Origin of the sequence: Mycolicibacterium pyrenivorans (assembly GCF_025821625.1) — a bacterium.
GTDB classification, from domain to species: Bacteria; Actinomycetota; Actinomycetes; order Mycobacteriales; family Mycobacteriaceae; genus Mycobacterium; species Mycobacterium pyrenivorans.
This window is the reverse complement of record NZ_JACKSH010000237.1, coordinates 1-115343: the sequence shown is the minus strand read 5'-3', so window position 1 is coordinate 115343 and position 115343 is coordinate 1. Positions and strand designations below refer to the sequence as shown.

The 115343-nt window shown below is 68.7% G+C and carries 105 protein-coding genes and 1 pseudogene (1 of these 106 running past the window's edge); 39 read left to right on the top strand and 67 right to left on the bottom strand.

Annotation, left to right across the window (positions count from 1 at the left end; all coding sequences use genetic code 11):
- The 4 genes in view from mbtD to H7I57_RS25915 are tightly spaced (each overlapping or abutting the next) and all read right to left on the bottom strand, a layout consistent with a single transcriptional unit that may run on beyond the window.
- Positions 1-1099, bottom strand: partial view of a mycobactin polyketide synthase MbtD gene (gene mbtD / locus H7I57_RS25930; RefSeq protein ID WP_264027069.1) — the 5' end (the start) only. Its footprint begins 1883 nt before the window's first position; only the first 1099 of its 2982 coding nucleotides appear in the window; it begins with the start codon at positions 1097-1099; its stop codon lies off the left edge, out of view.
- Entirely contained in the window at positions 1099-2409 is a 1311-nt protein-coding gene (locus H7I57_RS25925) for a beta-ketoacyl [acyl carrier protein] synthase domain-containing protein (protein WP_372510414.1), read from the bottom strand. The genes mbtD and H7I57_RS25925 overlap by 1 nt, the downstream gene beginning before the upstream one ends.
- Positions 2406-3176, bottom strand: coding sequence for a thioesterase II family protein (locus tag H7I57_RS25920; RefSeq protein ID WP_264027068.1), 771 nt, complete (start codon positions 3174-3176; stop codon positions 2406-2408). Before H7I57_RS25920 ends, H7I57_RS25925 begins: the two co-directional genes overlap by 4 nt.
- A complete protein-coding gene (locus H7I57_RS25915) occupies positions 3173-6661 on the bottom strand; it encodes a non-ribosomal peptide synthetase (RefSeq protein WP_264027067.1) in 3489 nt (1162 codons plus the stop codon). Before H7I57_RS25915 ends, H7I57_RS25920 begins: the two co-directional genes overlap by 4 nt.
- A gap of 111 nt (positions 6662-6772) precedes the next feature.
- On the opposite strand from H7I57_RS25915, the gene H7I57_RS25910 reads away from it, so the two are divergent.
- The gene (locus H7I57_RS25910) at positions 6773-8461 is read left to right on the top strand and encodes a (2,3-dihydroxybenzoyl)adenylate synthase (protein ID WP_264027066.1); all 1689 of its coding nucleotides are present in this window, start codon (positions 6773-6775) and stop codon (positions 8459-8461) included.
- A 37-nt stretch (positions 8462-8498) separates the two neighbouring features.
- Here H7I57_RS25910 and H7I57_RS25905 read toward each other — a convergent pair whose 3' ends face one another.
- Positions 8499-9023 carry a DinB family protein gene (locus H7I57_RS25905; RefSeq protein WP_264027065.1) on the bottom strand — a complete coding sequence of 175 codons (525 nt, stop codon included), beginning with the start codon at positions 9021-9023 and terminating at the stop codon, positions 8499-8501.
- A gap of 147 nt (positions 9024-9170) precedes the next feature.
- Here H7I57_RS25905 and H7I57_RS25900 point away from each other — a divergent pair, with 147 nt between their 5' ends.
- On the top strand, positions 9171-9803 hold the full coding sequence (locus H7I57_RS25900; protein WP_264027064.1) for a hypothetical protein: 633 nt from the start codon (positions 9171-9173) through the stop codon (positions 9801-9803).
- A gap of 15 nt (positions 9804-9818) precedes the next feature.
- Here the strand turns inward: H7I57_RS25900 and H7I57_RS25895 are convergent, their stop codons facing one another.
- Together H7I57_RS25895 and H7I57_RS25890 are read right to left on the bottom strand one after the other, a co-directional pair.
- Complete coding sequence (locus H7I57_RS25895) at positions 9819-14954, bottom strand: type I polyketide synthase (RefSeq protein ID WP_264027178.1); 5136 nt, start codon at positions 14952-14954, stop codon at positions 9819-9821.
- Positions 14955-15101: 147 nt separating this feature from the next.
- Positions 15102-15479 carry a nuclear transport factor 2 family protein gene (locus H7I57_RS25890; protein WP_264027062.1) on the bottom strand — a complete coding sequence of 126 codons (378 nt, stop codon included), beginning with the start codon at positions 15477-15479 and terminating at the stop codon, positions 15102-15104.
- Positions 15480-15522: 43 nt separating this feature from the next.
- On the opposite strand from H7I57_RS25890, the gene H7I57_RS25885 reads away from it, so the two are divergent.
- The gene (locus tag H7I57_RS25885; RefSeq protein ID WP_264027058.1) at positions 15523-16383 is read left to right on the top strand and encodes an LLM class F420-dependent oxidoreductase; all 861 of its coding nucleotides are present in this window, start codon (positions 15523-15525) and stop codon (positions 16381-16383) included.
- Between the two features lie 6 nt (positions 16384-16389).
- On the opposite strand, the gene hemW is transcribed toward H7I57_RS25885, so the two are convergent.
- Positions 16390-17562, bottom strand: coding sequence for a radical SAM family heme chaperone HemW (gene hemW, locus H7I57_RS25880; RefSeq protein ID WP_264027057.1), 1173 nt, complete (start codon positions 17560-17562; stop codon positions 16390-16392).
- A gap of 92 nt (positions 17563-17654) precedes the next feature.
- On the opposite strand from hemW, the gene H7I57_RS33875 reads away from it, so the two are divergent.
- The 9 genes from H7I57_RS33875 to H7I57_RS25840 all read left to right on the top strand — a co-directional run bounded on the left by H7I57_RS33875 (position 17655) and on the right by H7I57_RS25840 (position 25146).
- Positions 17655-17750 (top strand): Ms4527A family Cys-rich leader peptide, encoded by a 96-nt coding sequence (locus H7I57_RS33875; RefSeq protein ID WP_372510411.1) that lies wholly within the window; start codon positions 17655-17657, stop codon positions 17748-17750.
- 122 nt (positions 17751-17872) lie between these two features.
- On the top strand, positions 17873-19579 hold the full coding sequence (locus H7I57_RS25875) for a nitrite/sulfite reductase (protein ID WP_264027055.1): 1707 nt from the start codon (positions 17873-17875) through the stop codon (positions 19577-19579).
- Positions 19580-19637: 58 nt separating this feature from the next.
- Positions 19638-20366, top strand: a complete 729-nt coding sequence (locus H7I57_RS25870) for a phosphoadenylyl-sulfate reductase (protein WP_264027053.1) — start codon at positions 19638-19640, stop codon at positions 20364-20366.
- Positions 20363-21070, top strand: a complete 708-nt coding sequence (locus H7I57_RS25865) for a sirohydrochlorin chelatase (protein WP_264027051.1) — start codon at positions 20363-20365, stop codon at positions 21068-21070. Before H7I57_RS25870 ends, H7I57_RS25865 begins: the two co-directional genes overlap by 4 nt.
- Positions 21071-21164: 94 nt before the next feature.
- Positions 21165-22541, top strand: a complete 1377-nt coding sequence (locus tag H7I57_RS25860) for a hemolysin family protein (protein WP_264027050.1) — start codon at positions 21165-21167, stop codon at positions 22539-22541.
- Entirely contained in the window at positions 22534-23532 is a 999-nt protein-coding gene (locus H7I57_RS25855; RefSeq protein WP_264027049.1) for a hemolysin family protein, read from the top strand. The genes H7I57_RS25860 and H7I57_RS25855 overlap by 8 nt, the downstream gene beginning before the upstream one ends.
- A gap of 432 nt (positions 23533-23964) precedes the next feature.
- A complete protein-coding gene (locus H7I57_RS25850) occupies positions 23965-24099 on the top strand; it encodes a hypothetical protein (protein ID WP_264027048.1) in 135 nt (44 codons plus the stop codon).
- A complete protein-coding gene (locus H7I57_RS25845) occupies positions 24089-24679 on the top strand; it encodes a DUF6529 family protein (protein WP_264027047.1) in 591 nt (196 codons plus the stop codon). Before H7I57_RS25850 ends, H7I57_RS25845 begins: the two co-directional genes overlap by 11 nt.
- Before the next feature lie 38 nt (positions 24680-24717).
- Entirely contained in the window at positions 24718-25146 is a 429-nt protein-coding gene (locus H7I57_RS25840) for a Rieske (2Fe-2S) protein (protein WP_264027045.1), read from the top strand.
- A 67-nt stretch (positions 25147-25213) separates the two neighbouring features.
- Here the strand turns inward: H7I57_RS25840 and H7I57_RS25835 are convergent, their stop codons facing one another.
- Together H7I57_RS25835 and H7I57_RS25830 are read right to left on the bottom strand one after the other, a co-directional pair.
- Positions 25214-26239: a sulfate ABC transporter substrate-binding protein gene (locus H7I57_RS25835; RefSeq protein WP_264027043.1), complete on the bottom strand. Its 1026-nt coding sequence runs from the start codon at positions 26237-26239 to the stop codon at positions 25214-25216.
- Between the two features lie 325 nt (positions 26240-26564).
- Positions 26565-26783 (bottom strand): hypothetical protein, encoded by a 219-nt coding sequence (locus H7I57_RS25830; protein ID WP_264027042.1) that lies wholly within the window; start codon positions 26781-26783, stop codon positions 26565-26567.
- 85 nt (positions 26784-26868) lie between these two features.
- Between H7I57_RS25830 and H7I57_RS25825 the strand changes: the two genes are divergently transcribed.
- Positions 26869-28872: a glycoside hydrolase family 15 protein gene (locus H7I57_RS25825; protein WP_264027040.1), complete on the top strand. Its 2004-nt coding sequence runs from the start codon at positions 26869-26871 to the stop codon at positions 28870-28872.
- Positions 28873-28889: 17 nt separating this feature from the next.
- On the opposite strand, the gene H7I57_RS25820 is transcribed toward H7I57_RS25825, so the two are convergent.
- The 3 genes from H7I57_RS25820 to lepA form a co-directional block, all read right to left on the bottom strand.
- A complete protein-coding gene (locus H7I57_RS25820; protein WP_264027039.1) occupies positions 28890-29600 on the bottom strand; it encodes a sensor domain-containing protein in 711 nt (236 codons plus the stop codon).
- A 39-nt stretch (positions 29601-29639) separates the two neighbouring features.
- Positions 29640-30383 (bottom strand): sensor domain-containing protein, encoded by a 744-nt coding sequence (locus H7I57_RS25815; RefSeq protein WP_264027037.1) that lies wholly within the window; start codon positions 30381-30383, stop codon positions 29640-29642.
- A 90-nt stretch (positions 30384-30473) separates the two neighbouring features.
- A complete protein-coding gene (lepA, locus tag H7I57_RS25810) occupies positions 30474-32420 on the bottom strand; it encodes a translation elongation factor 4 (protein ID WP_372510409.1) in 1947 nt (648 codons plus the stop codon).
- Positions 32421-32455: 35 nt separating this feature from the next.
- Between lepA and H7I57_RS25805 the strand changes: the two genes are divergently transcribed.
- Complete coding sequence (locus H7I57_RS25805; protein WP_264027035.1) at positions 32456-33058, top strand: type II toxin-antitoxin system PemK/MazF family toxin; 603 nt, start codon at positions 32456-32458, stop codon at positions 33056-33058.
- A gap of 4 nt (positions 33059-33062) precedes the next feature.
- Here the strand turns inward: H7I57_RS25805 and H7I57_RS25800 are convergent, their stop codons facing one another.
- The 10 genes from H7I57_RS25800 to H7I57_RS25755 are packed head-to-tail and all read right to left on the bottom strand — an operon-like array spanning position 33063 to position 42142.
- A complete protein-coding gene (locus H7I57_RS25800; RefSeq protein WP_264027175.1) occupies positions 33063-34457 on the bottom strand; it encodes an NADH-quinone oxidoreductase subunit N in 1395 nt (464 codons plus the stop codon).
- Positions 34458-34479: 22 nt separating this feature from the next.
- On the bottom strand, positions 34480-35970 hold the full coding sequence (locus tag H7I57_RS25795) for a complex I subunit 4 family protein (protein WP_264027034.1): 1491 nt from the start codon (positions 35968-35970) through the stop codon (positions 34480-34482).
- 7 nt (positions 35971-35977) lie between these two features.
- Positions 35978-37846 (bottom strand): proton-conducting transporter transmembrane domain-containing protein, encoded by a 1869-nt coding sequence (locus H7I57_RS25790; RefSeq protein WP_264027032.1) that lies wholly within the window; start codon positions 37844-37846, stop codon positions 35978-35980.
- 4 nt (positions 37847-37850) lie between these two features.
- Positions 37851-38153, bottom strand: a complete 303-nt coding sequence (locus H7I57_RS25785; RefSeq protein WP_264027031.1) for an NADH-quinone oxidoreductase subunit NuoK — start codon at positions 38151-38153, stop codon at positions 37851-37853.
- Complete coding sequence (locus H7I57_RS25780) at positions 38150-38713, bottom strand: NADH-quinone oxidoreductase subunit J family protein (protein ID WP_264027030.1); 564 nt, start codon at positions 38711-38713, stop codon at positions 38150-38152. The genes H7I57_RS25785 and H7I57_RS25780 overlap by 4 nt, the downstream gene beginning before the upstream one ends.
- A gap of 4 nt (positions 38714-38717) precedes the next feature.
- Positions 38718-39617 (bottom strand): complex I subunit 1 family protein, encoded by a 900-nt coding sequence (locus H7I57_RS25775; protein ID WP_264027029.1) that lies wholly within the window; start codon positions 39615-39617, stop codon positions 38718-38720.
- Positions 39614-40708 (bottom strand): hypothetical protein, encoded by a 1095-nt coding sequence (locus H7I57_RS25770; RefSeq protein ID WP_264027028.1) that lies wholly within the window; start codon positions 40706-40708, stop codon positions 39614-39616. The genes H7I57_RS25775 and H7I57_RS25770 overlap by 4 nt, the downstream gene beginning before the upstream one ends.
- Entirely contained in the window at positions 40699-41043 is a 345-nt protein-coding gene (locus tag H7I57_RS25765) for an NADH-quinone oxidoreductase subunit A (protein ID WP_264027027.1), read from the bottom strand. Before H7I57_RS25765 ends, H7I57_RS25770 begins: the two co-directional genes overlap by 10 nt.
- Positions 41044-41099: 56 nt before the next feature.
- Positions 41100-41711: a GNAT family N-acetyltransferase gene (locus H7I57_RS25760; protein ID WP_264027026.1), complete on the bottom strand. Its 612-nt coding sequence runs from the start codon at positions 41709-41711 to the stop codon at positions 41100-41102.
- A gap of 2 nt (positions 41712-41713) precedes the next feature.
- On the bottom strand, positions 41714-42142 hold the full coding sequence (locus tag H7I57_RS25755) for a CBS domain-containing protein (protein ID WP_264027025.1): 429 nt from the start codon (positions 42140-42142) through the stop codon (positions 41714-41716).
- Between the two features lie 112 nt (positions 42143-42254).
- On the opposite strand from H7I57_RS25755, the gene H7I57_RS25750 reads away from it, so the two are divergent.
- Positions 42255-43115, top strand: coding sequence for a ribonuclease Z (locus H7I57_RS25750; RefSeq protein ID WP_264027024.1), 861 nt, complete (start codon positions 42255-42257; stop codon positions 43113-43115).
- On the opposite strand, the gene H7I57_RS25745 is transcribed toward H7I57_RS25750, so the two are convergent.
- The 3 genes from H7I57_RS25745 to H7I57_RS25735 all read right to left on the bottom strand — a co-directional run bounded on the left by H7I57_RS25745 (position 43099) and on the right by H7I57_RS25735 (position 46631).
- Positions 43099-43938, bottom strand: coding sequence for a transglutaminase family protein (locus H7I57_RS25745; protein WP_264027023.1), 840 nt, complete (start codon positions 43936-43938; stop codon positions 43099-43101). The genes H7I57_RS25750 and H7I57_RS25745 overlap by 17 nt on opposite strands.
- A gap of 66 nt (positions 43939-44004) precedes the next feature.
- Positions 44005-44982, bottom strand: a complete 978-nt coding sequence (locus tag H7I57_RS25740; RefSeq protein WP_264027022.1) for an alpha-E domain-containing protein — start codon at positions 44980-44982, stop codon at positions 44005-44007.
- 14 nt (positions 44983-44996) lie between these two features.
- The gene (locus H7I57_RS25735) at positions 44997-46631 is read right to left on the bottom strand and encodes a circularly permuted type 2 ATP-grasp protein (RefSeq protein ID WP_264027021.1); all 1635 of its coding nucleotides are present in this window, start codon (positions 46629-46631) and stop codon (positions 44997-44999) included.
- A 239-nt stretch (positions 46632-46870) separates the two neighbouring features.
- Between H7I57_RS25735 and rpsT the strand changes: the two genes are divergently transcribed.
- Entirely contained in the window at positions 46871-47131 is a 261-nt protein-coding gene (gene rpsT, locus H7I57_RS25730) for a 30S ribosomal protein S20 (protein WP_264027020.1), read from the top strand.
- Positions 47132-47249: 118 nt separating this feature from the next.
- On the opposite strand, the gene holA is transcribed toward rpsT, so the two are convergent.
- From holA to H7I57_RS25715, 3 genes are read right to left on the bottom strand one after another with little or no spacing between them, the layout of a single operon-like run.
- Positions 47250-48212, bottom strand: coding sequence for a DNA polymerase III subunit delta (gene holA / locus H7I57_RS25725; protein ID WP_308204403.1), 963 nt, complete (start codon positions 48210-48212; stop codon positions 47250-47252).
- Positions 48172-49731, bottom strand: a complete 1560-nt coding sequence (locus H7I57_RS25720) for a ComEC/Rec2 family competence protein (protein ID WP_264027018.1) — start codon at positions 49729-49731, stop codon at positions 48172-48174. The genes holA and H7I57_RS25720 overlap by 41 nt, the downstream gene beginning before the upstream one ends.
- Positions 49728-50543, bottom strand: a complete 816-nt coding sequence (locus H7I57_RS25715) for a ComEA family DNA-binding protein (protein WP_264027016.1) — start codon at positions 50541-50543, stop codon at positions 49728-49730. The genes H7I57_RS25720 and H7I57_RS25715 overlap by 4 nt, the downstream gene beginning before the upstream one ends.
- Before the next feature lie 112 nt (positions 50544-50655).
- Between H7I57_RS25715 and H7I57_RS25710 the strand changes: the two genes are divergently transcribed.
- The 3 genes from H7I57_RS25710 to H7I57_RS25700 are packed head-to-tail and all read left to right on the top strand — an operon-like array spanning position 50656 to position 53488.
- Positions 50656-51324 carry a hypothetical protein gene (locus H7I57_RS25710; RefSeq protein ID WP_264027170.1) on the top strand — a complete coding sequence of 223 codons (669 nt, stop codon included), beginning with the start codon at positions 50656-50658 and terminating at the stop codon, positions 51322-51324.
- A complete protein-coding gene (locus H7I57_RS25705; RefSeq protein WP_264027014.1) occupies positions 51324-52469 on the top strand; it encodes an acyl-CoA dehydrogenase family protein in 1146 nt (381 codons plus the stop codon). The genes H7I57_RS25710 and H7I57_RS25705 overlap by 1 nt, the downstream gene beginning before the upstream one ends.
- A gap of 32 nt (positions 52470-52501) precedes the next feature.
- Positions 52502-53488 carry an acyl-CoA dehydrogenase family protein gene (locus H7I57_RS25700; RefSeq protein WP_264027169.1) on the top strand — a complete coding sequence of 329 codons (987 nt, stop codon included), beginning with the start codon at positions 52502-52504 and terminating at the stop codon, positions 53486-53488.
- A 1-nt stretch (position 53489) separates the two neighbouring features.
- Here the strand turns inward: H7I57_RS25700 and H7I57_RS25695 are convergent, their stop codons facing one another.
- A complete protein-coding gene (locus H7I57_RS25695; RefSeq protein WP_264027013.1) occupies positions 53490-54296 on the bottom strand; it encodes an SDR family NAD(P)-dependent oxidoreductase in 807 nt (268 codons plus the stop codon).
- Positions 54297-54355: 59 nt separating this feature from the next.
- Between H7I57_RS25695 and H7I57_RS25690 the strand changes: the two genes are divergently transcribed.
- On the top strand, positions 54356-55414 hold the full coding sequence (locus H7I57_RS25690; RefSeq protein ID WP_264027012.1) for an NAD(P)H-dependent amine dehydrogenase family protein: 1059 nt from the start codon (positions 54356-54358) through the stop codon (positions 55412-55414).
- A 2-nt stretch (positions 55415-55416) separates the two neighbouring features.
- On the opposite strand, the gene H7I57_RS25685 is transcribed toward H7I57_RS25690, so the two are convergent.
- The 9 genes from H7I57_RS25685 to H7I57_RS25645 form a co-directional block, all read right to left on the bottom strand.
- The gene (locus H7I57_RS25685; RefSeq protein WP_264027011.1) at positions 55417-56256 is read right to left on the bottom strand and encodes a DegV family protein; all 840 of its coding nucleotides are present in this window, start codon (positions 56254-56256) and stop codon (positions 55417-55419) included.
- Between the two features lie 7 nt (positions 56257-56263).
- Entirely contained in the window at positions 56264-57046 is a 783-nt protein-coding gene (octT, locus tag H7I57_RS25680) for a diglucosylglycerate octanoyltransferase (protein WP_264027009.1), read from the bottom strand.
- Entirely contained in the window at positions 57036-57713 is a 678-nt protein-coding gene (gene gpgP, locus H7I57_RS25675; protein WP_264027008.1) for a glucosyl-3-phosphoglycerate phosphatase, read from the bottom strand. Before gpgP ends, octT begins: the two co-directional genes overlap by 11 nt.
- The gene (rsfS, locus tag H7I57_RS25670; protein ID WP_264027167.1) at positions 57710-58117 is read right to left on the bottom strand and encodes a ribosome silencing factor; all 408 of its coding nucleotides are present in this window, start codon (positions 58115-58117) and stop codon (positions 57710-57712) included. Before rsfS ends, gpgP begins: the two co-directional genes overlap by 4 nt.
- Positions 58114-58755 carry a nicotinate-nucleotide adenylyltransferase gene (gene nadD, locus H7I57_RS25665; RefSeq protein ID WP_264027006.1) on the bottom strand — a complete coding sequence of 214 codons (642 nt, stop codon included), beginning with the start codon at positions 58753-58755 and terminating at the stop codon, positions 58114-58116. The genes rsfS and nadD overlap by 4 nt, the downstream gene beginning before the upstream one ends.
- Positions 58756-58819: 64 nt before the next feature.
- A complete protein-coding gene (locus tag H7I57_RS25660; RefSeq protein WP_264027005.1) occupies positions 58820-59548 on the bottom strand; it encodes a GntR family transcriptional regulator in 729 nt (242 codons plus the stop codon).
- Between the two features lie 69 nt (positions 59549-59617).
- Positions 59618-61063 (bottom strand): vWA domain-containing protein, encoded by a 1446-nt coding sequence (locus H7I57_RS25655; protein WP_264027003.1) that lies wholly within the window; start codon positions 61061-61063, stop codon positions 59618-59620.
- Positions 61063-61947 (bottom strand): AAA family ATPase, encoded by an 885-nt coding sequence (locus H7I57_RS25650; RefSeq protein ID WP_264027002.1) that lies wholly within the window; start codon positions 61945-61947, stop codon positions 61063-61065. Before H7I57_RS25650 ends, H7I57_RS25655 begins: the two co-directional genes overlap by 1 nt.
- A 13-nt stretch (positions 61948-61960) precedes the next feature.
- A complete protein-coding gene (locus H7I57_RS25645; RefSeq protein ID WP_264027001.1) occupies positions 61961-63229 on the bottom strand; it encodes a glutamate-5-semialdehyde dehydrogenase in 1269 nt (422 codons plus the stop codon).
- 55 nt (positions 63230-63284) lie between these two features.
- On the opposite strand from H7I57_RS25645, the gene H7I57_RS25640 reads away from it, so the two are divergent.
- From H7I57_RS25640 to H7I57_RS25630, 3 genes and pseudogenes are all read left to right on the top strand, one after another.
- Complete coding sequence (locus H7I57_RS25640) at positions 63285-64199, top strand: ribokinase (protein ID WP_264027000.1); 915 nt, start codon at positions 63285-63287, stop codon at positions 64197-64199.
- A complete protein-coding gene (locus tag H7I57_RS25635) occupies positions 64168-64983 on the top strand; it encodes an enoyl-CoA hydratase/isomerase family protein (protein ID WP_264026999.1) in 816 nt (271 codons plus the stop codon). The genes H7I57_RS25640 and H7I57_RS25635 overlap by 32 nt, the downstream gene beginning before the upstream one ends.
- A gap of 54 nt (positions 64984-65037) precedes the next feature.
- A pseudogene (locus H7I57_RS25630) lies at positions 65038-65160 on the top strand (transcriptional regulator); the annotation flags it as partial.
- A gap of 126 nt (positions 65161-65286) precedes the next feature.
- Here H7I57_RS25630 and H7I57_RS25625 read toward each other — a convergent pair.
- A complete protein-coding gene (locus H7I57_RS25625) occupies positions 65287-67329 on the bottom strand; it encodes an NAD(+) synthase (protein WP_264026998.1) in 2043 nt (680 codons plus the stop codon).
- 143 nt (positions 67330-67472) lie between these two features.
- Between H7I57_RS25625 and H7I57_RS25620 the strand changes: the two genes are divergently transcribed.
- Positions 67473-68018, top strand: coding sequence for an Hsp20/alpha crystallin family protein (locus tag H7I57_RS25620; RefSeq protein WP_264026997.1), 546 nt, complete (start codon positions 67473-67475; stop codon positions 68016-68018).
- A gap of 18 nt (positions 68019-68036) precedes the next feature.
- Positions 68037-68930, top strand: a complete 894-nt coding sequence (locus tag H7I57_RS25615) for an SIR2 family NAD-dependent protein deacylase (RefSeq protein ID WP_264026996.1) — start codon at positions 68037-68039, stop codon at positions 68928-68930.
- On the opposite strand, the gene proB is transcribed toward H7I57_RS25615, so the two are convergent.
- The 12 genes from proB to H7I57_RS25555 form a co-directional block, all read right to left on the bottom strand.
- Positions 68874-69986 (bottom strand): glutamate 5-kinase, encoded by a 1113-nt coding sequence (proB, locus tag H7I57_RS25610; protein ID WP_264026995.1) that lies wholly within the window; start codon positions 69984-69986, stop codon positions 68874-68876. The two genes, H7I57_RS25615 and proB, sit on opposite strands and share 57 nt — an antisense overlap.
- Positions 69987-70011: 25 nt before the next feature.
- Complete coding sequence (gene obgE / locus H7I57_RS25605) at positions 70012-71460, bottom strand: GTPase ObgE (RefSeq protein ID WP_264026993.1); 1449 nt, start codon at positions 71458-71460, stop codon at positions 70012-70014.
- Positions 71461-71551: 91 nt separating this feature from the next.
- Positions 71552-71818 (bottom strand): 50S ribosomal protein L27, encoded by a 267-nt coding sequence (rpmA, locus tag H7I57_RS25600; protein ID WP_264026991.1) that lies wholly within the window; start codon positions 71816-71818, stop codon positions 71552-71554.
- Between the two features lie 16 nt (positions 71819-71834).
- Positions 71835-72158, bottom strand: a complete 324-nt coding sequence (gene rplU, locus H7I57_RS25595; protein ID WP_264026989.1) for a 50S ribosomal protein L21 — start codon at positions 72156-72158, stop codon at positions 71835-71837.
- Between the two features lie 170 nt (positions 72159-72328).
- A complete protein-coding gene (gene rne / locus H7I57_RS25590; RefSeq protein ID WP_372510403.1) occupies positions 72329-75286 on the bottom strand; it encodes a ribonuclease E in 2958 nt (985 codons plus the stop codon).
- A gap of 311 nt (positions 75287-75597) precedes the next feature.
- Positions 75598-76008: a nucleoside-diphosphate kinase gene (ndk, locus tag H7I57_RS25585; protein ID WP_264026988.1), complete on the bottom strand. Its 411-nt coding sequence runs from the start codon at positions 76006-76008 to the stop codon at positions 75598-75600.
- Between the two features lie 104 nt (positions 76009-76112).
- Entirely contained in the window at positions 76113-76532 is a 420-nt protein-coding gene (locus tag H7I57_RS25580) for a DUF4233 domain-containing protein (RefSeq protein WP_264026987.1), read from the bottom strand.
- Positions 76529-77959 (bottom strand): bifunctional tetrahydrofolate synthase/dihydrofolate synthase, encoded by a 1431-nt coding sequence (gene folC / locus H7I57_RS25575; protein ID WP_275081713.1) that lies wholly within the window; start codon positions 77957-77959, stop codon positions 76529-76531. Before folC ends, H7I57_RS25580 begins: the two co-directional genes overlap by 4 nt.
- The gene (locus tag H7I57_RS25570; protein WP_264026984.1) at positions 77959-80676 is read right to left on the bottom strand and encodes a valine--tRNA ligase; all 2718 of its coding nucleotides are present in this window, start codon (positions 80674-80676) and stop codon (positions 77959-77961) included. The genes folC and H7I57_RS25570 overlap by 1 nt, the downstream gene beginning before the upstream one ends.
- A 54-nt stretch (positions 80677-80730) precedes the next feature.
- A complete protein-coding gene (locus H7I57_RS25565) occupies positions 80731-81327 on the bottom strand; it encodes a DUF937 domain-containing protein (RefSeq protein WP_264027164.1) in 597 nt (198 codons plus the stop codon).
- Positions 81328-81427: 100 nt separating this feature from the next.
- Positions 81428-82696, bottom strand: coding sequence for a saccharopine dehydrogenase family protein (locus tag H7I57_RS25560; RefSeq protein WP_264026983.1), 1269 nt, complete (start codon positions 82694-82696; stop codon positions 81428-81430).
- Between the two features lie 11 nt (positions 82697-82707).
- The gene (locus H7I57_RS25555; RefSeq protein WP_264026982.1) at positions 82708-84792 is read right to left on the bottom strand and encodes a S9 family peptidase; all 2085 of its coding nucleotides are present in this window, start codon (positions 84790-84792) and stop codon (positions 82708-82710) included.
- Positions 84793-84980: 188 nt separating this feature from the next.
- Here H7I57_RS25555 and H7I57_RS25550 point away from each other — a divergent pair, with 188 nt between their 5' ends.
- Positions 84981-86312, top strand: coding sequence for an ammonium transporter (locus H7I57_RS25550; protein WP_264026981.1), 1332 nt, complete (start codon positions 84981-84983; stop codon positions 86310-86312).
- On the top strand, positions 86313-86531 hold the full coding sequence (locus H7I57_RS25545; RefSeq protein ID WP_264026980.1) for a hypothetical protein: 219 nt from the start codon (positions 86313-86315) through the stop codon (positions 86529-86531). It begins immediately after the preceding gene.
- Positions 86532-86599: 68 nt separating this feature from the next.
- On the opposite strand, the gene H7I57_RS25540 is transcribed toward H7I57_RS25545, so the two are convergent.
- From H7I57_RS25540 to H7I57_RS25530, 3 genes are read right to left on the bottom strand one after another with little or no spacing between them, the layout of a single operon-like run.
- Complete coding sequence (locus tag H7I57_RS25540; protein ID WP_264027163.1) at positions 86600-87577, bottom strand: heme-dependent oxidative N-demethylase family protein; 978 nt, start codon at positions 87575-87577, stop codon at positions 86600-86602.
- 40 nt (positions 87578-87617) lie between these two features.
- Positions 87618-88574, bottom strand: coding sequence for a PDR/VanB family oxidoreductase (locus tag H7I57_RS25535; RefSeq protein WP_264026978.1), 957 nt, complete (start codon positions 88572-88574; stop codon positions 87618-87620).
- Positions 88571-89116 (bottom strand): dimethylamine monooxygenase subunit DmmA family protein, encoded by a 546-nt coding sequence (locus H7I57_RS25530; RefSeq protein ID WP_264026976.1) that lies wholly within the window; start codon positions 89114-89116, stop codon positions 88571-88573. The genes H7I57_RS25535 and H7I57_RS25530 overlap by 4 nt, the downstream gene beginning before the upstream one ends.
- Positions 89117-89267: 151 nt before the next feature.
- Here H7I57_RS25530 and H7I57_RS25525 point away from each other — a divergent pair, with 151 nt between their 5' ends.
- Positions 89268-90434 (top strand): FAD-dependent oxidoreductase, encoded by a 1167-nt coding sequence (locus H7I57_RS25525; RefSeq protein ID WP_264026974.1) that lies wholly within the window; start codon positions 89268-89270, stop codon positions 90432-90434.
- Positions 90435-90447: 13 nt separating this feature from the next.
- On the opposite strand, the gene H7I57_RS25520 is transcribed toward H7I57_RS25525, so the two are convergent.
- The 7 genes from H7I57_RS25520 to H7I57_RS25490 all read right to left on the bottom strand — a co-directional run bounded on the left by H7I57_RS25520 (position 90448) and on the right by H7I57_RS25490 (position 98523).
- Entirely contained in the window at positions 90448-90948 is a 501-nt protein-coding gene (locus H7I57_RS25520; protein ID WP_275081701.1) for a transglycosylase family protein, read from the bottom strand.
- A 228-nt stretch (positions 90949-91176) separates the two neighbouring features.
- Entirely contained in the window at positions 91177-91500 is a 324-nt protein-coding gene (locus H7I57_RS25515; RefSeq protein ID WP_275081700.1) for a transglycosylase family protein, read from the bottom strand.
- Positions 91501-92505: 1005 nt separating this feature from the next.
- Entirely contained in the window at positions 92506-93108 is a 603-nt protein-coding gene (gene mobA, locus H7I57_RS25510) for a molybdenum cofactor guanylyltransferase (protein WP_264026973.1), read from the bottom strand.
- 34 nt (positions 93109-93142) lie between these two features.
- Positions 93143-94258 (bottom strand): 2-oxoacid:ferredoxin oxidoreductase subunit beta, encoded by a 1116-nt coding sequence (locus H7I57_RS25505; RefSeq protein ID WP_264026971.1) that lies wholly within the window; start codon positions 94256-94258, stop codon positions 93143-93145.
- Positions 94255-96243 carry a 2-oxoacid:acceptor oxidoreductase subunit alpha gene (locus H7I57_RS25500; protein ID WP_372510400.1) on the bottom strand — a complete coding sequence of 663 codons (1989 nt, stop codon included), beginning with the start codon at positions 96241-96243 and terminating at the stop codon, positions 94255-94257. Before H7I57_RS25500 ends, H7I57_RS25505 begins: the two co-directional genes overlap by 4 nt.
- Positions 96244-96561: 318 nt before the next feature.
- Positions 96562-97431: a PfkB family carbohydrate kinase gene (locus H7I57_RS25495; RefSeq protein ID WP_372510399.1), complete on the bottom strand. Its 870-nt coding sequence runs from the start codon at positions 97429-97431 to the stop codon at positions 96562-96564.
- Positions 97432-97518: 87 nt separating this feature from the next.
- Complete coding sequence (locus H7I57_RS25490) at positions 97519-98523, bottom strand: LacI family DNA-binding transcriptional regulator (RefSeq protein WP_264026969.1); 1005 nt, start codon at positions 98521-98523, stop codon at positions 97519-97521.
- A gap of 92 nt (positions 98524-98615) precedes the next feature.
- On the opposite strand from H7I57_RS25490, the gene H7I57_RS25485 reads away from it, so the two are divergent.
- Genes H7I57_RS25485 through H7I57_RS25470 form a run of 4 tightly spaced genes read left to right on the top strand, consistent with a single transcriptional unit; the run spans position 98616 to position 102674 of the window.
- Positions 98616-99800 (top strand): phytanoyl-CoA dioxygenase family protein, encoded by a 1185-nt coding sequence (locus tag H7I57_RS25485; RefSeq protein WP_264026968.1) that lies wholly within the window; start codon positions 98616-98618, stop codon positions 99798-99800.
- On the top strand, positions 99797-100825 hold the full coding sequence (locus H7I57_RS25480; RefSeq protein ID WP_264026967.1) for a Gfo/Idh/MocA family protein: 1029 nt from the start codon (positions 99797-99799) through the stop codon (positions 100823-100825). Before H7I57_RS25485 ends, H7I57_RS25480 begins: the two co-directional genes overlap by 4 nt.
- Positions 100822-101706, top strand: a complete 885-nt coding sequence (locus H7I57_RS25475) for a sugar phosphate isomerase/epimerase family protein (RefSeq protein ID WP_264026965.1) — start codon at positions 100822-100824, stop codon at positions 101704-101706. Before H7I57_RS25480 ends, H7I57_RS25475 begins: the two co-directional genes overlap by 4 nt.
- Positions 101703-102674 (top strand): Gfo/Idh/MocA family protein, encoded by a 972-nt coding sequence (locus tag H7I57_RS25470; protein WP_264026961.1) that lies wholly within the window; start codon positions 101703-101705, stop codon positions 102672-102674. Before H7I57_RS25475 ends, H7I57_RS25470 begins: the two co-directional genes overlap by 4 nt.
- Before the next feature lies 1 nt (position 102675).
- Here the strand turns inward: H7I57_RS25470 and H7I57_RS25465 are convergent, their stop codons facing one another.
- The 4 genes from H7I57_RS25465 to H7I57_RS25450 all read right to left on the bottom strand — a co-directional run bounded on the left by H7I57_RS25465 (position 102676) and on the right by H7I57_RS25450 (position 105846).
- On the bottom strand, positions 102676-102825 hold the full coding sequence (locus H7I57_RS25465; RefSeq protein ID WP_264026959.1) for a hypothetical protein: 150 nt from the start codon (positions 102823-102825) through the stop codon (positions 102676-102678).
- A 115-nt stretch (positions 102826-102940) separates the two neighbouring features.
- Complete coding sequence (locus tag H7I57_RS25460) at positions 102941-103765, bottom strand: ATP-binding cassette domain-containing protein (RefSeq protein ID WP_264026958.1); 825 nt, start codon at positions 103763-103765, stop codon at positions 102941-102943.
- Between the two features lie 4 nt (positions 103766-103769).
- A complete protein-coding gene (locus H7I57_RS25455; protein ID WP_264026957.1) occupies positions 103770-104828 on the bottom strand; it encodes an ABC transporter permease in 1059 nt (352 codons plus the stop codon).
- Between the two features lie 31 nt (positions 104829-104859).
- Positions 104860-105846, bottom strand: a complete 987-nt coding sequence (locus tag H7I57_RS25450; protein WP_264026956.1) for a substrate-binding domain-containing protein — start codon at positions 105844-105846, stop codon at positions 104860-104862.
- Between the two features lie 315 nt (positions 105847-106161).
- Here H7I57_RS25450 and H7I57_RS25445 point away from each other — a divergent pair, with 315 nt between their 5' ends.
- Positions 106162-106938: a TIM barrel protein gene (locus H7I57_RS25445; RefSeq protein ID WP_264026955.1), complete on the top strand. Its 777-nt coding sequence runs from the start codon at positions 106162-106164 to the stop codon at positions 106936-106938.
- Between the two features lie 78 nt (positions 106939-107016).
- Here the strand turns inward: H7I57_RS25445 and H7I57_RS25440 are convergent, their stop codons facing one another.
- Positions 107017-107748 (bottom strand): GntR family transcriptional regulator, encoded by a 732-nt coding sequence (locus tag H7I57_RS25440; RefSeq protein ID WP_264026954.1) that lies wholly within the window; start codon positions 107746-107748, stop codon positions 107017-107019.
- A 154-nt stretch (positions 107749-107902) separates the two neighbouring features.
- Between H7I57_RS25440 and iolC the strand changes: the two genes are divergently transcribed.
- The 6 genes from iolC to H7I57_RS25410 are packed head-to-tail and all read left to right on the top strand — an operon-like array spanning position 107903 to position 115276.
- On the top strand, positions 107903-108871 hold the full coding sequence (gene iolC, locus H7I57_RS25435) for a 5-dehydro-2-deoxygluconokinase (protein ID WP_264026952.1): 969 nt from the start codon (positions 107903-107905) through the stop codon (positions 108869-108871).
- A complete protein-coding gene (locus H7I57_RS25430; RefSeq protein ID WP_264026949.1) occupies positions 108864-109748 on the top strand; it encodes a Cgl0159 family (beta/alpha)8-fold protein in 885 nt (294 codons plus the stop codon). Before iolC ends, H7I57_RS25430 begins: the two co-directional genes overlap by 8 nt.
- On the top strand, positions 109745-110638 hold the full coding sequence (iolB, locus tag H7I57_RS25425) for a 5-deoxy-glucuronate isomerase (protein ID WP_264026947.1): 894 nt from the start codon (positions 109745-109747) through the stop codon (positions 110636-110638). Before H7I57_RS25430 ends, iolB begins: the two co-directional genes overlap by 4 nt.
- Positions 110639-110649: 11 nt before the next feature.
- Positions 110650-112599, top strand: a complete 1950-nt coding sequence (gene iolD, locus H7I57_RS25420) for a 3D-(3,5/4)-trihydroxycyclohexane-1,2-dione acylhydrolase (decyclizing) (protein WP_264026945.1) — start codon at positions 110650-110652, stop codon at positions 112597-112599.
- A 5-nt stretch (positions 112600-112604) separates the two neighbouring features.
- Positions 112605-113621, top strand: coding sequence for a Gfo/Idh/MocA family protein (locus H7I57_RS25415; RefSeq protein WP_264026943.1), 1017 nt, complete (start codon positions 112605-112607; stop codon positions 113619-113621).
- A gap of 26 nt (positions 113622-113647) precedes the next feature.
- Complete coding sequence (locus H7I57_RS25410) at positions 113648-115276, top strand: CoA-acylating methylmalonate-semialdehyde dehydrogenase (RefSeq protein WP_264026941.1); 1629 nt, start codon at positions 113648-113650, stop codon at positions 115274-115276.
- Positions 115277-115343: the final 67 nt, after the last annotated feature.

The window sequence follows — 115343 nt, the reverse complement described above, 5'->3', positions numbered from 1 at the left end:
GCGCCGACATCTCGAGGAACACCTCTGCGCCGCAGGCGATCGCGGTCTGTGCGGCCCGGTCGAAGCGGATCGTGTTGCGCAGGTTGGCATACCAGTAGGGCCCGAACTCGGTGCCCGCGGCGACGACGGCACCGGTCGCCGATCCGATGAACTGCACCGCGGAGTCCGCGAACACCGATGTCGGCAGCCGCCGCAGCAGCTCTTCGCGCCGGGGTTCCATCGCGGTGGTGTGGGCCGGGAAGCTCATCGCGAGTTCCCTGGCGAAGGCGCCGTGGCCGGTGGCGGCCGCGGCGATGCGGGAGACGGCGTCGCGCTCCCCCGCCACGGCGACCGATTCCGCGGCGTTGACCGCCGACAGCTCCAGCCATCCCGGGGTCGCGGCGATCAGTTCGGCAGCCCTCGTGGGGTCGACGCCGAGAACCGCCACGCCGTTTCTGCCGGGGATGCTCTCGATCGCGTGTGCTCGCGCGGCGAGCACGGCGACGGCGTCGCGCAGTGTGATGGTCTCGGCCACGTAGGCGGCGGCGATTTCGCCGAGGCTGTGGCCGACGGTCAGGTCGGGGACGATGCCGCACGACCGCCACACCGACGTCAGCGCGACCGCGTGGACGAACTGTGCGCCCTGAAGTTCGCTCTGCGACACCACATCGGGGGCCGATTCGCCGGTCAGGAACGGTAGTGGCGACGGCAACCCGGCCGCCAGGAAGGCGGCGTCGAGCCGGTCGGCCTCGGCACGGTAGCCGGGCAGCTGCCGGTAGGCCTCGGCACCCATCCCCGGCCACTGACTGCCCTGACCGGGGAACACGAACGCGATGCGGGTGCCGGCCCGTCGCGAGGAGCGTTCGACGAGCGGGTGCTCCAGGCCCTGCGCGACGGCGCCGAGGGCTGCGGCGAGTTCGTCGCGGTCGGCGGCCCGGATGACGACGCGATGGCGCCGCACCCGCCGGGTTGCGGCCAGGTGCGCCGCCACCCGTGCGACAGCGCATCCGGTGCGGTCGAGGTAGTCGCGGATCGCGGTCGCGTCGGTGGCGAGCAGCTCCTCGCCGTGAGCGCTCAGCAGGACTGCGACCCGGCCGTCGGGCAGCAGGCTGGAAGACATCAGGCCGCCCTGCCTTCCCGGTCACGCTCGGGCACGGCGACGACGACGTGGGTGTTGGTGCCGCTCATGCCGAACGCCGATACCGCGCCGAGCCGCTCACCATTGGCCGCCGGCCACGGCGTCAGCTTCTCCGCGAGCCGCAGACCCTGTACTTCCCAGTCGATTTCGCGACTGCGGTCATCGACGTGCAGGGTCGCGGGCACGGCGGCGTGCTCGGCGGCCAGCAGCACCTTGGCCAGCCCGAGCGCACCCGCGGCGGCCTGCGTATGCCCGACGTTCGACTTGACCGACCCCAGCAGCGGCCCCCGCCCTGGTGTGCCTGCCCCGTAGGTGGCGGCCAACGAGTTCAGTTCGACGCGGTCGCCGACGTGGGTGCCGGTGCCGTGACCCTCCACCATGCCCACCTCGTCGACGGCGACACCCGCCGCGGCCAGCGCCCGACGGAACAGTCGGACCTGCGCCTCCGGACTGGGAGCCGTCAGCCCGACCGATCTGCCGTCCTGATTGACGCAGCTGGCCCTGACCTCGCCGAGGATCGGGCGACGGTCCCGCAGCGCCGCCGACTTGCGCTGCAGGACGAACATCGCGGCCCCTTCGGCCCACACCGTCCCGCTCGCGTGGGCGCTGTAGGGACGGCAGTGACCGTCGTCGGACAGCGCGTGCTGCTTGGAGAACTCCACGAAGTAGCCGGGCGAGCCCATCACGCAGACCCCGCCTGCCAGCGCCAGGTCGCAGTCGCCGGACCTGAGCGCCTGCACTGCGACGTGAAACGCGGACAGCGCCGAGGAGCAGGAGGTGTCCACGGTCATCGCCGGACCCGCCAGCCCCAGCGTGTAGGCGATGCGCCCGGAGATGACACCGAGCGACGTTCCCGTGATCAGATGCCCGCTGTGGTGCGAGAAGTCGGCCATCGCCGGTCCGTAGCGCATGTCGGAGGCGCCGACGTAGCAGCCGACGTCGTGGCCGGCAAGATCGTCGGGGTTGATGGCGGCATCCTCCAGCGCACGCCACGCGACCCGTAGCGCGACCCGCTGCTGGGGATCCATGGCGACGGCCTCGCGCCGGGAGATCGCGAAGAACTCGGCGTCGAACGTGCCTGCGCCGGTGAGGAATCCACCGAGGTCGTGGATGCGTTTGAAGCCGTCGCGCCGGGAGCCGTCGAGCAGGTCGCGCACCGGCCACCCCCGGTCGGCGGGGAAGGGCGTCAGCGCTTCACGCTGCTCGGCGAGCAGGGTCCAGTAGTCGTCGGCGTTGTCGACACCTCCTGGCGCCTCGAGCGCCATCCCGACGATCACAACCGCGTCGGTCATGTGCAGCTCACCAGCTCGGCGACCTCGTCGAGATGGTCGTCGACGTAGAAGTGACCGCCGTCGAAGAGCGTGAAGGTGAACGCCGCATCGGTGTGGGACTCCCACTGGCGCAGCAGGTCCAGCTCGACGCGATGGTCGTCACGACCCCCGACGGTGTGGATGTCGGCGCCGATCCGGACGGTGCGGTCACAGGAGTAGCGGTTGAAGGCCCGGTAGTCGGCGCGGACCGCGGGAAGGAGCAGTTCGAGGAAGTCCTCGTCGTCGAGCAGGCTGGCGTCGGTGCCACCGAGTTCGACGATGTCGGCCAGAATTTCGCGGTCCGTGGTGGGCACCGGGCGGGAGCCGGCGACGGTGCAGGGCGCCTGGCTCGCCGACGCCCACAGCTCCCGGACGGTGATGCCGTGATGCTCGGCCAACCGGGTGAACTCGAACCCCACGAGCGCACCCATGCAATGCCCGAACAGGCGCAGCGGACCCAGCCGGGCCCAGTCCGCGGCGCCGAGGATCTCGGCCGCCAGGCCGGCGACGGTTTCGGCTGCCGGGTCGGCCAGTCGTTCACCGCGCTGCGGGTACTGCACGATGTAGGTGTCGACGCCGCGGGCCGCCAGCGCCAGGGCGAAGCCGCGGTAGGCCGCGGCGGCGCCGCCGGCGTGGGGGAACACGATTGTCGCCGCATGCTCGCCCACGCCATCCCGGACGGTTCCCTGTTCACCGGGAAACCGCTTGATCCACGGCTTGAGATCGAGCTGGCTTTGTTCGCCGATCATCGAGCAGGTGCCGCGCTGGTCTCGAGAGCCGATACGACGTCGGCGCTGTCCATCTCGGCGACTTCCAGGTACAGCTCGGCCACCTCGGCCAGCCGGTTCCCGTCGGGTTCGTCTGCGGTGAGGCGGGCCGCCAGAGCCGCGACGGTGCGGGTGGCGAAGATGTCGGCGACCATCGCCGTCGGTGTGTCCAGCCAGGTCCGGATCCTGGCCACCACCTGGGTGGCCAGCACCGAATCCCCGCCGATGGCGAAGAAGTCGTCGTCGGCTCCCACGGGCGGTTGTGAATCGGTGCGGCCGAGGACCTCGCCGATGATCCCGGCCAGCGCGGACTCCAACGGGCCGGCCGGGGCCCGGTAGCCGACGCCGGCGGGTGCGTCGGCGGCTTCGAGCAGGCGGGTGGCCGCGGCCCGGTCGATCTTGCCGCCGACCGTGTACGGAATGTGTTCCACGGCGGTGATGATCTGCGGAATCAGTTGTGGTGCAACCAGGTCGGCCATCGCGGTCGCGATGTCGCGGACGTCGATCCCCGGGGGGCCCGCCTCGCCTGACACCAGCGCTGCGAGCACGTCGCGGCCACCGTCGGTGGGGATCACGGCCGCGACGGCCCCGTCGAGGCCGGGAACCCGGCGCAGCGCCGCCTCGACGTCCCCGAGTTCGACCCGGTAGCCACTCACCTTGATCCGGTGATCGGCGCGACCCACGAACTCGATGACACCGTCGGGCAGGTAGCGAACCAGATCGCCGGTGCGGTACCAGGACCTGCCCTCGTACTCGACGAAACGCTCAGCGGTCAGATCCGGGCGGGCGCAGTAGCCGCGTGCGATGCCGCGCCCGCCGACCCACAGTTCGCCGGGCACCCAGTCGGGACAGTCGCGGCCGTCGGCGCCGACCACCCGGCACACGTTGTTCGGCAGCGGCACTCCCAGCGGCACCGACGTCCAGTGCGCCGGTATCTCCTCGACCTCGCAGATCGTGTTGTGCGTGGCGGTCTCGGTGGCGCCCCCGAGGCCGGCGAACCGCACGTGGGGCGCCCGCTTGCGCAGCGCCCGAACCATGTCCGGCCGTACCCAGTCGCCGCCGGTGGGCACCACGCGCACGGACGACAGATCGCCGTCGACCTCGAGCAGCATCTCCAGCCATCCCGGCATGAAGTGCAGCACCGTCACGCGGTGACGCTCGATCAGCCGCGCCCACGTGTCCGGGTCGCGGCGGTGTTCCTCGTCGACGACGACGATCGCCCCCCCGGCACGCAGCATCGCGAACACGTCGAGCACCGACAGGTCGCATTCCAGCGTCGACAACGCCAGGCACCGGTCCTCGGGACCGATGTCGAAGTGCGCGTTGATGAACTCGACGGTGTTCATGGCCGACGCGTGCGGCATCTCCACACCCTTGGGCTCACCCGTGGATCCGGACGTGAACAGGATGTAGCCGAGTTCGGCGGGATCGACGGCAACGGGCGTGAACCCGGTCTCCCGGCTGCCCACCCGAATGGCCTCCCGGACGGTCAGCCCGACCCGCCCCGCGATGGGCTCGTCACCGCAGGCCAGCACCATCCGGACGGTCCCGCTCGTCAGCATGCGGGCCGCCCGCTCGGCGGGATGGTCGACCCCGACGGGCGCATACACCGCGCCCGCGGCACTGATCGCCAGAAGCGCGATGATCTGCTCGAAGTTTTTGGGCCCCATCACCGCAACGGTGTCGCCACGCCGGACACCGGCCACGGCCAGCCCCGCCGCGACCGCCAGCACCTGCTCGCGGAGTTCGCCGTAGGTCAGCTCACCGTCGCTGCTGAACACCGCGGGGGCGTCGGGGTGCTCCTCGGCGTAGCGGAAGAAGCCGTCGTGCAGCACGGCGCCGCTCGGCGGGGCCGTACGCGAGTTGACGGCGGTGCGGACGGCTTGCTGTTCCGCCGTGACTGCCGGGAGATCGGCCGCATCCCAGGCAGTTTCGTCATTGGCCAGGCGCTCGAGCTCGGCGAGGTGGTAGGCGAACATCGCGTCGGCGACACCCGGCCGGAACGCATCCTCGCGAACGTCCCAGTTGATCATCAGCCCCTCGGCGATCGGAGTGGCCTGGGCGTCGAGCAGCACCTGGGGCCCCTGCGAGATGGTCCACACCGGCCTGCCGAACTGCTCGGTCACCTCGCCGGAGAACAGGTCGCCGAGGCCGAGGGCGCTGGTGAACACGAACGGCGCAAGCGTCGGGGTGCCGTGATGCCTGGTCAGGTCGCGCAGCACCGACAGTCCTGAGTAGCTGGAATGCCGGGCCGTTTCGTGCAGCGTCTCCTGCGCGGCGCGCGCACGCTTGAGCGGCGTGTCGGCCGTCGTCAGGTCGAGGTCGAGCATCAGCGATGACGTGAAATCGCCGACCAGCCTGTCGACGTCGGGATGGAACTGCTCGCGACCGAACATGGGCAGGTTCAGCAGGAACCTGCGGCTCGTCGACCACCGCGCCAACGTTCCGGCGTAGGAGGCCGCGACCGCCATGGCGGGGGTGATGCCGCGCCGGTGCGCCGCGGCGAACAGCGCGTCACGGGTCTGGACGTCGAAGACGTGCCAGCGCCGCGTGCCGCGTCGGGGGTCGGCCTGCTCGGAGCGTGGAACCAGTGGCAGCGCAGGGCCTTCCGGCAACTGCGGGATGCGCTCGGCCCACCATAGACGGTCCTCGTCGGATTCCCGCACCGCGGCCGTCAACGCGGTGCGGTATTGGCGGTACGAGTAGGCCAGGGCCGGGAGGTCGCCGCCGCGGTAGAACACGGCGAGGTCGGACATGAAGTTGCGGTAACTCACGGCATCGGCGGCCTGCATGTCCAGATCGACGTGCAGGCGGGTGCGACCGTCCGGCAGCAGCGACAGAGAGAGCTCCAGCACCTCGCCGTCCATCAGCTGGTGTGACTTGGCGTCGCGGATCTCTTCGAGCCGCTGTTCGGCCGCGGCCACCTCGAGGTCACGCAGATCGTGGACCTTGACCGGCAGCCCGCGATCGCCGATGCGCTGGGTGCCGTCGTGCAGGATGTCCACGCGCAGCATCGGATGCCGGGCCGCGAGCTTGGCGGCCGCATCGCGCAAGCGCTCGGGATCCACGGCATCGCCGTCGAATTCGACGTAGAGGTGGGCGGCGACGCCACCGAGTTGCTGATCGTCGTTGCGCCCCACCCACAGCGCGTGCTGGATCGGCGCGAGCGGGAACGGCTCGTCGTCATCGGTCGGGTCGGCCGTCTCCGGCTGGCGCTCGGCCGTTGGCGCCGCGGTATGCCCGGCAAGGAGGTCCGACCACGCCCGCACGGTGGGGTTGGCGGCAAGGGCGGCGAATCCCACGTCGATGCCCTGCCTGCGCCAGCGTCCCGACAGCGACATCATCCGGATGGAATCCAGACCCGAGGCGATCAGGTCGGCCTCGAGATCGAGCTCATCCGGGCGGACTCCGAGAAGTTCGGCCACCTCATCGCGGACAGACTCCGACCTCGCAGCTGTTACACCCACCAAGCCTCCTCGACCGCCCTCGGGAATTAAGCGCAGGCTGCCCTAACTTCGTGGAGGCTACCCTATATTTGGCCTACCGAAAACTCCTACCCAGAGCGGCGATTCTGACTGATGAGCACCGGATACTTACCTGATCAGGGCGATCACCCACGCCTTCAACCGGACGACACCGACCTGGCGGTCGGGTTCGTGCCTTTTCCGGCGGAGCGTGCCGACGAATACCGCCGGGCCGGTTACTGGACGGGCCGTCCCCTCGATTCCATCCTCACCGAGGCGGCGGCCGCCTGGCCGCAGCGGACGGCCATCGTCGACCCCGCGCACACCTATTCCTTCGCCGCGCTCGATGCGCTGGCCGACCGGGTCGGCGCGGCGCTGGCCCACCTCGGGATCGCCCAGGGCGACCGGGTGCTGTTGCAGCTGCCGAACTCGTGCCAGTTCGCCGTCGCACTGTTCGGGCTGCTGCGGGCCGGAGCCGTCCCGGTGATGTGCCTGCCCGGGCACCGGACCGCCGAACTCGGTCACTTCGCCGAGGTCAGCGGGGCGGTCGCACTGATCATCGCCGACAAGGCCGGCGGGTTCGACTACCGCGACATGGCCGCCCAGTTGAGCGCCGAGCACCCGGCACTGCGCCACGTGATCGTCGACGGGGAAAGCGGCCCCTTCATCCCGTGGTCGACACTGCTCGAGTTCGACGGCCCCCCGGTACGACGACGACGGCCCGTCGATCCGAACCTCCCCGCGCTGCTGCTGGTGTCCGGTGGCACCACCGGGTTGCCGAAGCTCATCGCCCGTACCCACGACGACTACGTCTACAACGCGCATGCCTGCGCGCAGGCCTGCCAGATGACCGGGGACGACGTTTATCTGGTGGCGCTGCCCGCGGGGCACAACTTCCCGCTGGCGTGCCCGGGTCTGCTCGGCTCGATGACCGTCGGGGCGCCGACCGTGTTCACCGCCGACCCCAGCCCCGAATCGGCGTTCGCGTTGATCGATCACCACCGGATCACCGTCACCGGCCTGGTCAACGCTCTGGCGAAGCTGTGGGCTCAGGCCTGCGACTGGGAGCCGGTGCTGCCGACGTCCCTGCGGTTCGTTCAGGTCGGGGGATCCCGGATGAGCCCCGAAGACGCCCGCTTCATCCTGGACAAACTGACCCCGGGCATGTCGCAGATCTTCGGCATGGCCGAGGGGATGCTGAACTTCACCCGTCCCGGTGATCCGGTCGACGTGCTGGTGCACACCCAGGGCCGACCGATGTCGGCGCACGACGAGATGCGCGTGGTCGACGAGAAGGGCGACGACGTGCCACCTGGCGAAGAGGGCGAACTCCTGGTGCGCGGCCCCTACACGCTCAACGGCTACTACCGGGCCGACGACGCCAACGCGCGTGCCTTCTCGCCCGACGGCTTCTATCGCACCGGTGACCGGGTGCGGATCTTCACCGACGGCCCGAGGGCCGGCTACGTCGAGGTTGTCGGCCGGATAAAGGATGTCATCCACCGCGGGGGCGAGACGGTGTCCGCGACGGACCTCGAAGACCACCTCCACACCCACCCCGCGATCCACGCGGCCGCCGCGGTGGCTTTGCCCGACGCGTATCTTGGTGAAAAAATCTGCGCTGCAGTGGTTTTCCGCGGGAGGCCGATCACGCTCGCCGAGCTGAATGCGTTCTTGGACGAGCGCGGCGCGTCAGCTCACGCGAGGCCGGACGTGCTCGCGCCGATGCCGTCGCTGCCGACCACCGCCGTCGGGAAGGTCGACAAGAAACAGGTCGTGGAAAGGCTGGTCGCCGCACGCTGAACCGTCATGGCCGCGTTGGCGAATCCTGACGCGCGCTTCACCCGAGGTTGTCCGCCGAGATCTGCCGCTCGTGGAAATCGAAGTGCCTGCCGGGGTATCGATAGACATCCTCCAGCGTCATGTAGTCCTGGAAAAACGGATCCCAACGAGTCGGATAGTGCATCCCCCTGAGGAAATCGCTGTCGCGCTCATGGGCCAAAGACCTTTGCAGCGAGGCAATGACGCGGTCCATCTTCGCGCCCATGCGTCCGCGGTGGTAATAGCGCGCCGCTGCGCATGAGCCGTAGTAGTTGACGGCGTGGAAGGGGACGGTGCCCGCGTCGAGGGTGCGGGCAAACCCGCGGCCGACCACATCGGGAAGCCGACCGAACACCCTTAACAAGGTCAACAGCCGCGCCACCAACATGTACCCGAACACCATGTGGAACAACAGCTCTTCGTTGGTCCACCGCGTTCCGCGGGACGCTTTGCCCCAGTCGTCCTCACTCATCGATGACAGCAGCCGATGGAATCGCGCACGCGCGCGTTCCAGGTCCTCGGCGAGCGCGGTCCGATCGGCCACAGTTCGATTATTCGCCGTGTCCCGGTGCGTGCGCAGCCGATGTGCCGTCGTCAGTGCTTTTGGCCCGCGATCCCCCGGTCCGCCCCGAAGAACCTGCTCTCTGCAAGCACCTTTCATTCCGGGTGAATTGAGAGGAGTATCGAGGACATGAACGGGCTGACCAGGCGACAGATGCTGGCTGCTCTTGCCGCGGGCGGCGGAGCGCTCGGGCTGGCATACACCCTGCGGGGCGTCTTCGGCGTGCCGCCGCATTCCACCCCTGCCGCCCGGCTCCCGGCCGACGTGGGGATGGCGGGTCACGGGATGATGATGAACGGCCCACCCATGGACATGCGCAGCTACATGGACATGTTCATGCGGCACGGTGAGCTGCGACGAACGGTCGAAGAGATCCCGGGGGGCGTGCGCACCACCACCGAATCGGACGCACCCGACCTCGTCACCCGGTTACAGGCGCACGTGTCGGCGATGTACTCGAACCTCGACCAAGGCTCCGAAGTCATGTGCATGAGCGCAACCCTGCCCACGCTGTTCCAGCGCGCCGGCGACTACCGGCGTGAGATCACGCTGATACCCAAGGGCGTGGTCGCAGTGGAGACCTCGAGTGATCCGAATCTGACAAGGGTCATACGCGAGCATGCGGTCGAGGTCACGGGATTCGTCAACGAGGGCATGCCCGCCATGATGGGACCGGGCGGCGGCATGGGACCGGGCGGGATGGGACCGGGTGGGATGGGACCGGGTGGGATGGGACCGGGCGGCATGATGGGACCCCGCTGAACCACCGGTCCGGGTTCACACCGAGGACACCCCCTCTGAGGACGAAACACCCTGGGGCGTAAGTAGTTCGACGATTCGAGCGGTGACCGCGGCTGCCGTGGGGTGCTCCCACAGCAGCGTCGGCGGCAGGGCCAGACCGGTGCGCTTCTCGAGCCCGCGACGCAGCGCGACGGTCATGATCGAATCGACGCCGGTCTCGACGAGCGGCGCCCGCGGATCGACATCATCTGCCGCGAGGCCGAGTTCGTGGGCCACCGCCTCGACGACCTGCTGGGCGACCCATTCGTCGACGTCCGCGTCGCCTGGACCGACCGGAGCGCCACCGGCGGCGGAGTCCGACTCCCCCGTCGGCGCCACATCCGCGAGGATCGGCACCGCGGCTGCCTCCGGAAGCACCGGCAATACCACGACATTGGGATCGTCGCCGCGCATCGCGGCGTCCAGGGCCCGCATCGCGTCGTCGGCGCCGATGGTGCCCATGCCCAGCGCTTCCAGCTGCGCCGCAACGAATCCCGATGCCGACCCCATGCCGAGGCCGCGCCAGGCGGTCCACGCGACGCTGACGGTTCGGTCTCCCAGGCTGCGCCGGCGGCGCGCCGCCGCGTCGAGGAAGGCGTTCGCGCACGCATAGGCGCCCTGCCCGGGAAAGCCCGCGAGGTAGCCACACGAGGAGAACAGCACCATCCAGTCCAGCTGTCCGGGCGGGAACACATCCTGCAGCGCCAGGGTGCCGCCGACCTTGGGGCGCATCGCCGTCCGGATGTCCTCGGGGGTCGTATTGATCAGCAGGGCACCGGCTTCCACCCCCGCGGCGTGGATGACGCCACGCACCGGTGGTTGTTCCCGCAGCAGCGCCCGCAGTCGATCTCCGGCCCCGTCTGCCCCGATATCGATCGCCGCGACGTGGACGGAGACGCCCCGCTCTTCAAGCGCCGCGACCGCACGAACCACCTCCCGATGGCCCTCGCCACCCCAGTCCTCGCGGCGCGGCATGCCCGACCGGGACAGCAGCACAAGGCGGCGCGCGCCCAGGTCGGCCAACCGTTGCGCGAGTCGCAGGCCGAGGACGCCGGTGCCGCCCGTGATCAGATACGTCCCGCCCGGCGTGCACGTCATCGGGGTGCCGCGCGGCGGCGGTGCTGCGGTGAGCCTGGCCGTCAGGGCGACGCCGTCACGCACCACCACCACACCGTGTCCGTGCAGTGAGGCGAGGACGCCGACGGGCAGCGCACCGTCGGCCATGTCGAGAGCCCCGCCCCACAACTGCGGGTGCTCGGCGGCCGCGACCCTGGCCATGCCCCAGAGCGGCGCGTGCACCAGATTGGCGCCCTCGTGCACGCCGCGCGTCAGCACCCACAGCCGGGCCTGAGAGCCCTTGTCGTTCAAATGATTCAGCGCGCGCAACACCAGCTCGGCCGCGGTCTCGGGGGTGTCGTCGGCAGGAGGCAGCAGCAGTACCACCGACCCGCGTGGCGGGTGGTCCGGGAGCTGATCGGGTCCTGCGCACCTGTGGCTGGGCACTCCCGCAGCGGCCAGATCGCGCTCGAGCGGGCCGAGTTCGTCGTCGGCGCCCCCGACCACGAGGACCTGGGTCGGGCGGCTGTCCGGCTGCCACGGTGTGGAGTGCCACGCCACGTGATGCAGCATCCGCGAGGTGTCACTGCCGGCCGGGTTCTCGAGCTCCTCGAACGTCATCGCGGTGATGGAGGCCAGCACCGCGCCGGATTCGTCGGCGATCGATACGTCGGTGGTGGTGCCCTCCCGGAGCCGAACGTGCAGCACCGCCACCGCCGGCGGTACCCCGCAGACGTGCACCCGGTCGATTCGCGCAGGCATCCGCAGCCGCGGCGGTCCGTCGAACACCGTCGAGGCCGCCGACGTCGCCGCGTCCAGCAGACCCGCCCATGTCGACGGCGTCGACCCGTCGGGTTCGGCGGACACCCGGGCAATCAGTTCGCCCTCACCTCGCCGCAGCGCAAGGATCTGCCAGCCGAATCCCATCGCCGCCACCCCGACGCCGGCGAGCGTGTCGACGACATGACCGGGTGGCAGCTCCTCCGGGCATCGCTGCCACGTGTCCGCTCCGACGCTGCCGCCCGTCAGCTGGACGGTCTCGTCGTCGATCGCGACCACCGCGCTGCTGTGGGTGAGCCAGCTGTCGTCCGAGGCGTCCTGAACGTCGTCGTCGATCAGCCGCGACGACAGCCGCAGCGACCGGTCCTGCAGGACCACCTGGATGTCACGTGCCCGTGCCGGCGCCACCGGGGTGCGCAGCCGCACGTCGGCCAAGGTGCCGCCCGCCGTGAAAGCACTGGACAGAAACGTGTTGAGAAGCACTGCGGCAGGCACGATCTCGGTGTTCTGAACCGGGTGGTCACCGGGATACGGCCGGTTCGCCATGTCCAGCCGGGTCTGCCAGACCCGAGCCGGCACCGCCCCCGTCGCCTCCATCACGCCACCGAGCAGCGTGTTCGCCGAGACATCGTGCAGCGCGCGGGTACCCGGCGGCGGCGTCGGCGTGCGCCAGAACCGGCGATGCTGCCACTGCGTCCCGGGCAGATCGGCCTGCCACGAAGTCGCCATGGTGAAGCCGTGAGCGACCGGCGCCCCATGGCAGTACAGGCCCGCGACGGCCGCGCCGACGGACCGTCGCTCGGGCTGGTCGCGTCGCAACACCGGTACCACCGCGTGGTCGTTCATCTTGTCGTGCAGCAGCGTCTCGGCGATCGAGTGCGACACCACCGGATGCGCGGACACCTCCAGGAACAGCCGGTGGCCGTCCTCGGCCGCGGCCCGCACGGCCTCGGCGAAACGCACCCGCTCCCGCAGGTTGGCCACCCAGTAGTCCGGGTCGCGGGGCGCCGTCGAGCGCGGGTCGGCCAACGCGGTCGTGTAGAGCGGCACCTGCGCGGCCCGCGGTTTCGGCAGCCCGCCGACCAGGCGGGCCAGCTCATTGGTCAGGGCATCCATCGCGGGGCTGTGAAAGGCCACATCGGTGTTGACCCGGCGCACCGTCATACCCTCGCCGGTCCACGCCTGCACCACCTCGTCGACCGCAGCGACCGTGCCCGACACCACGGTGGACTCGGCCGAGGCGCTGATGGCCGCGACGATGTCGGTGCGCCCGCGCAGCCGTCGCTGCGCCTCGTCGAACGGTAGCCGCGCCAGTGCCATTGCGCCGTCGCCCATCACCGACCGGAAGCCGCGCGCCCGGAAACACGCGACGGCCGCGCCGTGGGCGAGGTCGAACACGCCGGACACCACGCAGGCGGCGACCTCACCGACCGAGTGACCTATCACCGCCGCCGGCGCCACACCCCGCTCGCGCAGCACCGCGGCCAGGCCGACCTGCATCGCGAACGTCAGCGCCTGCACCTGGTCGGTGCCGCCGAGTTGCTCGGCGGTCAGTGCCTCGCGCGCAGAGAACCCGAGCTCGCGGCGGAACACGACGTCGACCTGATCAAGGGTCGCCGCGAAGACTGCCTCGGTCGCCAACAGCTCTCGCCCCATGCCCGCCCAGTGCGATCCGTGACCCGAGAACACCCACACCGCACCGTTTTCCGCGCCGGGCACGACCGCCCCGGTGACCACCCGGGGGTCGCGCACCTGCAGGGCCATCGCGTCAAGCGCGTCCAGAACGGTGCCCACGGGGTTGGCGTCCATGAGGCCGTCGGTGACCACGGCGCCCCTGGCCGGTTCATGGCAGCGGCGCGTCCACATCGTCGCCGCGACCTCGTCCACCGAGAAGTCCGCCGCCCGCAGGTGGTCGGCCAGCGCCGCCGCCTGCTGGACGAGACGGGCCTCCGAGCGCGCGGACAGCGGGATCACGGCTGCCCGCACCGGAGTCGCACGAGGGCTTTCGGCCGCCGGGGCCTCCTCGAGGAGGACGTGGGCGATGGTGCCGCCGTAGCCGTAGCTGCAGACCGCGGCGCGGCGGGGGTCCGAACCGCGGGGCCAGGGTTCGGCCTCGGTGGGCACCCGCAATCCGCTGTTGGCCCAGTCGATCGCGGTGGTGAGGTTGCGCACCCCCGCGGTGGGCGGCAGCACCTCGTGATGTAGCGCGAGCGCCGCCTTGATCAGCCCGACGACGCCGGCGCCGCCTTCGAGATGACCGGTGTTGGGCTTCACCGACCCGAGGGCACACGGGCCGCTCCGGCCCTGCCCGTAGACGGCCGACAACGCGCTCACTTCCGCCGGATCGCCCGTCGGGGTCCCGGTGCCGTGGGCCTCGATGTAGCCGACGCTGGCCGGCGGGACGGCGGAGACCCGGCACGCGAGCCGGAACAGATCCTCCTGCGCCTCGCCGTTGGGCGACATGATGCCGACCGTGCGACCGTCCTGCGCCACCGCGCCACCGCGCACGACGGCGAGCACCCGGTCACCGTCGCGTTGCGCGTCGGCAAGCCTCTTGAGCACGACGACGGCGGCGCCCTCCCCACGTCCGTAGCCGTCGGCGGCGTCGTCGAACGTCTTGCACCGGCCGTCGGGGGCCGTCGCGCCCGCGACGTCGAGGACCCTGGTCAGGCCGGGACCGATGAGCGCGCTGACGCCGCCTGCGAGCGCGAGCGAGGTCTCGCCGTCGCGAAGCAGCTGGCACGCCTGGTGCACCGCGACCAACGATGCCGCACACGCCGCGTCCAGCGCGACGCTGGGACCGCGCAGGTCCAGCAGATGGGACACCCGGTTGGCCACCCCGCACAGCGAGGTGCCGATCCCGGTCCACGCCTCGATCCCCGCGAGGTCCTCCATCAGGAGCTTGCCGTAGTCGTCGGAGTTCACGCCCATCAACACGGCGGTGTCGGTGCCTGCCAGAGATCGGGGCGGAATGCCCGCATGCTCCAACGCTTCCCAGGAAACCTCCACGGCGAGGCGCTGCTGGGGGTCCATCAGCTCGGCCTCCCGCGGTGAGATGCCGAAGAACTCGGCGTCGAACCCGGGAAGGTCGTCGATGAAGGTGCCCCAGGGTGTCGTCTCCCGCAGGACCGCGGCGTTGCGCGGATCCCGGTGCAGGTAGGGCTCCCACCGTTCGGCCGGCACCTCGGTGACGGCACTCCCGCCGCCGACCAGGAACGAGAAGAACCGGTCGGGTGTGGTGATGTCGCCCGCCAAGCGGCAACCGATACCGACGAGGGCGATCGCCTCGGGCGACATCGGTTGCCGGTGCGGACGTACTGTGCTCACCGCCACGGCAGGGTCACCGGAGCGACACCCGGCACAGCAGTGTGGATAGCCTTCCCTAAGCCCGACGTCGGCATGGCGAACATCCTGGCACAGCGGCCGCGCGGAAGGGGAGCTACGTCATCGCCGAGGCTGCGCGCCGGCGTCCCCCGGATCCACCTCGACGGCGTAGGACGTGATGGCCGTGATCTTCTCGTCGTCGAACTCGTAGATGGCGCAGCTGGCGACCGCGGTGACCCCGTCGGGTCGGACGTAGCGGGCCACCGTGTCGACGGCGACGACATCGGAGCCCGCGGCCGTCACGCAGCGGTCGAACTCGACCGACGTGCCCTTCAGGCTCTCCAGCGTCCCCCGGCACGTCTGCCGCACGGCCTCGGCGCCCTCGAGGACCATGCCGCCGACGATCGTCCACGTCACGTCCTTGGCCAGGTGCTCCAGCGCCTCGTCGAAACGGTGCTCGGAGAACGCGCGGCCCACGGCGCCGGGATCGAATGCCATGCAGCGACCGTAGCGGTCACACCTGTCGTGTATGTGTAAAGGCATGGACCTGTCCGGAGTTGGCTTGTGGAGTTCGCAGTTGCGTTACGGCAATCCCGCCGAGGCGGCCGAGGCCGCCGCCGAACTGGACGAGCTGGGCTTCCGGGCGCTGTGGATCCCCGACGTCGGCGGGCCGGTGCTGGATTCGGTCGACAACCTGCTGTCCGCCACCAAGCAGACGGTGATCGCCACCGGCATCCTCAACCTCTGGATGCACGAGCCGTCGGAGGTCGCCGCCCGGTACGCCACGCTGACCGAGACGCACGGCGAGCGCTTCCTGCTCGGCATCGGGGTCAGCCATGCACCGCTGATCGATTCGAAGGAACCCGGGCTGTACCGCAAGCCGTTGGCCGCCACCAAGGCGTTTCTCGACGGCATCGACGCCTCGCCGCAACCGGTACCCGTCGCCAACCGCGTGCTGGCCGCACTCGGACCGAAGATGCTGCAGCTGTCGGCGTCACGCGCCCGCGGGGCGCACCCGTATCTGACGACGCCCGACCACACCCGCACCGCCCGCGAGGTCCTCGGCGACGGCCCGCTGCTGCTGCCCGAGCAGACGGTCATGCTCACCGACGACAGGGAGCAGGCGCGTGCTATCGGAACCGGTTGGCTGCGTTCGTATCTCGCGCTTCCGAACTACGCGAACAACTTGCTGCGCACCGGGTTCACCGAGGAGGACGTGCAGTCGGTCAGCGATCGGTTGTTCGACGCGATCATCGCCTGGGGTGACGTTGAGGCTGTGCGCCATCGCGTTCAGGAGCATCGGGCGGCGGGCGCCGACCACGTCTGCGTCCAGGTGATCACCGCCGATCCCACCGAGTTCCCGCGGGAGCAGTGGCGGCGGTTGGCGGCCGCACTGCTGTAGCCGATCTCAGCTCAGCAGGTCACGCACCACCGCGTCCGCGAGCAGCCGTCCCCGGTCGGTAAGCACCAGCCGCTCACCGTCGCGGCGCAGCAGGCCGTCGTCGACGGCGCGTGCGGCGCGGAGGCGTTCGGGCGCCGACAACAGTGCGCTCGGCAAGCCGGAGCGCAGCCGCACCCGCAGCATCACGTCCTCGGTGTGGGAGGTGTCGGCGTCGAGCTGTTCGAAGTCGGCGACCGGTAGCGCCCCGCGGGCAAGCGTTTCGGCATAAGCGTTGGGGTGCTTGACGTTCCACCATCGGGTTGCGTCGACGTAGCCGTGCGCTCCCGGGCCGGCGCCCCACCATTCGCCGCCCTCCCAGTAGCCGACGTTGTGCAGGCAGCGTCCGCCGGGACGAGCCCAGTTCGACACCTCGTACCAGTCGAACCCGGCGTCGGCCAGGCGCGCGTCGAGCAGTTCGTAACGGCGGGCCAGCACGTCGTCGTCGGGAGCGGGCAACTCGCCGCGGCGCACCCGTCGGGCGAGCGCCGTGCCGTCCTCGACGATCAGCGCGTACGCCGAGATGTGGTCGACCCCCGCCGCGACCGCAGCGTCTGCCGACCGCATCAGGTCGTCGTCGGTCTCCCCCGGCGTTCCGTAGATCAGGTCGATGCTGACGTGGTCGAACCCCTGGACCCTCGCCTCGCGTGCGGCGTCCAGCGCCCTGCCGGGTGAGTGCACCCGGTCCAGTGCCGCGAGGACGTGCGGAGCCGTCGACTGCATTCCCAGTGACAGCCGCGTGAACCCGGCCGCCCGCAACCGGGCGAAGAACTGCGGCGACGTCGACTCCGGGTTGGCCTCGGTGGTCACCTCGGCGCCGGGCGCGACGGTGAAGTTGTGACGCACCGCGTCGAGCACGGCCACGAGCCCGTCGGCTCCCAGCAGTGACGGCGTGCCGCCGCCGACGAAGACGGTCTGCACCTGCGGTGCGACGCCGAGATGGGCCGCGGCCAGGCGCAGCTCGGTCCGCAACGCTTCGAGCCAACCCTGCGGGTTCGCGCCCCCCAGTTCGGCCGGGGTGTAGGTGTTGAAGTCGCAATACCCGCATCGGGTCGCGCAGAACGGGACGTGCACATAGACGCCGAACGGCCGGCCGGGGCGCGCCGTCAGCCCTGGCAGCGTCGCTTCCGTCGGCACCGTCACCCGACCAGTGTCCCAGAGCGGGCCTTCGCTCATCGCGAGCGCAGATCTCGCCCGGTTAGGGCGGTGCGTGCATTCGTGGCACAATTGGCTCCGTGACTTCAGCCCACAGCCTCCCACGCCGGGTTTCGCTGGTGGTGCGTCGTCATGTCGACTTCAAGCGCGTCTGTACCTGTTGCTGTCTGCCTTGACCCCGTAGTTTCGGAAACCTGCCGCACTGTATACAGCTGGCCGCCCGGATCTGCGCCGCCGGACAGCCACCGGTGGAACGCGCGCGATCTGCAACGCCGGCTCCGATGAGGAGCACGACCCGATGACCACCGCACAAGACACATCCGCCGGCAAGCCTGCCTCCGCAAAACCCGCCAAGCGTCCCCGCGGCGAGGGCCAATGGGCACTCGGCTACCGCGAACCGCTCAACGCCAACGAACGGTCCAAGAAAGACGACAACCCCCTCAACGTGCGGGCCCGCATCGAGAACATCTACTCGAAGAACGGCTTCGAGAGCATCGACAAGGGCGATCTGCGCGGCCGTTTCCGCTGGTGGGGCCTCTACACGCAGCGCAAGCCCGGCTACGACGGCACGTGGACCGGCGACGAGAACACCGACATGCTCGAAGACGAGTTCTTCATGCTGCGGGTTCGCAGCGACGGCGGCGCGCTGACCACCGCCGCGCTACGCACCCTCGGCGGCATCTCCACCGAGTTCGCCAGGGACACCGCTGACATCTCCGACCGGCAGAACGTCCAGTACCACTGGATCCGGGTCGAGGACATGCCCGAGATCTGGCGCCGCCTCGACGAGGTCGGCCTGCAGACCACCGAGGCCTGCGGCGACTGCCCCCGCGTCGTGCTGGGTTCGCCGCTGGCCGGTGAGTCGCTCGACGAGGTGATCGACGGCACACCCGCGGTCAACGAGATCGTGCAGCGCTACATCGGCAAGCCGGAGTACTCCAACCTGCCGCGCAAGTTCAAGACCGCGATCTCGGGCCTGCAGGACGTGGTGCACGAGGTCAACGACGTCGCGTTCATCGGTGTCGAGCACCCCGAGCACGGCCCCGGCTTCGACCTGTGGGTCGGCGGCGGCCTGTCCACCAACCCGATGCTCGGTCAGCGGGTCGGCGCCTGGGTGCCGCTCGACGAGGTGCCCGATGTGTGGGAAGCCGTCGTCAGCGTCTTCCGGGATTACGGCTACCGCCGGCTGCGCGCCAAGGCGCGGCTGAAGTTCCTGATCAAGGACTGGGGTGTAGAAAAGTTCCGCGAGGTTCTCGAGACCGAGTACCTCAAGCGGCCGCTGATCGACGGGCCCGCCCCCGAACCGGTGACCCGCCCAGTCGACCACGTCGGGGTGCAGAAGCTGCGCAATGGACTCAACGCGGTCGGGGTCGCCCCGATCGCCGGTCGGGTGTCGGGCACGATCCTGTCCAAGGTCGCCGACCTCGCCGAGGCCGCAGGCTCCGACCGTGTCCGGTTCACTCCGTACCAGAAGCTGATCGTTCTCGACGTCCCCGACGACAAGTTGGAGGAACTGCGCACCGGACTGGACGCGCTGGGCCTGCCGTCGGCGCCGTCGCACTGGCGGCGCAACCTGATGGCCTGCACGGGCATCGAGTTCTGCAAGCTGAGCTTCGCCGAGACGCGCAAGCGGTCGCAGTCACTGGTCCCGGAGCTGGAGCAGCGGCTCGACGACATCAACGCCCAGCTCGACGTGCCCGTCACCATCAACATCAACGGCTGCCCGAACTCGTGCGCCCGCATCCAGGTCGCCGACATCGGCTTCAAGGGCCAGATGATCAGCGAAGACACAGGGGGAGATCCGGTCGAGGGTTTCCAGGTCCACCTGGGCGGCAGCCTGGGTCTTGACAGCGGTTTCGGCCGCAAGCTGCGCCAGCACAAGGTGCTCTCCAGCGAACTCGGTGACTACATCGACAGAGTTGTTCGTAACTTCGTGAAACAACGCGAGCAGGGTGAGCGTTTCGCTACGTGGGCATTGAGAGCAGACGAGGCGGACCTTCGATGAGCGCTTGCGCGAAGAGTCGTAGACGCGATGAGCGCTTGCGCGAAGAGCGGAGTATCAGGTGACGGACTTGGTGGCGGAGACAGACCTGCAGGCTCTGGCCGAACGCGGTGCGGCCGAACTCGGCGAGGACGCCAGTGCCGAGGATCTGCTGCGGTGGACCGACGAGAACTTCGGCGACGCCGGCGGGCCGGCTGGATCCGGTTACATCGTGGCGTCGAACATGCAGGATGCGGTGTTGGTGGATCTGGCTGCCAAGGTCCGCCCAGGCGTGGATGTGCTGTTCCTGGACACCGGCTATCACTTCGCAGAGACCATCGGCACCCGTGACGCGGTCGAGGCCGTCTACGACGTGAACGTCGTCAACGTGCGGCCCGAGCACACCGTGGCCGAACAGGACGCACTCCACGGCAAGAACCTGTTCGAGCGCCAGCCCAACGAGTGCTGCCGGATGCGCAAGGTGGAGCCGCTTTCCAAGGCGTTGCGCGGCTACTCGGCCTGGGTGACCGGCATCCGCCGGGTCGAGGCGCCGACGCGAGCCAACGCGCCGTTGATCAGCTGGGACAAGGCTTTCGGGCTGGTGAAGATCAACCCGCTGGCGGCATGGTCCGACGAGGACATGCAGACCTACATCGACAGCAACGGTGTCCTGGTCAATCCCCTTGTCTTCGAGGGCTATCCGTCGATCGGTTGCGCACCTTGCACGGCCAAGCCGATCGAGGGCGCCGATCCGCGCAGCGGCCGCTGGGCGGGCCAGAACAAGGTTGAATGCGGGCTGCACGCCTCGTGACACTCGTGCTGACCGCGCACGGCAGCGCCGATCCGCGATCGGCGGCGACGGTGCGGGCGGTGGTCGACTGCATACGTCGGCTGCGGCCGACACTTGACGCACGAGTTGCGTTCTGCGAGCAGAACTCCCCGAACCTGCGTGACGTGCTGCAGGCGGTGCCCCACGGGCAGGCGGTGGTGGCGCCACTGCTTCTCGCCGACGCCTACCACGCGCGGGTCGACATCCCCGCGATGATCGCCGAGTCCGGTGCCGACGTCCGCCAGGCCGGGGTCCTCGGTGAGGACGACCGGTTGATCCACGTGCTGCGCCAGCGCCTCGAGCATGCCGGGGTGTCGCGTCTGGACCACCGCGTCGGAGTGCTCGTCACGGCGGTCGGCTCGTCGCGACCGCAGGCCAACGCGCGCACCGCGCAGGTGGCACACGAGTTGACGCTGATGACACGGTGGACGGCCACCACCGCGTTCGCGACCGGCCCGCACCCCACGTTGGCGGACGCGGCCGACGCGTTGCGTGAGCGCGGCGCCACCCGGCTGGTCGTCGCCCCGTGGTTCCTGGCCCACGGCCGCATCACCGATCGCGTGGCGACTTTCGCACGCACACACAGCATTCCGATGTCGGCGCCTCTCGGCGCCCATCGGCAGGTCGCCGAGACGGTGCTCGACCGCTTCGACGCCGCCGTGGCCACCCGCGCCGCCGCCGCTTAGCCGGAAACAGCACCCTGACAGCGTCGGTACAGTTGGTACCTATACACCGACGAACCAAGGACTCGATGCCACCCCACTTACCCACGGCGGTCTCGTGCTGACCGCCGCCCTCGGGATACTCGTCGGCTTCCTTGTCGTCCTGGCGATCACCGCACTGACCGGATATTTCGTCGCGCAGGAATTCGCCTACATGGCGGTGGACCGCTCCCGGCTGAAGGCCCGCGCCGAGGCCGGCGACGCCGCCTCCGCACGCGCGCTGACCGTCACGCGCCGCACGTCGTTCATGCTGTCCGGCGCGCAGTTGGGCATCACCGTCACCGGACTGCTGGTCGGCTACGTGGCCGAGCCGCTGATCGGGCAGGGTCTGCAGGTGCTGCTCGGCGGCGCGGGCATCCCGACAGCGGTGGCGGTGGCGTTCGGCGGACTGGTTGCGATCGCGGTGTCCACGGTGGTGCAGATGGTCTTCGGCGAGCTGTTCCCGAAGAACCTGGCGATCGCGCGGCCCGAACCGCTGGCCCGCTGGCTTGCCTTGTCGACGACTCTGTACCTGAAGCTGTTCGGCTGGCTGATCTGGCTTTTCGATCAGTCCTCCAATCTGCTACTGCGCCTCCTTCGAATCGAACCGGTGCACGACGTCGAGCACTCTGCGACGCCGCGGGATCTCGAGCACATCGTGGCCGCCTCGCGGGACGCGGGTGACATCCCGCGGGAGCTGTCCGCTCTGCTCGCCCGGATCCTGGACTTCCCCACCAGCAACGCAGAACATGCGATGATCCCGCGCTCTCGGGTGGACGTGCTGACCGCCGACGCCACCGTGTCGGAGGTGTTGGAGCGGATGGCCTCCGGCCATACCCGCTACCCCGTCACCGGAAAAATCGGAACGACCGCCGACGAAGTTGTGGGTGTCATCCACCTGCACGATCTGTTGGGGTCGGTGACCCCGACAGACACCGCCGCGTCACGATGCCGCCCCGCGGTGGTCGTGCCGGAGACCTTGCCTCTTCCCAATGTGGTCAAGACTCTTGCCGACGCTGATGAGGAGATGGCGATCGTCATCGACGAGTACGGCGGCTTCGCCGGGATCGTCACGATCGAGGATCTGGCCGAGGAAGTCGTCGGCGAGATCGACGACGAGCACGACGCGGAGCACGGAGCCGATGTGGTGGCCGACGGCGAGGGCTGGTTACTTTCCGGCGACCTGCCCCTGGACGAGGCCGAGCGCACCCTCGACCAGACCCTGCCGCCCGGTGACTACGAAACGGTCGCCGGCATGCTCATCGCGCACGCCGTCGGACTGCCCGATGTCGGCGACACCGTGGAGATCGAACTGCCCTCCGATGTCGCGGACCTGGTCGGTGACGGACCGGCGCCGACGCGTCGGTTGATCGCGCAGATCCGCTCGATCGAGCGTCGTGTCCCGGCGTCGGTGTTCGTCACTGTCGAGGTCGAGGAGGGCAGCGACGATGAGTAACCCGTGGTTGATTGTTCTGATCACCACCGTGCTCATCGGCTCGAGTGCGTTCTTCGTGGCCGTCGAGTTCGCCTTGATCGCCGCGCGACGCAGCCGCCTTGAAGACGCAGCGGCCACCAGCGCCTCCGCCCGCGCCGCGTTGCGCAGCGCGAGCGAGTTGTCCCTGCTGCTGGCCGGGGCGCAGCTGGGCATCACCGCGTGCACGCTGATGCTCGGCGCGATCACCAAACCCGCAGTACACCACGCGATCACACCGTGGCTGAGCGGTGTGGGCGCCCCGTCCTGGGTAGCCGACGTCGGCGGTTTCATGCTTGCTCTGCTGATCGTCACCTTCCTGCACCTGGTGATCGGCGAGATGGCCCCGAAGTCGTGGGCGATCGCGCATCCGGAGCGCTCGGCGACGATGTTGGCCCTGCCGATGCGCGGCTTCATGTTCCTGACCCGGCCGCTGCTGCGCACCCTCAACCACGCCGCCAACTGGTGCCTGCGCCGCGTGGGGGTGACTCCGGTCGACGAACTGGCCGACAGCCAGGATCCCGCCACGCTGCGTCAGCTCGTGGAGCATTCGGCCACGGTCGGCACTCTCGACGAGCGCTATCACGCCAACCTGACCAGTGCGCTGGAACTCGAGGCGCTCACCGTCGGACAGCTGGCCCGCCGCGACGCCGAGTACAGCTTCGTGACTGTCGAGGCGACACCGTCACAGATCCAGGAGACGTCCGAGGCGACCGGGCATCTGCGGTTGCTGGTCCGAGACGGCGACGCCACCGTCGGCGTCGTGCACGTCCGCGACAGCCTGTCCGGCTCGGGAACCGCGCGTGACCTGATGCGGCCGGTACTCACCCTCCCCGAGGACACACCGGTGTACGAGGCGCTGCGGCTCATGCGTGAGACCCGCAACCACCTGATCGTCGTCGACGGGCCTTCGGGCCGCGGATTGTTGACACTGACCGACCTTCTGCACCGGTTGCTGCCGGCGCCGGCGACGTAGCCCCGCTGCGGCCGCACGGTCTGCGACACTTCTCCAGGCGATCTCCACACATTCTCCAAGCCGCCGTTCCTCACCGGCGCGCATGCTCGTCGACATGTTGATCAAAGGACCTATCGCCACCCTCGCCGCGGTCGCCGCGCTGGGCGCCGGGATTTCCTGGCCAACGTCAACCAGACTCGACAGCCGGCCCAGCCGCCGCAGCCCGCCGCAGCCACCGCCCCGGCGCCGGAGGCCACCGCCCCGGCGGCCGACACCGCTGCGCCACCGTCTGCCGCACCGTTCGGTCCACGCGAGGATTTCGTCACCGAGATTCCCACCAAGAGCGGCCCCCTCGCCCTGCAGATCAGGGTCAGCGGCGACACCGCCAGGGCATACGCCTGTGACAACTACGGCATCGAAACCTGGCTGTCGGGCAGCGCCACCGGTGGTGTGGTGACGCTGGCGAGCGCCGACAAGACCGCCCGGTTGACCGCGCGGCACCAGGGCGACACCGTCGTCGGCCGGCTGTGGATCGGGGAGAAGCACTGGGATTTCACCGCTGCGCCGGGTGAGACCGATGTCTTCTGAGTCTGCGGCGGAGACCGAAACGCCCACCCGGCCGGTGCCCGTCTCACGGCGAGCGACCGCGGCGGTCCTGGTGCCCGTCGCGGTCGGGGCGGCGGTGGCCGTCGCACTCGGGGTGTTCGGCAAAGTTCATCAGCCGCAGTTCTTTTCGGTGAGTATCGCCGGATTCTCCAGCGGCACCGCGGTGAAGTCCTGGCTCGCGACGCTGGCGCTGGCGTTGGCGCTCTTCCAACTGGCCTCGGCGTTCGTCATGTACCGGTTGACCCCTGGAGGCCGGGCACCCCGGTGGATCGGGTCCGCCCACGTCTGGTCCGGCCGGCTCGCCGTGCTGGCCAGCGTGCCCGTCGCGGTGCACTGCCTGTACGCGCTGGGCTTCTCGTCCTCGGATTCCCGCGTGTTCTTCCACTCGCTTTTCGGTTGCTTCTTCTACGGCGTCTTCGTCACCAAGATGATGCTGCTCACCGGCAGAAGCACGCGTCCCTGGGTGATTCCGATCGCCGGTGGGGTGCTGTTCTTCGTGCTCGTCTACGTCTGGCTCACCTCGGCGCTGTGGTTCTTCCAGACCACCGGCGTCACCTTCTGAAAGACCTTCTGAAAGACCTTCTGAAAGCAGGTTCACCCATGTCCGTCTCCCGCAGGCACGCCCTCTTCGGCACCGGGATCACCCTCGCCGCGTCCACGGTCGCGGGCTGCGCCACCTACGGCAAGCCAGCCCCTCCCAGCCCGTCCAGCCCTTCCAGCCCTTCCGGCCAGTCGGACACGGGGGCTCCGGCCGAGGCCATCGCCCAAACCGCCGACGTACCGGTCGGGTCCGGTGTGATCGTCGGCGATGTCGTGCTCACCCAACCCGCGGCGGGCGAGTTCCGCTGCTTCTCGTCGGTGTGCCCGCACGCCGGATGCGCGGTGTCCGAAGTGATCGGCGCGCTGATTCGCTGCCCGTGCCACGGCAGCACCTTCAACCTGGACGGGACGGTGGCCACGGGCCCCGCCGACCGCGCCCTGGACACGAAACCCATTGCTGTCAGCGGCGACTCGATAACCCGCGGGTAGCTTCTGACGCTGGGCCCGTAGAGCCGGATCCCCTCGGACGTGGAGTCGACCACCCCGAAGGAAGCGGTCATCCAGTCGCCTGCTTGTAGATCTTGGTGATCGTGCCGTTCTTCTTGTCGAACAGCTCCGGGTCGACCTTCTCCCACCCGCCGAGGTCGTCGATCGTCCACAGCTTCTCCGGTGCGGGGAACTTGCCGGCGAACTCGGCGAGCACGGCCGGGTCGACCGGCCGGAAGTTGGCCTCGGCCCACAGTTTCTGCGCCTCCGGGGTGAACTGGAAGTTCACGAACTCCACCGCCTTGTCCAGGTGCTGGCTGGTGTTCACCACCGCCACCGGGTTCTCGATCTTGAACGTCTGCGGCGGGTTCACATGCTCGAGATCGAAGTTGAGCGCCTCGTTCTCATAGGTCAGCAGCACATCACCGCTGCCCTGTTCGAACACGTCGGTGGCCTCACGACCCGAGCCGGGGCGCAACTTGACGTGCTCGGTCACCAGCTCGGTGACGAACTCGATGCCTGCCTCCGGGTTCTGTCCGCCGTTGCTGGCCCAGGCGTAGGGCGCGAGCAGGTTCCATTTGGCCGCGCCCGAGCTCAGCGGGCTGGGCGTGATGACCTCGACGCCCGGCCGCAGCAGGTCGTTCCAGTCACGGATGTTCTGCGGGTTGCCGGGGCGGACCGCGAAGCTGACCACCGAGCCGAACGGAATTCCCTTGGTGGCTCCCGTATTCCAGTCCTCGCTGACCTTGCCGGCCTGGACGAGCCGGGCGATGTCGGGCTCGACGGATAAGTTCACCACGTCGGCGGGCTCGCCCGACTCGACGTCCCGCGACTGGTCACCGGAGGCCCCGTACGAGCCGGTGACCGCAACATCTCTGCCCTCCTCGGTGGCCGCGAACGCCGGGATCACCTCGGACCATCCGGGTTCGGGAACGGCGAAAGCTACCAGCGTGAGCGTGGTTTCGGCGTTCGGCCCGCCGTCGCCCTCACCCACCACATCGCTGGCCCCGCCGCCGCAAGCGGCGAGAACGGTTGCCGACACGACAAGTGCTGCGGCGGTGCGCCACCGGGATGTGGATTTGACGATTGTGTGCATTGATGACCTTCCCGGATTCGGATTCTCGGAGATGATGCATCAGTTTCGGAAAGGGGTGGGGCAGCCGAAAGTTCTACTGCAGGCAGGGATCCCACAGTCGCCCCCGACACCAGACCGCGAACGGATGAGGAGTCAGCGACAACAACAGACATCGCCGACGGCGCTCGAACCCGCGGCGATGTGGCCGCTCTTGTTACCGGACGCCGTCTGCATGGCGGGAAGCCTAGCAAAATGGCCGCCGATCACCGGGTCAACAACCACATGACGACGACCAGCACGATCAACGCGATCAGCGTCAACGTCACCCGTGAGCGCGGCATACCGCTCATGCGTCGCGCCGCTCGGACTCGGCGGGCCCGCCGCCTTTCGGCGGCCGTACCCGGTGCAGTATCCGGATGCCGTTGCCCAGGACACCGTCGAGCAGGATGGCCGTGCCGTAGGCCAGGGTGAGCACGATCGGCATCACCACGGCGGTCTGGGCGATGAACGACAACCCGGACAGCCACAGTTCCACCCCGTCCCACCAACTGAGGAAGCCGCCCATTCGGTCAGCCTATGCGCCCGGCGACCATGAACGGCACGGGGTGTTCAGGTAGACGCCGGGGTGGCCCGCAGTCGATGATGTGCCCATGGTTCTGCAGCACACCGCGGCATCCGACGGAGGGCCGCTCGCCGGCGAATCTGCCTTTGCCGCCGCCGCCCAGGTGCCTTACTACGCGGGCGGGACGTTGCGAAACCCGTTCCCACCCATCGCGGACTACGCCTTTCTGTCCGACTGCGAGAACACCTGCCTGATCTCGTCGGCCGGCTCGATCGAGTGGCTGTGCGTGCCGCGGCCGGACTCTCCCAGCGTGTTCGGCGCGATCCTGGACCGCGGCGCCGGTCACTTCCGGCTGGGCCCCTACGGGGTGTCGGTGCCCGCCGCGCGGCGTTACCTGCCGGGCAGCCTGATCCTGGAGACCACCTGGCAGACCCACACGGGCTGGGTGATCGTGCGAGATGCGCTGGTGATGGGTCCGTGGCACGACCTCGAGACCCGGTCGCGGACCCACCGCCGCACCCCGATGGACTGGGACGCCGAGCACATCCTGCTGCGCACCGTCCGGTGCGTGAGCGGCACCGTCGAGTTGGTGATGAGCTGCGAACCGTCGTTCGACTACCACCGCAACACCGCCAGCTGGGAGTACTCCGCGCAGGCCTACGGCGAGGCGATCGCGCGGGCGACCAAGAACCCGGACTCGCACCCCACCCTGCGGCTGACCACCAGCCTGCGGATCGGGCTCGAGGGCCGCGAGGCCCGCGCGCGGACCCGTTTGAAGGAAGGCGACAACGTCTTCGTCGCGCTGAGCTGGTCGGGGCACCCGGCGCCGCAGAACTACCAAGAGGCCGCCGACAAGATGTGGACGACCAGCGAATGCTGGCGCCAGTGGATCAACGTGGGCGACTTCCCCGACCACCCGTGGCGGTCCTACCTGCAGCGCAGCGCCCTGACCCTCAAGGGCCTGACGTACTCCCCGACCGGCGCGCTGCTGGCCGCGCCGACGACGTCGCTGCCGGAGACGCCCCAGGGCGAGCGCAACTGGGACTACCGGTATGCGTGGGTCCGTGACTCGACCTTCGCGCTGTGGGGTCTTTACACCTTGGGCCTGGACCGCGAGGCCGACGACTTCTTCGCGTTCATCGCCGACGTCTCCGGCGCCAACAACGGCGAGCGGCACCCGCTGCAGGTCATGTACGGGGTGGGTGGGGAGCGCAGCCTCGTCGAAGAGGAGCTGCACCACCTGTCGGGGTACGACCACGCCCGCCCGGTGCGCATCGGCAACGGAGCCTACAACCAGATGCAGCACGACATCTGGGGCACGATGCTCGACTCGGTGTATCTCCACACCAAGTCGCGCGAGCAGATCCCCGAAACACTCTGGCCGGTGCTCAAGGAACAGGTCGAGGAGGCGATCAAGCATTGGCGCGAGCCCGACCGCGGCATCTGGGAGGTGCGCGGCGAGCCGCAGCACTTCACGTCGAGCAAGATCATGTGCTGGGTGGCGCTCGACCGCGGCGCCAAGCTCGCCGAGTTGGAGGGTGAGAAGTCCTACGCGCAGCAGTGGCGGGTGATCGCCGAGGAGATCAAGGCCGACATCCTCGAGCACGGTGTCGATTCCCGAGGCGTGCTCACCCAGCGCTACGGCGACGACGCACTGGATGCCTCTCTGCTGCTGGCGGTGCTGACCCGGTTCCTGCCGCCCGACGATCCGCGGATCCGCGCGACGGTGCTCGCCATCGCCGATGAGCTGACCGAAGAAGGTCTGGTCCTGCGCTACCGGGTCGAGGAGACCGACGACGGCCTGTCCGGCGAGGAAGGCACGTTCACGATCTGTTCGTTCTGGCTGGTGTCGGCGCTGGTCGAGATCGGGGAGATCCACCGGGCCAGGCACCTGTGCGAGCGGCTGCTGTCGTTCGCGAGCCCGCTGCACCTGTATGCAGAGGAGATCGAGCCGCGGACCGGACGGCACCTCGGCAACTTCCCGCAGGCGTTCACCCACCTGGCTCTGATCAACGCCGTGGTGCACGTGATCCGCGCCGAGGAGGAAGCCGACAGCTCCGGGAACTTCCAGCCGGCCAACGCCCCCGTCTGAGCGGATCGCTCCTTCGGCTACTTCGCGGCGGCGTTCTCGATCATCGCGTCGGCGATCTCGGCGGCCTCGTCGGTGATGCTGTAGCCGCACGCCCAGGCCTCGACGGTCAGGTTGGACACCAGCGACAGGGCGTGCTGGCAGGCCCAGCCGGCGGCGCCTTCCTGTGTGGTCATCTGGGTGATCATCGTGTCGCTGACCTCGACGTCGTCGAGTTCCCAGAGGTAGTCGCCCTCTCCCACACCGACGGCGTTGTTGGCGCAGTCCTGCCAGATGGCCGTCGAGTCGTCGAAGAACCGCCGGGCGTTCTCGGCCGCGGGGTACAGCACCGCCGTCTGCTCGACCCAGTGGTCGTTGTCGTCGTCGGGTTCGCGCGCCACCTGGTCGCGCACCGCGGTCCAGTCCGTGCCGGCGTACACCGGTTCCTCGGCGCCGTAGACCGCGCCGAGGCAGTCGGGATCGGACACGTCCGCGGAGTGGTCGGTCATCTCGTCGAGTTCACTGGTGACTTCCATCTGCGTCGACCCGACGATGCCGTTGAGCTCGCCGATGGTCAGCAGGACGCGGTCCAGCTTCGCCTCGTCGAGCGGCGGGACGTCCCGCGGGCTCGCGCCCTGACTCTGGCGCGTCGCCGTCCCCTGCACAGTGCTGACGCACCCCGACAGCACCACGGACACCGCGAGCAGCGTGCAGACGACACCGGAGCGGCGCGCCGCGAGGACGGGATTCACCGCGTCATTGTCCCTTACCCCCGGCCATAGCGGCGGAAGTCAGCGCTGCGCAGCGATCTTGTCCAGGATCAACTTCGCGACACCGATGGCGGGCGACGCCCCACCCCCCGCGCGGGGGTCGGAGAGTTCGACGTCGACGATGCAGTCGCCGACGACGCCGAGGGCTCGCATCCCCGGCGCCGACGCGGAACCGGCCGAGGCGTGCAGCACGCTGGCCGAGACCACCCGCCGGTCGAATCCGACGTCGGAGATCCTGCTCACCTCGTCGGCACCGAGTCCGGGTTGCTGCAGCACCACCGTCTGGCCGTTGCAGCGCCGCCAGTCATCCGTCGTTGCCGCGAAGAACTCGTCGGCGTCTGCGGTACTTTCCATCTGCACGACGCCGAAGAAACCCGAGACGGGAGGACCGTCGAACTCGCCACCGGCCCAGGAACTGCTGGCCACCGACCGGACCGGGGTCGCGTCGTACACGATCTTCTGCAGCCGGTAGGCGGTGCCCACACAATCGTGCGGTGTCGCCTGGGCGTCGCCGACGGTGCGCAGAAGCATGTCTGCGTCACCTTCGACGAGTTGGCCGAGGAAGCCGTGGGGGCCGGTGCCCAACGTCGCCGAAAGCTCCTGGGCGCTCGGCAGGAACCGGCCGAGAGGAATGGCAGGCGAGGGCTGGGCGGCCTCGACGATGCGGACGACGGGCCGCTCGTCGACCGGCGCGCCCGCACAGGCGGCCAGCGCGACGCACGCGCCGAGCACGACGGCGATTCGCACCGCGCGGTTGTTCGACACTGCGCCTCCTGCCGAAGGTGTTGATCCCGTACCACTTCAGCACGCCACGCGCCGATCCGCGACCGGTTCGGTCAGCCTGCTTCCGGCTGGCTACTTCTTGCTGGACTTGTCCGAGGCGGCGTCCGACGACAGCGCCGCGACGAACGCCTCCTGCGGCACCTCGACCCGGCCGATGGTCTTCATCCGCTTCTTGCCTTCCTTCTGCTTCTCCAGCAGCTTGCGCTTGCGGGTGATATCGCCCCCGTAGCACTTGGAGAGAACATCTTTGCGGATCGCCCGGATGTTTTCGCGCGCAATGATTCTCGAGCCGATCGCGGCCTGCACCGGTACCTCGAACTGCTGACGCGGGATGAGTTCCTTGAGCTTGGTGGTCATCTTGTTGCCGTAGGCGGCCGCGGAGTCCTTGTGCACGATGGCGCTGAACGCGTCGACGGCCTCCCCCTGCAGCAGGATGTCGACCTTGACGAGGTCGGCCTGCTGTTCGCCGGCCTCTTCGTAGTCCAGGCTGGCGTAACCGCGGGTGCGCGACTTCAACGAGTCGAAGAAGTCGAAGATGATCTCGCCCAGCGGCATCGTGTACCGCAGTTCGACCCGCTCGGGCGACAGGTAGTCCATGCCGCCCAGCTCGCCGCGCCGCGACTGGCACAGCTCCATGATCGTGCCGATGAACTCGCTCGGGGCGATGATCGTCGTCTTCACCACCGGCTCCAACACGGCGCCGACCTTGCCCTCCGGCCAGTCGGACGGGTTGGTCACCACCATCTCGGTGGCGTCGTCTTTCACCACTCGGTACACGACGTTGGGTGAGGTCGAGATGAGATCGAGGTCGAACTCGCGTTCCAGGCGCTCGCGGGTGATCTCCATGTGCAGCAGCCCCAGGAACCCGCACCGGAAGCCGAACCCGAGCGCGACCGAAGTCTCCGGCTCCCAGGTGAGTGCGGCGTCGTTGAGCTGGAGCCGTTCCAGCGCATCCCGCAGGTTCGGGTAGTCGGATCCGTCGACCGGGTAGAGACCCGAGTAGACCATCGGCTTGGGCTCGCGATAGCCCGTCAACGCCTCGGTGGCGCCGTGCCGCGCCGTCGTGACGGTGTCGCCGACCTTCGACTGGCGGACGTCCTTGACCCCGGTGATCAGATAGCCCACCTCGCCGACGCCGAGGCCCTCGGTCGCCTTCGGCTCGGGCGAGACGATGCCCACCTCGAGCAGTTCGTGGGTGGTGCCGGTCGACATCATCTTGATCTTCTCGCGCGGGGTGAGCTTGCCGTCCACCACGCGGACATAGGTCACCACGCCCCGGTAGATGTCGTAGACCGAGTCGAAGATCATCGCCCTCGCGGGGGCTTCGGCGTCGCCGACCGGCGCCGGGATCAACCGGACCACCTCGTCGAGCAGCTCGCGCACCCCCACACCGGTCTTGCCCGACACCCGCAGCACGTCGTCGGGTTCGCATCCGATGATGTGGGCGATCTCGCCCGCGTAGCGGTCCGGATCTGCGGCGGGCAGGTCGATCTTGTTCAGCACCGGGATGATCGTCAGGTCGCGGTCCAGCGCCAGGTACAGGTTGGCCAGTGTCTGCGCCTCGATCCCCTGCGCCGCGTCGACCAGCAGCACCGCGCCCTCGCACGCCTCCAGCGCGCGCGACACCTCGTAGGTGAAGTCGACGTGACCCGGCGTGTCGATCAGGTGCAGCACATATTTTCCCTGGTGCTCGCCGTCTTCGATCTCCCACGGCAACCGCACGTTCTGCGCCTTGATGGTGATGCCGCGCTCCCGCTCGATGTCCATCCGGTCGAGGTACTGCGCCCGCATGTCGCGGTCGGCGACGACGCCGGTGATGCCCAGCATCCTGTCGGCCAGCGTTGACTTGCCGTGATCGATGTGGGCGATGATGCAGAAGTTCCGAATCTGCGCCGGCGCAGTGAAGGTCTTGTCGGCGAAGCTGCTGATGGGAATCTCCTGGTGAGCGCGGTCAAGTCGGCATCTGATCAGCCGAGATAAGCCCGTCCAGAGTATCGAGCGCAGGGCCTCTCGACACAATCGAGTCTGTCGGGGTGCGCCTATGATTGGCGGTCATGGCGTCGTATCTGAAGACGTTCCAACGCTTCGTACTGAAGAACACCGAGAACCTCGTGTTCAACGAGGCCCCAAAACTCGTCCGTCAGCTGCAGAGATCCGACACCGTCGCGCGCGGCATCCAGCAGGGCATCAAGATCGGGCTGGACGCCCTCGCCGGCACGGTCGAGAACCCGACGCCCGCGCTGCCCGCCGGCCGGCCGGTGTCGAGCAACTTCGTCCCGACCGCACACCGTGCCCGCAAGGTCGTCTATGCGCCCGACCTCGACGGCCGTGCCGACCCGGGCGAGGTGGTGTGGACGTGGGTGGTCTACGAGGACGACCCGAGCAGGGGCAAGGACCGGCCCGTGCTGGTCGTCGGCCGCGACCGCCGCGTGCTGCTGGGTCTGATGCTGTCCAGCCAGGACCACCACCGCGACGACCCGAACTGGGCCAGCATCGGCGCAGGCAACTGGGACCATGACGGCCGGGTGAGCTGGGTGCGCCTGGACCGGGTGCTCGACGTCCCCGAAGAAGGCATCAGACGCGAGGGTGCCATTCTGGAGCGCGAGGTGTTCGACATCGTCGCCGCCCGCCTGCGTGCCGAATATTCGTGGACCTGAACCCTCACCCCGCCAGCACCGGCCATGCCAGGCCCGCGGCCACACCCAGCGCCAGGCTGAGTCCGGCGGCCACCACGGCCGCACCGGCCGACCAGCGGTACGCGGTGAACACGTCATCCCCGGGATCCGCGTCGGGACGCTGGACCGCCGGGATGATCCAGCGCAGGTAATAGAACAGGCTCACCACGGTGTTGACGAACACGGCCACGACAAGCCAGGCCGCGTCCCCCTCCCACGCGGCCGCGGTAGTGGTGAGCTTGCCGATGAACACCGCGGTCGGCGGGGTTCCGACCAGTCCGAGCAGCGCGACGATCAGGGCCACGGCGATCCACGGCCGCGACCGCATCAGCCCGCGGTAGGCCTGCAGGTCACGTAGCCGGGGCAGGGCGGTCGAAACCGCGAACGCGGCGCTGTTGGTCAGCGTGTAGGCGGCCAGGTAGAACAGCAGCGCGGGTTGCGCCAGTTCGGCGCGGCCGGCGACCGCGACCGGCACCAGCAGGTAACCCACCTGGCTGACGGTCGACCAGCCCAGCAGCCGCCGCGGGTCGGTCTGCCAGAACGCGGCCAGGTTGCCCAGCGTCATGCTCGCCACCGCCAGCACCGCGATCAGCAACGCCCAGTCGACGGTGTCGGGCAACGTCAGCACCAGCCGGAAGATCGCCACCACCGCGCCGACCTTCGGCACCGTGGTGAGGAACAGCGCTGCAGTGCCGGTGGTGGCCTGCGAGGCATCGGGCACCCAGAAGTGGGCGGGCACCCCGCCGGCCTTGAACAGCAACCCGCCCAGGACCCCGACCGACCCGGCAGCCACGACGGCGGCGGGGGCTCCGGCCAGTTCGGTCGCCATCTCGGGGTACCAGGTGCTGCCGGTCACGCCGTAGAGCAGCGTGACCCCGAGCAGCAGCAGGATGCCGAACAGCGCACCGAGCAGATAGGTCTTCATCGCGGCCTCCGCGGCCTGCGGCGAGCGGGCCATGCCGATCAGCGCGTACAGCGGGATGCTGGCCAGCAGGTAGCCGGCGGCCAGCACCATCAGGTCGGCCGCACCGGCCAGCACCAGCACGCCGCTGGTGGCGAACAGCAGCAGCGCGTAAGTCTCGCTCTCGCGCGGTGATCCCGCGATCTCGTCGCCGGACACGGCGAGCACCAGCAGGGCGCCGAGCACGGCCACGATCCGCGCCACCCCGGTCGGGGTGTCCACGGCGAAGGTGCCGTCGAACGCCGCGGCGTCCGGCCCGGACAGCTGTACCGCGGCCACGGCGGCTGCGGCGGTCAGCGCCGTCGCCGCCAGCACCCTGCCCCACCACTGACGCTGCCGGGCCAGAAACGACCCGCCGAGGAGCACGGCCAGCCCGGCACTGAAGACCAGGATCTCCGGCAGCATCAGCAGCAGCTGCATCCCGGTGTGGGAGGGCACCCGCCTACCGCCCGATGAGTGTGACGAGTGTCTGCGCAGCCGGCTCGATCGTGTCGAGCAGCACCCGGGGCAGCAGACCGATCACCACCGATAGGGCCAACAGCGTTGCGGGCGGCCACATCTCGAAACGGCGAAGGTCGGTGAAGCCTTCCGACAGGCCTGCGGTGGAACCGGTGAACAGCCGCTGGAAGGCCCGCAGGAACAGCGCGGCGGTGATCAGGATGCCTGGCAGCGCGACGGCGGTGACGGGCGCGACGGCGATGCTGCCGGTGAAGATCTGGAACTCGGCGATGAACCCGGAGAAGCCCGGCAACCCCAGCGAGGCGAAGGCCCCGACCGCGAACAGCGCGGCGAGTTTGGGTGCGGGACCGGCCAGGCCGCCGTAGTCGGCCATCCGGTAGCTACCGGTGCGGGTGTAGAACACCCCCGCCAGCAGGAACAGCGCAGCCGTGATCAATCCGTGGCTCACCATCTGGGTCACCGCGCCGGTGACTGCGATGTCGCGGGCCTGGGCGGTGCCGGTCGCGGTCACACCCGCGGCGCCGACGGCGAGCACCACATAACCCATGTGGTTGACCGAGGTGTAGGCGATCATCCGCTTGAGGTCCTGCTGGGCGAGTGCGACCAGCGCGCCGTACAACACCGACACCAGGCCGATGGCGATGATCACCCACGCCCAGTCCCGCCAGGCCTGCGGCAGCATCGGCATCGCGATGCGCACGAATCCGTATGTCCCCATCTTCAGCAGCACCCCGGCCAGCACCGCGGAGCCGATCGCCGGGGCGTCGGTGTGTGCGGGCGGCAGCCAGGTGTGGAACGGGAACGTCGGCGTCTTGATCAGCAGCCCGATCAGCACCGCGGCCAGCACCAGCCCGCCGGCCACCGGCCGGCCGGCCAGCGGCGTCACCGCGGCCAGCTCGACCATGTCGAAGGTGTGCGGTTCGGCACCGACGTAGAGGCCGATGAAGCCGACCAGCAGCGCCAGCGACCCGAGAAAGGTGTACAGGAAGAACTTGAGCGCCGACCGGCCCGCATCTCCGTGGCCCCAGCCGGCGATGACGAAGTACATCGCGACGATCGACAGGTCGAAGAAGACGAAGAACAGGATGAGGTCGGCGGCGACGAACAACCCGAGGCTCACCGTCTGCAGGAACAGGAACAGGGCCGCCTGGGTGCGCGGGCGGTCAGTGTCGCGCAGGCTGTAGAGCGCGCACGCCAGGAAGATCACCGTGGTCATCGCGACCAGCGGAAGTGACAGGCCGTCGACGCCGACGTGGTAGCTGCTGTTGACGCCGGGGATCCACGGCACCTGCTCGTCGAACGCCAGGGTGTTCGGCGGGGGGGTGTCATAGCGCAGCCACACCGCCGCGACCAGCCCGACCTCGACCGCGGTGACCGCCACCCACGACCAGCGCACCGCTGCGTCGGTCAGCGCCGGCACCGCGAGCAGCACCAGGGCCGCGGCCACCGGCAGGAACACGATCAGACTGAGCACATTCACCTCACGTGAGCAGTAGGACGACGGCGACGACGATCATGACCGCGGCGGCCATGTAGTACTGGTGCAGTTGACCGGTCTGCGGTCTGCGGGCCAGTTCGCCCAGCCGCCGGGTGAGTGCCGCCGACGCCTCGACCACACCGTCGACGCCGCGGTGGTCGGCGCGGTCGAGCCGGTCGGCGACCGAGCGCGACATGGTGGCCGTCGCCTCGACGGCGCCGTCGAGGACGTGGTCGTCGAAACGGGCCGCCTGCACGGACACCCGCATCACCGCTAGCGCGGCGGTGGACACCGACCGGTCGAGCACCCGGTCGTCGAACCGGGCGAGGCTGTCGGCCAGCCGCAGCACCGGTGCCGCGATCACCTTCTGGGCGGCCCGCTCGAGTCCGAACCAGGCCAGCGCCCACCTCGGCTCGGGGACACCCCAGCGCCACACCGCCAGCACCACCACGCCGGCCAGCACCGCCGAAGCAGCCAGCTCGGTCACCGGCGCGCTCGCGGTGATGCCCCACGGCGGCAGGGCGAGCACACCGGCGCCCGCCGCGCCGATCGCCAGCACGACCAGCGGTATCTGCTCCAGAGCACCGGGCGCCGCACCAGCGGCTTGGCGGTCGGCTGCCGGCCGCCAGAGGACGAGCAGGATCTTGCCGGCGTAGCCGGCGGACAGTGCGGTGGCCAGCAGGCCCGCCGCGTACCACCACGCCGAGTGTTCGAGCGCGACGGCCAGCACCGCGTCCTTGGTCGCCCACAGCGACAGCGGCGCGACACCGGCCAGCGCGAGCGCCGACACCGTCGCCGCGACGCCGACGACCCGCCATCGCCGGGCCGCCCCGCGGAGGTCGTCGAGGTTCTTGCTGCCGAGCAGTGTCAGCCACGCCCCGGCGGCGAGGAACAACCCGGCCTTGGTGAAGGCGTGCGCGACGAGTTGAGCGGCCCCGCCACCGACCGCGCCCAGCCCGGCCGCCATCACCACGAAGCCCAGCTGCGCCGACGTGGATGCCGCCAGCAACTGCTTGAGGTCGCGCTGCGCGACGGCCACCAGGCCCAGCGCCACCGCGGTCACCGCGCCGAGCCACACCGTCGCGGTCGCGGCCCAGCCGGTGGCCCCGAGCAACGGCGACACCCGCAGCAGCAGGTAAGCCCCCATCGCCACCATCGCCGCCGAGTGCAGCAGGGCGCTCACCGGGCTGGGACCTTCCATCGCCCGCGCGAGCCAGAACGAGAACGGAAGTTGCGCCGCCTTGCCGAGCGCGGCGACCAGCACACCAGCCGCGATCACGTGCCGCCAGCCCGGTGGCGACTCGGCCAGGTCGCCCAGCGCGAGCCCGGCACCTCCGGCCAGCGCAGCGCCGGCGGCGAGGTAAAGGCCCAGGTCCGCGGTGCGGGTGGTCAGGAACGCGGTCAGCCCCGCCAAGACGCGATGGTCGTCCTGCCACCGGTAGCCGATCAGCGCGTAGGACGCCGCGCCCATCACCTCCCACGCGAGCAGCAGCGCCGGCAGGGTGGTCGCGGTGGCGGTCAGCATCGCCGCGGCGGCGAACACCAGCATGTACCCGTGGAACCGGTGGCCGGCCACCGAACGCTCACCCACCGCGAACATCAGCACCAGCAGCGTGATCACGGCCACCGCGGGCACCATTGTGCCCGACAGGCCGTCGACGGCCAGCGCGAAGTCCGTTCCCGCGAGGAACGCCACACCGACCGCGGGCCGGGTCACGGCGACCACCACCGACAGCGCGACCACCACGGCCGACACACCGATCGACACCACCGCGGCGGTGCGCACGCCTGCGCGGCACAGCAGCAGCGCGACGCCGGCGAGCGCAGGCAGACACACCAGTGCCCACAGCGACAGGTCGGGAACGGTGAGCACCGGGTTATCCCGACAGATCCGTGGCCATGTCGGTCATATCGGCCTGACGATCACGGTGCAGCAGCGTCGCGACGGCGAATCCCATCGCCATCTCCACCGTCATCGCGGCGATGATCACCATCAGCAGCACCTGACCCGTCGGCGCGGGTGCCAGAAACCACCACAGGCCCGCGGCGGCGAGGATCACGGCGTTGATCATCAGCTCCAGGCCCATCATCACCATGACCACGACCTGCTGGGACAGCGCGCCGTACAGGCCGACGCAGAACAGCGCGGCGGCCACCAGCAGCAGCGTCTGCAGGATCATCGCCCGACTCCCCCCGGCTGCGGATCCCGCGGCGGCCGTTGGTCGAGGCTGCCACCGAACCGGTCGTAGCGTCCCCGGTGCGCCGCCAGCACCACGGCCCCGACGATGGTGGCCACCATCACCGGGCTGATCACGATCATCGCCAGCATCTTGGGGCCCATGAGCTCCTCCCCGAGCGCGACCGTGACGTCCGGTGGCGGCGCCCCGCGGCGGCCCGGCCAGTCGACCAGCAGGATCCCGGCGCTCAGCAGCAGGAACAGCCCGACCGAGAGGGCCAGCGACATGCGTTTGCCGTGGACCATGCTCATCGGCATCAACGCCGGGTTCATCCCCATGAACATGACCATGTAGACGGCCATCACCGCCATCTCCATGACCATCATCAGGATGATGACGACGCCGACGTAGTTCTGCTGCAGCAACAGCGCCACAACCCCGACGGCGATGAACGACGCGGCCAGCGCGTAGGTGGCCCGGGCCATCGAGTCGACCGCGAACACTGCCGCCCCGGCGATGACAGCCACCGCCGCGGCGATCCAGAACACGATGTCGGTGATCAAGGTCTCAGCCCCTCCAGACGGCGATGACGGCGACGACGAGATCCTGCGCCAGCACCAGTGGCAACAGCACCATCCATCCCACCTCCATGAACTTGTCGGGCCGCAACACCGGAAGACGACTACGAAACCAGACGAAAATCGTCAGCAGCACCACGGTCTTGACGAGCACCCACAGCCAACCCGGCAGCAGCGGTCCGGCGCCGCCGCCGAGGAACAGCGGGACCGCGAACGCCGCCCCCGCGGCCAGCAGGGCGTACCGGCCGACCTCGAACAGCAACCGGTCGACGCCGGACAGTTCGGCTGCCACCCCGCCGGCGATGTCGTCACCCACCGCGGCCGACAGCGGACCCCACACCGAAAAACCAGTCACACCAAGGCAATACACCGCAAATGCAACAGGCATCCAGACCACGAACCACAGGTCCTGCTGGGCGGCCGCGACGGTGCCGACGTGCAGGCTCTGCGCCGCGATCGCCGGAGCCACCAGGGCGAACATCAGCGGCAACTCGTAGCCGAGCCCCTGCGCGAGAAAGCGGTAGCCCCCGATCAGCGAGTGTGTCGAGTTCGGCCCCCACCCGGCGAGCCACACCAGAGCCCAGACCAGCACGTCCATCGCGTTGAACCACACGACCCCGACATCGAGGTCGAACAGCACCCACTGCCCGAGCGGCACCACCGTAATCATCAACAACGCGGCCACCAGCAGGCCACCGCCACCGAGACGCCACAGCGGCCGATCCGCCTCGATCGTCACCCGGCGCCGCTGCCGCATCAGCCGCGCCGTTTCAGCCACCGGTGCGGACACCCGCCCTCGGTCGAGAGCTGCCGCGTAGTACGCGAGCAGCAGCAACAGCGCCGCAGCCACCGGCGCCCAGGCCGCCGACACCACCGTCGCCCCGGTCACGGCGCGCCCAACTGCGCAGGCACCGCGGTGTCGACACCGAGACCGGCGACCACCAGTCGGACGGCGGCGACGTCGAGGCCGACGACGATGCCGGGCAGGGCGTCGGCGAGTGCTGCCGGGTCGACGTTCAGGGGGTCGACGGTCAGCCGGTTCGACAGCAGTTCGCCGACGACCTGCAGCCGCGTCTGCAGCCGGTCGTAGGTGTCTCCCGCGAGTGATGCCGGCAGCCGGTCGGCGACAAGCCGTTCGGGGGTCAGCGGCGCGAGCCCGCGCAGCGACCAGCGAAGCAGCCTCGAACGGCGCACGCTGCGCTGCAAACGTTTGACCTGTTCTCGTGCTCGTTCGTCGCGGGGATCGTCGAGCAGCAGGTCGCGGCACCGGCGTGCCCTCTCCGCCTCGTGCGGCCAGCTTGCCAGCGTGAGCAGGTCGACGAGGTGGTCACAGTGCCGGGCCACGACGGGGGTCCCGGCTCCGGGACGGTGCTCGGTGTCCAGCAGTGCGACCGTTGCCTCGGTCACCACGTCCCCGCTGAGGACGCACCGAAGCCTCATCCCGGCAGGCCAATGGGCAAGCACCGGCCCCAACCCCAGGTGCAGCACGTCCATCTCCAGACCGTCGCGGTCTTCTGCACCCTCGGCCAGCTGGATACCGGACGGCGCCATGTCCATGTCGCCGTGGTCCATGTCGCCGTGGTCCATGTCGCCGTGGTCCATGTCGCCGTGGTCCATCTCACCGGTGTCGGGGTGCTGACGGCGGCTGCGTGCGTCGCCGACTTGTGCTGCGGTGTCGAGCAATTCGGCAGCGGCACGGTCCAGCGCGTCATCTGCCGAACCGCGGTCGGCCACCTCGATGCGAACTCGCGGGCCCGGCAACTGATCCCAGACCAGATCGATCACGGCACTCATCTCAGGGCCCGGCACCCCGCATACCGCCAGTACGTCGGCATCGGCCGGAGTGACCGCCGTCCGCCAGCCGCGGGCGAGCGTTTGGCGCTGCAGCGCGGCGCGCGTCTGCCAGTGACCCGGGATCTCCACAGGTAGGACATGTGTTCGGCGGACGGCGAGTCGCGCCAGCGGCTCGGTCAAGACCACCGCAGCGCCCCCTCACGCCACGCCCACACGACGGCGACGATCAGCGCTGCGAGGAACATGAACATCTCGACGACCGCGCTGAATCCCTTTTCGACCACCACGACGGCCCAGGGATACATGAAGAGCATCTCGACATCGAAGGCAAGGAAGACCAGCGTCGCCAGGTACCACCGCACGTGATAGCGCGACAGCGCGTGTTCCTCCGGCCATCCCCCGGACTGGAAGGGCAGCGATACGATCGCATCCGGCACCACCGCCGTCACCCGGTGCAGCAAGTACGCGCCGGCGCCACCGATCATGCACACCGACAGCATCGAGGCGATGCCGGTGTACATCCAGTCGACTCCTCTCCGCGGGCGGGCCTACTGCGACGTTCCCCGGTTACGCCGTCCTAAACGGGTGCGCGCCACATCTGCCACATCGTCGGCCCGCCGTCGGGAATCGTGATCTCCCCGGTCACGTCGAACCCGAACCGCATGTAATAGGGCACGTTCTCCTCTTTGGTGGACTCCAGGTAGACGGGCGCACCCTCGGCGTCGCACCGGTCCAGCCGGGACCGCATCAGTACCTGCCCGAACCCGGCCCCCCGGACATCCGGATCACTGCCGATCACGGCCAGATACCAGTGCGGCTCCTCGGGATGGTGCTTCTTCATCAGCTCGGTCATCCCCATCCCCCGCCCCACATGGCGGCCCATCGCCATCAGGAAGCTCGGCATCATCCGCCATTCCTCGCGCGGCGTCTGCTTCCATCGGCCCGGCGGGTCCCACAGTGCCGCCGCACCCACTTCACCGGCCCTGCTGGCGACCTCCACCCCGTGGCCGCCGAGAAAGTGGTGCCGGGTCATCGCGGCGAACACCCGCGGAAGCGCCTTGGCCCGACGGCCGTCGTCGGGCAGCATCCACATCATCACCGGGTCGTCGAAGAAAGCCCGCCCCAGCACCCGCGAAAGACCTCGCACGTCCGGCTTGTGCGCGGCACGGACGTCGATGGCGGAGGCCACGATCAGCCCTGGGTGATGTAGGCCTGGAGCTGCTGCTGCTCGCGCTCGAGTTCCTCCATGCGGGTCTTGACGACGTCGCCGATGCTGACGATGCCGGCAAGCCGGCCGTCGACGACGACCGGGACGTGCCTGACCCGGTTCGTCGTCATCAGCACACTCAGGCTGTCGACCGTATCGTCGGGCGAGCACGTCGCCACCAGCGTCGTCATGATGTCCGACACCGGACGCCTCAGCAGATCAGCACCCACCTCGTGCAGCATGCGCACCACGTCGCGCTCGGACACGATGCCCAGCAGGCCGTCCTGGGAGACCACCACCATCGCTCCGATGTTGTGCACCGTCAGCTCGGTCAACAACCCGGCAACCGAAGTCTCCGGGGTGATCGTGGCCACCGCTGCGCCCTTGTTGCGCAATACGTCGGATATCCGCATCGACCTCACCGCCTCGTCGTGACTCACCTCACATACCAGGCTAGGCAATAAGTGCCGTGCATTCGGCGTTTTCCACCCCCCGGACCGCCGAGCGGGGGGTTAGGTGGGATCCATGATCGAAGTGACGCTCCTGGGCACCGGCAGCCCCATCCCCGACGCGCGACGCGCGGGACCGTCGACGCTCGTCCGCGCGGGCGGGCAGACGTTCCTCGTCGACTGCGGCCGCGGCGTCCTGCAGCGCATGGCCGCCCTCGGGGTGGGCGCCAACAACCTGACCGCGCTGCTGCTGACGCACCTGCACAGTGACCACATCGCCGACCTCGGCGACGTGCTCATCACCCGGTGGGTGTCGAACTTCGCCCCCGATCTGCCGCCGCTGCCGATCATCGGCCCGCCCGGAACCGCCGAGGTCGTCGAGAACACGCTGAAGGCGTTCAACTTCGACATCGGCTACCGCATCGCCCACCACGCCGACCTGACGACCCCGCCGCCGGTCGAGGTGGAGGAGGTGAGCGACGGTGTGGTGTGGGGCCGCGACGGGGTGCAGATCCGGGTCGGACCCACCGATCACCGGCCGGTCGCACCGACGATCGGGTTCCGCATCGAAAACGGCGGCGCATCGGTCGTGCTGGCCGGGGACACGGTGCCCTGCCGGAGCCTCGACGACCTGGCGGCCGGTGCAGGAGCGTTGGTGCACACCGTGATCCGCAAGGACCTCATCGACCCCATACCGATCCAGCGGATGCGCGACATCTGCGACTACCACTCGTCGGTGGAGCAGGCCGCCGACACCGCGGCCCGCGCCGGCGTCGGCATCCTGATCCTCACCCACTACGTGCCGGCGATCCAGCCAGGCCAGGAGGAGGAGTGGCGGGCACTGGCCGCCTCGGTCTTCGAGCGCCAAATCGAACTGGGCGACGACCTGCACCGGGTGGAGGTCCACCCGGGAGTCTGCGCTAAGCCAGCCGGGTGATCTCCACGACGACGTCGAGGTCGGTGGACCCCTCCCCCGAGTAGATGCCCTTGAGCGGGGTGACGTCGGCGTAGTCACGGCCCACACCCACGCTGATGTACTGCTCGTTGATCTCCTTGTCGTTGGTCGGGTCGTAGTGCCACCACTCCCCCGTCCATGCCTGAATCCAGGCGTGGCTCTGACCTTCGACGGTGTCGCCCATCTTCGCGTTGCGCTTCGGGTGCAGGTATCCCGACACGTAGCGTGACGGAATCCCCATGCCGCGCAACAACATCAAAGTCAGGTGCGCGAAGTCCTGGCACACCCCCCGACCCTCGCGCAGCGCATCGACACCCGAGGTGTGCACCCCCGTCGTGCCGGGCACGTACTTCAGTTCCGCCTGCACCCAGCGAGCGGCCTCGATCACCGCCTCGGCGGGATCGTGATACTTGGCGATCCGCCGGCCCACCCGCTCGATCCGCTTACTCGCGGGCACGTAGTGCGTCGGTGCGAGCATCTCGTCGTACTTGTCGATCACCGCCTCGCTCGCGAGGTCCTCCCAGCTGATCTTGATCTTCGGCGGTTCGGGTCGGTCGGTCTCCACCACCGAGGACGCCGTCACCTCGAGTTCGGCGTGCGGCGCGTGCAGGTCGAACGCCGTCACCGCGGTGCCCCAGTAGTCGACGTAGCGATACGACCTTGTGGCGGGGACGGTTTCGACCCGGTTGAGGATGACGTTCTGCCGCGAATCAGAACGCGGCGTCAGCCGTGCCTCGTTGAACGACGCCGTGACCGGCGACTTGTAGGCATAGCCCGTGGCATGAATGACCCGCATGCGCCACATCAGATTCTCCTCTTCGCTGTCTGCTCTTCGCCCGGGGGCTCATCGCTGCGCGGCCGGCTCATCGGTTCAAACCTCGCCTTCCTCGATCACCAGCGAGCCGTTTCGCCCCGCATCCGTCCACGCCACCCACGGTGCGGAGTGGAAGTACTCGAGCGCCAGTGCTTCCCCGACATCGGCGCACGTCGCCTGGATGCCGGCCAGGCGTTCCTCCAGCGACTCCAGCAGAACGCCCTGCGGCAGGAACTCCAGCTCGCTGCGAGCACGACCGAGCAGACGTTGCGCCTCCGCGGTGGCACCCACCCGGTTGAGGCGTCGCTTGTGCAGCTCGTCGAGGCTGTGTTCGGCCAACCGCAGCGAGTACATCACCGAGCGCGGAAAAAGCCGGTCCAGCAACATGAACTCGACGACACGTCCGGCATCGAGGACGCCGCGGTAGGTCCGCAGATAGGTGTCGTGCGCACCTGCGGAACGCAGCACCGTGACCCACGCGGGCGAGGACGCGCTGTCACCGACACGGGACAGCAGCAGCCGCACCGTCATGTCCACCCGCTCCACGGCCCGGCCGAGCACCATGAACCGGTATCCGTCGTCACGCGACAGGGTGGAGTCGGCCAGGCCGGCGAACATCGCGGCCCTTCCCTCGACAAAGGACAGGAACTCATGCGGCCCAAGACGTTTGGCCGCTCGTTCCCGCTCGGCCAACGCGTTGTATGTGGTGTTCAGGCACTCCCAGATCTCGGTCGAGGTCACTTCGCGTGCGCCGCGGGCGTTTTCACGCGCCGCCGAGATCGCCTCCACGATCGAACACCCGCCCTCGGTGTCGCGGCTGAACGCCACCAGGTCGGTAAGCGACCACACGTCCAGGGGAACGTCGGGGGGTTCGATGCCGAGAACCCGCAGCAGCGTGCGTGACGCCTGGTCGGGGTCGACGCTGGAGTCCTCGAGGAGCTGGTGGACGGTGACGTCGAGGATGCGGGCCGTGTCATCGGCGCGCTCGACGTACCGACCGATCCAGTAGAGCGATTCCGCGTTGCGTGCCAACATCTCTGGACCGCCCCCTACTGCTGGTTCTGCTGTTGCTGTTGCTGTTGGTTGTCCGATGCGCTCTCGGCCTTGCCGTTCTTCGATGCCCTCGGCGTCTTGGGAAGCGAGCGGACGACCTCAGCGGCGGCCAGCTCGCGGTCGGCCACCGACGTTCGCGAGGCCAGCACCCAGGTGTCCTTGGAGCCGCCGCCCTGGCTGGAGTTCACCACCAGGGAGCCTTCAGGCAACGCCACCCGGGTCAGCCCGCCGGGCAGGACCCAGACGTCGTCCCCGTCGTTGACCGCGAAGGGCCGCAGGTCGACGTGGCGCGGCGACAGATCGTCGCCGATCTGGGTGGGCACCGTCGACAACTGCACCACCGGTTGCGCGATCCAGCCGCGCGGATCGGCGTTGATCTTCTTGGTGATGGTGGCCAGTTCCTTCTCCGAGGCGTCGGGGCCGAACACGATGCCGTAGCCGCCCGAGCCCTCGACGGGTTTGATCACCAACTCGTCGACGCGGTCCAGCACCTCCTCGCGTTCGGCGTCCAGCCAGCACCGGAAGGTGTCGACGTTGGCCAGCAGCGGCTTCTCCCCGAGGTAGTACTCGATGATCGTGGGGACATAGGTGTAGACGAGCTTGTCGTCGCCGACACCGTTGCCGACCGCACTGGAGATCACCACGTTGCCGGCCCTGGCGGCGTTGAGGATGCCGGCCACCCCGAGCACCGAATCGGGCTTGAACTGCATCGGGTCGAGATAGTCGTCGTCGATGCGGCGGTAGATGACGTCGACTTGGCGTTCACCCTCGGTGGTGCGCATGTAGACGGTGTTGTCTCGGCAGAACAGGTCGCGGCCCTCGACGAGTTCCACGCCCATCTGCCTGGCCAGCAGCGAATGCTCGAAGTACGCCGAGTTGTACACCCCAGGGGTCAGCACGACGACGGTCGGGTCGGCGACATTGTTGGCCGCAGCGTTGCGCAGTGCCCGCAGCAGATGCGACGAATAGTCACCGACCGCGCGCACCCGGTGGGTGGCGAAGAGATTCGGGAAGACCCGCGCCATCGTGCGACGGTTCTCCATGACATAGGAGACACCCGACGGCGACCGGAGGTTGTCCTCGAGGACGCGGAAGGCGCCCTGCTCGTCGCGGACCAGATCGATGCCGGCGACGTGGATGCGCACCCCGTTCGGCGGGACGATCCCGACCGCCTCGCGGTGGAAGTGTTCGCAGGACGTGACCAGGCGGCGCGGGATGACGCCGTCGCGCAGGATCTCCTGCTCGCCGTAGATGTCCTCGAGATACATCTCCAGCGCCTTGACCCGCTGGCGGATGCCCCGCTCCAGGCGCGTCCACTCCGCCGCGGAGATGACCCGCGGCACGAGGTCGAGCGGGAAGGGTCGCTCCTGCCCCGAGAGTGAGAACGTGATGCCCTGGTCGATGAACGCCCGGCCGAGGGCCTCCGCGCGCGCTTCCAGATCCGAGACGTCGGAGGGAGCCAGTTCGGTGTGAATGCCCTTGTAGGGGCCACGGACATTGCCCTGGGCGTCGAACATCTCGTCGAACGCCTTGGCATACGGGCCAAGCTTGTTGTAACCACCGAAGACGCCGTCGTGCCGTTTCACCGACCTGGCGCTGCTGCGGGAGGTCCGTGTGGTCTCGGTCGCCAAGATTTCTCCTGCTTTTCGCGTCGACGGGCTGGTGATGTTCTGCGGTCGTGACGTCCCACGCGCACGCCCTCGGCGTCCGCACGAATGCCATGCTCCAACATTTCCGCCGTTTCGGCAGGCCAGTGGGTCTCGCTTTGGGACATCCGTGGGCTCGCTGGTACCCTGAACACTCGCTGCCCACACACCGGGCGCCCACAGATTGCAAGCACCCCGACCGAGATTTACGAAGGAATACACGCGTGGCCAACATCAAGTCGCAGCAGAAGCGGATTCTCACCAACGAGCGCCGCAGGCTGCGCAACAAGTCGGTGAAGTCGTCGCTTCACACGGCGGTCCGTGGGTTCCGTGCGGCCGTCGAGGCCGGCGACAAGGAAAAGGCCGGCGAACTCCTGGCCGCGACCACCCGCCAGCTGGACAAGGCCGCCACCAAGGGCGTCATCCACAAGAATCAGGCTGCCAACCGCAAGTCCGCGCTCGCGCAGGCCTTCAACAAGATCTGAGGCCCGGCCAGCTCGGTGCCGTTTACTCGCTGACCAGCTCGGTGTCGCTGACCAGCTCGGTGCCGTTCACTCGCTGACCAGCTCGGTGCCGTTCACTCGCTGACCAGCTCGGTGCCGTTCACTCGCTGACCAGCTCGGCGACCTTTCGGACCGCTGTCTCCAACGCGTAGTCCGCATCCGCGGCCGCGCCCTTCACGTCAGCGTTGAGTGTGGCCACCACCCTCATCGCCTCCGCGACCGAATCCCGCGACCACCGGCGCGCCTGCTTCTGCGCCTTCTGCACCCGCCACGGCGGCATCCCCAGTTCACCGGCAAGCCGGTAGGGGTCGCCCGACATCGGGCCGACCCGGGCGATCGTGTGCACCGCCTCGGCCAGCGCGTCGGCGAGAACCACGTGCGGCTCACCGCTCATCATCGCCCAGCGCAACGACTCGGCCGCCCCGGCCACATCACCGACGACCGCCTTGTCGGCGATGTCGAAGCCCTTCACCTCGGCCTTGCCGGAGTGGTAGCGCCGCACCGCCGCCGCGTCGACGTCCCCGCCGGTGTCGGCGACGAGCTGCGAACACGACGAGGCCAGCTCGCGAAGGTCGGAGCCGACCGCGTCGAGCACAGCGGTCACCGTGTCGTCCCCCACCTTGACCCGCAGGGACCGGAACTCCCGCCGGACGAAGTCGGCCCGCTCGGAGGCCTTGGTGATACGCGCGCACGGGTGCACCTGCGCGCCGAGCTTCTTGAGCTGATCGGCGAGCGCCTTGGCGCGCCCGCCGCCGGAGTGCGCGACGACCAGCATCGTTCCCTCGGGCAGGTCGGCGGCGGCGGCCTCGATGACCGCGACGGCGTCCTTGCCGGCCTCGCCGGCGGCCTCGAGCACCACGACGCGTTCGTCGGCGAACAGCGACGGGCTGAGCAACTCGGCGAGCTCACTGGTGCTCACCTCGCCGGCGCGCAGCCGGTCCACCGGGACGTCGCCGGTGCCGGCCGAGGCGCGCGCCTCCCGCAGCACCGCCGCGACGGCACGTTCGACCAGTAGCTCTTCGTCACCCAAGATCAGGTGCAGGCCGGTTACCTGTTGGCTCACCGGACGATCGTGTCATGCCCGGACGACACGTCCACTGCCACACCGCCGCGACACCGAGCGCGGCGACCGCGACGGTCCCCACGCCGGCAAGACCGGACGGGACGGGCACCGAGGCGGCGGGGACGTTCGCGGCCCAGCGCGCCACGCTCAGCAGCCACCACACCTCCGGGCCGGTGAATCGGATCAGCAACTCGGCACCCGCCGGCCACAGCGGGCACAGCGCGGCGGCGGCCGTGCCGAGCACGGTGATCGGTGGGATGACCGGTGCCACCAGCAGGTTCGCGACCACCCCCACCAGGCTCACCGACCCGGAGATGCCGGCCACCAGGGGCGCGGTCACCAGCTGGGCGGCGAGCGCGATGCTCACCGCATCCGCGAGCGGCCGGGGCCAGCCGCGCGCGGCGAGCCGTCGCGACCAGGCCGGGGCGATGAGCACCAGGGCGGCGGTGGCCGACGCCGAGAGCGCGAACCCGACGTCGACGGCGAGGTCGGGGGCGCCGACCATCAGGACGATGACCGTCGCCGACAGCGCCGGCAGCGCCTGTCTGCGGCGGTGCGACAGCACCGCCAGCAGCGTGATCGCGCCCATGACGGCAGCGCGCAGCACGCTCGGCGACGGCTGCACCACCACGACGAACCCCACCAGCGTGACCGCGGCCAGCCCGACGGCGGCCCTCGGCCCGATCAACGCCGCGGTCAACAGCACCGCGCCACAGACGATCGTCACGTTCGCCCCCGACACCGCGGTCAGGTGTGTCAGACCCGACGCGCGGAACTCGGCGGTGGTCTGACCGGCGACTGTCGACGTGTCTCCGAGGACGAGCGCCGGCAACACCGCCGCCTGATCGACGGGCAGCACCATCCGAGCCGCGTGCGCGAACCGAGCGCGGAGGTGGTGGGCCGCCCGGTGTATCGGCGCGGCAGCACCGACGGTGGGCTCCCCCTTCGCTGACAGCACCGCCACAGTGAGGTCGCGGCGCTTCGGCGTGCTGACCTGTGCGCGGAACGCGGCGGGCTGACCCGCCGTCAGGCCCGCGTACTCGGCGCCGGAAGCAAAAACCAGCACCTTGCCCGTCGATCGGGCGCCGTCGAGTTCCAGCAGCGAGCCGCGGAACATCGTCCGGCCGCCCTCGAGCACACGCGGCGTCTCGGTAGGGGCGACGACGACGGCGGTGACCTCGCCGAGGTACCCGACGACAGGGTGCTGACGCACCGCGTCGACGCGCAGCGCCACGGCGACGGCGAACCCGCCGCCCACCACCAGGACCGCCGAGACACCGGCCACCACCGCCCGCCGCTCCGCCGATCGAGGGTCACGTCCACGTCTTCGGTCACGGCCACGGCCACCCCACCAGCCGATCGCCGCGGTCGTCGCGACCGAGGCCGCCATCGCGGCGAGCGAACCGGCGACGCCGAACAGGATTCCCGCCGCCGTCACCGTCCAGCAGGTCAGTGCCGCCGGCACCAGACGCAGGTCCAGCACCGTGGCACCGGCCTGCCCGGGCGTCACCGTCGTCACACACGGACGTGTTCGCGCAGCTTGTCCAGCCGGGCCGGTCCGATGCCGTCGACGTCGCTGAGTTGGTCGATGCTGGTGAACCGGCCGTTGGCCTCGCGCCAGGCGATGATCGCCGCAGCGGTGACCGGCCCCACGCCGGGCAGCGTGTCGAGTTCGTCGACTGTTGCCGTGTTCAGGTCGACCAACGTCGCTGAGCCCGAGGGCTTTTCAGGCGATGGAGATCCGGGCGCCGTCGCGGCCACATCCGAGACGATCGAGCTGCCCATCTCCACCGGCCGGCCCGGTGGCGCCCCGATACCGACCACGATCTGCTCGCCGTCCGTGACCCGTCTGGCAATGTTCAGCCCCATCACGTCGGCACCGTCGAGGGCCCCGCCCGCGGCGTCCAGCGCATCGGCGATGCGGGCCCCCGGAGGGAGGGTGACCAGCCCGGGTGCTTTGACGAGGCCGACCACGCTGACGACCACGGGCGCCGCCGGTCCTGGCGCTGCCGGGTCCGGTGTCTGGGCCGCCGACGACACCATCTCGACCGGCGGCAGTTTGGCCGACACCACCGCCGGTGGCTGATCGCGCAGCAGGGTCAGCACCGTCACCAGCACCGCCACGGCGGCGACGGCGCCGAGCGCGACGACGCCCGCACGGCCCGGATCCGCCCGGACCGCCGCGAGCCAGCCCGCCGGGCCCGGTGGTGCGGGTTCCGGCAGCCACCGCGACAGGGACGTGTCCGGCTGTTCCTCGGCGTCATCGTCGGCGGCGTCGCCGTCCGCTCCCAGGCGGCGACGCAGCCGCTCGGCGGGCAGTTCGGTGGACATGCGCCGACGGTAGGCCCGCAAGCCGACGCAACCGGGCGATGTCGCGGCGGATCGGCGCGGCCTGGGGATGAACTCCGCGCTGTGGATGGCGGTGGCTACGATGGCTCCCGATATGAACCGCCGGGCCCCGATGATCGCAGGAATCGCGTTCGCGGTGCTCTACGCGGCGGCCGTGCTGGTGATCCCCGCGCTCCCCGACGCCGACGACGGAGCCGCCCGGGTGCGGGCGCTGCTCCTGGCGTTCTCGGCATTCGCACTGGCCGTGGTGCTCGCCTTCGCGCGGGACAGGCTGAGCGGGCCTGCGGCCCACCTGTTCACGGTGGGGTCGGCACTGCTGCTCGCCCAGCTGTGCGTCGCGATCTGGTTCACCGGGGGTCCCGCGCTTCGTCCCGGACAGCTGGACACGGCCGCCGCGAGGGTCATCGGCGACGTCGGCTCGATGTGGCTGCCGGCCGCCACCGTGGCGAACATCCTGGTGGCCGTCCCGATCCTGTTGGCCGCCAACGAAGATCGCTTCCCGCGTTGGCTGGGAATCGGCACCGCGGTGTTCACCGTCGAGCAGCTGCTCGAGACCATCACAGTCATCGGGCCGCCCGGCAGTTTCATCGCCCCCGGCGGTCCCATGAACCACTACCTCGGCGGCACCCTGACCGTCGCGTTCTTCCTCGCCGTGGGAATCTGCCTGTCGCTGCCCGAGTCGGCGCCTGATGACACCGCGACGGTTGCGGAACCGGCGCCTGTCGAACAACCAACCCCGGCCGACGACCCCGCAGGAGAGTGATGGCGCTGCCCCGCTTGGTACCCCGCTCGGGCGTGGATCCGGCCAGAACCGAAGAGTTGCGGCACGAAGTACGGCAGTTCCTCGCAGAGCAGCTCGCTGCGGGCAGCTTCACCCCGTCGGTGGACGCCTGGCTCTGCGGGTGGGACGAAGATTTCACCGCCGCGCTCGCTGCCCGCGGCTGGCTGGGCATGACGGTTCCCGCCGAGTACGGCGGGCACGGCCGCTCATTCGTCGAGCGGTTCGCCGTCACCGAGGAACTCCTTGCGGCCGGTGCGCCCGTGGCGGCCCACTGGATCGCCGACCGGCAGATCGTGCCCTCACTCCTCAAGTACGGCACCGAGTTCCAGAGGTCGGAGTTCCTGCCGAAGATCGTCCGGGGCGAGTGCTTCTTCGGCATCGGTATGAGCGAACCTGATTCCGGTTCGGATCTGGCGAGTGTGCGCACCAAGGCCGAGCGCGTGGACGGCGGCTGGACACTGACCGGCACCAAGGTCTGGACCTCCGGTGCTCATCTCGCCCACGCCTTCATCGCGCTCGCCCGCACCGAACCGGTCGATCCGGCGCATCGGCATGCCGGGCTCAGCCAGTTCATCGTCGACCTGCGCGGCCCCGGTGTCGAGATCCGGCCCATCGTCTCGATGAACGGGGCGCACCATTTCAACGAGGTGCTCCTCGACGGAGCCTTCGTTCCCGACGCCATGGTGTTCGGCGAGATCGGTCAGGGTTGGCAGCAGGTGACCTCCGAGCTCGCCTTCGAGCGTAGCGGCCCCGAGCGGTTCCTGTCGACGTTCGTGTTGCTCGACGCCTGCGCGGAAACGATGGGATCTCAACAGCTCTCGCGCTCCACCGATCTCGGTCGCCTGGTGGCGCGCGTCGCCGGGCTGCATCAGATGTCCTCCGCCGTCGCGGGTGCGCTGGAGCGCCACGAACCGGCCGACGTGCCCGCCGCCGTGGTCAAGGTCCTCGGCACGACCACCGAGGGTGACATCGCCGAGTTCGCCCACTTGGCCGGGGAACACACGGCTGGACAACGCTTTACAGACCTCGCGGCCACAGCGCTGGATCAGCGGCCGGGCTTTACCCTGCGCGGCGGCACCAACGAGGTGCTGCGCGGGGTCATCGCACGCGGATTGGGACTTCGGTGAACGCGCCCGAGGTCGAACCGGCGCTGGCCGACATGATGGATGCCGTTCTCGCCGAGACCCGCGCATCGCATCCCCCACAGGTACCCGCACGCAGAGACCCTGAGCTGTGGCGCCGCCTCGACGAGCTCGGGCTGGTCCGCCTCACCGGCGACGAGCAGTCCGGCGGCAGCGGTGCCGGCTGGTACGAGGCGGCAGCACTGCAGGCCGCCGCGGTCCGCCACGGGATACGAATTCCGTTGGCCGAACACGATCTGCTGGCGTGCTGGCTGCTGGAGTCCGCCGGCCTGGCTGTCGACGGCGCGGTGCGCACGGTGTGCCTCCTCGACGCGCACGGCCGCGCCGCCGGCGTGCCGTGGGCGTCCGGCGCCGAGCGGGTCGCGGTGGTGTGGCAGGTCGCCGGCGAGTACCTCGTCGCGGATGCCGCGGCCGAACACCTCGACATCACCCCTGGAACCAACATGATCGGCGAACCCCGCGACACCGTCGTCGCCGACCCCGCGTCCCTGTCAGGAGTCCCCGTCCCCACCGATCGCATAGCACAGTTGCGGTTGAAGTGCGCCCTTGTCCGGTCGCTCCAGGCGTGCGCCGCAATGGACGAGGCGCTGGCACTATCGCTCGACCATGTGACGTCGCGCGAGCAGTTCGGTCGTCCGCTGTCGAGATTCCAGGCCGTTCAACACCTGATCTCCGACATCGCCGCCGAGGCGGCGCTCGCCCGATCCGCCACGGAGGCCGCCCTGTCGGCGGCGGTCGCCAGCGACTGGTCGGCACGTCATCTCGAATTCCTTGTGGCAGCGGCACGTTCGTGTACAGGCCACGCCGCGACTGTCGTGGTGCGAAACGCCCATCAAGTGCACGGCGCGATCGGAACCACCAGCGAGCACCGGCTGCACGAGTTCACCCGTGCCGCCCTGGCATGGCGTTCGGAGTTCGGTTCGGTGAAGCACTGGGACGACCGGGTGACCGACATGGCCCTGCAGGCCGGAGCCAACGGGCTGTGGGGCCTGATCAGTCCGTGACCTAGCGGACGACCACGGAACTCGGCGGTCGTGGAGCACCCAGCATCTCGCGGTGCGAGGGCGGCCTACGCCCGGCGTCGTCGGTGATCCCGTACCGCTGACCCAACTCCGCGCCGATCACGGTGTGGCCGCTCACTTCACTCAGCGCCGGGTCGCGGTACAGCGCGTCGATGAGGTGACCGGTGAACTCCGGTGTCTCGGCCTGCTCGGCGAATTTGGTCAGCGCGTCGGGATCCCCGTCGAATGCCGAGCGCAACTTGTCGGTCAGCAGGATCCCCATCCAGATCGACACCGTGGCCACGCCGGTGCCGCGGAAGTCCACGGCCATGTCGGCGGCCATCTTGTCGACGCCCGCCTTCTGCGCCCCGTACGCCGGGCCGTGCATGTAGCAGACCGACCCCGGCGACGAGGTGAACACGATCAGTCCGCGCTCACGGGCCAGCAGCAGCGGCGCGGCGTACCACGCCGCGATGTAGGACGACCGCAGTCCCACGTCGAGCACGTCTGCCAATTCACGGGGCTTCTCCCAGAACGGCTCCGGTCCGACCAGGTCGTCGGAGATGACCGCGGCATTGTTCACCAACAGATCCAGGCGGCCGCTCTCCTGTTCGACCCGTTCGAACAACCGGCCGACGGCCGCATCGTCGCGATGATCCAGTGGCACGGCCACGCCGCCCGCAGGCGCCTCGGAGATGGTGCGTCCCGTCCCGTACACCCGCCAGCCTCTACCGGCCAGCGCGGTCGCAATGCCGCGCCCAGCACCGCGGCTGGCGCCGGTCACCACGGCCACCGGTGCCGTGTCAGTCATAGGCACACCTTAGAGGCAGTAGCTTCATCTGTTGACCCACCACTCGACGAGGAGATGTCATGGCCCCACCGACCACCGATAGACCGCTTCGCGTCATCCAGTGGACCACCGGCAACATCGGGAAGCGGTCCCTGCACGCGATCATCGGCCGCGACGACATGGAGCTGGTCGGCGTCTACGCGCACGGCGCCGACAAGGTGGGTGTCGACGCCGCCGAACTCGCCGGGTGGCCCGAGCCGACCGGGGTGACGGCCACCGACGACATCGAGGAACTGGTGGCGCTGAAGCCCGACGCCTGCTGCTACAACCCGTTGTGGCCCAGCATCGACGAGCTGGTCCGCCTTCTGGAATCCGGAATCAACGTGTGCTCGAGCGCCGCGTGGATCACCGGCGGCAAGCAGACACCCGAAGACCTGGAACGCATCCGAAATGCCTGCGAGAAAGGCAGTTCCACGATCTTCGGCAGCGGTGCGCACCCCGGGATGAGCAACCTGGTGGGGATGGTGCTGTCCGGGGCCTGCGAACGCGTCGACGAGATCCGGATCACCGAGTCGGTCGACTGCTCCACCTACGAATCCGCCGGAACCCAGACCGCGATGGGGTTCTCCCAGGACCCCGACACCCCGGGACTGGCCGACAGTGTGCGCAGGGAGAGCGAGGTGTTCGCCGAATCCGCCGCGATGATGGCCGACGCCATCGGCGCGACTCTCGACCGGATCACGTTCGACGTCACGTTCACCGCGGCCACCGGCGACAGCGACCTCGGTTTCATGAAGATCCCCGAGGGCACCGTGGCCGGAGTGCACGGGTACCACCGTGGCTGGGTGGGCGAGCGCAACGTCGTCAGCGTCGGGTTCAACTGGATCATGGGCGAGCACGTCACGCCGCCCAAGCCGCTTGAGCACGGCCACGTCGTGCAGGTGTTCGGCCTGCCGAACATGCGCACGGTCGTGCACTGCCTGCCGCCGAGGGACTGGACCGAACCGGGGTTCATGGGCCTCGGCATGATCTACACCGCGATGCCGGTGACCAACGCCGTGCCCGCGGTCGTCGCCGCGCCGCCCGGCATCGTGACACTGGCCGACCTACCGCCGATCACGGGGCGCGCTGCGGTGTAGCGCTACCGCCCCGCAGTCAGCACGGCCACGCCTACGGCGCCCGCCCCGACGTGCACGGACAGCACCGGCCCCATGTCGGCCACGCTGAGCGACGAGATCTGCGGAAGTCGTTGCGTGAGGGCGGCACCCAGCGCGTCGGCGGCGTCGTGGTTGTCGACGTGGTGGACCACGACGTCGGCGGTGTTCTCCCCCACCACTTCGGCGACCCGATCCACCATCGCCGCATGCGCCTTGGTGACAGTGCGGATGCGCTGATCCAGCACCAGGCGCCCGTCGACGTCGAGGCACAGCAATGGCTTGAGCGACAACGCCGTTCCCAGCCACGACGCGGTGGTGCGGATCCGCCCGCTGCGGCGCAGGTTGTCCAGCCGGTGCACGACCAGGAAGACGTGCGTGCGGCTCAGCGCCGAACGTGCCGCGGCCTCGACGGCGTCGACGTCGCCACCGGCGGCAGCGCAGCGTGCGGCGGCTGTGGCAACGAAGCCGACACCTGCCGCCGCCGACCGGGAGTTGACGACACGCACCGACGGGCCGAATTCGCGCGCCGCGGTCACCGCCGCGCTGTAGGTGCTCGACAGCGCGGCCGACAGATGGACCGCCACCACGCCGTCCCCACCGCTGTCGGCCAGAGCCTGCCGGTAGGTCTCGACCAGCTCGGCCGGCGTCGCTCCGGCGGTCGTGACCTTGGGCCGGTCGTGGAGGTCGTAGGGGATGTCGTCGATGCCGTCGCGCAGGTCGGTGCCGTCGATCAGCACGTGCAGCGGCACCTCGCGGATGTTCCACTGCTTGCGTTCGTCGGCCTGCAGGCGTGACGACGAATCGCTGACCACCACAACGGACATGGCAGGTCTACTCGCTCGACGGGGGCAGATGCACGCCCGCCTCGGCGAGTCCCTTGATCATCAGCTCCGCCACCGCGCGGTGCGCTTCGAAGTTCCAGTGGATGCCGTCCGGATTGCCCCGCCCGCTCATCACCTCGTCGCCCACCGCCGCCTCGAGGTCGACCAGCGGCACCCCGTGCTCGCCCGCCCACCGGGTGATCGCCTCCACCGTTCCGGGCCTGCCGTGGTGGGCCATCCCGTAGGTCGGCGCGATGTGCACCGACGGCAACGAGGCCACCATCGGAATCCCGGGACGATTGAAGTCGATTGCCCCTCTGGTCATCTCGAGGTATTCGACGGTCAGGTGCGGCGGCAGCGCCGCCCGCGCGACCGGCGAGAACCGCGGCTGCACCCAGCCGTAACCGTCACGCACCCACCGGCGAAGCCACGGCGGCCGCACATACCGGATCAGCTCCCGCAGGGCCGTGGGGAGCGGTGACGGCAGCGAATCCATCCCCGAGGTCGCGAAGATCACCGCGCCCGCTCGCGGCAGCGCCGCCCACGACCGCGGGTCCTGCGTCGCCGCCCACCACACATCGCGACTCGTCCAGCCGATCCGGCCGATCAGTTCCAGATCCCAACCAAGTTGGCCGGCAACGATGTTGGGCCAGATCCGGGGATCGTCGGACGGAAGACCCCCGGTCGGGCCGTAGTAGGACAGCGAGTCGCAGAACACCAGCAGCGTCCGGCGGCGGGCAGGAGCGGAGCGACCGGGGGCTTGATCCTGGCCCGAGGCCGACTCAGAGGACATCGTTGGCGACCTGCGCCGAGGCGTTCCACACGTCGAGGCGCCACCGGATGTCGTCGAACGAATCCGACGCCCCGTCGATGCGGGTGTGGCCCGCCAGCTGCACCCAGCTGGCGTTGCCCATGCCGCCGAGGATGGGCCAGTTGTCCACCGGTATTCCGAGCAGTGCGCCGGTCAGCGCCGCGATCAGCCCGCCGTGCGCCACCAGCACCACCGGGCGGTCGGGTTCGTCGGTCCCCCACTCGGACTGCTGGGCCACCAATTCCTGCACCAGCGGCAGGCTGCGGTCGGCGACGTCCTCCCGGCTCTCGCCGCCGTGCGGGGCCCAGCGCGCGTCCTCGCGCCAGGCGAGCCTGGCGCCGGGGGCCGCGGCGTCCACCTCGAGGTGCGTCATTCCCTGCCAGTCGCCCAGATGCGTCTCGCGCAACCGGGTGTCGATGCTCACCGGCTGTCCGCAACGGTCGCCGAGCGTGACGGCGGTGTCCAGCGCGCGCCGCAGATCAGACGAAACGATCAGCAGCGGTTGACGTTTGGCGAGCACCTCGGCGGCATGGACGGCCTGTTCGCGTCCGAGCTCGCTGAGCTCGGTGTCCAACTGGCCCTGCATCCGGCTGCCGGCGTTGTATTCGGTCTGGCCGTGACGGAGCATCACCAGTCGGCGGACGGTCATTCGGGACCCTCCGCCGCGTCCGCTGCGTCTTCGGCGTTGTCTGTGTCCGCTAAGTCCACCGGGACAGTCGGGCAGTCGCGCCAGAGCCGGTCCAGCGCATAAAAATTGCGCTCGTCCTGGTGCTGGATGTGCACCACGATGTCTACGTAGTCGAGCAGCGTCCAGCGCCCCTCACGAGTGCCCTCGCGGCGCGCGGGTTTGTAGCCGGCCCGGCGCATCTTCTCCTCGACCTCGTCGACGATGGCATTGACCTGCCGCTCGTTGGAGGCCGACGCGATGACGAAACAGTCGGTGATGACGAGCTGGCCGGACACGTCGATGACGATCACGTCGTCGGCGAGCTTGGATGCCGCGGCCCGTGCGGCGACCGTGGCCATGTCGATGGCTTCCTGTGTGGCGGTCAGGGACTGTCTCCTTCGGCTGAGCGGCTGGGACGGCGATAGAGGTCTCGCTTGGCGACGTACTGCACGACGCCGTCGGGAACCAGATACCAGATGGGTCGGGACTCCTCGGCGCGGATCCGGCAGTCGGTCGACGAGATCGCCAGCGCGGGCACCTCGACCAGATGCAGGGTGTCGGCGGGTAGCTCGGCCATCGCGGCCGAGATGTGGCTGGCGTCGAGTTCGTAGCCGGGTCTGCTGACGCCCACGAACGTAGCGAGGGCGAACATGTCCTCCCAGTTCTGCCAGGACAGGATCGAGGCGAGGGCATCGGCTCCGGTGATGAAGTACAGGTCCGCGTCGGGGTTCAGCGCGCGCAGGTCGCGCAGCGTGTCCTTGGTGTAGGTGGGTCCCCCGCGGTCGATGTCCGCCCGGCTGACCGAGAAGCGCGGGTTGGACGCGGTCGCGATCACCGTCATCAGGTAGCGATCCTCGGCAGCGGTCACGGGGCGGCTGCGCTTCTGCCAGGGCTGGCCGGTCGGGACGAACACCACCTCGTCGAGCTCGAACAGGTCGGCGACCTCGCTGGCCGCGACGAGGTGACCGTTGTGGATGGGATCGAAGGTCCCGCCCATCACCCCGAGACGGCGTCGCGATTGCACGAATAGCGAGCTTACGGGACCGTTCGCGTCATCTGAGAATGACGCAGAATCCGCCGTGCCCGACTCAGACCCCGGAGAGCCGGTGCGTCTGGAGAACCTCGGTGACCTCGAACGCGGCGCGGTCGGCGCGGTAGATGTCGTGGCCGTACTCGACGCATCGTCCGGTGCTGTCCACGGTGCGACGGGTCACCAACGTACCCGCCGAACCCGCGCGCACGCCCAGCTGCATGCTCGACGCGTCGTCGAGCACGATGGACTCGAGTACCGCGGTCGAGCGAGCCAACTCGACGCCGTACCGCGTCCGCAGTGCTGCCCAAAGCGACCCCTGCTCGGGCTCGTCGAGGATTCCCGGTGTGAGGTCGGCGGGCATGTATGTCGTCTCCAGCGCGAACGGCACGTCGTCGACGGTGCGCAATCGGTGAAAGACGTGTACCGAGGCCCCCTCAGCGAGGGACAGCGCGAGCCGCACCGCAGGTGTCGCGAGCTGGTGCTCGGCCCACAGCTGACGCGCGGCGGGTCGGCGACCCATCCGGGCAACTTCCTCGGAGAAGCTGCCGACGTGGAACCGCACCCGCGGCTCGGCGACGAATGTGCCGCGTGGCGGGTTCCGGTAGACCAGACCCTCGCTCTCCAGCAGGGCCAGCGCCTGCCGTGCGGTCATGCGGCTGACACCGTGAAGTTCCGCGAGCTCTCTCTCGGAGGGCAGCGACGTGTGGGGGGCCAGTTGCTCGGTGGCGATCCGGTCGCGGACGTCGGAGGCGATCGTCATGTACAGCGGCGTGCCTGAAGGCATCCCTGCAGCGTAGCCGGGTCGGACTCCCGACAGTGTGCGGTTTCAGCAACCCCCGGTCGGCGGAGATGCCTAGACGGGGAGCAGCGCGTCGATGACGGAGGCGAGCTGCTTTGCCGAGCGGCACTCGTGCATCGTGATGACGTCCTCGTAGCGCGGCACCGCCGAATCGCCGCTGCCCCACAGATGCCTGGGCTCGGGGTTCAGCCAGTGGGCGTGCCTGCTGGCGTTCACCATGTGGGTGAGCAGATCGGTCTCGGGGTTGCGGTAGTTGTTGCGTCCGTCGCCGAGCACCAACAAAGAACTGCGCGGAGACAGCACATTCGGGTACTTGTCGAGGAACGACGTGAACGCGTGGCCGTAGTCGGAGTGCCCGTCGCGGGTGTAGACCTCCGCTTCCCGGGTGATGCGCTGCACCGCCACCGCCAGGTCGGACTCGGGCCCGAACAGCTGGGTGACCTCATCGGTGGTGTCGATGAAGGCGAACACGCGAACCCTCGAGAACTGCTGGCGCAGTGCGTGGACCAGCAACAGCGTGAAGTGGCTGAAGCCGGCGACCGAACCGGACACGTCGCACAGCACCACCAGCTCGGGCCGGGCGGGGTGCGGCTTCTTGAGCACCACGTCGATCGGCACGCCGCCGGTGGACATCGACTTGCGCAGCGTCTTGCGCAGGTCGATCTCACCGGCCCGGGACCGGCGGCGGCGCGCGGCCAGCCGGGTGGCCAGCGTCCGCGCGAGGGGCTGGACCACGCGGCGCATCTGCCTCAGCTGCTCACCGGAGGCCCGAAGGAACTCGACGTTCTCCGCGAGCTGCGGGACCCCGTACATCTGCACGTGGTCGCGTCCCAGCTGCTCGGCGGTGCGCCGCTTCGTCTCCGCCTCCACCATTGTGCGCAGCTGTGCGATCCGCTGTGCGGCAAGCGCTTTGGCGATCTGCTCCTGCGTCGGCGTGGGCTCCTCGCCGTAGGGCGCAAGCAACCCGGCCAGCAGCCGGCCCTCCAGGTCGTCGAGGCTCATCGCCTTGAGTGCCTGATACGACGAATACGACGGGCCGCGGCTGGAGTTGTAGCGGCCGTAGGCCTCGACGATCTGGGCGATCATCGCCGCCAACCGCTGGTCGAGGTTCGCCAGCTCCTCGTTGTCGCTCAGCATGTCGACCAGCGCGCCGCGCAGTGCCTCGATGTCCTCCGGAGGAAGGCCCTGTGGATCGCCGTCATCGACATCCTCGTCGGTCAGGACGGTCTTGGCGCCGAGTGCGGCCGGGAAATACAGATCGAACAACGCATCGTAGGTCTCGCGGTGGTCGGGGCGGCGCAGCACCGCGCAGGCGATGCCCTCCCGCAGCACCTTGCGATCGGCCAGGCCCAGCGTCGACATCACCAGGCCGGCATCCACCGTCTCCGACGGACCCACCGAGATTCCATGCCCACGAAGCGCTTCCACGAACTCCACCAGATGGCCCGGAATTCCGTGGGGCGCCAGCGGCTGCGGCGGGCGGGTGCGTCGGACCGCCATCAGTTGAGCCTCAGCTCCCCTGAGGCCTTGACCTGGTCGGACTGGTGCTTGAGCACGACCCCCAGCGTCGCCGCGATCAGCTCGTCGTCGATGGTGTCCATACCCAGGGCCAGCACCGTGCGGCCCCAGTCGATGGTCTCGGCGACCGACGGCAGCTTCTTGAGCGCCATCCCGCGCAGCACGCCGATGATGCGCACCAGTTCCTCGGCGATGTGCTCGGGGAGCTCGGGAACCCGCGAGAGCAGGATCCGGCGCTCGAGGTCGGGGTCGGGGAAGTCGATGTGCAGGAACAGGCAGCGACGCTTGAGCGCCTCGGACAGTTCGCGGGTCGCGTTGGACGTCAGCACCACCAACGGTTTGCGCGTCGCGGTGATCGTGCCGAGTTCGGGCACCGTCACCGCGAAGTCGCTGAGCACCTCCAGCAGCAGGCCTTCGATCTCGATGTCGGCCTTGTCGGTCTCGTCGATCAGCAGCACCGTCGGCCCGGTGCGCTTGATCGCGGTCAGCAGGGGGCGGGTCAGCAGGAACTCCTCGGAGAAGACATCGTCTTTCGTCCGGTCCCAGTCCGCCCCATCCCCCTGACCTGCCTGGATACGCAGGATCTGCTTGGCGTGGTTCCACTCGTAGAGCGCGCGGGCCTCGTCGACGCCCTCGTAGCACTGCAGCCGCACCAGCTCCGAGCCGGTGGCCTGCGCGACGGCGCGGGCCAGTTCGGTCTTGCCGACACCGGCGGGCCCCTCGACCAGTAGCGGCTTGCCCAGCCGGTCGGCGAGGAACACCGCGGTGGCGGTGGCGGTGTCGGGCAGATAGCCGGTCTCGGCCAGCCGCCGCGCGACATCGTCGATGTCGGCGAACATCGGCACGGGTATTGCGGGGACGCTCATCGGGTCTCCTGACTCAAGCCGGACGGGTGTGGCCGGTAACGGGCGAGCCCCACACGATCCACTTGGTCGACGTCAATTCTGGCAGGCCCATCGGACCTCTGGCATGAAGCTTCTGGGTGGAGATGCCGATCTCGGCACCGAAACCGAACTGCTCTCCGTCGGTGAACGCCGTCGATGCGTTCACCATCACCGCTGCCGCATCCACCTGTTCGGTGAAGCGTTGTGCAGCAGCAAGATCCGTTGTGACGATGGCCTCGGTGTGACCGGTGCCGTATTCGTTGACGTGCGCGATCGCAGCGTCGAGACCGTCGACGACGGCCAGCGCGATGTCCATCGAGAGGAACTCGGCACGAAGCTCTTCCTCGGACGGGTCGGCGTGCACCGTCACGCCCGCGTCCTGCAGGGCGGCGGTCAGCCTCGGCACCGCGACGTCGGCGATGGCCGCGTCGATCAGCAGCGACTCCGCGGCGTTGCACACGCTGGGCCTGCGGGTCTTGGCGTTGAGCAGGATGCGCTCGGCCATGTCGAGATCGGCCGATTCGTGAACGTACACATGGCAGTTGCCGACACCGGTCTCGATGGTCGGCACCTGGGCATCGCGCACCACGGCGTCGATGAGGCCGGCTCCGCCACGTGGGATCACCACGTCGACCAGTCCGCGCGCCTGGATCAGGTGCGTGACGCTGGCGCGGTCCTCACTGGGCAGCAACTGCACGGCGTCGCTGTCGAGGTTCTCGGTTGCCAGCGCGGCACGCAGCGCGGTGACCAGTGCGGCATTGGATTTCGCCGCCGACGAACTACCGCGAAGCAGAACGGCGTTGCCGGACTTCAGCGTCAACCCGAACGCGTCGACGGTCACGTTGGGGCGGCCCTCGTAAACGATTCCGACCACACCGAGCGGAACCCGCTGCTGGCGGAGCTGCAGCCCGTTGACCAGCGTGCTGCCCCGCAGCACCTCACCGATCGGGTCGGGCAGACCGGCGACCTGCCGCAGCCCGTCGGCGATGCCCTCCACCCGGGCGGGGTTCAGGGCCAGCCTGTCGAGCATCGCCTCCGGCGTGCCGGCGTCGCGCGCCGTCGCCAGGTCGGCCTCGTTGGCGTCCAGGATGGTGCGGGTGTTCATCAGCACGTGATCGGCGGCGGTGCGCAGGGCGCGGTTCTTGACCTCGGTGCTCAGCGTCGCCAGAGCACGAGAGGCGACGCGGGCCCGCCGGGCGGCGCCGTGCACCTGCTCGCGCAGGTCCTCGCCCACCTGACTGCGCTCCGGAGCGTGCAGAGTCATTAGCCCAGCGTAACGGACCTGCCGACGTCCGCTCGTGTCGACTAGCGTTGTCGCCATGGTGGCGCGGGTCTGCGTGGTCGGCAGCGTCAACGCCGACCTGACGTTCACGGTGGATGCCCTGCCACAGCCCGGGCAGACGGTTCTCGCGTCCGCGTTGTCGACGTCGCCGGGCGGCAAGGGCGGCAATCAGGCGGTCGCCGCCGCACGGTCCGGCGCGCAGGTGCAACTCGTCGCGGCGCTGGGCACCGATGCAGCCGCCGAGCACCTGCGCACACATCTGCAGGACAACGGCGTCGGCCTGAACGGTGTCACCAGCGTGCCCGGGCCCAGCGGTTCGGCGGCGATCATCGTCGACGCGAACGCCGAGAACTGCATCGTGGTGGCGCCGGGCGCCAATGCGCACCTGAGCCTGACCTCGGCCGCGGTCCGGTCGGTGGTCGCCGACTGCGACGTGGTGCTGATCCAGTTGGAGATCCCCGTCGATACCGCGACGGTCGCCGCCCGCGTGGGACGCGACGCGGGCGCCGTGGTGATCGTCAACGCCTCGCCCGCCGCCCGGCCCGCCGAGATGACCGCCCTGGCCGGCCTCGCCGACGTGGTCGTCGTCAACGAGACCGAAGCAGACGCCTGGCTGACCGAAGGCCGCTCACCGGTACCCCATCTGGTCATCACCCGTGGTCCGCGCGGTGCCAGCCACCTCGCTGGCGGCGAGCGGTCCGACGTGACGGCACCCGCGGTGGAGGCGGTGGACACCACAGGTGCGGGAGACGTGTTCGCCGGCGTACTGGCGGCAGCCTGGTCCGATGGAATCGACTACGCGCTGCGCCGGGCGTGCGCCGCGGGGGCATTGGCGACACTGGTTCACGGTGCCGGTAACTGTGCCCCTTACAGTGAGGCCATCGACGACATCCTGGACGCACGACTGGAGGACCGAGTAGATGACGACCCCACCTCGCCCACCCGAAGGTGATTGGCTCGGTACACCGTTTTTGAAGTTCACGCGGGAAGGCGCGTTCGGGGTGTGCACGCTGGACCGGCCCGAGGCGCGCAACGCGATGACCCCGGCGATGTACTTCGGCATCAAGTACGCGGTCAAGCACGTCGACGCCGATCCCGACCTGGCCGGGCTGCTGCTCACCGGAACCGGTGACGTCTTCGCCCCCGGTGGCGACATGGGCGGCGGTGGCGCCGACAACTGGCTGACGTTCGGCTCGGCACTGGGCATGGACGCGCTGCCGTTCGACACCCTGCGACAGTCCAGCAAGCCCGTTGTCGCCGCCGTGAACGGGCTGTGCCAGGGCGGCGGACTACAGATCGCGCTGTGCGCCGACATGGCGGTGGTCAGCGACCGGGCGACGTTCCGCGTGCCTGAGCTGTACCGCGGGATCGCCGACACCTATTACAGCCACATGCTGGCGCGGCTGATCGGACCGGTCCGCACCCGCGACCTGATGTTCACCGGCCGCACGCTGTCGGCGGCCGAGGCGCTGGACTGGGGCATGGTGGCGCGGCTGGTTCCGCACGAGGAACTCCACGACGCCGCGCGGGAGGTGCTTGCCCAGTGTTGCCGCACGGCGCCCGGAGCCCGCTCGGTCATCAAGTCGAGCCTGGACAACTACATCGGTCTCTACGACCGCATCGGCATGCAATCCAGCTTGGGCGCACCGGAATCCATCGAAGGGTTCATGGCGTTCAAGGAGCGCCGCTCACCGGAGTGGGTGCACCCCGACCTGCGCGTCGACGGCAGGCTCTGACACCGCAATAGTTCAGGCTTTCCTGAATACAGATCGCGATGTACCGCTTGCCTCATGCAGACGGCACTCGGTAGCGACGCCCTGTCCCGATTCGGCTGCGCCTTGTCCGACCCCACGCGCGCGGAGATCCTGCTGATCCTGCGCGACGGACCCGGATATCCCTCCGAGCTCGCCGAACGGCAAGCGTGGGCCGTTTCGTGCCCGGCCTCGGCCGCGTAGACCGGGGCCGCGTAGGCCGTTGAGACTGCCGTGGGGGGGCGCGGACACGCCGCGAGATCACGCCCTGAGCGCAGCCTGAACGCCCTACTCGTTGGGTACCGACCGTTCGATCTCGTCGAGCCAGGTGCGGGCCGACATGTCGGATGGCGCGCGCCAGTCCCCCCGCGGGGACAGTGAGCCCCCCGCGGACACCTTGGGGCCGTTGGGCAGCGCCGAACGCTTGAACTGGCTGAACGAGTAGAAACGCTGGGCGAAGACCTGCAGCCAGTGCCGAATTTCCTTGAGCGAGTAGGACGGTCGTTTACTTTCCGGGACACCGGGGGGCCAGTCCCCGCGATCGGGGTCGCTCCAGGCGTGCCACGCCAGGAATGCCACCTTCGACGGCCGAAACCCGTAGCGCAGCACCTGGAACAGCGAGAAGTCTTGCAGCACATAAGGTCCGACTTTGCCCTCGCTGCTCTGGATCTCCTCGTCCTCGCCCGCCGGGACGAGTTCGGGGCTGATCTCGGTGTCCAGTACCGACGCCAGCACGTCGTTGACGGTGTCGTCGAACTCCTTGGCCGAGATGACCCAGCGAATCAGGTGCTGGATCAACGTCTTCGGCACGCCCCCGTTGACGTTGTAGTGCGACATCTGGTCGCCCACACCGTAGGTCGACCAGCCCAGCGCCAGCTCGGACAGGTCGCCGGTGCCCAGCACGATGCCGCCGCGCTGATTGGCCAGCCGGAACAGGTAATCGGTCCGGAGACCGGCCTGCACGTTCTCGAACGTGACGTCGTAGACCTTCTCCCCGCGCGAGAACGGATGATCGATCTCTTTGAGCATCAACTCGGCGGTGGACCTGATGTCGATGGTCTCGAACGTCACGCCGAGCGCGGTGGCCAGACGGGTCGCGTTGTCCTTGGTGCGCTCACCCGTGGCGAAACCGGGCATCGTGAACGCCAGGATGTCGTTGCGCGGCCGCCCCTCGCGGTCCATCGCCCTGGCGGCGACGATCAACGCGTGCGTCGAGTCCAGTCCGCCGGACAGCCCCAGCACCACCTTCGGATAGTCCAGCACGCGCAGGCGCTGCTCGAGACCGGACACCTGGATGTTGTAGGCCTCGTAGCAGTCCTGCTCCAGCCGCTCCACATCGGCGGGCACGAACGGGAAACGCTCCACCTCCCGCAGCAGGCCGATGTCACCGTCGGGCGGATCGAGGCGGAACTCGACGCGGCGGAAGGTGGTCTCGTCGATCTGGTGGTGGCGGCGGTTGTCGTCGAACGTGCCCATGCGGGTGCGCTCGTTGCGCAGCATCTCCAGATCGACGTCGGCCACCGACCGGCGCTCGCCCTTCGGGAACCGCTCCGACTGCGCGAGGCACACGCCGTTCTCCCAGATCATGGTCTGGCCGTCCCATGCGAGATCGGTCGTGGACTCGCCTTCCCCCGCTGCGGCGTAGACGTAGGCGGCCAGGCATCGAGACGACGCCGACCGCGCCAGCAGACAACGGTCGTCGGCGCGGCCGATCGTGATGGGGCTCCCGGAGAGGTTGGCCAGCACCGTGGCTCCGGCCAGTGCGGCTTCGGCGCTCGGCGGGACAGGGACGAACATGTCCTCACAGATCTCCACGTGCAGCACGAAATCGGGCAGGTCGACCGCCTCGAACAGCAGGTCGGGTCCGAACGGCACGTCGGAATCACCCAACCTGATCTCCCCGCGCTCCTCGTCCCCCGCCGCGATCTGGCGCTTCTCGTAGAATTCCCGGTACGTCGGCAGGTACGACTTCGGTGCGATGCCAAGCACCCGACCGCGGTGGATGACGACCGCGGTGTTGTAGATCCTGTTGCGGTAGCGCAGCGGTGCGCCGACCACGAGCACCGGCATCAGGTCCACCGACCCTGCCATCACCTCGAGCAGGCCCTCATGGACGGCTTCGAGCAGCGCGTCCTGCATCACGATGTCTTCGATCGAATACCCGGACATCGTCAACTCGGGAAACACCGCCAGCGCGACGCTGTCGTCGTGGCAGTCGCGTGCGATCCGCAGCACCGACTCTGCGTTGGCGGCCGGGTCCGCGAGCGCGGTGTGATGGGTGCACGCGGCGACGCGCGCGAAGCCGTGCCGGTAGGCGGAGTAGAAATCCATGCCTCATTGTTGCCCGGAAACCCGATCGGTTATGCAACCCCGTCCAAGACGGCGTCGGCGGCGTGCACGTGTTGGCCTGACGTTAGCCCGCCCGCACCGCGCACGATTCGGGGATTTTCCCTGAGGCGCGCAAGCTGGCATTCGTGAACAAGGTTGCCACTCAACGTCAGTCGCGTCCATTTCTCACCGATTTGACCCTCCTGCTCGATGGCCTTCCGGCGTTTGCGGCGCTGCGGCCGCTGTTGGATTCCCGCACCATCCGTGTCGAGGACGAGCTGTACGACGACATGTACGAGGTCCGCGCCGAACTGCCCGGAGTCGACCCCGAGGACGACATCGAGGTGACCGTGCGCGACGGCCGGCTCACGATCACCGCGCAGCGGGCGCGCCCGGGCGAGAACACCGGTCGCTCGGAGTTCACCTATGGGGCGCTGACCAGGACGCTGATGCTGCCCGACGGCGCCGACCCCGACGACGTCAATGCCACCTACGACCGCGGGATCCTCACCGTCCTGGTGCCGTTGTCGGATGAGCACCGGCTGGAGAAACACATCGAGGTGGTGGAGGTCGTCAGCATCGAGGACCTCGACGAGGACGGGGACGAGGACCAGGACCAGGACGACGCCACGGTGGCTGACGAGGCCGCCGACGAGGCCGCTGACCAGCTTGTATCCGCCGACCACGGCTGATCACCTACATTCGACAAGGTGGAAGCCCCGGAACTGGTCGCCCTGCTGCGAGGCAAGCGTGTCGCAGTGCTGACCGGTGCGGGACTCTCCACCGATTCGGGTATCCCGGACTACCGCGGCCCTGATTCGCCGCCGAGTAACCCGATGACGATCCGTCAGTTCACGTCCGATCCGGCATTCCGGCAACGCTACTGGGCGCGCAACCACGTCGGATGGCGGCACATGCACGCGACGTTGCCGAACGCCGGGCACCGCGCACTCGCACAGTTGGAGCGAGCCGGCGTGGTCACCGGGGTCATCACCCAGAACGTCGACCTGTTGCACACGAAGGCGGGCAGCCGTGCCGTGGTCAACCTCCACGGCACCTACGCGCAGGTGGTGTGCCTGACGTGTGGCCACATCCTGACCCGGGAACAACTGGCCTCCGAGTTGGAGCGGCTCAATCCCGGATTCAGCGAGCGGGCCGAGGCCGTCGGTGGGATCGCCGTCGCACCCGACGCCGACGCCATGGTCACCGAGACGGCGTCGTTCCGCTTCCTCGACTGCCCGCGTTGTGCAGGCATGCTGAAGCCGAACATCGTCTACTTCGGCGAGAGCGTGCCCAAAGACATTGTCGAGGAGGCTTATTCGGTGGTCGACGGCGCGGACGCCCTACTAGTGGCCGGGTCGTCGCTGACCGTCTATTCGGGTTATCGCTTCGTCCGCCACGCCGCCGCACGGGGCGTCCCGATCGCGATCGTCAACCGCGGGCCCACCCGCGGCGACGACCTGGCGACCGTGAAGATCGACAACGGCTGCTCACCGATGCTCGCGCTGCTCGCCGACGAATTGCCCCGTCTGACCGCCCCGGCAGTCTCAGACCGGGACGAGGTCGTCGGCGTGTACGGCGGGGCGTCGCATCTCGGCGGGTAGGTCCGAGGTGGACCGGCCCAGCATCGTCGCCAGCTCGGACGCGTCGTAGGCGACCACCCCCCGGGCCACCATGGTCGAATCCCCAGCTCGCAACTCCACGACATCGCCGCCGTAGAACCGGCCTGACAGTGCCGTGATGCCCGCGGCGAGTAACGAACGTCGCTGTCGCACAACGGCGTTGACGGCACCGTCGTCCAGTGTCAGGGTTCCGGCAACCTCCGCGGCGTAGCGCACCCAGAATCGGCGTGCCGACATGCGCCCTGCGCGGGGCGCGAAGACGGTGCCCACCGACGCGTCGGCCAGCGCAGCGGCCGCGTCCGACGCCGCGGCCAACAGCACCGGCACCCCGGCATCGGCGGCCAACAGCGCCGACGACAGCTTCGAGACCATGCCGCCGGTTCCCAGGTGGCTACCACGTCCGGCGGTCACGCCGTCCAGGTCACCGGGACCGGCGACCTCGGGAATGAAGCGTGCCGGGTGGTCTTCGGACGCCTTGCGGGGGTCGCCGTCGTAGAGGCCGTCGATGTCGCTCAACAGCACCAGCGCATCCGCTCCGACCAGGTGCGCGACCAGCGCCGAGAGCCGGTCGTTGTCACCGAATCTGATCTCGTTGGTGGCCACGGTGTCGTTCTCGTTGACGATCGCCACCGCGTGCAGCGCACGCAGCCGGTCCAGGGTGCGTTGGGCGTTGGTGTGCTGCACCCGCATCGAGATGTCGTGGGCCGTCAGCAGTACCTGTCCCACCGTGCGCGAGTAGTGCCCGAAGGCAGCGCTCCACGAGTTGACCAGTGCCACCTGCCCGACGCTGGCCGCGGCCTGCTTGGTGGCCAGATCCGTCGGCCGCTTGGTCAGACCGAGTGGCTCGACGCCCGCGGCGATCGCACCCGAAGACACGATCACCACGTCGGAGCCGGCCTTCATCCGCGCCTCGATGGCGTCGGCGAGGTGCTGCAACCGCCCCGTGTCGAAAACACCGGACGGCGTGGTCAGTGCGCTGGTGCCGATCTTGACGACGACCGAGCGGGCGGTGCGGATCGCCTCGCGGTGCTCACTCACTACTGTCTGCTCTTCGCGCAAGCGCTCACTCGCCACCGCCGCTGCTTTCCCTCCGCGCCTTTCGCGCCGCCTTCCGCTCGTCGGCCCCGACCCGGTCGGTCTGTTCGAGCCGGAGGTCGGTGCCGCGACCGGACAGCGGCACGTCCACGCCCGCGGGGGTCTGCGGCTCCCAGTCGAACGTCATGTCACCGATGGTCACGGCACAGCCGGGTCGGGCACCGAGTTTGAACAACTCTTCTTCGACACCGAGGCGGGCCAGTCGGTCCCCGAGGTATCCGACGGCTTCGTCGTTGTCGAAGTTGGTCTGGGCCACCCACCGCTGTGGCCGGGCGCCGCGGACGACGAACCCGCCCATGCCGTCGGCCTTGACCGTGAAACCACTGTCGTCGACGGCGACCGGCCGGATCACCGGGCGGCGCGGCACCACCTCGGGTTGTGCGGCGCGATAGGCCGACACCATGTCCCACAGCGCGAACGTCAGCGGCCGCAGGCCTTCCCGGGCGACCGTCGACACCTCGAACACCGGCCAGCCGAACTTGCGGACGACTTCCTCGCGGACGAATTCGGCGAGTTCCCGGGCTTCGGGCACGTCGATCTTGTTGAGCACCACCGCCCGTGGACGTTCGGCCAGGTCGCCGAGGGTGGCGTCGCCCTGCAGCGTCGGGGTGTACGCGGCGAGTTCGGCCTCCAGCGCCTCGATGTCGGAGACCGGGTCACGACCGGGATCCAGCGTCGCGCAATCGACGACGTGCACGAGCACCGCGCACCGTTCGAGGTGCCGCAGGAAGTCCAACCCCAGCCCACGCCCTTCGGAGGCACCGGGAATCAGGCCGGGAACGTCGGCGACGGTGAACGTGTGGTCCCCGGCCGAGACCACCCCGAGGTTGGGCGCCAGCGTGGTGAACGGGTAGTCGGCGATCTTCGGCTTCGCCGCAGAGATGGCCGACACCAGCGACGACTTGCCCGCGGAAGGAAAACCGACGAGCCCGACGTCGGCGACCGTCTTGAGTTCGAGCGTGAGATCGCGGGCCTCGCCCTTCTCGCCCAGCAGTGCGAACCCGGGGGCTTTGCGCGCCCGCGAGGCCAGTGCGGCGTTGCCCAGCCCGCCCCGCCCGCCGGCAGCGGCTTCGAACCGGGTGCCGGCGCCGACCAGGTCGGCCAGCATCCGGCCGCGCTGGTCGAGGACGACGGTGCCGTCGGGCACCTTCACCTCGAGATCGGCGCCTGCCGCGCCGTCGCGGTTACTGCCGGCGCCCTGTTTGCCCGACGGGGCGACCACGTGGGGGTGGAAGTGGAAGTCGAGAAGCGTGTGGACCTGGGGGTCGACGACGAACACGATGCTGCCGCCGCGCCCGCCGTTGCCGCCGTCAGGACCGCCCAGCGGCTTGAACTTCTCGCGGTGTACCGAGGCACAGCCATTCCCGCCGTTGCCCGCCCGCGCGTGCACGACGACGCGGTCGATGAACCGGGTCATCGGACTTCCTTTCCATCACCGAACCTACGTTTTGCAGACGAAGCGCGAGAGCCCCTCTGAAAAACGTAGATCTCGACGGAGGAAGAGGGAATTACGCTTCGACGCGCTCGACGCGGACGACGTTGACGAACTTGCGCCCGCGCTTCTTACCGAACTCGACGGCGCCCGGCGCCGTGGCGAACAGCGTGTCGTCGCCACCACGGCCGACGTTGTCGCCGGGATGGAAATGAGTACCCCGCTGACGGACCAGGATCTCGCCGGCCTTGACGACCTGGCCGACGAACCGCTTGACGCCCAGTCGCTGAGCGTTGGAGTCGCGACCGTTGCGTGAGCTGGAAGCGCCCTTCTTGTGTGCCATGTTGTCGCTCCCGTCGTTACTTGATGCCGGTGACCTTGAGCACCGTCAGCTGCTGACGGTGACCCTGGCGCTTGTGATAGCCGGTCTTGTTCTTGAACTTGTGGATACGGATCTTCGGACCTTTGGTGTGCTCGAGGACCTCACCGGTGACGGCGACCTTCTCCAGCGCCTTGGCGTCGGTGGTCACCTTCGAGCCGTCGACGACCAGCGCGACGGGCAGTGAGACCGTGGCGCCGGCCTCGACGTCGAGCTTCTCCACCTTGACGATGTCACCGGCGGCGACCTTGTACTGCTTGCCACCGGTCTTGACGATCGCGTACGTGGCTGATTCGGCTGCCATCGATGGTGTTCCTCTGCTTCGCGTGCGGGCGCGCAGCACCCGGGGGTGTGCGTGCGGGTCTGGGGTGCGGGGGCCGGAGAACTGGTCTCGTGACGTCCCGCTGTCTCCCGCCGGCCGTGGGTAGGCCCTGGAGACAACTGCTCAAGGTTACGTGACCAGCGGGTAGAGGGTCAAACCGCCGGCGGTCCTGCGGGTCGCGCCGCGGCGCGCCTGCGGTGCCGACCACCTGGAGCGGTCACCGCGACGGCCTGCGGCGGCTCGTCGGCCCCGTCGTCGGAGTCATCGTCAGCCTCATCGGAGTCATCGTCGAGGACGTCGATGTCGTCTTCGTCGTCCTCGTCTTCGTCGTCGGCATCGAGGTCGATCTCGTCCTCGTCGTCCTCGTCTTCGTCGTCTTCGTCGTCTTCGTCGTCTTCGTCGTCTTCGTCGTCTTCGTCGTCTTCGTCGTCTTCGTCCGAAGCGTCATCGAGGTCGTCCTCGTCATCCGAGTCGTCCTCGTCCGTGTCGCCCTTGACGGCTCTGCGGATCGTCTCCGGATCGAGCTCGGCGACCTCTTCGGCGGTTCCGGTGTCATCGTCGGTGTCTTCGTCGTCGTCGTGCTTGCCGTTCGCCGCGGCCATGGCCTTGAACATCGGGTGCTCACCAGGCAGATGCGCCGGCACCTTGACCACCGGGACGTCCTGCTGGTCGCGGCCGCCGCGCTTGCCTCGCTTGCTGCGACGTCCAGCGCCGGGCTCGGACTTGCGGCCCGTCGTCGACGCGGAGTCGACGGGGTCGCCGTGAAGCATGATGCCACGCCCGCTGCAGTGCGTGCAGGTTGTCGAGAACGCCTCGAGGAGCCCGGTGCCCAGCTTCTTCCGGGTCAGCTGCACCAGCCCCAGCGAAGTCACTTCCGACACCTGGTGGCGGGTGCGATCGCGGGCCAGCGCCTCGGTCAGCCTGCGCAGCACCAGATCGCGGTTGTTCTCCAGCACCATGTCGATGAAGTCGATGACGACGATGCCGCCGATGTCGCGCAGCCGGAGCTGCCGCACGATCTCCTCGGCGGCTTCCAGGTTGTTGCGGGTCACCGTCTGCTCGAGGTTGCCCCCCGATCCGGTGAACTTGCCGGTGTTGACGTCGACGACCGTCATCGCCTCGGTGCGGTCGATGACCAGCGTGCCACCCGACGGCAGCCACACCTTGCGGTCCATCGCCTTGGTGAGCTGTTCGTCGATGCGGTGCACGGCGAATACGTCAGGGCCGTCCGGGGAGGCCGGCTCGTACTTTGTCATCCGCGGAACCAGTTCGGGCGCCACGGCGTGCACGTAGTCGTTGATCGTGGTCCAGGCGTCGTCGCCGGAGACGATCAGTCCGGTGAAGTCCTCGTTGAACAGGTCACGGATGACCTTGACCAGGACGTCGGGCTCTTCATAGAGCGCCACCGCCGCACCGGCGGCCTTCTTCTTGGTCTCGGCAGCCTTGGCGTCGATCTCGTTCCACCGCTCCTGCAAGCGGTTGACGTCGCTGCGGATGTCTTCTTCCTTGACGCCTTCGGAGGCGGTGCGGATGATGACACCCGCGTCCGAGGGCACCACCTCGCGCAGGATCTCCTTCAGGCGCTGACGTTCCGTGTCGGGCAGCTTGCGGCTGATGCCGGTCGACGATGCGCCCGGCACGTAGACCAGGTAGCGGCCCGCCAACGACACCTGCGTCGTCAGCCGGGCGCCCTTGTGGCCCACCGGGTCCTTGCTGACCTGGACGACGACGTAGTCACCGGGCTTGAGGGCCTGCTCGATCTTGCGCTGCGCGCCCCCGAGGCCTGCAGCCTCCCAGTTCACCTCGCCGGCATAGAGCACGCCGTTGCGGCCGCGGCCGATGTCGACGAACGCCGCCTCCATCGACGGCAGCACGTTCTGCACGATGCCGAGATAGATGTTGCCGACGAGCGACGACTGGGCCGCTGAGGTGACGAAATGTTCGACCACCACGCCGTCCTCGAGGACCGCGATCTGCGTGTACCGCGCGCCCTCGTGGGGTGGCTCGGTGCGGACCTTGTCGCGGATGACCATCATGCGCTCGACGGCTTCGCGTCGCGCCAGGAATTCCGCCTCGCTCAGGATCGGCGGCCGGCGCCGGCCGGCATCGCGGCCGTCCCTGCGGCGCTGCCGTTTGGCTTCCAAGCGGGTGGACCCGCTGATGCCCTGGATCTCGTTGTTCGACGAATCGCCGTTGCCGCCGCCCTTGGCGCGCCGCGGCGGGCGTTCGTGGACGACGGTGTTGGGCGGATCGTCGGGCGCTGTGCCGCCCTCGGTGTCGTCGTTGGAACCGGACTTGCGGCGGCGCCGCCGGCGCCTGCGGGTCTTGCCGCCGTCGGCACCCGACCCGTCATCGTCGCTGGTGTCATCGTCGTCGTCGGAGTCGTCGCCGGTCTCGGACTGCTCACCCTCGGGCTGTCCGTCGCCGTCCGAGTCCCCCGTCGAATCGTCGCCGTTCTGTTCGCCGCGACCCCGACCCCGGCCGCGACGTCCCCGTCGGCGGCGCTTGGCGGTGGGGCGGTCGGACTGGTCGTCGTCGGACTCCGACCCGTCGTCACCGTCGGTGTCGTCGTCCTCGTCGCCGTCGTCCTCACCGTCGCTGTCGCCTTCTACGGGTTCTTCGAAGCGCACGGGCTGCGGAGCGACGAACAGCGGCAGATAGTCGGCAGGTTCGGTGGTTTGCGAAGCCGGGGTTTCCAGGATCAGCCGCGACTCGGGCTCTTCCTCGGTCACCGGGGCGGGGCTCGCCTCAGCATCAGGCCCACCCACGGGCTCGGCCTGCGCGTCGGCCACCGGCTCGGCTGCGGGTTCGGCTGCGGCCACCGGCTCGGCTGCGGCCTCGGATTCGGCTTCCGGCTCGGTGAGAGCCTCACGTACCCGGTCGACTTCCTCACGGCCCACCGTGGAGTGCGCGCTGCGCGTCCTGCCGTCCAACTCGACCAGGGCGTCGATGATCCGCTTGCTGGTGGTACCGAGGACCCGGGCCAGCGAATGCACCCTCAGTCGTTCAGGCGGTGGTGCGTCCTTGGCTTCACCGGATGGGACCGCGGCGTGCTCGGTCGCTTCCGGGAGGTCGTGGGTAGGAGCCTGAAAGTTCTCATTGTCGGCCACGTATTCTCCTCAAGCCCCCGGGCGCGTCATTGTGCTGACGCGGCCACGCGAGGGCTTCGTTTCTGTGTCCGGGCTGACTACTCCCGAACTTGTTATGGTCTCGCCCCGAGCGATCCACAGGGGAACAATCTCGGTGCCGGTCTGAATGATGGCTGGACGGGTCTGCGCCGCACCGCGGTAACGATGGTCGCGCTCGTCGAAGTCTTCATCCGGGTGGCCGACCCTGGGTTGTAAGGCCGGTCACCCGCGCCCAGTATCCCACATCCCGACGGCAGGACCGATAAGGCCGCGTCAACCCGGTCCGTGCGGCCCTATCGGCCGGGGAACCAGAGATCTATCTCCCGGACGGCTGAGTCGGGCGAATCGGATCCGTGGACGAGGTTGAATTGCGTCTCCAACCCCAGGTCACCGCGGATGGTGCCGGGGGTGGCCTTCTCGACGGGATCGGTGCCGCCGGCCAACTGCCGGAACGCGGCGACGGCCCGCGGGCCCTCCAGGATCGCGGCCACGACCGGGGCCGAGGTGATGAACTCCAGCAGCGACGGGAAGAACGGCTTGCCCTCGTGCTCGGCGTAGTGCGCGCGGGCCAGCTCGTCGCTGACGGTCTTGAGCTCCAGGGCGGCGATGGTGAGGCCTTTGCCTTCGATTCGGCTGAGGATCTCTCCGATGAGGCGGCGTTCGACGCCGTCGGGCTTGATCAATACGAGGGTTCGCTCAGTCACGGCCGACAGCCTAGCCGGACGACGATCAAGCGGCGAGGAACGAGTCCGCGATGAGGAGTCCGGCAATCGGGTCAGCCGGACGACGATCAAGCGGCGAGGAACTCTCAGTCGCTCGGCGGCTGCTGGCCGGGGAGCAGGCCACGCTTCTGGCGGCGCAGCACCTCTGCCCGCAGATACACCAGCAGCAGCCACACGACGGTGAACAGCAGCCCGATGAAACCGATACCGGGGTAGACCACCCACCCGGCAATCAGCAGCAGTTGCACGCCGAGATCGGCCCAGATCGCCCACGACCGCCCCTGAATGCCGGCCATCAGGACCAGCAGCACCGCGACGCCGACGACGTAGATCGTCGACCCGGTGGACAGGCCGCCGCCGACGGCGTCCACGACGGGCAGCGCCAGCAGCACGACGATGGCTTCGAGGATCAGCGTGCCGGCCATCACGCCGCGGAAGCTCTTCCACGGGTCCGGAGCCGACCCGGCGGCGACACCGGGTTCGCCCGGCGGCGGCTTCTCGCTCACGCGGGGTCCCTTCCGAACAGGCTCCGCGCGGCACCGGCGGTGACCACCGATCCGGTGATGACCACCCCGACGCCGCCCATGCCGCCGACACCGTCGGCCTCGTTGCCGGCCTCCTCGACCAGTGCGGTGGCCGTCTCGATGGCGTCGGGCAGCGTGTTGGCGACGATGACGCGCTCGGGGCCGAAACGTTCCTCCGCCTTGAGCGCCAGCGCGTCCACCTCCAGTGCCCGCTCCGACCCGTTGTGGGTGACGACGATCTGGTCGAGCACCGGTTCGAGCGCGGCCAGGATGCCGTCGACGTCCTTGTCGGCCATCACGGAGACGACGCCGACGAGGAACCGGAAGTCGAACTCGTCGGCCAGCGCCTGCGCCAGCGCGGCCGCTCCTGCCGGATTGTGCGCGGCGTCGATGAAAACCGTTGGAGCACTGCGTATCCGCTCCAGCCGCCCGGGCGAGGTCACCGCCGCGAAACCGGCCCGCACGGCGTCGACGTCGAGCTGGCGCTGCGCCCCGGCACCGAAGAACGCCTCGACGGCCGCAAGGGCCAGCACTGCGTTGTGCGCCTGGTGCTCGCCGTGCAGCGGCAGGAACACGTCGGTGTACGCGCCGCCGAGTCCCTGCAGCTCGAGCAGCTGTCCACCGACTGCCACCTGCCTGCCGACCACCGCGAACTCCGAGTCCTCGCGGGCGACGGCGGCGTCGGCCCGCACCGCCTGGGCCAGCAACACCTCCATGGCCTCCTGCGGTTGGCGGGCCATCACCGCGACCGTGTCGGTCGGGATGAGGTCGTCTGATTGCCTGGTGATGATGCCGGCCTTCTCGCCGGCGATCTCGGCGAGGGTTCCGCCGAGGTAGTCGGCGTGGTCGATGCCGATCGGCGTGATGACCGCCACCGGGGCGTTGACGACGTTGGTGGCGTCCCATCGGCCACCGAGTCCGACCTCGACGACCGCCACGTCGATGGGGGCGTCGGCGAAGGCGGCGAAGGCCATCGCGGTGACGACCTCGAACTTGCTCATGGCCGGTCCCCCGGCTGCCTGTGACTGTTGGTCGACCATCTCGACGAACGGCTCGATCTCCCGGTACGTGTCGACATAGGTCGCCGGGCTGATCGGCCTGCCGTCGATCGAGATGCGTTCCACCGCCGACTGCAGGTGCGGGCTGGTGGTGCGGCCGGTGCGCCGGGCCAGCGCGGTCAGCAGCGCGTCGACCATCCTGGCCACCGACGTCTTACCGTTGGTTCCCCCGATGTGTATCGACGGATAGCCGAGTTGTGGTGACCCGAGCATCTCCATCAACGCCGAGATCCGGGCCGTGCTCGGCTCGATCTTCGTCTCCGGCCAGCGTTGGTCGAGCAGGTGCTCGACCTGGAGCAGCGACGCGATTTCGTCCGGGGTCGGTTCGGGGTCGAACTCGGGCGGGTCCATCATTGCGGCAACGACTCGAGCCTCGCGGTGATGCGCTCCACTTCCTCGCGGGCCAGCTGCTGGCGGGCGCGGATCTTGTCGACGACCTCCGCGGGCGCCTTGGCGAGGAACCCGTCGTTGCCGAGCTTGCCGGTGGTGCCCGCTAGTTCTTTCTGTGCCGCGGCGAGATCCTTCTCCAGCCTGCGCCGTTCGGCCGCCACGTCGACGGTTCCCGAGGTGTCGAGTTCGACGATCACGGTCGCGTCCGACAGCCGCACCTCGAGCGAGGCCGACGGGCTGAAGTCGTCGGCGGGCGGGGTGAGCCAGGCCAGGGCCGTCACCGCGGGCACGTGTGCGTCGAGTCCGGCGGCGGTGATGTCCGACAGCCGGGCAGGCACCTTCTGCCGGTCGGCGAGGCCCTGGTCGCTGCGGAACCTGCGGACCTCGGTGATCAGTTTCTGCATGTCCGCGACGCGTTGTGCCGCAGCCTGATCCACGCCGAACCCGGACGGCGTCGGCCATTCCGCGACGACCACAGACTCACCGCCGGTCAACGCCTTCCACAGAACCTCGGTCACGAACGGCATCACCGGGTGCAACAGTTTCAGCAGGGTGTCCAGCACCGCCGCCAGGACGGCGGTCGTATGCGAAACACGGTCACTTTCTTGGGAACCCAGCTGCACCTTCGCGAGCTCGACATACCAGTCGCAGAACTCGTCCCACGCGAAGTGGTACAGCGATTCACACGCCCTGTTGAACTCGTAGCTGTCCAACGTCGAATCCACCTCGGCGCGAACCTCTTCGAGCCGGCCCAGAATCCAGCGGTCGGCGTCGGTCAACTCGTAGGACAAGAGGACGCCGGACTGCGCCTTTTGCTCTTCGCCCAAGGGGCTCATCGCGGCCCCGTTGAGCAGTGCGAAGCGGGTCGCATTGAACAGCTTGGTGGCGAAGTTGCGTGACGCCCGGGCATGGTCCTCACCGATCGCCAGATCGCCACCCGGGCTGGCGCCCCGGGCGAGGGTGAACCGCAGCGCGTCCGCGCCGAATTTCTCCACCCAGTCGAGCGGGTCGATACCGTTGCCGCGGGACTTGCTCATCTTGCGGCCGAACTCGTCGCGAATCAGGCCGTGCAGGAAGACATTCTGGAACGGCACCTGCGGTCCACGGGCGCCGTCGCAGGTGATCGCGGGGTCGTCGGCGACGAACGTGCCGAACATCATCATCCGCGCCACCCAGAAGAACAGGATGTCGTAACCGGTCACCAGAACCGTGGTCGGATAGAACTTCGCCAGTTCGGCGGTGTGATCGGGCCAGCCCATCGTGGAGAACGGCCACAGCGCCGAACTGAACCAGGTGTCCAGGACGTCGGGGTCCTGCTCCCAGCCTTCCGGCGGCACTTCGTCCGGTCCCACGCACACGGTTTCGCCGTTGGGCCCGTGCCAGATGGGAATCCGGTGGCCCCACCACAACTGGCGGGAGATGCACCAATCGTGCATGTTGTCGACCCACGCGAACCAGCGAGGCTCCAGGCTGGCCGGATGGATCACGGTGTCTCCGTTGCGGACTGCGTCCCCGGCCGCCTTGGCCAAGGATTCCACCTTGACCCACCACTGCAGGCTCAGGCGCGGCTCTATCGGTTCGCCGCTGCGTTCGGAGTGGCCGACGCTGTGCAGGTAGGGGCGCTTCTCGGCGACGATGCGTCCCTGGGCGGCCAGCGCCTCCCGGATGGCCACCCGCGCCTCGAATCGGTCCATCCCGTCGAACTGCGTCCCGGTGTCGGCGACGCGGCCCTTCGTGTCGAGCATCGACGGCATCGGCAGCTGGTGCCGCATGCCGATCTCGAAGTCGTTAGGGTCGTGGGCGGGCGTGACTTTCACTGCGCCCGTTCCGAACTCGGGGTCGACGTGGTGATCGGCGACGACGAGGATCGACCGGTCCAGGAACGGGTGCGGCAGCGTCTGGCCGACGAGGTGGCGGTAGCGCTCGTCGTCGGGATGCACGGCGATCGCGGTGTCACCGAGCATCGTCTCCAGCCGCGTCGTGGCCACCACGATGTGGGGATCCCCGTCGTCCAACGAGCCGTAGCGGAACGACACCAGCTCGCCCTCGACGTCCTCGTACTTGACCTCGAGGTCGGAGATCGCGGTCTCGAGCACCGGCGACCAGTTGACCAGCCGCTCGGCCTGGTAGATCAACCCGGCGTCGAAGAGCCGTTTGAAGATCGTGCGCACCGCCCGCGACAGGCCCTCGTCCATGGTGAATCGGTCGCGGCTCCAGTCCACGCCGTCGCCGATGGCGCGCATCTGCCATCCGATGGTGCCGCCGGACTCACGCTTCCAGTCCCAGACCTTCTCGACGAACAGTTCGCGACCGAAGTCCTCTTTGGTCTTGCCGTCGACAGCGAGCTGCTTCTCCACCACCGACTGGGTGGCGATGCCCGCGTGATCCATGCCGGGCAGCCAGAGGGCCTCGTAGCCCTGCATGCGCTTGCGTCGGGTCAGCGCGTCCATCAGCGTGTGGTCGAGGGCGTGCCCCATGTGCAGGTTGCCGGTCACGTTCGGCGGTGGCAGCACGATCGAGTAAGCAGGCTTGCCGCTGGTGGGATCGGCGCTGAAGTAGCCGGCCTCGACCCAGCCCTGATACAGGGCACTCTCCACCGCCCCTGGATCCCATGACTTCGGGAGGGCCTCGGCACCGTCGAGGCCGCTGGTGGCAATGGGCTGGGAGCTGGCGGTCACCGAGCCATTCTAGGAAGACGCCGCGAGCGGGTCACCGCCACCCGACAACCTCGCCTACTTCCTCCCGCCGAGAAGGCCACCGAGGATGTCGCCGAGGCCACCGCCCTTGTCGCCGCCGAGAACGCTGCCCAGGATGCTGCCCAGCGGGTTGTCGCCGCCGCCACCGGCGGTGCCGCCGCCGAGGATGCTGCCGAGGATGTCACCGAGGCCACCGCCGGACTGTGCCTGCGGTTCGGCCGGCGCCTGGCCCGTGGACAGCTTCTTCCCGATATAGGCGAGCACGATCGGCGCCAGGATCGGCAGCAGCTTTTTGATCAGCTCGCTGTTGCCCGCGCCGCCGCCGGCGAGCGCCGATGCCACCTGGCCGGTGTCGTTGCCGCCGAAGATCTTCGAGATCGCTCTGGAGCCGTCTGCCTCATCGACCCGGTCGACACTGACCCCGCCGTCGAGAAGGCCGCTGGCGGCGTGACTGTTGGCGGCCGACGCGATGTTGGTCGCGGTGCCGGGGTCCTGGGCGTTCTGCTGCAGACCACCGACGAGCACCGGAACCAGCGTGTGGATCGCGCTGTTCACCTCACCCTCGTCGGCGCCCAACCTGGCGGCGATCTGCTGAGTGGGAATCTGATCGAAGAGCTCGTCGAGGCCGGCCATCGCATCCACCTTCATCGCTGGAAACAGTGCGGATGGCCCGACCCTAGACCGTGACACGGGCGCCCGGCAGGTGTTCGCGTCACGGGCGGCCCGCCGCCGCTCAGTTCAGCCGCGTTACCTCCAGCGACACCCCTGCAGCGGGGAACCGGGCCAGCAGCGCGTCACCCATCGCCGCCGCCGGGGTCAGCACTCCGCGCAGGTCGGAGAGCTTGTCGCGATCCATCGCCAGCGCCAGGCCGCTCTCTCCGAGCATCACCGATGTCGCCTTGTATCCCGGATCGCCCTGCTGGGACATCCTGGCGACATAGCGGGCACCCGTCGACGTCGTGGTGTAGGTCTCGACGGTGTAGTGCCCCTGTTCGCGGGTCCGTTCGCTGGGACCGGTGCCGGGCTTGGGCAGGACACGCTCCAGCAGGGCGCTGGGCACCCGGTCCAGGAAACGGCTGCTGAGCTGGATCGTCGCGACGTTGCCCGCCGTCGCCATCGCCGCGGCCACCGGTGCGACGATCGAGCGGCCGAGGCTCATCTGCTCCGCGTATTCGAAGCGTCTGCCGTAGGCGTAACCGAGCAGCGCGTTGCTGCGCCGGACGATGCGGCTGTTGGGGATCGCCATCGCGAACGCGCCGACCCAGTAGCCGTCGAGTTCGGGGGCGACGTCACGGCCGCGGCGCCACCTGGCGTCGGGTTGGGCGCCGAGCTCCGGTTCGGCCGAACGGTCCGGTGTCAGCGTGTACGGGTCGTTGAGCAACCGCCGCGCCTCAGGGTCGACGGACGCTTCCCGGGCGAGCTCGGTCATCGACGCGACCGTGCCTCCCGACATGCCGCCCGCGAACCGGCGCACCACGTAGTTGGTGTCGCCGAGCTGACCGGTGCCGTCCCGCTCCGCCTGCCGGTACAGCGCGAACACCGTGAGATCCGAGGGGATGGAGTCGAACCCGCACGCATGCACGATGCGCGCCCCGGTGTCGGCGGCCTGCTTGTGGTAGAGGTCGATGGCCCTGCGGATGAACAGGGGTTCACCGGTCAGGTCGGCGTAGTCGGTGCCCGCAGCCGCGCAGGCGGCCACCAGCGGAAGCCCGTATCGAAGGTAGGGCCCCACCGTGGTGATCACCACTCGGGTGCGGGCCGCCAGCGCGTTGAGAGTCGACGGTTGCGACGCGTCGGCGGCGATCAACGGCCACGACTGCGCCGCCTCCCCCAGCGAGTCACGCACCGAAAGGAGCCGATCGGTGGACCGACCCGCGAGCGCGATGCGGGCGCCGCCGCCGGCCGCGGCGAGATACGCGGCGGTCAGCTTGCCGACGAATCCGGTCGCACCATAGACGACGATGTCGAACTCGCGATCGGCTTCATTTCCCGGATGGCCCATGCCACCCGACGCTACCCGAGGGTTTCCGGCAGCCCGACGTCTTGGCCGAGCACATGCTTGGCCAGGAAGGCCGTCACCACCTGGTACCAGATCTTGGCGTGTTGCGGATGGAGCACCCAGTGGTTCTCCGACGGAAAGTACAGGAAGCGGTGCACGGTCGATCCGTCGTCGGCGGCGGGCATCGCCGACCGGCTCAGCAGCTCGTACCACAGCCGCAGCGCCTCGCCGATCGGCACCCGATAGTCCTTGTCTCCGTGGATGACGAGCATCGGCGTGGAGATGTCCGAGACGAAGCGGTGCGGCGAGTTCGCGGCAGCCATCTCCGGTGTCATCTCCCTGGCCCACCAGTACGCGCCATCGGTCGTCGCACCGAACTGGTCGAGTGCCCACAGGCCGGCGTGGGTGACGATCGCGGCGAAGCGATCGGTGTGCCCGGCGATCCAGTTGGCCATGTACCCACCGAACGAACCCCCCATCGTCGCGGTGCGGGTCGCGTCGACACGAGGGTGTGCGCAGGCGGCGTCGGTCGCGGCGAGCAGATCGGTGTACGGCGCGAATCCCCAGACGCCCCAACCTCGTTGGATGAAGTCCTGACCGTAACCGGTCGACAGGGCCGGGTCAGGGAGCAGCACCGCGTATCCCTGGGCGGCCATGAGCCACGGGTTCCACCGCCAGTGCCAGGCGTTCCAACTCGCCAGCGGGCCGCCGTGGATCCACAGAAGAAGTGGAGCGGGCGCATCGTCATCGCGACCGTCCGGGAGCACCAGCCACGAGCGGATGGCATGCCCGTCCTCGGCGGTCGCGCTCACCTCGGTCAATGTGCCGGGCAGTTCCGGCAACGGCACGCACGGCAGCACGGTCACCGATCCGTCGGCATCGATCCGTACGGGATGCTGCGGCGTCGCATAGGAACTGCGGAGGGCGAACAGCACACCGCCGCGGGCGGCGCAGACATCACCGCCGCGGGCGGCGCAGACTTCACCGCCGCGGGCGGCGCAGACGTCGGAGTAGGTGAAGTCGTCAGCGACGACGGTGCGCACGGCACCGGTGGCCGGATCGACGGCGAAGATCGGACCCCGCCCGCGGTCGTCTGCCGTCACGATCAGCGACGCACCATCCGCCGACCACGTCACCGACGTCGGCCAGCGGTCCCATTCGGCGGTCAGCTCCACCGGCTGACCGCCGAACCGCAGGAGCCACAGCGTTATTCGGGGCGCCCGGTCAGGAGCGGAGAGGGTCTCGCGGGTGAAGGCAACCGACTGCCCGTCGGGTGAGATCGCCGGGAGCCCGAGGTCAGCTTCGGGGTCGTCGACGATGACGGACCGTTGCGCGGTCGCCACGTCGATCCGGACCAGTGTGCTGCGCAGTGCCGCCCCGGGATCGGGCCGGTTCCACGTCGTCACCACGAAGGTGCCGTCGCGGCTGAGGTCGAAGGCGGCATCGCGGAGCGCGTCCCCCGGGTCGGGCGTCAGGTCGGCGTGCCCATCGGCAGGCACGGCGCCGAACGAAGCGGCACTGAACAGGTGCGCGCGTTCGGGGCCGAGGTCATGGTCCCAGTGCCGAACGGGATATTTCTGGTGCAGCACGGCCGACACCTTGTTGTCTTTGCGCGCGGTCCGCAGGCGCTTGTCGTCGTCGACGTCGCCGGCCGACGGCAACATCGACGACGCGACGACGATGGTCGCGGCCTCGGACGCCGCGACCACGCCGCCGACACCGCCGGGAAGTGCGACGACCTCGACCGCCTCGCCACCGGCCGCGGGCAGCCGCCATAGCGACTTGGGCGGCTTGTCGTCGTCGTCGGTGGGCCGGGCGGCGAGGAACAGCAGGTCGCCGTCGGCCGTGAACTCCGGTGCCGACTCCCCTTTGGCACCGTGGGTGATTCGACGGCCCGGCCGCACCCCTGCCGGATCGATCTCCCACAGCGCGCCGAGGAACTCGGTGCGCTTGTCGTCGAGTCGGGCGACGGTCGTGACGACCCGTGAGCCGTCGGGCGACACCGCAAGCCCGGACACCCGCGGCAGCGCGAGGAAGTCATCGAGATCGTGAAAGGGCGTCGAGGGCGTTGCGGGATCTGTTGCAGGACCTATGGCCATTGGCACTTCGTAACACACGGCACCGCATGACTTCACGCGGAATTAACGCGCCTTGACCGGCGGGACACATTCCCACAGTTAGCGTCAAGCCTCGTACACCGTCAGTACCTCGAGAACACTGCGGATAAACGCAGTCCCGAGAGAGTCACCCCCTAGCCAGCACCCCTAACCCAACGGCGGAGGTCCCCTTGACACCCGAAGTCGAGGACGCGATTGCGTCCATGACCGCAGTCAACAACGAGTTCTTCTACTGGATGTCGATCGCGTTGATGATGCTCATCCACGCGGGCTTCCTCGCGTACGAGATCGGCGCCTCGCGATCGAAGAACGTCCTGGCCACCGCGATGAAGAACCTGCTGGCATTCGCCACCATCGTCGCGTCGTTCTTCTTCGTCGGCTGGTTCCTGTACAACGCGATGCCCGGCGGCTTCATCGAGTTCAGCGACGCGGCCAAGGCGGCCCTGCCGTGGAGCGACAACATGGGGCCGAACACCGCTGATCAGGCGAGCGGCATCTTCTGGGGCGCGTTCGCGCTGTTCGCCGCCACCACGGGTTCGATCATGTCCGGTGCGGTGCTGGAACGTATCCGGACCAGTGGCTTCCTGGTCCTGACAGTGTTCGTGGGTTCGGTTGTGTGGATCATCGGCGCCTCATGGGGGTGGCACGGCGCCGGCTGGATGCTGACCGAACTCGGTTTCCACGACGTCGGTGCGGCCGGCTGTGTGCACATGATCGCCGGGTTCGCCGCACTGGGCATCCTGATCAACCTCGGGCCGCGGATGGGCCGGTTCCTTCCGGATGGCACGCCTGTGACGATCCGCCCGCACAACCTGCCGCTGACGATGCTCGGGTTGTTCCTGATCTTCACCGGGTTCTTCGGCTTCCTGATGGGGTGCGTCATCTACGGCCCCACCGGCTACGCCACCATCTACGGAAGCCCGACGACGTTGAGCGCCTTCGCCTTCAACACGTTGATGGGCCTGGCCGGCGGCATCATCGGCGCCTACCTGACCTCCCGCGGTGAGCCCTTCTGGACGATCTCGGGCGGGCTGGCCGGCGTGATCGCGGTCGCGGCGGGATTGGATCTGTACCATCCCGGCCTGACGTTCGTCATCGCGCTCGTCGGCGGCGGTCTGATCCCGTTCATCGGCAAGCTGCTCGACAAGATGAAGATCGACGACGTGGTGGGCGCGGTCGCCGTGCACGGCGGAATGGGCTTGTACTCGTTGATCGTGGCCGGGATCTTCCTCGCCGGATATCCCAACACCGACGGCAACCCGTCGATCTCGTTCTGGGGTCAGCTGATCGGTGCAGCAGTCTTCGCCGCTCTCGGCTTCATTCCCACCTACCTGCTGTCGCTGGGGCTGAAGAAGGCGGGCCTGCTGCGCATCCCGCCGGAGGTCGAGCAGCAGGGCCTGGACCTCTCCGAGGTTCCCGCCACCCCCTATCCCGAGGGCATCCCGGTGACCGCGATGAAGGTCAACGGCTCCGTCCTGGTCGTCACCGAGGAGGTCAACTAGATGTTCAGTCCCATCACCAGCTATGACGAACCCGGGGTGGTGTTCACGTTCGGCGGCAACAGCTTTGGCACATGGCTGTTCTTCATCCTCGCGGTGGTGCTGTTCGTCGGATTCTTCGTCCGGATGATCCAGCACGAGAACCACGCCTACAAGGCGATCATCGAGCACGCGCCGGTGGAGAAGGGACCGGCCGCCGAGGGCGAGCCGCCCGTCTACTGACCCACTTCCCCCGCGAGCAGACGCAAAATCGCACGGATCCAGCTGGATCCGTGCGATTTTGTGTCTGCTCAGCCGGCGTTCTGCAGCCAGCGCACCGCGCGGTCACGGTAGGCGATGATGCCTTTGTAGTCGGCCATGTCGTCGGGCAGTTCGGCCATCACCGTCGCTGCCCGCTGTCGCCAGGGATCGATGGCCGCGACGTCGGCCAGCGGCAGCATGTAGGTGCGGATCAGGAAGCAGATGGCCCCGGACTCGGGCAGCCGGATCAGGTGCTGCACCTCGACCCGCAGATGGACCTGACGCCCGAATTCCTCGTCGCTGACGGTCTGGATCAGGGTCCGGTCGGGGCCCCACTCGTGATAGCGCTCCGTCGAGACATCAAGCCGGCGACCGATGGTCATGGTCCAGTTGGTGCGCCGGTAGGTCTCGCCGGGCTGCAGCCGCATCAGGAACTCCCTGGCGCGCGTGATGACACCCGTTTCGCGGAGCCGGGGAACCGGGCCGTGGATCTCCAGGAACGTCATCCCGACGTCGAAGCCGAACGACCAGTCCGCGGCGAAGGTGACCACGCCCGCATCGCCGAAAAGGTCCCCGTCGCGCTGGTCGAGCAGGACGATGTCCTCCTGCACCTGGCCGGCGATGTACGCCAGTGGCTCGTCGGGCAGCGTCGCCTCGTCCCCGATCACGAAGTCCTGGGTGATGCCGAGTCGGGCATTGCGCCAACGCCACCCGGCACCGTCGCGCTGCAGCGACATGGTCTCGGGGTAGGCCGACGCCATCTCCCGCATCAGAGTCAGCATCGTGTCCCAGCACGCAGGCCGCATGTGGGGCAGCACCGCATAGCGTGTCGGGTCGAGGGCGAGAACCGCTGCGCGCTCGGTGAGTTCGTGCTCGTATTCACTGTCGATGTCGACGACACGCTCTCCCCACCGTCCTGTGGGAGTGTGCACGGTCGCGCCTGCCGGTTCCACGTTGGTGCTGTAACGGTAGGTGTCGGCGGCGAACGGGAAGGGGAACGTCTCGATCAGGTCGGGTGCGGACAGCAGTTGTTCAGCGCTCACGCGGGTCTCCGATTCATTCGCTCATTCACAGTGTCAACTCCAGGGTCTCGCCGAATCCACGGGACACACAGGGCATCAGCGAGTCGCCCGCCTGCTTCTCGGCCTCGCTGAGATACAGGTCCCGGTGGGTGATAACGCCGCGTGTCACTGGGATGCGGCATTCTCCGCACACGCCGCGCCGGCAGAGGTTGGGGACGTCGTAGCCGTGGCTCTCGAGTGCTTCCAGGAGCGAAACCCCCGAGTCCACGGTGAACTCCTCTCCGGTGGAGACGATCTGAACGGCGAACGGCTCTCCCGGGTCGAGCGCGTCAGCTCCGAAGTGCTCCAGATGAATACGGCTGGGCGGCCAGCCCAAGTCGGCGGCCGCTGCGGTGACGAAGTCGATGAACGAGGCCGGGCCACAGATGTAGAGGTGCGTGCCGAACGGTTGCTCGGCGAGGCTCGTGGCGAGCTCGGCGACGAATTCGTCACGGCGCGTGTGGATCGAGGCGTGATCGGTGAGGGTCCGGACCGTGTCGACGTAGGCGCCGCGGCCTTCCCGGTGGATGTAGAGCAGCCGCGCGTCCCGCCCCCAGAGCCGGGCGCTGCGCAGGTGCGAAACCATCGGGGTGACACCGATTCCCGCCGCCACCAGCAGGTGTCTGCGGGCGCGCAGCACCGGCGCGAATGCGCTTCGAGGCGGACGGGTGACCACGGTGTCACCCGTCGCCAGCTCGTCGTGGATCCACTGCGATCCACTGGGCCGGTCGGCCCCTCCGTCACCGCATCGCAGCACCGAGATCACGTAGGCGCTCGGGGTGATCCCGTCTCCGGTGAGCGAATACGCGTTGGCGGGACGACCGGGACCTCCGCACTCCACCACGATGTGACTGCCGGGGGTGAACGACGGCAACGGCGCGCCGTCGGGATGCGTGAGCGTCAGCGTGCGGATGCCGTCGACCGAGTCGTCGATGGCGGTGAGGACCAGCTTGAGGGTGCTCACGACAGTTCCTGCTCCTCGGCGTCGACCATGAATCCCAGGTGCGCGCCCTGGCGACGGGAGACGTGGTAATAGACCAGCAGATTGCGGCCGCAACCGGCGCACGGCAGGACGTCGTCGAGTTCGACGGCCGCGCTGGTGACGGTCCGGCAGTGCACACACTGGACCGATCGCAGCCCCACGTCGGTGGACGCCACCGTGATCTCGTCGTCGGCGACACCCAGCTGCATCGCCAGCGCACGCAGCCGCAGGCAGGAGTCCGCCGGGCCCGCCATCATCAGGCGCCACCCGACCCTGGCGTCGGCGAGGTCGGATATCAGTGCCGCACGCGCGTTCTCGTCGCCGCCTTCGGCCGCGACCTCATGCACGTGGACCGCGGTTTCGCGACCCGTCGCGGCGATCTGGGAACACCAGAGCCCGGCGATCTCGGCCCCCGATGGCCCGAAGGCGACGACGGTCCAGCTTCGGCCGCAGATGTCGGCGTGCGGCCTGGTCGGAGTTGTGGCCCACGCGGGCACGCTCGTCAGCTCGAGGGCGGGTCTCATGAAACCTTCCGGGGTACACCTGTGGTTGACGGGGTTGCCCTTCAGGAAACCAGCCCTGCGTTTCGCGGATGTGACCTGACTGTCTCGTCTACTTGACGCGTTGCTCGCCGCCGACCGGCCTGCGCGGTGCGCGGACGGATAGGGTCAGCGCATGTCGGCGCGCATCACGGTCATCGGCGCAGGCATCGCCGGGTTGGGAACCGCGGTGGCCTTGCACCGTGCCGGTCACGACGTGACGGTCGTCGAGCAGCGCAGCGACACCACGACCGGCGCGGGCATCAGCATCTGGCCCAACGCGCTGGCCGCCTTGGACGAACTCGGGCTGGGTGACGACGTGCGCGGCGCCGGCGGCCGGGTGACCGGCGGAGCGATGCGCTGGCGCGACGGCAGGTGGTTGCGCCGCCCCTCGGCCCAGCGGATCGTCGACGCGCTCGGCGAACCTCTGGTGGTGGTGCGCCGGTCGGTGTTGACCGACATCCTGCGCGACGCGTTGGCCCCGGGCACTGTCGAGACGGGTGTGACCGCGACCGGGCTCACGATCGCCGATGTCTCGGTCCAGCTCACGACGTCGGACATGCAGATCCGGGAGAGCGATGCGGTGATCGGCGCCGACGGGGTCAACTCCGTGGTGGCACGGACCCTCAACGGCGCGCTGCGCAGCCGATACGTCGGATACACGGCCTGGCGCGGAGTCGCCGCCTACCGGCTGGATCCCGCGCTGGCCGGCGAGACGATGGGCGCCGGAACCGAGGTCGGGCACGTGCCGCTCGGCCCCGATCACACCTATTGGTTCGCGACCGAACGCGCACCCGAAGGCAGCAGTACCCCCGGCGGCGACCACGCATACCTCACGACCAAGCTCGCCTCATGGGCCGAGCCGATCCCCCGGCTGGTCGCGTCCACGGACCCGGCCGATCTGTTGCGCAACGATCTGTTCGACCGCGCCCAGCCCGAACGGTGGTCGCGCGGCCCTGCGGTGATCGTCGGCGACGCCGCTCATCCGATGCGTCCCCATCTCGGCCAGGGTGGCTGCCAGGGCCTCGAGGACGCGGCGATCCTGGCGCGATTCCTCGAGTTGGCCCCGGACGTGGCGACCGCGTTCGCCCGGTTCGGCGACTTCCGTAAGCGTCGTGTCCGTCCGCTGGTGCGGGAATCGGCCACGATCGGCAGGATCGTCAACCTTCGCCCGTCATTCCTCAGCGGTGCCGCCAGTCGGGCCACGGCGCTGATCCCGGAACGAGCGGTGACCGCGCACCTGGCGTCGATCGCGGCGCGCTCGGCGTTCCGCCTGCCCACCGCGGCGGACGTCGCAGGCTGAGGTCAACCGGTCGTCAGCGCGCCGAACGCGGTGTCGTCAGCTTGGTGCACATCTTGCGCAGGTCGAGGATGCCGCCGAAGACCGAGGTCGGCATCGCCGCGCACCCGGTCGCCTTCGCGGGGACCGCGGCCGGCACGGCCGGGGTGGCGGGCGCGTTGCCCCACACCTGCGCGGCCATCCCCTTGGCGCCGCACGTCGGCCACGCCTTGAGGCCCTGGGTCCGCAGCACGTTTTCGGCAACGCGGATCTGCTCGGAGCGCGATGCGGTCGCCGGGTTGCCGACTCCGCCGTTGGACGCCCAGGTCGCCTGCTTGAACTGCAGGCCGCCGTAGTGGCCGTTGCCGGTGTTGATGTTCCAGTTGCCGCCCGACTCGCACTGCGCGATGGCGTCCCAGTTGACCGAGTCCGCGTGTGCGGTGGCCGTGGCGCCGTCGAGCGTCATCGGGACGGCGGCGAGCGCTCCGGAGATCGCGGTGGCCATCAGGGCTTTGGTGACAACTTTGCGAATGTTCATCTCTGCGGTCCTTCCCCGACCGTTATGACTCAAAGGCCCGCACTCTCACGCTGCGGTTATCTCGTCTGTCGGGTGACCCACATCACCTGTTACGCACGTGGCGAAAGTTTTAGTCGTTACTTATCTGACGTAAGAGACCCCTGAGAACGCGGGGATCGGCCGGCCAGAGCACAAAGAGGGCGGCGCCGGCATCCGCCGGCACCGCCTCTCCAGGTATGTACTTGGTTGTCAGCCGCGTCCGCCGCAGGTCGGCCACGCGCCGATGCCCTGCGTCTGCAGCACGTTCTCGGCCACGCGGATCTGCTCTTCACGGCTGGCGGTGTGCGGCGAGCCCGAGCCACCGTTGGACCGCCAGGTGCCCATCGCGAACTGCAGGCCGCCGTAGTAGCCGTTGCCGGTGTTGATCGCCCAGTTGCCGCCCGACTCGCAAGCCGCCACGGCATCCCAGTTGACGCTGTCCGCACTCGCGGTGCCGGTCGCCAGGGCCATCGGCGCAACTGTGAGCGCTCCAGCGATGGTGGCCATACCAAACGTCTTGCGGATGTTCTTCAACTTCGATCCTTTCGCCAAGCGCGCGCCATCACTGCCCGCTCCAACGCGGACTGAGTGCCTGAAATCAGGCGGTTTGATGGGGTCGTGCCGTCTCGGTCAGGCACGACGGGGGAGGCAGTAGGCCTCACCGGGACTGTGACCCCGGATGCCGCGAGAGGCTGATCCGCCTCGCACAGCCCCACACACGCAGGTTCGTGGTTTTTGATTTATTTGCTCCGTATGAAGCTGGTTTGGACCGTACAAAGCCATCAGCGCAAAGTCATCTCGCCCGAGAACGTGTCGCGCGCAGATCACGGAATGATCACGACCACCCGTCGCATCGTCGGTGCAGGTCAGCCCTCGGATTGTCGCCGCCGCAGAAATGCGAGCCCGCCAAACCAAAGGTGAGCCAAATCACGGGCATATTGTGAGCTGGGACACGCTCGTTCGCCCTCTGCAGCCGTCAACCCACCACGAAAATGCATGAGCCAGAGCGAAAAGGGCATTTCCGTCGGCCAGGAGGGCCGACTGGGTTCGCTGGGGCGCCGGTGTCTCCCTGATCTGTCCGGCCCCGAACCCGCTGGTGCAGTGTATGTTTCGGCGCGCGACGGGCAGCGGCCGTTTGCCGGAAGCCGTGAGCGCCATCAGCTCATGTCGGGTCTCTGTCCTCCACAATGCCTGTCCCGCAACGCCTTCGGACGCCGCCCTGGCGGACCAGTGGCGCCCCGAGAGCGGCATGTGGTTACGCCGGCCGGCCTTGCCCGGGATGCCCGGCCGAGGTTCGGCCGATCACGGATCGTCGGTGCCGCCCGTCGACACCGAAAAGAGGACGATCCGTCGCATTTTCCCGCAGGGCGAGCCTCAAGATTGTTGAGCGCCAGGAGTTTTCACAGATATATTTCGAGCACATCACGGAACGCTATTTCTGCAGAACCGTCGCTTATCACGCTGAAACATGTACCAAATTCACTGCCATCAATTACAGGCGATACCGTGCGAATTCGATGACATTCGTAAATGAATTTGCTAGAGCAATCGTGGCGGGGCCACGGCCTCCAAGTCGGCGACGGTGTTGACGTTCGCGAGGGCCGGTTGTTCGGGCATCACGATCCGCTGGGTGTCGACCGAGTCGACCAGGGCGCGCATGCTGCGCTCGCCGGCGTGGACGAGGCCGGCGACCGTGGTGAACAGCGCTGTCCGGTAGATGCCTGCCAGGTAGTGATCGCGGCCGTCCCAGGGGAGGACGACGTCGGCGCCCAACCGCTCGGCAGGTCCGGCCAGCGCCTCGATCAGATCGGTGGTCAGCTCCGGCATGTCCACGGCGCAGACGAACGCGTGCTCGAGCCCGAACTCCGCGGCGGCCCGCAATCCCCGGCCGGTGGCGAGCAGCGGTCCGACGCCGCGCACCTCGTCACGGAGGATGACGGCAGGCAACTCGGGAAGTGCCTGGCCGGGAGCGGCGATGACGTACACGGGCGCACAACGCGCAGCCACGACCGACACGATCCGCTCCACCAGGGTGGTTGGGCCTGCGGGACCGTCGATCACCAGCGTGGCCTTGTCGCGGCCCATCCGCCGGGACGCCCCTCCAGCCAGCACCACGGCGGCCAACGGCAGGGGCGACGTCACACCGGTGACGTTAGCGCAATCAGTCGACGGTCAGTCAGTCAACGACCCACGTGTCCTTGCCGCGAAGCAGCGACTGCAGGGCCTCCGCGTCGTGGGCCTTGGCTTCGCGCGCCGCGACCAGCTGCTGGCGGGCTGCATCGTCGTAGGTCGGCTTGCTCACCTGGCGGAAGATGCCCATCACCATGTGGTCGAGGTTCTGCTCGGACAGCCGCGACAGGGCGAACGCGTACGCCGGATCCTCCAGCTGCGCGTCATGGACCACGATCTGGTCGGCCGACACATCGGCGGTCTTGGCGACCTCGAGCCCGTATCCCGACTTGACCACGCAGTACTCGCCGTCGGCGCCGAAGGTGATGGGCTCGCCGTGGCTGAGGTTGATCAGCCGCTCCTCGGCGCCTTCCTTGCGCAGCGCGTCGAACGAGCCGTCGTTGAAGATCGGGCAGTCCTGCATGATCTCGACGAGCGCGGCACCGCGATGCGCGGCGGCGCCCCGCAGCACCTCGCTCAGACCCTTGCGGTCGGAGTCCATGGCACGGCCGACGAACGTGGCCTCGGCGCCCAGGGCCAGCGACACCGGGTTGAACGGGTAGTCCAGCGACCCCATCGGGGTGGACTTGGTGACCTTGCCGACCTCGGACGTCGGCGAGTACTGGCCCTTGGTCAGCCCGTAGATCCGGTTGTTGAACAGCAGGATCGTGATGTTGATGTTGCGGCGCAGCGCGTGGATGAGGTGGTTACCGCCGATGGACAGCGCGTCGCCGTCACCCGTGACCACCCAGACCGACAGGTCCTCGCGAGCCAGGGCCAGGCCGGTCGCGATGGTCGGCGCACGGCCGTGAATCGAGTGGAAGCCGTAGGTCTCCAGGTAGTACGGGAACCGGCTCGAGCAGCCGATGCCGCTGACGAACGCGATGTTCTCGCGGCGCAGGCCCAGCTCGGGCAGGAAGTTGCGGATGGTGTTGAGGATGACGTAGTCACCGCAGCCGGGGCACCAGCGGACCTCCTGGTCGCTGGTGAAGTCCTTCGACTTCTGCGGTTCGTCGGTCGTCGGAACCAGGCTGGTCTTGGTCAGCCCAGCCGGGCTCAACCCCAGATCGTTGCCGATCAACTGGTTCGTTGCGCGATCCGCTTCGCTTCTCGCTGTCGTCATGCGCTTGCTCCCACACCTGTTGCCGCTGTGTCCTCGATGGTGGCAGCCGCCAACCGCGCGAACTTGGCCTTCTCGAGTTCCTTCTCGCCCAGTGTTCCGTCGAGCGCTGCATCGATGATGCCTTCGACCTCGTCGGCCAGGAACGCCATCCCCTCGACCTTCGTCACCGACTGGACGTCGACGAGGAACTTCCCGCGCAGCAGCAGGGCCAGCTGGCCGAGGTTCATCTCGGGCAGCACGACCGTCGAGTACGCCTTCAGCACCTCGCCGAGGTTGGCGGGGAACGGGTTGAGGTTGCGCAGCTGCGCATGGGCGACCTTGACGCCCTTGCGCCGGGCCCGTCGGCAGGCTTCGCCGATGGGGCCGTAGCTGCTTCCCCAGCCGAGCAGCAGCAGGTCGGCCTCACCGCTCGGATCGTCGACCTCGAGGTCGGGAACCTTGATGCCGGCCACCTTCTCGTGACGCAACCGGACCATCAGGTCGTGGTTCTTGGGCTCGTAGGAGATGTTGCCCGAGCCGTTGGCCGCTTCCAGGCCGCCGATCCGGTGCTCGAGCCCGGGCGTACCCGGGATCGCGAACTGGCGGGCCAGGGTCTCGGGATCGCGCGCGTAAGGCGCGAACGGCTCACCGGATTTGGCGAACGTGTGCTTGATCGGCGGGTACGCCGAGGTATCGGTCACGTCGGGGATCCGCCACGGCTCGGAGCCGTTGGCGATGGCGCCGTCGGACAGGATCATCACCGGCGTGTGGTAGTGGATGGCGATGCGGGCGGCCTCGACGGCGACGTCGAAGCAGTCCGACGGCGACCGGGGAGCCAGCACGGCCACCGGCGATTCGCCGTTGCGCCCGAACAGCGCCTGCAGCAGGTCGGCCTGCTCGGTCTTGGTGGGCAGACCCGTCGACGGTCCGCCACGCTGCACGTCGATCACGATGAGCGGCAACTCGGTCATCACGGCCAGGCCGATCGCCTCGGACTTCAGCGAGATGCCGGGCCCCGAGGTGCTGGTGATGCCAAGCGCGCCTCCGTAGGAGGCGCCGATCGCCGCGCCGATGCCGGCGATCTCGTCCTCGGCCTGGAACGTCAGCACGTTGAAGTTCTTGTGCTTGGACAGCTCGTGGAGGATGTCGGAGGCCGGGGTGATCGGGTAGGTGCCCAGCACCACCTGGAGGTCACCGAGGACACCGGCGGCCACCAGCCCGTAGGCCAGTGCGGTGTTGCCGGAGATCTGCCGGTACTCGCCGGTCTTCAACTTGGCCGGGGACACCTCGTAGGTGGTGGCGAACGCTTCGGTGGTCTCCCCGAAGTTCCAGCCCGCCTTGAGCGCGAGCACGTTGGCCTCGGCGACATCGGGCTTGCGGGCGAACTTCTCGCGGATGAACGACTCGCTGTGCTCGAGTTCGCGGCCGTACATCCAGGACAGCAGGCCGAGGGCGAACATGTTCTTGGCGCGCTGGCCGTCCTTCTTCGTCGCGCCGATCGATTCGACCGCGCCGAGCGTCAGCGTGGTCATCGGAACCGCCTGCACCACGTAGTCCGACAGCTCCTCGCTCTCCAGCGGGTTGGCGTCGTAGCCGACCTTGGCGAGGTTGCGCTTGGTGAACTCGTCGGAGTTGGCGATGATCAACCCGCCGTGGGGCAGATCGGACACGTTGGCCTTCAGCGCGGCGGGATTCATCGCCACGAGCACGTCGGGCCGGTCGCCTGCGGTGAGGATGTCGTAGTCGGCGATCTGGATCTGGAACGACGAGACACCGGGCAGCGTGCCCTGTGGCGCGCGGATCTCGGCCGGGTAATTCGGTTGCGTCGCAAGGTCGTTGCCGAAGAGCGCGGCTTCCGAGGTGAACCGGTCGCCGGTGAGCTGCATGCCGTCGCCGGAGTCGCCCGCGAACCGGATGACGACCTTTTCCAGCTTCTGCCGCGGGGCGGCATCCGTCACGGCGCCGTCGCCATCGACGTCACCATCGACACTGCCGTCTTGACCCACGACCCCTGCCTTTCACGTCTAGTCAGGCTGCGCATTCCCACTCGTCAGGCAAGGCTGCGAGGGCGTGACGCGCCATCGAGTTTCGTCTACCCGTTTTTTCTGTCACTGGGAGTACCGATTATTGCACTTCTCTTAGGCTCCCCTGAACGGGGCGCGCCGGTTACCGACAAGTAAAGAGGCTTGAAACACCATGGTCAACCGCGTGAACTCGCGCGCTGACCCCTTGTTTTGTGGTTTTCATCACGTTTTGGAGAATGGCATTCTCTAAGACTCGGGTTACCCGTCAGTAGCCGACAGCTAGCACTGTGTAGCCGCCAGCTAGCGTGCCCCGCGGGTGGGCCGGCCGAGCTTGGCCGACTTGTCGTGATGCCGCTTGTCCAGTTCCGCGGCGACGAGTTCGCTCGCCAGCTCGGCCGCCCGCCGCGGATCGGCGCCCCCGGCGCGATTGGCCACGTAACAAGCGGTGAACATGTCGCCGGCACCGGTGGTCTGCACGTCCAGGACGCGCCATGCGGCCGGAACGCGGGTGACATCACCGTCGGTATAGATGTCACACCCCTCCGAGCCGTAGGTCACCACGATCTCGGGCACCCCGAGTCGCTTGGCCACCGCAGCGTCGAAAGGGCCGTCGGCCACGACGACGGCCTCGTCTTCCGCCAGCTTCAGAACGTCGAGGTGCACCAGGAGGTCGGCGGGAAAGTGTCGGTCCTCGACGAGCGGCCCGAGTTGGGGTGCTCGAACCAGGCCCTGGCCGTCGTAGGCGACACGATGGCCGCGGGCGGACAGCAGCTCCAGCGTCTCCGCCGGGAAGTCGGTGCGAAGCAGCGGAGCAAGGTGCACCCAGGTGGTGTCGGGATCGGCGGCCTCGACCGCGGCCCGCCCCCATACGGGGCCGATCGCGTCGACCGCCATGTGGCGATGATCGACGTCGTCGTAGTCCAGGCGGAACGCACTCGTCCGGTCCGAGGGGAGAACCCGCACGAGGTCACCGAACCGCTCACACAGCGGGTCGAACAGCGCGTGATCCTGCTCGGCGCCCATGGCCACGATCCGACCGGGGCCGCCGGAGGCCTCCAGGGCCACGCCTGCGAAGGACGCACAGCCACCGGGACTGCGGGGCGCCCCGTTGATGACGTCGATCGCCAGGTTGCCCAGGACGGTCACCCCGTGGACGAGCTCTCGCTGCACCGATCGATCTCCTGGTCTACGCCGGCGCGTTCTCGACACCGTGGGGCGAAATGCTATCGGGCGTGGGTGGGATCCGACGATTCTCGGTCAGGCCGGCAGGTTGTACGGCGTGACGACCTGGATCGGAGCAGGCCGAGCCTGCTCCACCGGCAAAGCGCCGCGCTCCTGCAGGATCAGCCTCAACGCCAGCCGCGCGTCGGCGCGCAGATCGTTGTGCAGCACCGCAGAGATACGACCGTCCCGCAGCAGCCGACGGTTGTCGGCATCGAGGTCATGCGCCACGAAGACCCTGCACACCCGTCCCAACTTCTCGAACGCTGCGACGGTCGCGGTGTTGCCGCCGCCGACGGAGTAGACGGCCTCCACACCGGGGTGCCGCTCGAGCGCGTCGAGCACCAGGCGCTCATTGGTCGCGTCGATGCCGTCGCTACCGCTGACCTCGACGATCGCCCGTCCCGAACTGCGCAGCGCCGAGCGGAATCCGACCTCACGCTCCCCCTCGCCGCGGAACACCGTCCGACTGAGGGTGATCAGGACATCGGACGGAGCCTGTCCCAGCCACTGGTTGACGAGGTACGCGGCGGTCACGCCGGCGCCGTGGTTGTCGATGCCGACGTATCCACAGCGCGCACTCACCGGTACGTCGGTCGCGTACGTCACCACCGGAACTCCCCCGGCGACGAGGCGGTCGATCGCCTCGGCCACCTCGGGGTCGTCCTGGGCCTTGAGCACCACGCCGTGGCTGCCGCGGATCCGGCCGAGGGTCTCGACCATCTGGGCGGTCGATCCGGCTTCCCACAGGTGGAACCGGGCCCGCACCATCGCCGGTGCGAACGCGGGCAGTTCGGCTTCGACCGCAGCCCGGAACGCGTTCGAGAAGCGCTGCGGGGTCTGCATGACGACGTCGATGAGATAGCGACGACCGTTGAGGCGAAGCTGTGCGCGCTGTTTGTCGAGGTCGGCGATCGCCTGCTGGACCTCGGCGACGGTGTTCTCGCGGACCCCCGGTCGGTTGTGCAGCACCCGGTCGACGGTCGCCTCGCTCAGACCCGCTTGCTGGGCGATCTCGCGGACCTTGTAGCGGTGCGCCACCGTCGACTCCCTCCGAGCGCCGATCCTAATGAGGTGTTTTTGATGGGTTTACGCCGTTGAATGCGGAACCGATCACAGCAAGACTAACTGCCATGGCAGCACCTGTTCGGGCACCCGCGGATACGACGCCGACGGCGTGGATCACGAAGTCGGACGTCCGCCTCGAGGATCTGCGGGCACAGGTCGAACGCGACACCGACCTCGCCGACTATCCGCTCGCCGACGACGTCCGCAGCAACGTGCTCGTCTACTCGTCGGAATCCGTGGCCCGCGCCGTCACGGTCGACAGGCGAGCATTGCAGTCCGAGCTCATCCGCGCCCTCGCGGACGGCCCCGGAGTCGTCGTGTTCACCGGGGCTTTCGATTCGGGGGTCGTCGACCGCGCCAGTGAGGCGTTCTTCGCGATCATCGAGGCGCAGCGCGCCAGAGGACTGGACGCCGGTGATCACTTCGGCACACCCGGCGCCAACGACCGGATCTGGAACGCCGCCCAGAAGCTGGCGCTGCACGATCCCCGGGTGTTCGCCGACTACTACGCCAACGACGTGCTCGCCGTGATCTGCCAGGCCTGGCTGGGGCCGCGGTACCAGGTCACCTCCCAGGTCAACGTCGTCAATCCCGGCGGCCGGGCTCAGGTCCCCCACCGCGACTACCACCTCGGCTTCGTGCCCGGCGACCACCTCGCGTCCTACCCCGCGCACGTGCATCGCACCTCACCGGCGTTGACGCTGCAGGGCGCGGTCGCGCACTGCGACATGCCGCTCGACAGCGGCCCGACGATGCTGCTGCCGCACTCCCAGCGCTTCGCCGGGGGCTACATCGCGTTCAACCGGCCCGAATTCGTCGACTACTTCGCTGCTCATCGTGTACAACTGCCGCTGCGCAAGGGCGACGCGGTGTTCTTCAATCCCGCGCTGTATCACGGTGCGGGCTCGAACATCTCAGCCGACATCAGGCGCATCGCGAACCTGATGCAGATCTCGTCGCCCTTCGGCAGGGCGATGGAGGCGCTGGACCGCACCGCGATGGTGCGTGCCGTCTACCCGGTGCTGAGAGCGATGGCGGCCGCGGGACGGCCGCACCGCGACCTGGAGAACGTGGTGGTCGCCACCGCCGAGGGTTACGCCTTCCCCACCAACCTCGACAGCGATCAACCGATCGGCAGCCTGGCGCCCCCCAGCCAGGTGGACATCGTGCTCGGCGCGCTGGCCGACGACCTCACCGAAGAAGACCTCCACGACGCACTGCGCGCCCAGAACGAACGGAGAAACCCATGACCACGTTGGGCCTGATCGGCCTCGGTCGCATCGGAGCATTCCACGCCGAGACGCTGACCAACATGCCTGACCTGTCCGGCCTGCTGATCACCGACGAACGACCCGATGTCGTCCGCGAGGTGGCAGCGAAAACCGGTGCCACACCGGTTGATTCGGTCGAGAAGCTGCTCGCTTCGGCCGTCGACGGTGTGGTGGTCGCGGCGGCCACGCCGGCGCACGCCGAGTTGACGCTGGCCGCCGTCGAGCGTGGCCTGCCCACCTTCTGCGAGAAGCCGATCGCGGGGACCGCCGCGGAAAGCGCTCGGCTCGCCGAGATCATCACCCGTTCGGGGGTCGCCGTCCAGGTGGGGTATCAGCGCCGGTTCGACGCGGCGTTCGCGGCGGTCAAGCGGGCCGTCGAGAGCGGCTCGCTGGGAGCGCTGCACACCGTGCGCAGCACCACGATGGACCCCGCTCCCCCGCCGATGGACTACATCAAGGGCTCCGGCGGCATCTTCCGCGACTGCGCGGTCCACGATTTCGACGCGGTGCGATGGGTCACCGGGCAGAACGCCGTGGAGGTGTACGCCACGGGCAGCGTGCAGGGCGACCCGTTGTTCACCGAATACGGCGACGTCGACACCGCGGCGATCGTGGTGCGCTTCGACGGCGGCGCGCTGGGCGTGGTGTCCGCTGCGCGCTACAACGGCCGCGGCTATGACTGCCGGCTGGAGGTGCACGGCTTCGACGACACGATCGTCGCCGGCTGGGATCAGGGCGCTCCGGTGAGCAACGCCGACCCCGCCAACTCGGGTCCCTCTGGGTTCCCGAGCGGTGTACCCCACCATTTCTTCATGGACCGGTTCACCGAGGCGTTCCGCACCGAACTCGGTGAGTTCGTCAAAGTCGTTCAGGGCGGTCCGATTCGGGGTGCCACGGTTGCGGATGCGGTCGAGGTCGCATGGATCGCCGAGGCCGCCACTGAGTCCCTGCGCCGGGGGGTCCCGGTAGCGGTCGAGTCGGTGCGAAAGGAGGCACAGCAGTGAAGGTTGCAGGTGCGCCCATCTCGTGGGGTGTGTGCGAGGTGCCCGGGTGGGGATACCAGATGAGCCCCGACCGGGTCCTCGCCGAGATGCGCATGGCCGGGCTGACCGCCACCGAACTGGGGCCGGAGGGGTTCCTGCCCTCCGACACCGCCGAGCTGGTCGCGACCTTGAGCAGTCACGGCTTGAGCTGCGTCGGGGGTTTCGTTCCCGTGGTGCTCTTCGACGAGGATCACGACCCGCTCGACGACCTGGCCGGGCCCCTGGAGTCGCTGGTCGCGGCGGGAGCGGGTGTGGTCGTGCTGGCTGCCGCCACCGGCGCCGACGGCTACGACGACCGCCCGACGCTCTCCGAGAGACAATGGGAGACACTGCTGTCGAATCTCGATCGGCTCGCGGCCGTCGTCGCGGCGCGCGGCCTGATCGCGGTGCTCCATCCGCACGTCGGCACGATGGTGGAGAACCGTGCCGAGGTCGACCGAGTGCTGGCGGGCTCGGACATTCCGCTGTGCCTGGACACCGGACACCTGCTGATCGGCGGAACCGATCCGCTGGAGCTCACGCGTGAGGTGCCCGGGCGGATCAGGCATGCCCACCTCAAGGACGTCAACGCCGCACTGGCCGCCAAGGTCCAATCCGGCGAACTCACCTACACGCAGGCTGTCGCCGAAGGCATGTACGTGCCGTTGGGCGCGGGCGACGTGGACGTAGCGGGAATCGTCAAGACGTTGGAGGACAACGGTTTCGACGGTTGGTACGTCATGGAGCAGGACAACATCCTCGATGCGGAGCCCGCAGGCGCCGCCGCGGGTGCGGGACCGCTGGCCGATGTGCTGGCCAGCGTCGCGTTCCTGGAGAAGGTGACGTCGGGCATCTCGGCATGAGCCTGCGCATCGGAGTGCTCGGCGCATCCCGCATCGCCGAGTCGGCCATCGTCGCCCCGGCACAGGAACTGGGCCACCGCCTGGTGGCGGTGGCAGCGCGTGATCCGTTACGCGCCAACGCGTTCGCCGACAAGCACGGTGTGGAGCGGGTGCTGCCGTCGTACGAGGACGTGGTCAGCGATCCCGCTGTCGATGTCGTGTACAACCCGTTGGCCAACTCGTTGCACGCACCGTGGAACCTGGCGGCGGTGGCGGCGGGCAAACCGGTGCTGACCGAGAAGCCGTTCGCCCGCAACCGCGAGGAGGCCCAACGGGTCGCGGCCGCAGCCGAAGCCGCAGGCGTGACGGTGATGGAGGGGTTTCACTACCTGTTCCATCCCGTGACACGCCGTGCGCTCGAACTGGCCGACGACGGCTCACTGGGTGAGCTCACCCACGTGGAGGTCAGGATGGGCATGCCGGCACCGGCATCCGGCGATCCGCGGTGGTCGCTGGGACTCGCGGGTGGCGCGTTGATGGATCTCGGCTGTTACGGCTTGCACATCATGCGCCGCTTCGGCGTGCCAACGGTGGTCGCAGCGACCGCCGGACATCTGCAACCCGACATCCGCGACGTCGACGCGTGGTGCGATGTGGAACTCGAGTTCGGATCCGGGGTGACCGGGCTCTCCGCCAACTCGATGGTGGCCGAGGAGTTCTCGTTCACCCTTCGGATCGTCGGGACCCGCGGAGAAGCCTTCGTGCACAACTTCATCAAGCCGCACGAGGATGACCGGATCACCATCAGCAGCGGGGCCGGAACGACCGTCGAACACCACGGCAGACGGGCGTCCTACACCTATCAGTTGCAGGCGTTCGCCGCGCATGTCCAGCACGGCGCGCCGGTGCCGCTCGACACCACCGACGCGGTCGCGAACATGGCCCTCATCGACGCCGCCTACCGCGCCGCGGGGATGGATCCGCGTTAGATCAGGCCTGGTCGGCCCGGTCTGGGACCGCCGCGCGCCGCTCGTGCCAGCGCAGACGCAGGAGCAGCAGGCCGCGGTGTGCGCGCCACCCCGCCGACAGCGGGTCACGCCACACTGGTGTCAAGGCATGTGACTCGAGATCACTGTCCATGTCGTCCATTGTGCCGCGAACATTCGCCGTCGGCCCGTCGACGTGGGATACGACACCATGTCGAGACGATGAACAAACCTGGGACGGGTGCGGATGGTAACGGCCGGGCAACGTCTCAGGACTTGTCGGCCCGCAGTTCGTGGGACAGGGCCTCGAGTTCGTCGCCGCCGGCCATCTCCTGGGTGAGGTGCTCCAGGGTGATGTCGTCGTAGGTGCAGTCCAGCTTCTGCCTGCCGCGGTTGAGCAGCACGAAGTGGTCCCCCACCAGGTGGGCGTGATGCGGGTTGTGGGTGATGAACACCACGCCGAAGCCGGCTTCCTTGGCCGCGGTGATGTACTTCAGCACCACGCCGGACTGCTTGACACCCAACGCCGCCGTCGGCTCGTCGAGGATCAGCACCCGCGCCCCGAAGAACACCGCCCGCGCGATCGCCACGCACTGCTTCTGACCACCCGACAACGAGCCGATGGGCACGTCGACGTCGGGCAGATCGATACCCATCTTGGCCAGCTCGGTCAGCGTGGTCGCGCGCATCGCGTTGGCGTCCAACGAGAACGGAAACGACTTCTTGCGCAGTTCCTGACCGAGGAAGAAGTTGCGCCACACCGGCATCAGCGGCACGACGGCGAGGTTCTGGTACACCGTCGCGATGCCCTTCTCCAACGCCTCGGCCGGCGAGGCGAACCTGGTCGGCTCACCGTCGACGAGAAGCTCACCCTCGGTCTGCTGATGCAGCCCGGCGATGATCTTGATCAGGGTCGACTTGCCTGCGCCGTTGTCACCGAGGATGCCGGTCACCTCGCCTGCGTGCACCCGAAGGCAGATGTCCTTGAGTGCGGTGATGTTGCCGTAGGACTTGCCGACGTTCTTGAGTTCGACGAGCGGCGCCTTGCCGCCGGAAGGTGTTTCGCTGCTTGGCTTTTCCACGGAGATGGTCATCAGATCACTTCTTCGCTGCGTAGTTGCGGAAGGCGTTATTGGCGATCACCGCGAACAGCAGCATCGCGCCGAGGAAGAACTTGAACCAGTCGGGGTCCCAGCCGGCGTAGACGATGCCCTGGTTCGTCATGCCGAAGATGAGGGCGCCGATGGCGGCTCCGATCGCGGTGCCGTAGCCACCGGTGAGCAGGCATCCGCCGATGACCGCGGCGATGATGTAGAAGAACTCGTTGCCGATGCCCTGGCCGGACTGCACGGTGTTGAACGAGAACAACAGGTGCATGCCGACGAACCAGGCGCAGAAGCCCACGAACATGAACAGCCCGATCTTGACCTTGGTGACCGGGACGCCGACGGCGCGAGCGCTGTCCTTGTCCCCGCCGACGGCGAAGATCCAGTTGCCGATCTTGGTCTTGAACAGCACCCAGGTCGCCACCGCGGTGAAGATCAGCCACCACACGACAGTGATGCGGATGCTGACGCCGAACACGGTGAACGACGAGGCGAACACCGCACGTGCCGAATCCCAGCCCTGCATGTCGCTGACACTCTGGGTGGCCACCTGACCGGCGACCATCTTGGTGACGGCGAGGTTGATTCCGGCGATCATGAAGAAGGTGCTCAGCGTGATCAGGAAGCTGGGGATCTTGGTCTTCATCACCAGGAAACCGTTGAAGAAGCCGACCGCCAAAGCCAGGATCAGCGCCAATCCGGCGCCGACCCAGAGGTTCAGGTGGAGGTTGTAGGCCAGCATCGATGCCGCCAGTGAGCTGAACGTCACGGCCACACCGGTCGACAGGTCGAACTCGCCGCCGATCATCAGCACCGCCACGCCGCAGGCCATGATGCCGATGGTCGAGCTGGCGTACAGCACGGTGGCCAGCGAGGCGGCCTCACGGAACGGCTCGGCCACGATCAGGAAGAGCACGAAGATTCCGATCGCGCCGATCGCTGCGCCCACTTCGGGCCGGATCAAGAGCCGCTGCAGCCGGTTTCGCTCCTTGACCCGCTCATCGCGGACCACCTTGTGGGCGGCGACGTCCACGTCTGACCGAGTCGTCATCAGCGTTGTCTCCTCTTCGCGCAAGCGCTCATCAGCGTGTTCCGTTCTTTGCGTACTCGGCCACCGCGTCGATGTTGGACTGGTCGATGAACGCCGGGCCGGTCAGCGTGGACTGGCCACCGCCGAGCACGTTGCCGTTGCTCAAGTACAGCCAGAGAGAGTCGACGGCGAGATAGCCCTGCAGGTATGGCTGCTGGTCCACGGCCCATTGCACGTCGCCGGCTTCGATCGCGCCGACCAGCGCGGCGTTGGTGTCGAAGGTGCCGATCTTGGTCTCGCTGCCTGCCCTGGAGGCCGACTGGACCGCAGTGAGTGCGAACGGAGCACCGAGAGTGACGATGTAATCGACGCTGGGATCCTGTTGCAACTTGGCGGTGATGGTGGACTCCACCGACGGCATATCTTTGCCGTTGACGTTCAGGATCTCGGTGGCCGGAAAGGTATCCCTGACGCCGGCGCAGCGGGCTTCGAGGTCCACGTGCCCCTGCTCTTGGATGACACACAGCGCCTTGGTCGCACCTTCAGCGCGGAGCCGGTCGCCGACCCCCTGGCCGGCGATGAAGCCGTCCTGCCCGAAGTACTCCTTGACGCCCATCTCCATCCACGAGTCCATACCCGCGTTGAAGGCCACCACCGGAATGCCCTTTGCCGCAGCGGCATCCACCGCCGCTCGCATGGCGTCCGGCTTGGCGAGAGTCACCGCGATGCCGTCGACTCCGCTGTCGATCGCAGACTGGACCAGGTTGGCCTGGTTGGGCGCCTCGGGATCGTTGGAGTACCGCAATTCGATGTTGTCCTTCTTGGCGGCAGTCTCTGCACCCTTGCGGACCAGATCCCAGAACGAGTCCCCCGGCACTTCGTGGGTGATCATCGCGATCGTCATCCTGGGGGTGTCGACGGTACCGCCGCCGCCGCCTTCTCCGGACCCTTCGGGAGCTCCTCCGGTCGACGAACACGACACGATTCCCAGAGCCAGAACGCCTGCTCCCGCGACCGCCGCGAGCCGTTTGAACGTCATTGCTTCTCCTTGTCCTCGAGATCGCCGCGACGCTCTCTTCGGACCCGCGGGGGTCTATGCCGAGCGACACGCCTCACTTGGTGATGTAATACGCCTCACACCAGAAAGTCAAGACTTTGTCCTGACATTAGGACTGCATGTCATATACCGTTAGCGTCGTTGCAGTTCAGGACGTCAGGGACGACGCCGGCCGGCGCCACCGACAGCCAGCGAGGAGGCCAGCGAGCCCATGATCGAAAACTGTTGTGGCACAGAAGTGGCCGCGAGGACGGTCGCACCCATCCAGGTCGACCCCGTGCCGGACAGGGCACTGCGGTGAGCGGCTTCCAGCTCGCGGTGTGCTCGGAGATGGTGTTCACCGACCTGCCGATCCTCGACCGTGTCCGGCGCATCCACGAACTCGGTTTCGCCGTCGAGATCTGGAGCTGGCACGACAAGGACCTGGCGGCGCTGGCCGCCACCGGGGCGACCTTCACGTCGATGACCGGTTATCTGCACGGCGACCTCGTCGACCCGGTCGGCGCCGACGAGGTGGTGCGCACCGCCGAGTCGAGCGTCAGGGCCGCCGGGACGCTCGGGGTGACCCGGCTCAACCTGCACACCGCCGAACTGGTCGACGGCCAGGCGGCCCGACCCCGGCAGCGGGCCACCGGGCAGATGTGGCTGACGGCGGCGCGCGCGCTCGAACGCCTCGGCGATCTGGGCGCCGCGAACGGCGTGACGTTCTGCGTGGAGAACCTGAACACGATCGTCGACCATCCCGGGGTGCCGCTGGCCCGCGCCAAGGACACCCTGGCGCTCGTCGAGGGCGTCGGCCACCCGAACGTGAAGATGATGCTCGACCTGTACCACGCGCAGATCGGCGAGGGGAACCTCATCGAGCTGGTGCGACGCTGCGGCGACGCCATCGGCGAGATCCAGGTCGCCGACGTCCCTGGACGCTGCGAGCCCGGGACGGGTGAGATCAACTACCCGGCGATCGCCGAAGCGCTAGGCGCCATGGGTTATGCGGGAACCGTCGGACTGGAGGCGTGGGCGTCCTCCGGCGACAGTGACGCAGCGCTGGAGGCCTTCCGCGCCGCCTTCACCTGACATCTCCGCCGGAATTGCATTCCAGCAGGGTTTCTTCGAGACAAGCCCGGCTGGAATGCAATTCCGGCGGGGGTTGGGTTAGCGGTCGACGAGCGTGGTGTCGAAGTAGTAGCGCGACGCCCGGTAGCAGTGGTTACCGAACTCGACCGCCGCTCCGGAGTCGTCGAAAGCGGTGCGGGCCATGGTCAGCAGTGGCGCGTTGGGCTTCTCGTCGAGCAGCTGCGCCTCCTTGCGGGTCGCGCCGCGGGCGCCGATTCGCTGGCGCGCCAGCCGGATGTGCACGCCCCGCGCGCGCATCGCCTGGTAAAGGCCGTTGCTCTCCAGTTCCTCCGGGGCGGGCGCGATCTCGGCGGGCAGGTGGTTGATCATGACCGCCAGCGGCTCCCCGTTGGCGCAGCGGAGCCGGTGGATCGAGGCCACCTCGCGGCCGTCGGCGAGGTTCAGCTCGCGGGCGACCTCGTCGTCCGGTGGCCCGACGTGATACTCGAGCAGCCGGGTGGTCGGCTCCTGGCCGGCGCGGGCGAGGTCGTCGAACAGACTGGTCAGCTCGACGCGCCGATGCACCGGATTCTGGACCACCTGGGTGCCGACACCGCGTTTGCGCACCAGCAGGCCCTTGTCGACGAGCTCCTGGATGGCGCGCCGGGTGGTCGGGCGTGACAGCGTCAGCCGCTTCGCGAGCGCTAGCTCGTTCTCGAAACGGTCGCCGGGCGAGAGTTCGCCATCACGGATGGCGGCTTCGATCGCCTGGGCGAGCTGATAGTAGAGAGGGACAGGGCTTGACCTGTCGAGCTCCACTGTCAGGGGCACGTCGGGCTCCGATCTCGAGTAGGCCAGCCAAGAGTAGCTGAATACTAACAGCCCATGATCGAAAGATAGAATGTCAGGACAAAGTATTGACACGGCACGGTGATGCGGGGCACAGTCGTTATCAGCCACCCACCAACTCGTCGGAGTGACTTTGATGACCAATCAGCCATATGACGTGCTCGCCATCGGGCGATGCGGCGTCGACGTCTACCCGCTGCAGGTCGGTGTCGGTCTGGAAGACGTCGAGACGTTCGGAAAGTTCCTGGGGGGCAGCGCCGCCAACGTCGCGGTCGCAGCCTCGCGGCTGGGCAACCGCTCGGCGCTGATCTCCGGAGTGGGCGACGATCCGTTCGGTCGCTACGTCCGCGCCGAACTCGCACGCCTCGGCGTGGACAACAGCTTCGTCGCCACCTACGGCGAGTTCCCCACCCCGGTGACGTTCTGCGAGATCTTCCCGCCCGACGACTTTCCGCTGTACTTCTACCGCAAGCCCAGCGCTCCCGACCTGCAGATCCGTGCGCAGGACATCGACGCCGACGCCGTGCGCTCGGCGCGGCTGTTCTGGGCGACGGTCACCGGCCTGTCCGAAGAGCCGAGCCGCAGCGCGCATTTCGAAGCCTGGACCGCTCGCGCCAAGGCCCCGCTGACCGTGTTGGACCTCGACTACCGGCCGATGTTCTGGGAGTCCGGCGCCGCCGCCACCGAGCAGGTACGGCGCGCGCTTCCGCATGTCACCATCGCAGTCGGCAACCGGGAGGAGTGCGAGATCGCCGTCGGCGAGACCAATCCGCACAAGGCCGCCGACGCGCTGCTCGACCTCGGTGTCGAGTTGGCCATCGTCAAGCAGGGACCGCGCGGTGTACTCGGCAAGAGCAGGCGCTCGTCGGTGACCGTGCCCCCCAACGAGGTTGACGTGGTCAATGGGCTCGGAGCCGGTGACAGCTTCGGCGGCAGCCTGTGCCATGGCCTGCTGAACGGCTGGTCGCTGGAGAAGACGCTGCGCTACGCCAACGCCGCAGGCGCCATCGTGGCGGGCAGGCTGGAGTGCTCGACCGCGATGCCGACCGCCGCTGAAGTGGCCGAGCTGGCCGAGCAGACCGCGCTGGGAGCCGTCAATGTCTGAAACCGCCCTGTGTAAGGACCACGCCGCGATCACCGATCTGCGCGCAGGCGATCCGGGTGCCGTCGCAAGGGCCTGGCAGCAGCGCACCACACGACCGACGGTGCGCGGCAACGGACGGCTGATGATCGTCGCCGCCGACCACCCGGCGCGGGGCGCGCTGGCGGTCGGTTCCCGCCCCACCGCGATGAACAGCCGCACCGACCTGCTGGACCGCCTGCGCGCGGCACTCGCCGATCCGGGTGTCGACGGAGTGCTCGCCACCGCCGACATCCTCGACGATCTGTTGCTGCTCGGCGCGCTCGAGGACAAGGTGGTGTTCTCGTCGTTCAACCGGGGCGGCCTCGCCGGCGCCTCGTTCGAACTCGACGACCGGATGACCGGCGCCACCGCCGCCTCCACCGCGGCGGCGAAGATGAACGGCGGAAAGATGCTGTGCCGCATCGCTCTCGACGACCCCGGAACGGTCGCCACGCTGGCGGCCTGCGCGCAGGCCGTCGACGCGCTCGCCGCGCACGGCCTGATCGCGATGCTGGAGCCGTTCATGTCCTCGAGGGTCGACGGCAAGGTCGGAAACGACCTGTCCCCCGACGCGGTCATCAAGTCTGTGCACATCTGCCAGGGCCTCGGCGCCACCTCGGCGTACACCTGGATGAAGCTGCCCGTGGTCGACGAGATGGATCGCGTGATGGAGTCGACGACGATGCCCACCCTGCTGCTCGGTGGGGACCCGACCGATCCCGACGAGGCGTTCGCCAGCTGGGAGAAGGCGCTTGCGCTGCCCTCGGTGCGCGGCCTGATCGTGGGCCGCACGCTGCTGTACCCCGCCGACGACGACGTGAGCTCCGCGGTCGCGACCGCGGTGTCGATGGTCCGATGAAGAGCAAGCTGTACATCCCCGCCAACAGCGCCTCGGCACCGTTCACCGTCGCGATCACCCCCGACGACGCGGGGTGGTCGGAAACGTCGCTACACGTCGCCGACCTCGGCGACGGGCAGGAGCTGTCGCTGCACACGGGCGACACCGAGGTGATGATCCTGCCGCTCGCCGGCGGCGGAACCGTCGAGTGCGGCGGTGAAGCCTTCGAATTGTCCCCGCGCGCTTCGGTCTTCGACGGCCCGGCCGACATGGTCTATCTGGGAATCGATCAGCCCTACATGCTGTCGGGCCGCGGCCGGATCGCGATCTGCGCGGCGCGGGCGAAGACCTCGTTCCCCAATCGCCGGGTCGCCGCAGCCGATGTGGCGGTCGAGTTGCGCGGCGCGGGCAACTGCAGCCGCCAGGTGCACAACTTCGGCACCGCCACCGCGTTCGAGGCGGACTCGCTGATCGCGTGCGAGGTGATCACCCCCGGCGGCAACTGGTCGAGCTACCCGGCGCACAAGCACGACGAGAACACCGAGGTCGAGACCCAGCTGGAGGAGATCTACTACTTCGAGATCGACGACAGCCCCGCCGGCACACCGGGATTCGGATACCACCGGGTGTACGGCACACCGCAGCGCCCGATCGAGGTGCTCGAGGAGGTCCGCAGCGGCGATGTCGTGCTGGTGCCGCACGGCTACCACGGCCCGTCCATCGCCGCGCCGGGACACCACATGTACTACCTCAACGTGATGGCCGGCTCCGGCCCCACCCGCGCCTGGCTCATCTGCGACGATCCCAACCACACCTGGCTGCGCGGCAGCTGGGAACACCAGCAGATCGATCCGCGCCTGCCGTTCCCCCGTTCCTCCGCGACTCGATCGCCGGCTCCGCCGGCTGGATAGGAGCCTGACCCGTGGTTTCCACCGCGCCGAAGTCGACCGAGAAGCTCGTCGACACCGAACCGTCCGTCCGGCTCACCGTGGCCCAGGCCACCGTCCGGTTCCTGGCCAACCAGTATGTCGAGCGTGACGGCGACCGCCACAAGTTCTTCGCCGGCTGCTTCGGGATCTTCGGCCACGGAAACGTGGCGGGCGTGGGCCAGGCGCTGCTCCAGGACGAAGTAGAGGCACACGAGGCCGGGGTCGAGCCAGGGCTCAAATACGTGCTGGGCCGCAACGAGCAGGCCATGGTGCACACCGCGGTGGCCTACGCCCGCCAGCGGGACCGGCTGCAGGCCTGGGCGGTCACCGCGAGCGTGGGCCCCGGCTCGACCAACATGCTCACCGGCGCCGCGCTGGCCACCATCAACAGGCTACCGGTATTGCTGCTGCCCGCAGACACTTTCGCGACCCGGGTCAGCTCGCCGGTACTGCAGGAACTGGAATTGCCGAGCAGCGGCGACGTCACCGTGAACGACGCGTTCAAGCCGCTGTCGCGTTACTTCGACAGGGTGTGGCGCCCAGAGCAGCTGCCTGCGGCGCTGCTTGGTGCGATGCGCGTGCTCACCGACCCCGCGGAAACCGGGGCGGCGACGGTGGCCCTGCCGCAGGACGTCCAGGCCGAGGCGTTCGACTGGCCGCAGTCGCTGTTCGCCGAGCGGACCTGGCGCATCGCCCGGCCGCTGCCGGAGCGTTCGGTGATCGCCCGCGCGGCCGAGGTGATCCGCTCGGCCACCAAGCCACTGATCGTCGCCGGGGGCGGCGTGATCTACTCCGGCGCGAACGACGCGCTGGCCGCGCTGGCGTCGAGCACCGGAATCCCGGTGTGCGAGAGCCAGGCCGGCAAGGGGTCGCTGCTGCACGAGCATCCGCAGAGCGTCGGTGCCGTCGGCTCCACCGGCACCACCGCGGCCAACGCGCTCGCCGGCGACGCCGACGTGATCATCGGCATCGGTACCCGCTACAGCGACTTCACGTCCGCGTCGCGGACCGCGTTCAACAACCCCGACGTCCGGTTCGTCAACGTCAACGTGGCGTCGCTGGACTCGGTCAAGCAGGGCGGCATCAGCGTCGTCTCCGACGCCCGCGAGGCCATCGAGGCGCTGACCGATCTGCTCGGAGACTATTCCGTCGGTGACGAGTACCGCTCCCGCGCAGGCGAACTCATGTCGGAGTGGAACGAGACGGTGTCGGACGCGTACCGCACCCAGGACGGCGTCGCACTGAACCAGAACCAGGTCATCGGGCTCGTCAACACGCTCTCGGACCCGCGTGACGTCGTGGTGTGCGCGGCCGGATCCATGCCGGGCGATCTGCACAAGCTGTGGCGGATGCGCGACCGCAAGGGCTACCACGTGGAGTACGGGTTCTCGTGCATGGGCTATGAGATCGCCGGCGGTATCGGGGTGCGGATGGCGGCACCGGACCGCGACGTGTTCGTCATGGTCGGCGACGGCTCCTACCTGATGATGGCCACCGAACTGGTGACCGCGGTCCAGGAGGGCGTCAAGGTCATCCCGGTTCTGGTGCAGAACCACGGCTTCGCCTCCATCGGCGGCCTGTCGGAATCCCTGGGATCGCAACGATTCGGAACGTCGTACCGCTACCGCAGCGAGGACGGCCGCCTCGACGGAGACATACTCCCCGTCGACCTGGCCGCCAACGCGGCGAGTCTGGGCGCCGACGTCATCCGCGTGTCGACGGCCGCCGAGTTCTCCGACGCCGTCAAGGTCGCGAAGGCCGGCGACCGCACCACGGTGATCTACGTCGAGACCGACCCGTTGATCTACGCGCCCGACAGCCATTCCTGGTGGGATGTACCGGTCAGCGAAGTGTCGACATTGGCGTCGACTCAATCCGCCTACCAGCGCTACGCGGACTGGAAGAAAGTCCAACGGCCACTGATCAACCCGTCCGACCGCTGATGCCCGTGTCGGAACTGCGTATCGCCGTCCTCGGCGTCGGGGTGATGGGAGCCGACCACGTCGCCCGGATCACGTCGCGCATCTCCGGGGCCCGGGTGGCGGTGGTCAACGACTACATCACCGAGAAGGCCGAGCAGATCGCCTCCGGGATCGACGGTTGCCGCGCGGTGGCCGACCCACTCGACGCGATCGCCGACCCCGAGGTCGACGCCGTCGTGCTCGCCACCCCCGGCACCACCCACGAGAAGCAACTGCTGGCCTGCCTCGACCACCGCAAGCCCGTCATGTGCGAAAAGCCTTTGACAACAGATGTTTCCACATCGTTAGAGATCGTCCGGCGGGAGGCTGAGCTGGAACGGCCACTGATCCAGGTCGGGTTCATGCGACGCTTCGACGACGAGTACATGCGCCTCAAGGCACTGCTGGACGGCGGTGAACTGGGACGTCCACTCCTGATGCACTGCGTGCACCGCAACCCCAGCGTGCCCGAGTATTTCGACAGCTCGCTGGTCGTCAAGGACTCGCTGGTGCACGAGGTCGACGTCACGCGTTACCTGTTCGGCGAGGAGATCGCCAGCGTGCAGATCGTGAAGCCGGGCGCGAATCCCGCTGCGCCGCCGGGTCTTGTCGATCCGCAGATCGCGATCTTGCGCACCGTCTCGGGTCGGCATGTTGATGTGGAGCTGTTCGTCACCACCGGGGTGGCCTACGAGGTGCGCACCGAGGTGGTCGGCGAGCTCGGGAGCGCGATGATCGGGCTTGACGTCGGGTTGATCCGCAAGACCGCACCGGGAACATGGGGCGGGCAGATCACGCCCGGCTTCAGGGAACGCTTCGGCGCCGCCTACGACACCGAGATCCAGCGCTGGGTGGACGCCGTCCACAGCGGGGCCGCCACCGGGAACTACACAGACGGGCCGACCGCGTGGGACGGCTACGCCGCCGCGGCGGTGTGCGCCGCAGGCGTCGAATCACTCGAGTCGGGCCTGCCCGTCGACGTGCAGCTCGCAGACCGCCCGTGACCATCACGAGAAAGAATGAGAACCAGATGACCAATACGATCACCCATTGGGTTGACAACAAAGAGTTCGCGGGCGACAGCAGTGCGACGGCGCCGGTGACCAATCCGGCCACCGGTGTGGTGACCGGTGAGGTGGCGCTGGCCAGTGTCGAGGACGCGCGTGCGGTGATAGGCGACAGCAGTGCGACGGCGCCGGTGACCAATCCGGCCACCGGTGTGGTGACCGGTGAGGTGGCGCTGGCCAGTGTCGAGGACGCGCGTGCGGTGATCGACGCCGCCGCAGCAGCGTTCCCGCAGTGGCGCGACACGTCGCTGGCCAAGCGCACCCAGGTGCTCTTCCGTTTCCGNGANCTGCTCAACGACCGCAAGGGCGAGCTCGCCGAGATCATCACCAGCGAGCACGGCAAGGTCGTCTCCGACGCCCTCGGCGAAGTGTCCCGCGGCCAGGAAGTCGTCGAGTTCGCCTGCGGCATCCCCCACCTACTCAAGGGCGGGTTCACCGAGAACGCCTCGACCAAGGTCGACGTCTACTCCATCCGCCAACCCCTCGGCGTGGTCGGCGTCATCTCACCGTTCAACTTCCCCGCCATGGTCCCGATGTGGTTCTTCCCCATCGCCATCGCCACCGGCAACACCGTCGTGCTCAAACCCTCGGAGAAAGACCCCAGCGCCTCACTGTGGCTGGCCAAGCTGTGGGCCGANGCCGGCCTACCGCCCGGAGTGTTCAACGTCTGCCAAGGCGACAAAACCGCCGTCGACGAACTGCTCACCAACCCCAAGGTCAAATCGGTCAGCTTCGTGGGCTCCACCCCCATCGCGCGGTACGTCTACGCCACCGGCACCGCCCACGACAAACGCGTCCAGGCCCTCGGCGGCGCCAAGAACCACGCCGTCATCCTGCCCGACGCCGACCTCGACCTCGCCGCCGACGCCATGGTCAACGCCGGCTTCGGCTCCGCAGGCGAACGCTGCATGGCCATCAGCGCATGTGTGGCCGTCGGCCCGATCGCCGACGAACTCGTCGCCAAAATCACCGAACGGGCACGCACCATCAAAACCGGTGACGGCACGAAGGATTCCGACATGGGACCGCTGGTCACCAAGGCCCACCGCGACAAGGTCGCCTCCTACATCGACGCCGGCGAGAACGCAGGCGCCAAAGTCGTCGTCGACGGCCGCAACATTTCCCAGGACNGCGGCGACCGGNNNTCCAGTGGCTTCTGGCTCGGCCCCACCCTGCTCGACAACGTCACCCCGCAGATGAGCGTCTACACCGACGAAATCTTCGGACCCGTGCTGTCGGTGGTGCGCGTCGANACCTACGACCAAGCCCTCGACCTGATCAACACCAACCCCTACGGCAACGGCACCGCCATCTTCACCAACGACGGCGGCGCCGCCCGNCGNTTCCAGAACGAAGTCCAGGTCGGCATGATCGGCATCAACGTCCCCATCCCCGTGCCCATGGCCTACTACAGCTTCGGCGGCTGGAAAGCCTCACTGTTCGGCGACAGCCACGCCCACGGCCTCGACGGCGTCCAGTTCTTCACCCGCCAAAAAGCCATCACCAGCCGCTGGCTCGACCACCGCGCGCGGAGCGTGCAATCCGGCACCAGCCACGGCGGCATCGAACTCGGATTCCCCCAAAACGCCTGAACCGCGCCCGCGAGAGTACGGTTTGTGACACATCAACCGGGAGAACCCGTCACAACTCGTACTCTCG

Bases quoted from the DNA above. Each gene is read 5' to 3' on its own strand.
- H7I57_RS25885 (WP_264027058.1), top strand. From the start codon at position 15,523: ATGGACCTGTCCGGAGTTGGCTTGTGGAGTTCGCAGTTGCGTTACGGC.
- H7I57_RS25840 (WP_264027045.1), top strand. From the start codon at position 24,718: ATGTCCGTCTCCCGCAGGCACGCCCTCTTCGGCACCGGGATCACCCTC.
- H7I57_RS25470 (WP_264026961.1), top strand. From the start codon at position 101,703: ATGAGCCTGCGCATCGGAGTGCTCGGCGCATCCCGCATCGCCGAGTCG.
- H7I57_RS25805 (WP_264027035.1), top strand. From the start codon at position 32,456: ATGGCGTCGTATCTGAAGACGTTCCAACGCTTCGTACTGAAGAACACC.
- folC (WP_275081713.1), bottom strand. From the start codon at position 77,959: ATGGACCCGCCCGAGTTCGACCCCGAACCGACCCCGGACGAAATCGCG.
- H7I57_RS25560 (WP_264026983.1), bottom strand. From the start codon at position 82,696: ATGGGCCATCCGGGAAATGAAGCCGATCGCGAGTTCGACATCGTCGTC.
- H7I57_RS25875 (WP_264027055.1), top strand. From the start codon at position 17,873: ATGACCACCGCACAAGACACATCCGCCGGCAAGCCTGCCTCCGCAAAA.
- H7I57_RS25740 (WP_264027022.1), bottom strand. From the start codon at position 44,982: ATGTTGGCACGCAACGCGGAATCGCTCTACTGGATCGGTCGGTACGTC.
- H7I57_RS25890 (WP_264027062.1), bottom strand. From the start codon at position 15,479: ATGGCATTCGATCCCGGCGCCGTGGGCCGCGCGTTCTCCGAGCACCGT.
- H7I57_RS25830 (WP_264027042.1), bottom strand. From the start codon at position 26,783: ATGGGCGGCTTCCTCAGTTGGTGGGACGGGGTGGAACTGTGGCTGTCC.
- H7I57_RS25650 (WP_264027002.1), bottom strand. From the start codon at position 61,947: ATGAGCGTCCCCGCAATACCCGTGCCGATGTTCGCCGACATCGACGAT.
- H7I57_RS25700 (WP_264027169.1), top strand. From the start codon at position 52,502: ATGATGGATGCCGTTCTCGCCGAGACCCGCGCATCGCATCCCCCACAG.
- H7I57_RS25910 (WP_264027066.1), top strand. From the start codon at position 6,773: ATGAGCACCGGATACTTACCTGATCAGGGCGATCACCCACGCCTTCAA.
- H7I57_RS25835 (WP_264027043.1), bottom strand. From the start codon at position 26,239: ATGCACACAATCGTCAAATCCACATCCCGGTGGCGCACCGCCGCAGCA.
- H7I57_RS25900 (WP_264027064.1), top strand. From the start codon at position 9,171: ATGAACGGGCTGACCAGGCGACAGATGCTGGCTGCTCTTGCCGCGGGC.
- H7I57_RS25645 (WP_264027001.1), bottom strand. From the start codon at position 63,229: ATGACTCTGCACGCTCCGGAGCGCAGTCAGGTGGGCGAGGACCTGCGC.
- H7I57_RS25715 (WP_264027016.1), bottom strand. From the start codon at position 50,543: ATGTCCACCGAACTGCCCGCCGAGCGGCTGCGTCGCCGCCTGGGAGCG.
- obgE (WP_264026993.1), bottom strand. From the start codon at position 71,460: ATGACCCGGTTCATCGACCGCGTCGTCGTGCACGCGCGGGCGGGCAAC.
- H7I57_RS25460 (WP_264026958.1), bottom strand. From the start codon at position 103,765: ATGACCATCTCCGTGGAAAAGCCAAGCAGCGAAACACCTTCCGGCGGC.
- rpmA (WP_264026991.1), bottom strand. From the start codon at position 71,818: ATGGCACACAAGAAGGGCGCTTCCAGCTCACGCAACGGTCGCGACTCC.
- H7I57_RS25655 (WP_264027003.1), bottom strand. From the start codon at position 61,063: ATGGCGGTCCGACGCACCCGCCCGCCGCAGCCGCTGGCGCCCCACGGA.
- H7I57_RS25925 (WP_372510414.1), bottom strand. From the start codon at position 2,409: ATGACCGACGCGGTTGTGATCGTCGGGATGGCGCTCGAGGCGCCAGGA.
- H7I57_RS25690 (WP_264027012.1), top strand. From the start codon at position 54,356: ATGGCCCCACCGACCACCGATAGACCGCTTCGCGTCATCCAGTGGACC.
- rplU (WP_264026989.1), bottom strand. From the start codon at position 72,158: ATGGCAGCCGAATCAGCCACGTACGCGATCGTCAAGACCGGTGGCAAG.
- H7I57_RS25530 (WP_264026976.1), bottom strand. From the start codon at position 89,116: ATGAGACCCGCCCTCGAGCTGACGAGCGTGCCCGCGTGGGCCACAACT.
- H7I57_RS25485 (WP_264026968.1), top strand. From the start codon at position 98,616: ATGGCAGCACCTGTTCGGGCACCCGCGGATACGACGCCGACGGCGTGG.
- H7I57_RS25800 (WP_264027175.1), bottom strand. From the start codon at position 34,457: ATGCAGCTGCTGCTGATGCTGCCGGAGATCCTGGTCTTCAGTGCCGGG.
- H7I57_RS25455 (WP_264026957.1), bottom strand. From the start codon at position 104,828: ATGACGACTCGGTCAGACGTGGACGTCGCCGCCCACAAGGTGGTCCGC.
- H7I57_RS25745 (WP_264027023.1), bottom strand. From the start codon at position 43,938: ATGTGGCGCATGCGGGTCATTCATGCCACGGGCTATGCCTACAAGTCG.
- H7I57_RS25545 (WP_264026980.1), top strand. From the start codon at position 86,313: ATGTTCAGTCCCATCACCAGCTATGACGAACCCGGGGTGGTGTTCACG.
- H7I57_RS25565 (WP_264027164.1), bottom strand. From the start codon at position 81,327: ATGGCCGGCCTCGACGAGCTCTTCGATCAGATTCCCACTCAGCAGATC.
- H7I57_RS25895 (WP_264027178.1), bottom strand. From the start codon at position 14,954: ATGTCGCCCGAGGCGATCGCCCTCGTCGGTATCGGTTGCCGCTTGGCG.
- H7I57_RS25825 (WP_264027040.1), top strand. From the start codon at position 26,869: ATGGTTCTGCAGCACACCGCGGCATCCGACGGAGGGCCGCTCGCCGGC.
- H7I57_RS25465 (WP_264026959.1), bottom strand. From the start codon at position 102,825: ATGGACAGTGATCTCGAGTCACATGCCTTGACACCAGTGTGGCGTGAC.
- H7I57_RS25765 (WP_264027027.1), bottom strand. From the start codon at position 41,043: ATGTACACCGGCATCGCCTCGATGCTGTCGGTGTGCATGATCGGTGGC.
- H7I57_RS25785 (WP_264027031.1), bottom strand. From the start codon at position 38,153: ATGATCCTGCAGACGCTGCTGCTGGTGGCCGCCGCGCTGTTCTGCGTC.
- H7I57_RS25640 (WP_264027000.1), top strand. From the start codon at position 63,285: ATGGTGGCGCGGGTCTGCGTGGTCGGCAGCGTCAACGCCGACCTGACG.
- octT (WP_264027009.1), bottom strand. From the start codon at position 57,046: ATGTCCTCTGAGTCGGCCTCGGGCCAGGATCAAGCCCCCGGTCGCTCC.
- gpgP (WP_264027008.1), bottom strand. From the start codon at position 57,713: ATGACCGTCCGCCGACTGGTGATGCTCCGTCACGGCCAGACCGAATAC.
- H7I57_RS25755 (WP_264027025.1), bottom strand. From the start codon at position 42,142: ATGCGGATATCCGACGTATTGCGCAACAAGGGCGCAGCGGTGGCCACG.
- H7I57_RS25855 (WP_264027049.1), top strand. From the start codon at position 22,534: ATGAGTAACCCGTGGTTGATTGTTCTGATCACCACCGTGCTCATCGGC.
- H7I57_RS25705 (WP_264027014.1), top strand. From the start codon at position 51,324: ATGGCGCTGCCCCGCTTGGTACCCCGCTCGGGCGTGGATCCGGCCAGA.
- H7I57_RS25430 (WP_264026949.1), top strand. From the start codon at position 108,864: ATGTCTGAAACCGCCCTGTGTAAGGACCACGCCGCGATCACCGATCTG.
- H7I57_RS25710 (WP_264027170.1), top strand. From the start codon at position 50,656: ATGAACCGCCGGGCCCCGATGATCGCAGGAATCGCGTTCGCGGTGCTC.
- H7I57_RS25685 (WP_264027011.1), bottom strand. From the start codon at position 56,256: ATGTCCGTTGTGGTGGTCAGCGATTCGTCGTCACGCCTGCAGGCCGAC.
- H7I57_RS25625 (WP_264026998.1), bottom strand. From the start codon at position 67,329: ATGGATTTCTACTCCGCCTACCGGCACGGCTTCGCGCGCGTCGCCGCG.
- H7I57_RS25660 (WP_264027005.1), bottom strand. From the start codon at position 59,548: ATGCCTTCAGGCACGCCGCTGTACATGACGATCGCCTCCGACGTCCGC.
- H7I57_RS25920 (WP_264027068.1), bottom strand. From the start codon at position 3,176: ATGATCGGCGAACAAAGCCAGCTCGATCTCAAGCCGTGGATCAAGCGG.
- iolB (WP_264026947.1), top strand. From the start codon at position 109,745: ATGAAGAGCAAGCTGTACATCCCCGCCAACAGCGCCTCGGCACCGTTC.
- H7I57_RS25480 (WP_264026967.1), top strand. From the start codon at position 99,797: ATGACCACGTTGGGCCTGATCGGCCTCGGTCGCATCGGAGCATTCCAC.
- H7I57_RS25750 (WP_264027024.1), top strand. From the start codon at position 42,255: ATGATCGAAGTGACGCTCCTGGGCACCGGCAGCCCCATCCCCGACGCG.
- H7I57_RS25520 (WP_275081701.1), bottom strand. From the start codon at position 90,948: ATGAACATTCGCAAAGTTGTCACCAAAGCCCTGATGGCCACCGCGATC.
- iolC (WP_264026952.1), top strand. From the start codon at position 107,903: ATGACCAATCAGCCATATGACGTGCTCGCCATCGGGCGATGCGGCGTC.
- H7I57_RS25845 (WP_264027047.1), top strand. From the start codon at position 24,089: ATGTCTTCTGAGTCTGCGGCGGAGACCGAAACGCCCACCCGGCCGGTG.
- H7I57_RS25525 (WP_264026974.1), top strand. From the start codon at position 89,268: ATGTCGGCGCGCATCACGGTCATCGGCGCAGGCATCGCCGGGTTGGGA.
- H7I57_RS25635 (WP_264026999.1), top strand. From the start codon at position 64,168: ATGACGACCCCACCTCGCCCACCCGAAGGTGATTGGCTCGGTACACCG.
- H7I57_RS25695 (WP_264027013.1), bottom strand. From the start codon at position 54,296: ATGACTGACACGGCACCGGTGGCCGTGGTGACCGGCGCCAGCCGCGGT.
- H7I57_RS25505 (WP_264026971.1), bottom strand. From the start codon at position 94,258: ATGACGACAGCGAGAAGCGAAGCGGATCGCGCAACGAACCAGTTGATC.
- H7I57_RS25555 (WP_264026982.1), bottom strand. From the start codon at position 84,792: ATGGCCATAGGTCCTGCAACAGATCCCGCAACGCCCTCGACGCCCTTT.
- H7I57_RS25450 (WP_264026956.1), bottom strand. From the start codon at position 105,846: ATGACGTTCAAACGGCTCGCGGCGGTCGCGGGAGCAGGCGTTCTGGCT.